General features: G+C 43.4%; 90 protein-coding genes, 1 pseudogene and 1 riboswitch (2 of these 92 cut by a window edge). Of the genes and pseudogenes, 73 read left to right on the top strand and 18 right to left on the bottom strand.

What is annotated here, in order from left to right; translation table 11 throughout:
* From csaB to NST25_RS28700, 47 genes are all read left to right on the top strand, one after another.
* Window positions 1-863 carry the 3' portion of a polysaccharide pyruvyl transferase CsaB gene (gene csaB, locus NST25_RS28930; RefSeq protein ID WP_340393010.1) on the top strand. Its footprint begins 271 nt before the window's first position, so only the last 863 of its 1,134 coding nucleotides appear in the window; its start codon lies beyond the left edge, outside the window; it ends in the stop codon at window positions 861-863.
* Between the two features lie 6 nt (window positions 864-869).
* Window positions 870-1,625, top strand: coding sequence for a WecB/TagA/CpsF family glycosyltransferase (locus NST25_RS28925; RefSeq protein ID WP_340393008.1), 756 nt, complete (start codon window positions 870-872; stop codon window positions 1,623-1,625).
* Window positions 1,626-1,741: 116 nt separating this feature from the next.
* Window positions 1,742-2,869, top strand: a complete 1,128-nt coding sequence (locus NST25_RS28920) for an MraY family glycosyltransferase (RefSeq protein ID WP_036681523.1) — start codon at window positions 1,742-1,744, stop codon at window positions 2,867-2,869.
* A gap of 160 nt (window positions 2,870-3,029) precedes the next feature.
* Complete coding sequence (locus NST25_RS28915; protein WP_036681521.1) at window positions 3,030-6,956, top strand: S-layer homology domain-containing protein; 3,927 nt, start codon at window positions 3,030-3,032, stop codon at window positions 6,954-6,956.
* 154 nt (window positions 6,957-7,110) lie between these two features.
* A complete protein-coding gene (locus NST25_RS28910; protein WP_036681520.1) occupies window positions 7,111-7,452 on the top strand; it encodes a hypothetical protein in 342 nt (113 codons plus the stop codon).
* Between the two features lie 500 nt (window positions 7,453-7,952).
* Window positions 7,953-10,805, top strand: a complete 2,853-nt coding sequence (locus NST25_RS28905; protein WP_051491196.1) for an Ig-like domain-containing protein — start codon at window positions 7,953-7,955, stop codon at window positions 10,803-10,805.
* 87 nt (window positions 10,806-10,892) lie between these two features.
* Complete coding sequence (locus NST25_RS28900; RefSeq protein ID WP_036681518.1) at window positions 10,893-11,432, top strand: hypothetical protein; 540 nt, start codon at window positions 10,893-10,895, stop codon at window positions 11,430-11,432.
* Between the two features lie 153 nt (window positions 11,433-11,585).
* Window positions 11,586-11,855 carry an alpha/beta-type small acid-soluble spore protein gene (locus NST25_RS28895; protein WP_036681516.1) on the top strand — a complete coding sequence of 90 codons (270 nt, stop codon included), beginning with the start codon at window positions 11,586-11,588 and terminating at the stop codon, window positions 11,853-11,855.
* Window positions 11,856-12,194: 339 nt separating this feature from the next.
* Window positions 12,195-13,397 (top strand): methionine adenosyltransferase, encoded by a 1,203-nt coding sequence (metK, locus tag NST25_RS28890; protein WP_036681514.1) that lies wholly within the window; start codon window positions 12,195-12,197, stop codon window positions 13,395-13,397.
* A 200-nt stretch (window positions 13,398-13,597) separates the two neighbouring features.
* Window positions 13,598-17,632, top strand: coding sequence for an Ig-like domain-containing protein (locus tag NST25_RS28885; protein WP_340393002.1), 4,035 nt, complete (start codon window positions 13,598-13,600; stop codon window positions 17,630-17,632).
* A gap of 215 nt (window positions 17,633-17,847) precedes the next feature.
* The gene (locus NST25_RS28880; protein ID WP_340393001.1) at window positions 17,848-20,580 is read left to right on the top strand and encodes a stalk domain-containing protein; all 2,733 of its coding nucleotides are present in this window, start codon (window positions 17,848-17,850) and stop codon (window positions 20,578-20,580) included.
* 57 nt (window positions 20,581-20,637) lie between these two features.
* Window positions 20,638-21,798, top strand: coding sequence for a sensor histidine kinase (locus NST25_RS28875; RefSeq protein WP_036681511.1), 1,161 nt, complete (start codon window positions 20,638-20,640; stop codon window positions 21,796-21,798).
* Window positions 21,799-21,802: 4 nt separating this feature from the next.
* Window positions 21,803-22,525, top strand: a complete 723-nt coding sequence (locus NST25_RS28870; RefSeq protein WP_036681509.1) for a response regulator transcription factor — start codon at window positions 21,803-21,805, stop codon at window positions 22,523-22,525.
* A 135-nt stretch (window positions 22,526-22,660) separates the two neighbouring features.
* The gene (locus tag NST25_RS28865) at window positions 22,661-23,104 is read left to right on the top strand and encodes a glycosyltransferase family A protein (RefSeq protein ID WP_076123908.1); all 444 of its coding nucleotides are present in this window, start codon (window positions 22,661-22,663) and stop codon (window positions 23,102-23,104) included.
* Window positions 23,105-23,242: 138 nt separating this feature from the next.
* On the top strand, window positions 23,243-25,255 hold the full coding sequence (locus NST25_RS28860) for a helicase-related protein (protein WP_340394475.1): 2,013 nt from the start codon (window positions 23,243-23,245) through the stop codon (window positions 25,253-25,255).
* Window positions 25,252-26,106, top strand: a complete 855-nt coding sequence (locus NST25_RS28855; RefSeq protein ID WP_340392999.1) for a ComF family protein — start codon at window positions 25,252-25,254, stop codon at window positions 26,104-26,106. Before NST25_RS28860 ends, NST25_RS28855 begins: the two co-directional genes overlap by 4 nt.
* Window positions 26,107-26,275: 169 nt before the next feature.
* Window positions 26,276-26,686 carry a TIGR03826 family flagellar region protein gene (locus NST25_RS28850; RefSeq protein WP_340392998.1) on the top strand — a complete coding sequence of 137 codons (411 nt, stop codon included), beginning with the start codon at window positions 26,276-26,278 and terminating at the stop codon, window positions 26,684-26,686.
* A gap of 103 nt (window positions 26,687-26,789) precedes the next feature.
* Window positions 26,790-27,077 (top strand): flagellar biosynthesis anti-sigma factor FlgM, encoded by a 288-nt coding sequence (gene flgM, locus NST25_RS28845; protein WP_036678454.1) that lies wholly within the window; start codon window positions 26,790-26,792, stop codon window positions 27,075-27,077.
* Window positions 27,078-27,089: 12 nt separating this feature from the next.
* Window positions 27,090-27,590 carry a flagellar protein FlgN gene (locus NST25_RS28840; protein WP_036678457.1) on the top strand — a complete coding sequence of 167 codons (501 nt, stop codon included), beginning with the start codon at window positions 27,090-27,092 and terminating at the stop codon, window positions 27,588-27,590.
* Between the two features lie 54 nt (window positions 27,591-27,644).
* Window positions 27,645-29,228 carry a flagellar hook-associated protein FlgK gene (flgK, locus tag NST25_RS28835; protein ID WP_340392997.1) on the top strand — a complete coding sequence of 528 codons (1,584 nt, stop codon included), beginning with the start codon at window positions 27,645-27,647 and terminating at the stop codon, window positions 29,226-29,228.
* 15 nt (window positions 29,229-29,243) lie between these two features.
* Window positions 29,244-30,161, top strand: a complete 918-nt coding sequence (gene flgL, locus NST25_RS28830; RefSeq protein WP_076307527.1) for a flagellar hook-associated protein FlgL — start codon at window positions 29,244-29,246, stop codon at window positions 30,159-30,161.
* Between the two features lie 14 nt (window positions 30,162-30,175).
* Entirely contained in the window at window positions 30,176-30,742 is a 567-nt protein-coding gene (locus NST25_RS28825) for a DUF6470 family protein (RefSeq protein ID WP_340392996.1), read from the top strand.
* A gap of 131 nt (window positions 30,743-30,873) precedes the next feature.
* Window positions 30,874-31,320: a flagellar assembly protein FliW gene (locus NST25_RS28820; protein WP_076307525.1), complete on the top strand. Its 447-nt coding sequence runs from the start codon at window positions 30,874-30,876 to the stop codon at window positions 31,318-31,320.
* A gap of 1 nt (window position 31,321) precedes the next feature.
* A complete protein-coding gene (gene csrA / locus NST25_RS28815; protein WP_076307524.1) occupies window positions 31,322-31,564 on the top strand; it encodes a carbon storage regulator CsrA in 243 nt (80 codons plus the stop codon).
* 243 nt (window positions 31,565-31,807) lie between these two features.
* Entirely contained in the window at window positions 31,808-32,629 is an 822-nt protein-coding gene (locus NST25_RS28810; protein ID WP_339813098.1) for a flagellin, read from the top strand.
* Between the two features lie 122 nt (window positions 32,630-32,751).
* Window positions 32,752-34,623: a glycosyltransferase gene (locus NST25_RS28805; RefSeq protein WP_340392995.1), complete on the top strand. Its 1,872-nt coding sequence runs from the start codon at window positions 32,752-32,754 to the stop codon at window positions 34,621-34,623.
* Between the two features lie 33 nt (window positions 34,624-34,656).
* Window positions 34,657-36,987, top strand: coding sequence for a methyltransferase (locus NST25_RS28800; protein WP_340392994.1), 2,331 nt, complete (start codon window positions 34,657-34,659; stop codon window positions 36,985-36,987).
* A gap of 419 nt (window positions 36,988-37,406) precedes the next feature.
* Window positions 37,407-37,796 (top strand): flagellar protein FlaG, encoded by a 390-nt coding sequence (locus tag NST25_RS28795; RefSeq protein ID WP_038573590.1) that lies wholly within the window; start codon window positions 37,407-37,409, stop codon window positions 37,794-37,796.
* A gap of 14 nt (window positions 37,797-37,810) precedes the next feature.
* Window positions 37,811-39,295 (top strand): flagellar filament capping protein FliD, encoded by a 1,485-nt coding sequence (fliD, locus tag NST25_RS28790; RefSeq protein ID WP_076192403.1) that lies wholly within the window; start codon window positions 37,811-37,813, stop codon window positions 39,293-39,295.
* A gap of 21 nt (window positions 39,296-39,316) precedes the next feature.
* Window positions 39,317-39,706 (top strand): flagellar export chaperone FliS, encoded by a 390-nt coding sequence (gene fliS, locus NST25_RS28785; protein ID WP_076192405.1) that lies wholly within the window; start codon window positions 39,317-39,319, stop codon window positions 39,704-39,706.
* Window positions 39,699-40,034, top strand: a complete 336-nt coding sequence (locus tag NST25_RS28780) for a hypothetical protein (protein WP_340392991.1) — start codon at window positions 39,699-39,701, stop codon at window positions 40,032-40,034. The genes fliS and NST25_RS28780 overlap by 8 nt, the downstream gene beginning before the upstream one ends.
* Before the next feature lie 234 nt (window positions 40,035-40,268).
* Window positions 40,269-40,466 carry a cold shock domain-containing protein gene (locus tag NST25_RS28775; protein WP_019915069.1) on the top strand — a complete coding sequence of 66 codons (198 nt, stop codon included), beginning with the start codon at window positions 40,269-40,271 and terminating at the stop codon, window positions 40,464-40,466.
* Window positions 40,467-40,783: 317 nt separating this feature from the next.
* Window positions 40,784-42,220 carry an S-layer homology domain-containing protein gene (locus tag NST25_RS28770; RefSeq protein ID WP_339281482.1) on the top strand — a complete coding sequence of 479 codons (1,437 nt, stop codon included), beginning with the start codon at window positions 40,784-40,786 and terminating at the stop codon, window positions 42,218-42,220.
* Between the two features lie 229 nt (window positions 42,221-42,449).
* A complete protein-coding gene (gene raiA / locus NST25_RS28765; RefSeq protein ID WP_036678506.1) occupies window positions 42,450-42,998 on the top strand; it encodes a ribosome-associated translation inhibitor RaiA in 549 nt (182 codons plus the stop codon).
* Window positions 42,999-43,267: 269 nt separating this feature from the next.
* Window positions 43,268-45,775 (top strand): preprotein translocase subunit SecA, encoded by a 2,508-nt coding sequence (gene secA / locus NST25_RS28760; RefSeq protein WP_036678509.1) that lies wholly within the window; start codon window positions 43,268-43,270, stop codon window positions 45,773-45,775.
* A gap of 365 nt (window positions 45,776-46,140) precedes the next feature.
* A protein-coding gene (prfB, locus tag NST25_RS28755; RefSeq protein WP_139329815.1) for a peptide chain release factor 2 occupies window positions 46,141-47,254 on the top strand; the annotation gives its coding sequence in 2 pieces (ribosomal slippage) (window positions 46,141-46,212 and window positions 46,214-47,254; 1,113 coding nt in all).
* 102 nt (window positions 47,255-47,356) lie between these two features.
* The gene (locus NST25_RS28750) at window positions 47,357-48,241 is read left to right on the top strand and encodes a YitT family protein (protein ID WP_076310004.1); all 885 of its coding nucleotides are present in this window, start codon (window positions 47,357-47,359) and stop codon (window positions 48,239-48,241) included.
* Between the two features lie 183 nt (window positions 48,242-48,424).
* Complete coding sequence (gene argC, locus NST25_RS28745) at window positions 48,425-49,474, top strand: N-acetyl-gamma-glutamyl-phosphate reductase (protein ID WP_217696539.1); 1,050 nt, start codon at window positions 48,425-48,427, stop codon at window positions 49,472-49,474.
* 20 nt (window positions 49,475-49,494) lie between these two features.
* Window positions 49,495-50,727, top strand: coding sequence for a bifunctional ornithine acetyltransferase/N-acetylglutamate synthase (argJ, locus tag NST25_RS28740; RefSeq protein ID WP_076123867.1), 1,233 nt, complete (start codon window positions 49,495-49,497; stop codon window positions 50,725-50,727).
* Window positions 50,728-50,768: 41 nt separating this feature from the next.
* Window positions 50,769-51,599: an acetylglutamate kinase gene (gene argB, locus NST25_RS28735; RefSeq protein ID WP_076123865.1), complete on the top strand. Its 831-nt coding sequence runs from the start codon at window positions 50,769-50,771 to the stop codon at window positions 51,597-51,599.
* A 69-nt stretch (window positions 51,600-51,668) separates the two neighbouring features.
* A complete protein-coding gene (locus tag NST25_RS28730; RefSeq protein WP_076279149.1) occupies window positions 51,669-52,955 on the top strand; it encodes an aspartate aminotransferase family protein in 1,287 nt (428 codons plus the stop codon).
* A complete protein-coding gene (gene argF, locus NST25_RS28725) occupies window positions 52,952-53,920 on the top strand; it encodes an ornithine carbamoyltransferase (RefSeq protein ID WP_076182119.1) in 969 nt (322 codons plus the stop codon). The genes NST25_RS28730 and argF overlap by 4 nt, the downstream gene beginning before the upstream one ends.
* Before the next feature lie 291 nt (window positions 53,921-54,211).
* Window positions 54,212-55,447 (top strand): argininosuccinate synthase, encoded by a 1,236-nt coding sequence (locus NST25_RS28720; RefSeq protein ID WP_076305768.1) that lies wholly within the window; start codon window positions 54,212-54,214, stop codon window positions 55,445-55,447.
* A 93-nt stretch (window positions 55,448-55,540) separates the two neighbouring features.
* On the top strand, window positions 55,541-56,956 hold the full coding sequence (gene argH, locus NST25_RS28715) for an argininosuccinate lyase (RefSeq protein ID WP_340392984.1): 1,416 nt from the start codon (window positions 55,541-55,543) through the stop codon (window positions 56,954-56,956).
* A gap of 137 nt (window positions 56,957-57,093) precedes the next feature.
* A complete protein-coding gene (locus NST25_RS28710) occupies window positions 57,094-58,293 on the top strand; it encodes a phosphoenolpyruvate hydrolase family protein (RefSeq protein WP_076303606.1) in 1,200 nt (399 codons plus the stop codon).
* A gap of 149 nt (window positions 58,294-58,442) precedes the next feature.
* Entirely contained in the window at window positions 58,443-59,651 is a 1,209-nt protein-coding gene (locus tag NST25_RS28705) for a Tm-1-like ATP-binding domain-containing protein (protein ID WP_076099668.1), read from the top strand.
* 43 nt (window positions 59,652-59,694) lie between these two features.
* Entirely contained in the window at window positions 59,695-60,531 is an 837-nt protein-coding gene (locus NST25_RS28700; protein WP_038573568.1) for a phosphoenolpyruvate hydrolase family protein, read from the top strand.
* Window positions 60,532-60,644: 113 nt separating this feature from the next.
* Here the strand turns inward: NST25_RS28700 and NST25_RS28695 are convergent, their stop codons facing one another.
* On the bottom strand, window positions 60,645-61,433 hold the full coding sequence (locus tag NST25_RS28695; RefSeq protein ID WP_076182126.1) for an alpha/beta hydrolase family protein: 789 nt from the start codon (window positions 61,431-61,433) through the stop codon (window positions 60,645-60,647).
* A 188-nt stretch (window positions 61,434-61,621) separates the two neighbouring features.
* Here NST25_RS28695 and NST25_RS28690 point away from each other — a divergent pair, with 188 nt between their 5' ends.
* Genes NST25_RS28690 through NST25_RS28680 form a run of 3 tightly spaced genes read left to right on the top strand, consistent with a single transcriptional unit; the run spans window position 61,622 to window position 64,513 of the window.
* Window positions 61,622-62,173: a type II secretion system protein gene (locus NST25_RS28690; RefSeq protein WP_340392983.1), complete on the top strand. Its 552-nt coding sequence runs from the start codon at window positions 61,622-61,624 to the stop codon at window positions 62,171-62,173.
* Entirely contained in the window at window positions 62,157-62,699 is a 543-nt protein-coding gene (locus NST25_RS28685; protein ID WP_340392981.1) for a prepilin-type N-terminal cleavage/methylation domain-containing protein, read from the top strand. The genes NST25_RS28690 and NST25_RS28685 overlap by 17 nt, the downstream gene beginning before the upstream one ends.
* A 14-nt stretch (window positions 62,700-62,713) precedes the next feature.
* Window positions 62,714-64,513: a hypothetical protein gene (locus NST25_RS28680; protein ID WP_340392979.1), complete on the top strand. Its 1,800-nt coding sequence runs from the start codon at window positions 62,714-62,716 to the stop codon at window positions 64,511-64,513.
* 84 nt (window positions 64,514-64,597) lie between these two features.
* Here NST25_RS28680 and NST25_RS28675 read toward each other — a convergent pair whose 3' ends face one another.
* Window positions 64,598-69,202, bottom strand: coding sequence for a DUF5057 domain-containing protein (locus NST25_RS28675; protein WP_340392978.1), 4,605 nt, complete (start codon window positions 69,200-69,202; stop codon window positions 64,598-64,600).
* 364 nt (window positions 69,203-69,566) lie between these two features.
* On the opposite strand from NST25_RS28675, the gene NST25_RS28670 reads away from it, so the two are divergent.
* The 8 genes from NST25_RS28670 to NST25_RS28635 all read left to right on the top strand — a co-directional run bounded on the left by NST25_RS28670 (window position 69,567) and on the right by NST25_RS28635 (window position 78,061).
* Window positions 69,567-71,231, top strand: a complete 1,665-nt coding sequence (locus NST25_RS28670; RefSeq protein ID WP_340392977.1) for an ATPase, T2SS/T4P/T4SS family — start codon at window positions 69,567-69,569, stop codon at window positions 71,229-71,231.
* 43 nt (window positions 71,232-71,274) lie between these two features.
* Window positions 71,275-72,324, top strand: coding sequence for a type IV pilus twitching motility protein PilT (locus NST25_RS28665; RefSeq protein ID WP_076303610.1), 1,050 nt, complete (start codon window positions 71,275-71,277; stop codon window positions 72,322-72,324).
* Window positions 72,324-73,529: a type II secretion system F family protein gene (locus tag NST25_RS28660; protein ID WP_036678542.1), complete on the top strand. Its 1,206-nt coding sequence runs from the start codon at window positions 72,324-72,326 to the stop codon at window positions 73,527-73,529. The genes NST25_RS28665 and NST25_RS28660 overlap by 1 nt, the downstream gene beginning before the upstream one ends.
* Window positions 73,530-73,719: 190 nt before the next feature.
* A complete protein-coding gene (locus NST25_RS28655) occupies window positions 73,720-74,202 on the top strand; it encodes a type II secretion system protein (protein ID WP_340392975.1) in 483 nt (160 codons plus the stop codon).
* A 105-nt stretch (window positions 74,203-74,307) separates the two neighbouring features.
* Window positions 74,308-75,057 carry a prepilin peptidase gene (locus tag NST25_RS28650; RefSeq protein WP_340392973.1) on the top strand — a complete coding sequence of 250 codons (750 nt, stop codon included), beginning with the start codon at window positions 74,308-74,310 and terminating at the stop codon, window positions 75,055-75,057.
* Window positions 75,058-75,072: 15 nt separating this feature from the next.
* Entirely contained in the window at window positions 75,073-76,674 is a 1,602-nt protein-coding gene (pilM, locus tag NST25_RS28645; RefSeq protein WP_076192439.1) for a pilus assembly protein PilM, read from the top strand.
* The gene (gene pilO, locus NST25_RS28640) at window positions 76,658-77,263 is read left to right on the top strand and encodes a type 4a pilus biogenesis protein PilO (protein WP_076279158.1); all 606 of its coding nucleotides are present in this window, start codon (window positions 76,658-76,660) and stop codon (window positions 77,261-77,263) included. The genes pilM and pilO overlap by 17 nt, the downstream gene beginning before the upstream one ends.
* 195 nt (window positions 77,264-77,458) lie before the next feature.
* Entirely contained in the window at window positions 77,459-78,061 is a 603-nt protein-coding gene (locus NST25_RS28635; RefSeq protein WP_051491029.1) for a DL-endopeptidase inhibitor IseA family protein, read from the top strand.
* A gap of 37 nt (window positions 78,062-78,098) precedes the next feature.
* Here NST25_RS28635 and NST25_RS28630 read toward each other — a convergent pair whose 3' ends face one another.
* Both NST25_RS28630 and NST25_RS28625 read right to left on the bottom strand, forming a co-directional pair.
* Complete coding sequence (locus NST25_RS28630; RefSeq protein WP_076182146.1) at window positions 78,099-78,506, bottom strand: CBS domain-containing protein; 408 nt, start codon at window positions 78,504-78,506, stop codon at window positions 78,099-78,101.
* 152 nt (window positions 78,507-78,658) lie between these two features.
* On the bottom strand, window positions 78,659-80,086 hold the full coding sequence (locus NST25_RS28625; RefSeq protein WP_076279160.1) for a VanW family protein: 1,428 nt from the start codon (window positions 80,084-80,086) through the stop codon (window positions 78,659-78,661).
* Between the two features lie 342 nt (window positions 80,087-80,428).
* On the opposite strand from NST25_RS28625, the gene ftsE reads away from it, so the two are divergent.
* The 5 genes from ftsE (at window position 80,429) to NST25_RS28600 (ending at window position 86,362) form a co-directional block, all read left to right on the top strand.
* On the top strand, window positions 80,429-81,115 hold the full coding sequence (gene ftsE / locus NST25_RS28620; protein WP_036678556.1) for a cell division ATP-binding protein FtsE: 687 nt from the start codon (window positions 80,429-80,431) through the stop codon (window positions 81,113-81,115).
* A complete protein-coding gene (gene ftsX, locus NST25_RS28615) occupies window positions 81,105-82,019 on the top strand; it encodes a permease-like cell division protein FtsX (protein WP_076123828.1) in 915 nt (304 codons plus the stop codon). Before ftsE ends, ftsX begins: the two co-directional genes overlap by 11 nt.
* A 28-nt stretch (window positions 82,020-82,047) precedes the next feature.
* A complete protein-coding gene (locus NST25_RS28610) occupies window positions 82,048-83,346 on the top strand; it encodes a peptidoglycan DD-metalloendopeptidase family protein (RefSeq protein ID WP_076123826.1) in 1,299 nt (432 codons plus the stop codon).
* Window positions 83,347-83,470: 124 nt separating this feature from the next.
* Entirely contained in the window at window positions 83,471-84,937 is a 1,467-nt protein-coding gene (locus NST25_RS28605; RefSeq protein ID WP_076123824.1) for a S41 family peptidase, read from the top strand.
* 312 nt (window positions 84,938-85,249) lie between these two features.
* On the top strand, window positions 85,250-86,362 hold the full coding sequence (locus NST25_RS28600; RefSeq protein WP_305953539.1) for a PDZ domain-containing protein: 1,113 nt from the start codon (window positions 85,250-85,252) through the stop codon (window positions 86,360-86,362).
* A gap of 354 nt (window positions 86,363-86,716) precedes the next feature.
* Here the strand turns inward: NST25_RS28600 and NST25_RS28595 are convergent, their stop codons facing one another.
* Together NST25_RS28595 and NST25_RS28590 are read right to left on the bottom strand one after the other, a co-directional pair.
* A complete protein-coding gene (locus tag NST25_RS28595; protein ID WP_076123821.1) occupies window positions 86,717-87,370 on the bottom strand; it encodes a response regulator transcription factor in 654 nt (217 codons plus the stop codon).
* A 17-nt stretch (window positions 87,371-87,387) separates the two neighbouring features.
* On the bottom strand, window positions 87,388-88,545 hold the full coding sequence (locus tag NST25_RS28590; protein ID WP_340392971.1) for a sensor histidine kinase: 1,158 nt from the start codon (window positions 88,543-88,545) through the stop codon (window positions 87,388-87,390).
* A 164-nt stretch (window positions 88,546-88,709) separates the two neighbouring features.
* On the opposite strand from NST25_RS28590, the gene NST25_RS28585 reads away from it, so the two are divergent.
* The 7 genes from NST25_RS28585 to NST25_RS28555 all read left to right on the top strand — a co-directional run bounded on the left by NST25_RS28585 (window position 88,710) and on the right by NST25_RS28555 (window position 98,643).
* Entirely contained in the window at window positions 88,710-89,645 is a 936-nt protein-coding gene (locus NST25_RS28585; RefSeq protein WP_076123817.1) for an ABC transporter ATP-binding protein, read from the top strand.
* 17 nt (window positions 89,646-89,662) lie between these two features.
* Window positions 89,663-90,835 (top strand): ABC transporter permease, encoded by a 1,173-nt coding sequence (locus tag NST25_RS28580; RefSeq protein WP_081387166.1) that lies wholly within the window; start codon window positions 89,663-89,665, stop codon window positions 90,833-90,835.
* Window positions 90,828-91,988, top strand: coding sequence for an ABC transporter permease (locus NST25_RS28575; protein WP_340392970.1), 1,161 nt, complete (start codon window positions 90,828-90,830; stop codon window positions 91,986-91,988). Before NST25_RS28580 ends, NST25_RS28575 begins: the two co-directional genes overlap by 8 nt.
* Before the next feature lie 122 nt (window positions 91,989-92,110).
* On the top strand, window positions 92,111-92,434 hold the full coding sequence (locus tag NST25_RS28570) for an L-rhamnose mutarotase (protein WP_038573529.1): 324 nt from the start codon (window positions 92,111-92,113) through the stop codon (window positions 92,432-92,434).
* A gap of 223 nt (window positions 92,435-92,657) precedes the next feature.
* Window positions 92,658-93,812 carry a cation:proton antiporter gene (locus NST25_RS28565; protein WP_076123814.1) on the top strand — a complete coding sequence of 385 codons (1,155 nt, stop codon included), beginning with the start codon at window positions 92,658-92,660 and terminating at the stop codon, window positions 93,810-93,812.
* Between the two features lie 277 nt (window positions 93,813-94,089).
* Window positions 94,090-97,098 carry an efflux RND transporter permease subunit gene (locus tag NST25_RS28560; RefSeq protein WP_340392969.1) on the top strand — a complete coding sequence of 1,003 codons (3,009 nt, stop codon included), beginning with the start codon at window positions 94,090-94,092 and terminating at the stop codon, window positions 97,096-97,098.
* 738 nt (window positions 97,099-97,836) lie between these two features.
* Window positions 97,837-98,643, top strand: coding sequence for a LuxR C-terminal-related transcriptional regulator (locus NST25_RS28555; protein ID WP_340392968.1), 807 nt, complete (start codon window positions 97,837-97,839; stop codon window positions 98,641-98,643).
* A gap of 139 nt (window positions 98,644-98,782) precedes the next feature.
* On the opposite strand, the gene NST25_RS28550 is transcribed toward NST25_RS28555, so the two are convergent.
* From NST25_RS28550 to NST25_RS28520, 7 genes are all read right to left on the bottom strand, one after another.
* Window positions 98,783-99,970 carry a copper amine oxidase N-terminal domain-containing protein gene (locus NST25_RS28550; RefSeq protein WP_340392967.1) on the bottom strand — a complete coding sequence of 396 codons (1,188 nt, stop codon included), beginning with the start codon at window positions 99,968-99,970 and terminating at the stop codon, window positions 98,783-98,785.
* 44 nt (window positions 99,971-100,014) lie between these two features.
* Complete coding sequence (locus NST25_RS28545; protein WP_076179816.1) at window positions 100,015-101,295, bottom strand: hypothetical protein; 1,281 nt, start codon at window positions 101,293-101,295, stop codon at window positions 100,015-100,017.
* Window positions 101,296-101,311: 16 nt separating this feature from the next.
* Entirely contained in the window at window positions 101,312-102,970 is a 1,659-nt protein-coding gene (locus NST25_RS28540; protein WP_340392966.1) for an HlyD family efflux transporter periplasmic adaptor subunit, read from the bottom strand.
* Entirely contained in the window at window positions 102,967-105,195 is a 2,229-nt protein-coding gene (locus NST25_RS28535; RefSeq protein ID WP_340392965.1) for a peptidase domain-containing ABC transporter, read from the bottom strand. The genes NST25_RS28540 and NST25_RS28535 overlap by 4 nt, the downstream gene beginning before the upstream one ends.
* A 519-nt stretch (window positions 105,196-105,714) precedes the next feature.
* Window positions 105,715-105,927, bottom strand: a complete 213-nt coding sequence (locus tag NST25_RS28530; protein WP_076123801.1) for a hypothetical protein — start codon at window positions 105,925-105,927, stop codon at window positions 105,715-105,717.
* A 28-nt stretch (window positions 105,928-105,955) separates the two neighbouring features.
* Window positions 105,956-106,177, bottom strand: a complete 222-nt coding sequence (locus tag NST25_RS28525; protein WP_076123799.1) for a hypothetical protein — start codon at window positions 106,175-106,177, stop codon at window positions 105,956-105,958.
* Window positions 106,178-106,216: 39 nt separating this feature from the next.
* The gene (locus NST25_RS28520; protein ID WP_076123797.1) at window positions 106,217-106,687 is read right to left on the bottom strand and encodes a hypothetical protein; all 471 of its coding nucleotides are present in this window, start codon (window positions 106,685-106,687) and stop codon (window positions 106,217-106,219) included.
* Between the two features lie 275 nt (window positions 106,688-106,962).
* On the opposite strand from NST25_RS28520, the gene NST25_RS28515 reads away from it, so the two are divergent.
* Window positions 106,963-107,811 carry a helix-turn-helix transcriptional regulator gene (locus NST25_RS28515; protein ID WP_076220106.1) on the top strand — a complete coding sequence of 283 codons (849 nt, stop codon included), beginning with the start codon at window positions 106,963-106,965 and terminating at the stop codon, window positions 107,809-107,811.
* A 68-nt stretch (window positions 107,812-107,879) separates the two neighbouring features.
* Window positions 107,880-108,856, top strand: a pseudogene (locus tag NST25_RS28510) (reverse transcriptase domain-containing protein); the annotation flags it as partial.
* A 48-nt stretch (window positions 108,857-108,904) separates the two neighbouring features.
* Here the strand turns inward: NST25_RS28510 and gcvPB are convergent.
* The 3 genes from gcvPB to gcvT form a co-directional block, all read right to left on the bottom strand.
* On the bottom strand, window positions 108,905-110,365 hold the full coding sequence (gene gcvPB, locus NST25_RS28505) for an aminomethyl-transferring glycine dehydrogenase subunit GcvPB (protein ID WP_340392964.1): 1,461 nt from the start codon (window positions 110,363-110,365) through the stop codon (window positions 108,905-108,907).
* Window positions 110,362-111,714 carry an aminomethyl-transferring glycine dehydrogenase subunit GcvPA gene (gene gcvPA / locus NST25_RS28500; protein WP_340392963.1) on the bottom strand — a complete coding sequence of 451 codons (1,353 nt, stop codon included), beginning with the start codon at window positions 111,712-111,714 and terminating at the stop codon, window positions 110,362-110,364. The genes gcvPB and gcvPA overlap by 4 nt, the downstream gene beginning before the upstream one ends.
* Window positions 111,715-111,820: 106 nt before the next feature.
* A complete protein-coding gene (gene gcvT, locus NST25_RS28495; protein ID WP_340392962.1) occupies window positions 111,821-112,933 on the bottom strand; it encodes a glycine cleavage system aminomethyltransferase GcvT in 1,113 nt (370 codons plus the stop codon).
* 186 nt (window positions 112,934-113,119) lie between these two features.
* Window positions 113,120-113,218, bottom strand: a riboswitch (glycine riboswitch).
* A gap of 226 nt (window positions 113,219-113,444) precedes the next feature.
* On the opposite strand from gcvT, the gene gcvH reads away from it, so the two are divergent.
* Window positions 113,445-113,837, top strand: coding sequence for a glycine cleavage system protein GcvH (gene gcvH / locus NST25_RS28490; protein ID WP_036678614.1), 393 nt, complete (start codon window positions 113,445-113,447; stop codon window positions 113,835-113,837).
* Between the two features lie 428 nt (window positions 113,838-114,265).
* Here the strand turns inward: gcvH and NST25_RS28485 are convergent, their stop codons facing one another.
* Together NST25_RS28485 and NST25_RS28480 are read right to left on the bottom strand one after the other, a co-directional pair.
* On the bottom strand, window positions 114,266-115,096 hold the full coding sequence (locus NST25_RS28485) for a flagellar motor protein MotB (RefSeq protein WP_038573513.1): 831 nt from the start codon (window positions 115,094-115,096) through the stop codon (window positions 114,266-114,268).
* Window positions 115,093-115,343, bottom strand: partial view of a flagellar motor protein gene (locus NST25_RS28480; protein ID WP_339188666.1) — the 3' end only. The gene runs 532 nt beyond the window's last position; only the last 251 of its 783 coding nucleotides appear in the window; its start codon lies beyond the right edge, outside the window; the stop codon is at window positions 115,093-115,095. Before NST25_RS28480 ends, NST25_RS28485 begins: the two co-directional genes overlap by 4 nt.

Genomic DNA, 115,343 nt, shown 5'->3' with positions numbered 1-115,343 from the left:
AAGATGTAACAGGAAGCAAGAGTATTCCTTACTATTTAGGTATTATCAAGCTTGCGCAGTGGATGGGTAAACCGACCTTTATTTATGCTCAAGGTATCGGACCTGTGAATCGTAAGCTTTTCCACCCATTAATCAAATCAGTGTTTCGCAAATGTACCTATATCTCTGTGCGGGATGAACAATCCCGCGAGCTTTTACTTTCTATGGGATTAGAACAGAAGAACATAGAGGTTGTTCCTGACCCGGTGATGGGCTTATCTTTACCTGAAGATACTGATGCTGCTGAATTACCAGAGTCTTCAGATTCACTTCCGGTAGTAGGTATTTCGGTACGTTATTGGGAACAAGATCACAAGGAGCTGAACGCTCTTGCTCAAGGCTTGATTAAGGCGAATCTTGAAAAACCATTGCATTTAAGATTCCTTCCGTTTCATCTTCCATCTGATATTGAAGCCTCACGTTATGTGATGGAGAAGCTGGAAGAAAATATAAGCCAGCATGGGGGGCAGGTCAGTATTTGTGAAGATGCCAGTCATCCGCAACACATGCTGCGGGAAGTAGGGCAATGTGAAGTGCTGATCGGAATGCGTCTTCATAGCCTGATTTATGCCGCAGGGCGGCGAGTTCCGCTGATTGGTATCTCTTATGATCCGAAAATTGATCATTTTCTAGACAGAGTTCGGTGTCAGCCTGTGGGCACGACCCAATCATTAGATGCTGGACAAGTTGCTGCTGAGATAGGCCATCTTTTGGAAACAGCAGAGGGATGGAGAAATAAGCGGGAGACGATCCTCTCCTCGTTGATTCAAGAAGCAGGGGCTCCAGCACGGCAAATCGTAGAATATTTCCACCATAAAGGATGATCTAAAGTGAAAGCAGAAAGCGCGGTACCTACAGTTCCTATTTTTGGGATTAGAGTCTCCAAGGTTGATATGGCAGCAACTGTTGCTTATTTGACAGAGGCGGTTCATACCCGTATCCCGCATCAAGTGATTACAGCTAATCCGATTATGGTTATGGCTGCTTTGGAAGATCCAGCTTATATGGAGATAATGAAGTCAGCTGAATTGGTTGTCCCAGATGGAACCGGTGTGGTATGGGCTGCTAATTATTGTAAGGAGCCTGTAACCGAACGGGTAGCTGGTTTTGACCTGTTACATGAATTGATGCAACAGGGTGAAAAATATGGTTGGAAGATATATCTCCTTGGTTCTACACCTGAGGTGATTCAGGAAACCGCTGAAAGGTTACAATTGCAATATCCGCGTGTTATTATTGCAGGATATCATGACGGTTATTTTGGTCCGGAATCGGACGATGAAATTATTGCTGGAATTGTTAAAACCAATCCTGACTTATTATTTGTGGCCAGAGGCGCGGATAGTCAGGAACCATGGATTGCAAAACACAAATCCAAGTTAGGTGTTCCGATCATGATGGGGGTCGGCGGCAGCTTTGATGTAATTTCTGGCAAGAGCAAGAGAGCACCAAAAGTTTTCCAAAAAATGAGAATTGAATGGTTGTACCGTTTATTAAAAGAGCCTACGCGGTACAAAAGAATGCTTGCGTTGCCGAAATTCGCATTAAAAGTGGTGCGTGAGAAAGATAAAGTAACAAAAGTCTAGTCAAATGCCGATATTCACCTAGAAAATCAGATGAATAGCCTAAAAAAGGGATTGGAATTTGTTTTTGTAACAGCGTATAATTCAATGCGGTAGAGAAATGGGGGTCGACTGATCAAATGTTAATCATATACATCGCTGGATTTATCGTATGCATGGGACTCGCACTTGGCCTCACACCTTTGGTGAAGAAATTCGCCATTAAGATTGGTGCGACAGATGTGCCGAATGCTCGTAAAGTGCACACGAAAATTATGCCCCGCCTTGGCGGATTAGCTATTTTTCTGGCGTTTGTGTTAGGCCTGCTTGCCGTATTGCCGATTATTCCATATGAGTTCACTCCGCGGGAGGCCAACTTCATCAAAGCGCTGCTGTGTGGCGGCGGACTGATTGTACTTATCGGAGGTTTGGATGACCGATTTGAATTATCAGCAAAGTTGAAGCTGCTGGGCCAAATTGTTGCAGCATGTATTGTAGTTTTCGGTTTTGGTATTACTGTAGATTTTGTGAATATTCCATTTAACAATACGTATTCTTCATTGGAAAGCTGGATTGCTATCCCGCTTACGATTTTCTGGATTGTTGGTGTCACCAATGCTGTTAACCTGATTGACGGGTTGGACGGGCTTGCTGCTGGTGTATCAGGGATTGCGATTGCTACGATTGCGGTAATGGCTTTCTTGATGGGTAACACGATGGTTGCCATGTTATGCCTGTTGCTTCTGGGTAGCATAATCGGATTCTTGTTCTTCAACTTCCATCCCGCCAAGATTTTTATGGGGGATACGGGATCGCTGTTCTTAGGCTTCTGCTTAGCTTTACTTGCTTTGCTAGGGTTTAAACAGATTGCCGTGGTTTCGTTTATTACACCTTTGCTTATTATTGGTGTACCGTTGTCGGACACGTTCTTTGCGATCGTGCGCCGTAAGCTGCAGAAGAAACCAATCTTTGCACCAGATAAAGGTCACTTGCATCATTGCCTTCGCGAGCTAGGCTTTAGTCATCGTCAGACTGTGCTCATTATTTATGGTATTGCTGCATTTTTCGGAGTTTTAGCTGTTATTCAATCCTCTGCCGCTCTTTACGAGGCGAACTGGGTTACCTTTGTAGTCATCTGCATCATGCTCTTCTTCTTGCAGATCGGTGCGGAAGTTACAGGTTTGATCGGTAAGACTAAACGTCCGCTGATTGATTTCTTTTTAAGAATTCGTATGAAGGCTAATCCGGAAAGAGGTTCCAAATCTTAATTTATTAATGGTATTATTCTAATATTTTCTATAACTAACAAAACTCATCCCTTTTCGGATGAGTTTTTTGTTGTTTTCCCTAAAAATATCGCTTCCTATGACCGATAAAGAACAAAGTGAAGGTTTACGAGAATTTATACTCAAAGGAGAGATATAACACATGCAACGCTTTAAGAGACCGTTCGTTTGGCTGATGCTGGCGGCTTTGATCGTTTCTATGTTCCCAGGTAAATACACGCCCATAGCGGCAGCGGCTACCACGAGCTCCACGACTTTCTTCAGTCCGGATGATCTCACATTACGTAATACTGTTCTGTTGAAACAGGATGTTGTAGCAACAACAGCTAATCCTAATCCTGAGGGACTTATTGACCGTTCTAGTGTTTACAAAGTAAGTAGCCCTACCTTTTCAATTACAGGAACCTACTCTCAGGTAACATCTTCCACGATGAAGGTTACTGTAGAGCAGCTTACAAAAGATAGTCAATCTAATAAATGGGTAACAGATGCTACTCACCTGACTACGGGAGCGGTAACAACAGATACCAATAGCCCGGATAACCGTTTTGTAGCATCTGGTCTTGTTTTGTATACAGGTTTTAATAAGGTGACCTTTTCTGGTATGCAAGGGAATCTCCAACGTTCAGAATCATTTTATGTTCTTTACGATAAAGTTCCCTATGTAACAGAATTAAAAGTTTTGGGTGGTCCTTCTGCGCTTAATTTAAATGAAGGAACACAAGTTGTCGTACCAGTATCTACAGTTACTCTTCAAGGTAAAGTAACGAATGCCACTAAAGTCAGTGTCTCCGTGAATGGAGGAACTGCATTACAAACTTCCCTATTGGAAGACGGAACATTTTTCACCCCCGCGCTGAACTTGAGTCCGGGATTAAGTACGCTTAAGATTGTTATTCAAAATGCTTCGGATTCAATAACAATAGACAGATCCGTATATTTCTTTGATAAGGATCAACCGTACGCTTCTTTGAACATCAACCACGACAATGCGGACTATAATATCTTAAATGATAATGTGCCTACGTTGACTGCTGATTTGACTCCAAGTGTTGCAGGTTTTACTGGACAGATCTTAGTTCCATATAACGTGGCTCCGTTTGCAACAAATGCTGTGCTAACTCTTAATAAAGGTAATAGTTCCGAAAAAGTTGTAACGATTAGTGCTGTGACAGAAGAATTAACAATTCCTGGTCCTGATGGCGTTACGCCAACGTATAAATTGGTTAAATTTAAGACTGCAGCTGATTTAGAAATCTTGGCGGGTGTAAATGACTTTAAATTGTCTGTAGATTATGGCAGCCACAGCAGTTCTCATCTTTATTCATATAAATTTTTGAAAAATGAGACTGTTATAACAGAAATGTACTACCTTCCTGGATATACAGGCTCAGGTGATCTTACCAATATCTCTAAATTGCCTTTGAATGGCCAACAGTTAGAGACGGATAGTTTCTATATAATGGCGAAGACAAATAGATCAACAACCCCAGCAGATATAACTGCAAACTATTTGCCTTTGAGTAATAAACCACTATCCATAGATTATGTAACTGCAGGCACAGGAACAAATGAATATATTTATAAAATATCAGGGTTCTCTAATGGTCAACAAAAGGTACAATTCCGTTATAAAGGATCCGAATCCTTCTATAATGCTGATATTTCATATGTATCGAAAAACTATATATATGTAAGTAATCTGCAAGATGGTCAGACCTACGAATTCGATTCCAGTGTAGAAAGAAAACTTAATGTCGCTGGGGAATATATCGGGTTCGAAAATATAGAAAATGCACAAGTGCAAATTAACGGTACAGACAGTAACTCATTATCTAGCAATCCTTTTAAGCTTGAAGTAGAAAAAAACTCAACAGTAAATAAAACAACTTTTAATTTCACTGTGACAATCAGTCAGACGGGACCACTGGTATACGGTGAGAATAAAATCGTATTTACTGGAGTCTCAAGAGATAATGCTGGTAACCAACGTATTATCAAAAAAGAACTTAAAATCTACATCATTGATACCAATATTTCTGGGGTGAAACAATTCCATCCTACTTTAGGGGATAATCGTTTACCATTTACAACTACAACCCTTTCTAATGAAGTCGAGCGTAATGCCATGCTGGCATTGCCGGCTGAGATTGTATATAAGGATGAAAAATATACAACAAGCAAAGATAAATTCGACTTGGTACTACAAGGTAGTGGTGCTACAACGCTGAATCTTTATCAGGGTTCTACTCTGGTGTTTACTTCGACGGGGCAGGATAAGCTGCTAATTGACGGTACGGAATCCGCTGGACCTATTGGTCCTAAACGTTATCCTGATGAAGTGGCTGCAAATGGTTTGTATTATGACTACATTGGCAGTGCTAAAAACTTTATTTTAAGATTACGTGACATTAAGTTTGATGCCCCAGGAAGTCAAGTTTATACCCTAGAGCTTATTAACAAAACAGGAGCAAGAACTACACAACGTCTTGAAGTAGTGCGGGAAGTTGCTCCATATCGTCTTCTGTCACCTGTAGCGACGGTAGGTGAGCAAATTGTTGTTAACAAAAACTTTGTTCGTTTTGATATTGAGGCTGAAGGTGCCACTAAAGTAATAATTGGCAAAGAAGAAGCAATTAAACGTACGGATTTGCCAAATCAAGATCGCTTCACCTATGATTATGTGGGCTTAAAAGCAGACAAATCGAATCCCATTAAGATACAAGTGGTTCGTGCTAACTCCACAATAAGCGATACTATAAATGTGTATTATGCTAGTGCAGTGCAGATTGATACACAATATATGGCTGAGAAGGTAGCTACGAAGTATAGTGTCTTTAATAAAACCTTGGAATTGAACTTCCCTAAAGGCACGATTATGAAGGGATATACTAGCTCTGGTGCTGCAAAATATTATCCTAATACAAAACTGTTGTTTGGTATCGCGGATCCCGCTGATGGCGTTGTTGAACGTAAGAATGATTACGGGAACATTATCAACGTAACGGGTAGTGACGACAGAACCGAAGGCGGGGGCGGGCAGCTTGTGATTCCACAGGATCTTGCTCTACGCTTTACATCAACCGTTTCTACTAATAACTTTTCGAGAGTATCGGATATCTATTGGCTTAGTGGTGGTCTAGGAAATGATGGCGTTAATCTTGAGACCAACGGGGTTACCCCGCATTTCGTGGATGCCAGTGGAAAGACTGGATACTTTACGCAGTATAGTCAAACAAGAAAAATCGTACCTTCCCAACGTGGTGAATTGACGCTTACTTTCAACTCCAGCATTGTGGATGAAGTGGGATCGACTATTACAGTATTCCGATATACAGATTCAGGTAAGTGGGAGAATTTGGGCGGCGTCGTAGATACGAAAAAACATACCATCACCGTTCCATTCGATGAATTTGGTTATTACACTGTTATGAAGCTGCGCCGTGGTTTTGTTGATATTACGAATCATCCTTGGGGCAGAAATATAATGAATGGATTGTATTCCAAAGGATTTATGACTAATCTTCGAGCAGATGCATTCGGGGCGGATGATTTGACCACTCGTGGTGAATTCGCTACATTGTTGGTGAAATCATTAAGTATTCCTTTGAACTATGATGCTAATAAACAAACCTTCTTTGATATTGTGCCAGAAGCCGTAGCGGCTACATGGGATTTCAAACACATTGAGACAGCTGCTAGGGCAGGTATTGTTACAGGCCTCAGTGATGGCTTCTTTGGGCCTGATCAAGCCTTAACACGTGAACAAGCCGCAGTAATGATAGCTAGGGCGTTGAAACTCAAGATGTCGTTGAATGACAGTAAACTGTTGGCAAGCTTAAGCAAATCATTTGTTGATACAAGCAACATGGATTTCTACTCACGTCCTGCAATTGAAGCTATATCTAAAGCTAAGATTATGGAAGGAAGTGCTGTGACCGTTACAGGCCAAAAGAAGCCCGTCTATAACTTTAACCCGAAGGGTAAGTTGACTAGAGCAGAGGCCGGTAAGATTACTGTGGCACTCTTACAGAAGAGTACAAGCATCTTCCCTAAGAACTTTAACTAAAGAATAAAAAAGTGCTCCGGCCTGCGAAAAGTATTCGTAGGTCGGAGTTTTGATGTAAAGATAACAATTACCAGCGACATAAATTTTGTAATCTGCACCGATTTACGATACAATAATGTAGAAAATATTATTTTCTGAAAGGTGAAAGCCATCGATGAAACCGATTTTATCAAAAGCACAGTTGGATTACATGAAAGCCAAGAATATGTTTGAGAATAGAGCAAAAGTGTTGGAGAAGGAAATTGCAGCTAAACGGGCACTACAGGAGATCACTCAAGAGGTCATGGAGGAACTGGTGCAAGCAACAGGATTCCACGATTCATACAACGAGCTTGTTGTTACTGAGAATGCTCTGATCGAATGGTCTCATACTACAATCAAGCATGAGAAGAGCTACCGCGAGAACCGCGCAGCTATTGATGCAATGTATGACAATGTGAACTCGAGTCCTGAGAAGCGTCAGGAATTGATCCAATTATCTATGAAGATTCGTTAGAAACAATGTAATAGAAGCAAGCGTCGGCAACGGCGCTTTTTTTGTTTTTTGTAGGAATGTTTAAATTAATAGTACAAGTGTTAATGATTCTTAGTAAATATTGCATAATGACGTTTAGAAAGCGACTATGATATACTGTTTTCCGTAGGCACCCATGATTAACAATAGTTAGTAGAACATACATATGTATCTTCTAATGGGATCACACCGGAAAATATAAAAAAGAAGATTTTTTTTGAGAAACCGCAACTTTTTCAAATCTTCTGCGTTTAAGGTGTAGAGTCATTTACACAGAGGCTGAAATTAACCGCTGGTAAAGCCAATTTAACAAAATGGAAAAATTAGCTTTACGTGACTTGAGGCACATTGTATAATACTTAGGTATAATTAGGAATCTAGTATTGTCATGTCCTAAAATCGTTTACCAGTTTCTGTGATACCCGTCACAGACATTATTTATACTTAATTTGCTCAACTCGGGAAAGGGGGTGCATCGGCTAATGAGTGACATGAGCTACTCAACTAAAGAAAAATCTCAGTTTATGAACGTCCAAGGAGGAGAAAAAAAGGTTATGAAGAAAATTTTATCCGTAGCATTATCTACAGCAATGGCATTCTCGATGTTTGCCTCTGTAGCGTTTGGTGACGCAGCAACAACTCCGCAACAAAAATTTGATGCTTTGGCAGCGAAAGGTATTCTCAACGGATACCCAGATGGTCAAGCTCACCTTGAAAAAGATCTTACTCGTGCTGAGTTCGCGAAGATCGTTACTAAATTGTTCGACCTTACTGAAGTAAGTAACAAATTGTCTTACAAAGACAAAGGTTACAACGCATCGAACTGGGCTGTGCCTTACATCGAAGCTGTTACTGCAGTAAACTACATGCAAGGTAAAGATACTGTTAAAGGTATCTTCGATTACAACGGTAAAGTAACAGTTGAAGAAGTTGCGGCTGTATTGTTCCGCGCTTTGAAATTGGAACAACCAACTACAACTGATAACTCTGCATCCGCATGGGCTAAAGGTTATGCTCAAGCAGTAATCAATGCAGGTTTGGTTGCTAAAGACACTAACTTCAAAGCTAACGCTAGCCGTTCTTTGGTAGTTGAAACAGCTTATGCTGTGGATCAATTGAGCCAAGCAGCTACAATCGTTTCTGCTGAAGCATTGAGCCCAACTAAAGTAGTTGTTACTTTCTCTGACAAAACTACTACAACTGTTGAATTGACAACTGCTCTTGTAGCAGGCGTTGAAACTACAATCAACTTCAAACACAATGATCATGATTACACTACAAAAGTAACTTTGGCAGCTCCTAAGGTTGTTTCCGCAGAAGCTCCAAATGCTAAACAAGTAGTAATCAAATTTAACCGTTCAATCGATGTTGATACACTGGCTGAATCCAGCAAAGTTATCGACGGCGTAGTAAAAGTAACTAAAGTGGGTAGTGATGTTAACGAAGTAGCTAATGCTAATGTTACCTTCAACGCTGACAACACTGAAGCTGTTATTACCCTGCCAGGAGTTAAATTCCTTAAAGGTAACTACACTGTAGTTCTTAACGATGCTGTAACAACAACATCTGCTGAAGCTATCCCAGCTTACACACAACTGATCACTGTTGCTGATACAGTTGCTCCAACACTTGCTTCTGCTAGCTCTACTGCAAAAGCAACTACTAAAGATGTATACGTGAAATTCAGCGAACCAGTTAAAACTACTGGTATTGTTGCTTACGTAAATGGTCAAGTTGCTACTGTAACTGTAACAAATGATACTTACACTGAGTATAAATTGTCTGCAGGAACATTGGATAGCGGCAAAACTTACGATGTATCGTTGCTTAACGTTACTGACTTTGCAGGTAATGTAGCTAATCCTAACCCAATCAAAACTACTGTAACTGTAGTTTCTGATGTTGCTGCTCCAGTAATCAAGAGCGTAACTCCAGTAAGTGACAAGTATGTTGAAGTTGAGTTCGACAAAACAGTTGATCGTGCTTCTTTGGTTGGTAATGTTCGCTTGTTGAACTCCGTTGGTGAAAGCCAAGGTACGTTCCAAGTGTTGACTACTGACAATGGCAAGAAGTTCACCCTTCAAAGCCCATTGACTAGCTTCCCTTCAACTGGAACTTTCACTGGTTCTGTAGTATTCGGAGCTTCTGTAAAAGATACTCTGGGTAACATTTTGGGAACAGCTGCTAGCCAAGCAATTACCTTTACTAAAGACACTGTAGCTCCTACTGTAACTGGTGTTACTTACACAACTACAGCTGTTAATAAAGGTCTGGTTCTGAAATTCTCTGAAAATGTTGTATACAAAGGTAAAGGCACCCTGCAACTGATTAATGATACTACTGGTGAAGCTACAACTGTGCTTCACAATTCTAGTCTTGTTAAAGGTAGCGGAAGTACTTTCACTATCACTGGTGTAAGTGTACCAACTGCTGGTAGCTACACATTGCGTATTCCTGCAGGATTGTTCGTAGATAAATCCTACAGTGCAAATGAACTGACTGCTGCAGTATTGCCTGTAACAATCGGATCTACTTCAACTGACGATAAAGCTCCAGAATTGTTGGTTGTTAATGGCGCTGCTCCTATCAAGTTCTATGATAGCAAATCTGTTGGTGATGACACTTATGGTGATGCTTTGATCACTGTTGATCTGTTTGATGCTAGCGGTTTGAAATCATCCACAATTCTTGATAAAAACAGCTACACATTGAACAATGCTGGTCTTCCAAGCACTTCTTACGTTACAATTAAAACATTGAACGAAAAAGGCGAAGAAGTATCATCTGCTACTAACCCAACTCGTGCTCGTGCATATGTATATATCCCTAGCTCCAGCATCACAGAAACTAAAGACTATGTCTTTGCTGTGAATGGTGTTACTGATACTGCTGGTAACGTAATCGATGGTACAGTTGCACAACAAAAAGGTAAGCTGACTAGCAGAATTAGCCCTGCGTTTGATTCAGCTGTAGTATCCAGCGGAGGTTCAACTGAACTGATTCTCGGATTCTCCAAAGACCTGAATGAAGCTACAACTGAAGCTGACTTGAAAGCGAACCTGGAATTCTACATCAACACTGATGTTAATTCTAGCAACAAAATTTCATCAGAAAACATTCTTTCTATCACTCCGATTAAATACGGATCTGATAAAGGAAAATGGTCTGTTAAATTCTCCAAGAAAATCATTGATTCCGCTGCTGGTGCTAAAGAAGAACTTGATCTTAACGCCAACGGTGTTAACAGAATCATTGTTAAAGTTAAGAAAGACGCTGCAATCTTCGATGCTGATGGCAACAAGATCAAAGGCGAAACAGAAATCTCCGCTAAGTAATCTCCGATTACCGAAGCACAGAATAGCCTCTTCGGAGGCTATTCTTTTTTTATAGGTTTTTATCCCCAATAATGAGGAGGAACTTCTTTGAAATCGGTATGGAAAGTAACAACCGCTGCTGTTTTGCTGGCTGGTGGTATATGGGCTGGGTCTTTGCTAAACATTACTGCTGAAGGTGCAGGTGTTGGTTCTCAGCCTGGCACAACGGATGATCCTGTAGTTACGAAAAGCTACGTAGATCAGCAAATTCAGAAAGCACTATCAGGTGGTACAGTGACGACTCCGGTAGCGAGTGCTACACCTGCGCCTAGTGCAACCACAGCGCCAGTAGCTACACCTGGTCAAAATAGCAGTAGTGAATCTGTGATTGTTGATGTGAAGCCCGGCCAAACTTTAATTGCTTCTGCAGGCGCTGAATTTATCGTTCGCGCCGGTAAAGCAGTAATCGTTTCACAAGATGCCAATGGTGTGGCCGATTTAACAGACGGTAAAGATCTTACAAACGGACTAGCTGCACCATCTAACCACTTATTGTCTTTCCCTCGTGATGGTCGTGGAATAGCTGTTCAAGAGGGTCAAACGCTTGGTCTTGTTGTGATGGTTCGTGGTGGATATACCTTGAAATAATGTGTAATGATATATATTCATAATGCCCGTAAACAGACGTAATCATACCTTCAAACTGTTTTCCAAAGTTACAAATCATTGGCGCGATTGAAGATTAAGTGATGGACGCACAATATTCCTGTAATCTTACAAATTCACAGGAGGTGCTGTAACATGGCACGTAATAATCGTACAGTCGTACCTGAAAGTCGGACAATGCTGAAACAAATGCAATATGAAATTGCAGCTGAATTTGGTTTATATGGGGCTCATTATGGAGGCGGGGCAGACACGGAATTTGCTTCTGAGTTAGGAGCAGTCGGAGGTAGTGGTTCTGGCCGTAGTCAGTACCTTGGGCATCTAAGTTCAAGGGATAATGGGTCTGTTGGAGGAGAAATTACGAAGAGACTCATTAAGCAAGCTGAACAGTCTCTTTTTCAATAATATCAGGGGTTAGGATGGCCTTATTCCTTGTCTGATATTGCTTTTTTATAGCGTGAAATCAATATTCATACTCTCACGGGGGGCTCTGTGTTTAATTGACACCACCCCCTAAATAAGATAATATGACTTTTGAGGAAAGCCTTAAACCTTTTCCATATGGAAAAGGTTCATTTTTTGAAGAGTTTAGTGAATGTAGGCATCAAATTTTGCAAAAATCCTTCATAAAAAGAAATCAGGCAAACCTGAATTATTTATATTATTTAGTTTTATTATTTGGCCTGTTATCATTAAGGAATCCCTTATACAGTGTCAGACTAACCATATGGGAGGTTGTTATACTTGTCTATTAAAGGGCGTCATTTGTTTACTTCTGAGTCCGTTACGGAAGGGCATCCGGATAAAATCTGTGACCAGATTTCCGACGCGGTATTGGATGCATTTTTAGTTAATGATCCTAATGCACGTGTAGCCTGCGAAGTAGCAGTAGCAACAGGTCTTGTACTGGTGATCGGGGAAATCAGTACCAAATCAGAGTATGTTGATATTCCTGCCATCGTACGCAATACCATCAAAGAAATTGGATACACACGTGCAAAATATGGTTTCGACTATAATACATGTGCTGTGTTGAGTTCTCTTAACGAGCAGTCCGCTGATATTGCCCAAGGTGTTAACTCTGCTTTAGAACACCGTGATCCTGCTCAAGTAGCTGAAGAAACAGCTAATATTGGTGCAGGCGATCAAGGACTCATGTTTGGTTTTGCTACGAACGAGACACCTGAACTGATGCCACTGCCGATTGCTTTATCACATCGTATTGCACGTCGTTTATCTGAAGTTCGTAAGAACGGAACCTTAGACTATCTTCGTCCAGACGGCAAAACACAAGTTACGATTGAGTATCAAGATGAAAAACCTGTACGCGTAGACGCTATCGTAGTATCTACACAACATGCAGAGGAAATTTCTCTTGAACAAATTCAGGCGGATATTAAAGAACATGTTATTTTGCCTGTTGTTCCTGCGGAACTGCTTGATGCAGAAACCAAATACTTTATTAACCCAACCGGACGTTTTGTTATTGGGGGTCCTCAAGGGGATGCTGGTCTAACTGGCCGTAAGATTATCGTCGATACATACGGCGGTTATGCTCGTCATGGCGGCGGAGCATTCTCAGGTAAGGATCCAACTAAAGTGGACCGTTCTGCGGCTTACGCGGCTCGTTATGTAGCTAAGAATCTTGTAGCTGCTGGTTTGGCCGACAAATGTGAGATCCAACTTGCCTATGCCATCGGTGTAGCTACTCCTGTCTCGATAAATGTGGATACATACGGAACAGGTAAAATCAGTGAAGAGAAAATGGTTCAACTGATCAGCAACAACTTTGATCTTCGCCCTGCGGGCATCATTTCTATGCTTGATTTGCGTAAACCGATTTATAGACAAACTGCAGCTTACGGTCATTTCGGACGTACTGATGTTGATCTTCCATGGGAACGCGTAGATAAAGCAGAATTGCTAAGAGATCAAGCAGGGTTGTAATTCATCATACGGTCTTATAATATGTTAACCCGCAAGTTGGCCATGGTGTCAGCTCTGCGGGTTATTTTGCGTGCGAAAACGAGCAAGGCTAGTGAATCTAACCATAGAGAAGTAGACTACTAAACTTTGCCAGCCTTTTAGCCGAAATATAAGAATATACATAAAGACGATAGTATGGCTTGAGAGGAGTCTATCACGGAATGAAAAGAAAAATTTCAATATGGACGGCACTTATTCTAGCGGGAGAGTTAGTACTTGGTTCGGGTTATCCTGCTATTGGAATAGGGAATTCAGCAGTGTACGCTGCATCAGAGTTTGGTATAACAGTCTCACCAGCGCCTGGAGCAAGTTATGTAAGTATAGGATCATCCCTTAGACTGAGCTTTGATCGTCAAGTAAACCCGCAGTCAGGTGAAATTACTATTACGGGTCAAGGTGATAGCTCACCTTTTTTAACGATTCCTATTGGTAGTTATGGTCTAATTGGTAGTTCAAAAGATTACGAGCTTAAGCTAAATCAACAGTTTACTTCAAACAAGACTTATACAGTGACAATTCCTAAGGGGTTGTTCAAGGATAATGATGGTAATGAGTCAGGTGTTACTTCATGGGCATTTACCACTGCGCCTGAGAGTAATACAGCGATTACGGCAGGCAACTTTTCACCTGCTAATAATACAAGAGTGGATGCAGGAGCCCTTAAGGAGCTAAGTCTAACCTTAAATAAAAACCTGATAAAAGGTGGAGGTTCCATTCGAATTTTGTCGTCTGCAGATAATGCAACCGTACAAGAGTTCAAAATTAAGGATGATGATACTAGAGTTAACGTTCAGACTGATGCTAACTCTACTACAGTTAAACTAACATTGGATAAAACATTGGCCTCCGGAAGTAACTATTATGTTCTTATAGATTCTTATGCTTTTAAGGATGTTGATAATCGAACGTATTCCGGGATTTCAAGCGGTGATGTGTGGAGCTTCTCTACTAAAGGTGTTGCAGAGATTCCAGTGACTCCTGCACCGGCAAACGGATCAGGTGGGGTATCTACCACTGGAGCCCTACAGCTTACATTTGATCGTCCTATGATGCCTGCAGCTGGAACCATAACAGTATCTCCAGGTGCAGCTAACGATGCTAGAACGAGATGGCTTAATGTAAACTCCCCAGCCGTTACAGGAGGAAGCAGCAGAACTATAACATTGCTTCCAGCATCAGCAGCATCACCCTTGCTAAACAGTACGCAGTATACGGTGACGATACCGCAGGGAGCTTTTTACGATCAAGACGGAAATGTATTTCCGGCTTCGGGTGCGTATACCTGGACATTTACAACGGCTTCTTTGACAGGACTTAACGTAAGCGCGCTAAACCCGGCTGACCGGAGTGAATCCATAGCTAACAACAGATCATTTTCTGTCACATTCAATCGTAATGTGAATTATAACAGTGCTGTGGAAAATGGCGTAGCACTTTATAAAAGTGGCGGCGCACAGGTTCCGGTTACTGTTAACCGGAGTACAACTGTAGCAAACGAATATGTAATTACGCCTAAAACAGCTTTAGATAGCGACTCAACCTATTATATTGATATTGCTAAAGGAGCTTTCGTAGACGCTATTGATGCTAATGTTATCTATGATGGACTAAGCGGCAAAAATTCATGGAGCTTCCGGACCTTGTCTCAGGACAAAACAGCTCCACAGCTCACATCTGCATCACTCGAGAACAATCGGACCATTCGTTTAAAATACAATGAGAGTCTCAACTCTTCCATTGCACTGTTGATCTCCAGCTTTGGTGCTACGGTGAATGATGAGAGTCGTACAATTGAAAGTGTCTATATCCAGGGAGACAGCGCCTATGTGGTACTCAGTACAGGGGTAGCGGTTGGACAGAACGTGAAGGTTAGCTATACAGGGGGTCTGCGGACCATTCAAGATCCAAGCGGAAATGCAGCCAGCACCTTTAGCTCAAAGCAGGTTACTAACACTATCGAGTCCTCCATGCCTACACCCAAAGATGGACGGATCACGGGTAGAACGGTAGCGTTGAATTTCAATGACTCCTTAAAGGCAGTTTCCTCTTACGCACATAGTCAGTTTCTAGTGACTTCAGATGGGGGATCCCTAGGGGTCAACTCCATAAGCTCCAGCGGGAACACTGTATATTTAGGGTTAAATAGCGATGCTTCTAATGGCCAGACCGTTCGTGTCTCCTATTATGCAGGCTCTTATCCTTTGCAGAATTCTTTTGGACAAAATATTGCGGATTTCACAGATTTCTACATTCGCAACAGCAACGATACAATTCCACCCGTGTTCCAAAGTGCAACCGGAGGTGGCAATAAAATCCTTCTGAATTACAATGAAGGCTTGTCAACGACAAACCTCCCGATGAACAGCCAGTTCTCTGTGCTTGTTGGCACCACTCCTAACTATGTTACGAATGTATCGGTCAGTGGCTCACAGATCACGCTAACGCTCCAGAGTGCTTTGACGGTGAATCAGAATGTTACTGTATCCTATGTTCCGGGGACTACCGGAATAAGCGATTTAAATGGAAACCGTGCAGCTTATATTAACCTGCAGCCTGTGTCCATCTCGGAAAACAGCGGAACTAGCATACCTGAGATTAGTTCTGCCACCATCAATGGCGACGAGCTTACGGTTACATTCAGTAAAAACATGCAGGCATCTGGTTCCCTCTACGCTAATCAGTTCGGAGTTAGAGCAGATGGAAGCAGTATAGGTGTACAAAACTACACTTTGTCAGGGGATATTTTGAAAATAACAACATCCTCAGTAGTAAAGACCGGGCAAACTATCGATTTGTCCTATATGTCAGGTTCAGGTACGATCAAGGATTTGAACGGTAATATACTGTCCTCATTCTCTTCTCTCTCTGTTAAGAACCTAACCGGCGTGAGCACCGGAACGGGAAATCGTCCATCCTATCTAGGGACGCTTGCAACAAGTGAGTTTGGAAAAGAATACGCGCTGCTGAAGAGTGACTCTTCACAAATCGTGGATGACCGTTCGTTATACAATCAATCTGTAAAAAGATATACCTTAAACACAGATCGCCTGACGGCCAGTTATGAATATCTGTATAAGGCAAGTAGTGATACATTAGCTTTTGAGGTGCCTGCTACAGAACAATCGGCCTATGTGACTGTTCCTTTAAAGCCTTTGCTTGATGCTGTAAATCGCAGTAAAACCACAAAATTTATGATACGTTATGGCGATCACTTATATAGCGTAGGACTAGACGATATCGATATGAACGGATTAGCGACTAGCTTGATTGCAGACAGTAAAAATATCTCGCTGGTGTTCCGCTTAGAAAAGGTTCCGGCAGGTACGTTCTCCCCATTTGAGCAAAAGCTAAAAACTATGGGGATGCAGAGCGTTACTAGTCTTATGGATGTCCGGGTGACTGCGATAGTAAGCAGCAATTATTCTAATGCTAAGGCATTATCGGTACCTGGAGAATACACTGTGCGTACAACTTCTTCATTGAACAATGCGCAGACATCTGCTGCTAGACTGGATCTTTCCTATTACGATGCAGCTTATCTGCCAACAAAAGTAAGTACGGTAGGTAGCTATACGATTATTCGTGCTCGTACGGAGGGTAATCAGGTGTTAGGAACCTTTATATCAACCCGGGCCTTCTCAGATATGAGTAAGCATTGGAGTAATTCGATCGTAGCTGAGCTTAGTGCAAAGACTATCATCGATAGCAGTTACGGGACTACATTTAGTCCAGAAAAAAAGATTACCCGTGCAGAGTTTGCAGTAATGCTTAGCCGGGGACTTGGTTTGCTAGGCGATCGCGAGACCGCACAGCGCTTCCGGGATGTGCAGCCTTCCACACAAACTGGAGACTATATTGGTGCAGCAGCCAAGGCTGGTATTATTACAGGGAACACGGATGGCTCCTTCCGGCCTAATGATAATATCACTCGAGAGCAGATGGCAATCATGATGATTCGGGCAATGGAATACACCAAACATCCTATTACTTTAAGCGGCACTTCTGCCTCAACACTGGCTCGCTTTAAGGATAAGTCTAAAATTCAGAATCAAAGTGCAGAATTCGTAGCTAAAGCTGTGCAATCTGGGATTATTTTGGGAATGACCACAAGTGAGTTCCAACCTCAGGGTAATGCCACTCGTGCACAAGCTGCTGTGATGTTGCATCGGATGCTGAAGCAAACAGATTATTTGTAGAATAAATAGATTGGTAAAGCCTGGCATTCTGCTGGGCTTTTTTTTATGTTAATAGTTTGTGTTACGAGACTCTATAAAGCTTGAAATCTCTCAATTTCGCAACTTTTTCGCTTATTTTCAGTCTATTAAAAGAGTACTAGAAAAATAGGAACCAGTTTCCAGACTTTTGATAACGGACTTGAAGAGTAAAAAAGAGATGGGAGAGTTACGTCGAAATGAATGAAGTTTTCATGGAGAAGAAGAGTAGAGAAGTTGTTCGGGGAATGAAATTATCATCTACTAAAAAATGGGTTGCCGCTTCATTAGCAGGTGTGTTGTGGATTATGCCGGTAATTGGCAGTGAAGGCTTAGCTATGTTTGGTCATAGTTCCACACCAATTGCTGCCGCAGCCACATCTAATTTTAAAGTAAGCAAGCTGGGTGAAGAAGTAATTACTTCGGGCGCCATTATGATGAAATACAAATATACGGCTACACGTTCAGGAGCGAGCGCTTCTGGATTGGCGGATGTTATTCGCGTTGACCTCAACAATCCATATGTTTCTTTAGATGTTATGACAGGTAAGGGTGGAAACCTGACAACACGTCAAAGTACTGGCGGGATGGCTAAGGAAACTGGAGCCGTGGCTGCAGTAAACGGAGATTATTTTAATACAGGCGGGGAAGGCGCTCCGATTGGTGGACAAGTATCCAGTGGAGTCTTGGTTTCCACCCCTTCGCAATTGGATGGCATGTATGCCTTTGCAGTGACTAAGGATCGCAAGCCTCTTATTGATGAGTTCAGCTTTGAAGGAATGGTAACCGCACCTGACGGCGCACAGTTTGAGATATCCGGTATCAATAAAGGTGCTTATAGTCCTGAAGGTGGAAGCTCTACTTATAGCCATGCTAATGCAATGTATATCTATACGGATGTATGGACCGCACTCGATCGTCCCAAAAACAGCTCAACCACACCGACAGAGGTGCTCGTTGAGAACGGCGTAGTTACTCAAATATCTGAAAATGCTGCGCTTCCTACAGCGGTTCCAAAGGGAGCTTATATTTTGCGGGCCCATGGCTTAGCCGCACGGTATGTTACTGCCCATCTGACGGTAGGGCAACCGGTAACAAGTGTGTACTCCCTGAAATCCAAGACTACGCAGCAATCGCTAGATCCTGCTAATCTGCAAACAATGATTGGTGGACATACGATTCTTGTAAATAACGGAAAAGCTGCAACGTTCTCTCGCTCGACTAGCAGCATTGGCGGTTATCGTGCACGTACGGCTTTAGGATACTCTCAGGATGGACGTTATGTTTATATTATAGCTACTGAAAAAAATGGCAACAGCTCAGGAATGTCATTGACCGAGCTGCAATCTTTTATGACCAATATTGGAGTCTGGAAAGGGCTTAACTTAGACGGAGGCGGCTCTACAACGATGGTAGACCGGCCTCTTGGTGAAACCTCAGCCACACTAACCTTTAATACAGAGTATGGCACAGAGCAGCGCAGCATTGTTAACGCGCTTGGTGTTTATACTAACGCACCACAAGGTGAAGTAAAAGGAATTAAAATTAGCGGAAGCACTTCGCTATTAGTTGGACAAAAGGCTACTTATTCGTTAAAAGGTTATGACACTTACTATAACCCTATAGATGTAGCAGCAGGCAATCCTACTTGGACATCAAGCGGAGGAAGCGCAACTGTAAGTGCAGGAGAAGTAACGGCAGTGAAGCCAGGCACCGTTACCTTAACGGCTAAAAGCGGCGTAGCAAGCGCTTCTACAACCCTTACAGTCTTGGGTGGAGATGATCTATCCAGCATGAGTGTAGGCACTGCTACAGCGCCACTGACAGCTGGGACAACTGTATCTGTCCCTGTAAAGGCCTCTACGAAGAGTGGAGCAACCATAAGCGTTCCAGATTCAGCGCTGAAGTGGGAGTTTGTAGGCTTTAAGGGAGTCGTTCAAAATGGCAAGCTTACTGTAAACTCTGTGGATGCAGGGGTTACTACAGGTTACGCTATTGCTCGTTATGATGGATTTAGCACAGCGGTTGTATTATCGACAGCAGCAGCTACAACATGGGAAGATTTCGAGAAGGTAAGTTATCCAGTTAACTTTACTACCAATGTGCCAGCGGTACAGGGGACTGCAACAATAGTAGACGGATCGGCTGAAAGAGTAGGCTCCAAGGTGCTGTCACTCAGTTATGATATGACGGCTGGCAGCGGTAAAATGTACGCTTATGCTCAACTTAACGGCACAAGTGGAAAAGCCGTTCCAGCGCTTGCAACTTCGATGTCAGTTGATGTGATGGGCGATATGAGCTTAAATTGGCTGCGTGCTGAGTTTGTAGACAATAGTGGAGCTACAGCCTATGTAGATCTTGCGAAGATTATCGATTGGAACGGTTGGAAGAACATAAACATCGACTTGTCAGGATCAGGGATTAAATTCCCGGCTACGCTGAAGAGACTTTATGTAGTCAATGTAGAGGAAGGCCAAGATGAACGGGCGAAGACAGGTACGGTTGCTTTTGATAATATCACCTTCACAATGCCTTCACTTTCCAGTGATGCAGGGTTACCAAAGGGTACAGCTTCGATGAGCATCGGCTCCAAAGCAATGACCGTAAACGGAAATAAGAAGGCTATTGATGTAGCTCCAATTGTGAAAGACGGCAGTACTTATGTGCCGATCCGTTATGTGCTGGATGCTTTTGGAGGGAATGCTACCTGGGATCAGGTGAATAAGAAGATCATGGTGTTGCGGGGAGCCAAGGCACTGGATCTGACGGTAAATAAAAAGGAATACCTGTTAAATGGTAAGCGACAAAGTGCTGAAGTAGCACCTATTATTTTACAGGGTAGGACTTTAGTACCTCTGAGACTGGTTTCTGAACAGTTAGGATTAACTGTAAAATGGGAACAGAAAACGAAGACCGTAACTATCGAATCGTGATATGTTAATATATAAGGAAAACCTTAATACGATCCGATAGAAAAGGGGCAAGCATCCGTGGAATTTCAAGCCGATGCGATTGATCGCGTTATTAAAAATACCATCGACGTGATGGAGAGCAGCAAGTATCAGATTTTTGAAATATTGCAGGTTGCACGTGATGAACTTGCTGCACTCAACAAGGAACTGCAGCGGGTCATGGACGAAACGGATGAAACGTTGAAAAAGGTAGACAAGCTGGAGCTGCAGTATCACCGCTCCAGAATCCGGCTGACAGAGGTCAGCCGGGACTTTGTCCGCTACTCAGAGAAGGATATCCGTATTGCTTATGAGAAGGCTACAGAGCTTCAGCTCGAACTCATGATGACGCGTGAGCGAGAGGTCTATCTTCGAAGCAGACGTGATGAATTACAAATGCGAGTGCGCAGTGTCGAAAATTCTGTAGAGCGTGCAGAGTCAATTGGTTCGCAAATGAGCGTAGTGCTCGAATATTTGTCGGGAGAACTAGGCCAAGTGACGAGAATTGTCGAATCTGCGAAGAACAGACAGATGATCGGACTCAAAATTATCCTGGCTCAAGAAGAAGAACGGAAGAGAATTGCCCGGGAAATTCATGATGGTCCCGCTCAAATGCTGGCAAATCTAGTCCTTAGGACGGAAATTGTAGAAAGAATGCTGGTAAAGCAGGAATTTGGGCTGGTGCAGGACGAAGTAGTAGATTTAAAAGGGCAGGTTCGTAACAGCCTGGAAGAAATGCGTAAGGTTATTTTTAATTTACGACCGATGGCTCTCGATGATTTGGGCTTGATTCCGACTTTGCGGAAATATGTGCATGATTTTGAAGAGAAGACGAAACTGCGGACGACTCTGGAAACCCGGGGACAGGAACACCGACTATCCTCAGCGATGGAGGCGGCGGTATATCGTCTGGTTCAGGAAGCATTGTCTAATGCAGCAAAACATGCCTACCCAAGCTTCGTATTGGTGGAGATTACATACCAAGCGCAGTTAATTAAGATTGTGATTAAAGATAACGGATTAGGCTTTAATGTACAAAAGTTAAAAAATCAGCAAGGTAATCGGGAAAGCTTCGGGCTAGTAGGTATGCGGGAACGTGTAGAACTGCTTGAAGGAAGAATGGAAATTGTATCAGCCGAGAATCAGGGGACAACAATCGTGATCCATATTCCGACGAATGTGGAGAAGGGGAAGGAGTAGTGTGATGGAGAACTTAAACTCTAGTAAAACGCCCATTAAGGTTCTTTTGGCGGATGATCATCAGCTTTTTCGTGAAGGGCTGAAACGCATTTTGAATATGGAGGAGGATATCGAGGTCATAGGGGAGTGCGGCGACGGTATTCAGGTATTAGAGTTTTGTAACGGGACTAAACCGGACATCGTATTGATGGACATCAATATGCCTGTTGAGAATGGCGTAGAAGCCACTCAAAAACTTCGGGAAATGTTCCCGGAGGTTAAGGTAATTATTTTATCCATTCATGATGATGAGAGTTATGTATTTGAGACCCTTCGTAAGGGCGCCAATGGTTATTTATTGAAGGATATGGAGGCCGAATCCCTTATTAATGCCATTCGTTCGGTCTGTGAAGGACATGCCTTTATCCATCCAAAGGTTACTGGAAAGCTTATCAATCAATTGCGGCGTATGACTTACCTTAACGAGACTGGTGTAACTACAGATACAGTGGTGAAGGAAGCTGGTGTTAAATTTATTGCTGGCGACAACAATCCTCTGACCCGTCGTGAAGCAGAAGTGCTGCGTCTAATGGCTGAAGGTAAGAGCAACAAAATGATTGGTGAATATTTATTCATTAGTGAAAAAACAGTTAAAAACCATGTTAGCAGTATTTTGCAAAAAATGGAAGTGGATGATCGGACTCAAGCCGTTATTAATTCGATTAAATATGGCTGGGTAACCTTGTAGAAGCTTCACAGTAATACGTTACATATAGGAAAGAAATTAAGTAGACACAGCTTGCTTCCCTGATGGGTGTTCTAGGCAGTCACCGACCTTTTAATGCCGGCATATAGTGTTGGTATACAGAGGAGGTGCATCTCCATGGTAGCCCAGTTGATATGGATTGCGGTTGTTTATGTATCCGCTGCAGTGATGATTCATATGTTGCATAACCGGCAGAAGGTGCGTAAAACACCGCAGTCCGGAAAATGGATTCATTATATTTTTATTACCCGCAATCATGAATCTGTTGTGGAATGGTACATTCGGGCACTGACATTTCAAGCTCTTCTAACCGGAAAACGATTGCGAGTAACGTTCATGGATGATGGTTCGAGCGATGGAACACTTGGGATTGTTTCCAAAATGGCCGCTAGCGGCTGCTCTATCGATCTTGCAACATCTATGTACTCTCTTCAGATGAGTGAAGAATTGCAGCATGAAGGAATTGTAGTAGACTTGCGGCTGTCAGGGCAGTCTGTATCGCTGCCTTTTATGGGGATGGCAGGAAGTAGGGGATGCGAATCAAAGCGCAACAGATCTTAAGTAAATATGTAAGTAACGGGTGAAGCACACTCTCCAAGAACTGGGGGAGTGTGCTTTTTGCGTTTGGGGAGACGGAGTCGTGAATTTGGGATCAAATATGGAGTTGCTAAGTACAAGCGAAAGGTAGGAGGGATTATTATACAAGTCGCTGTATATGCTGTGGAATGCAAGGGGAGCTGGAGGGTTGGAATTTCATTAGATCTTAGCGTGGATAGATGGTGGTGGTCTGTAGCTAGACCGGAGAAGAAAGCTGGGAGTTCCTTAGCGGCGAATAGTTTGGTTCTGCTTTCTTCTGCGTTGCCGCTAGGTTGGGCTGTGAAGCTCCGGGACAACTTTAAACAAAGAAGCGCAATGAGCACCTGGGGGATTAAGGAGTGGGGGCAATATATTAATAGTATGCTTGAGGCTGAGTTGAGAGAGGAGAAAGAGGCAGGGGGACTGTGGGAGGCTCAGTGGTTGAATGATGGAATATTCATATGGAAGCCTAATGAATCAAGTTTCGGAATAGATCAGGACAATAAGAAGAATGAAAGATACGATTGGTGTGAAAAAGAGGATTTTGAATCTGGATTACTAGAATCGGATTCAGAACAATTATTGCGGGCTTTGGCCGGGCGCTCTTTATTGGAGCCGGAAGTAGAAGCGCTGCTGGCAGAAGAATTGCCAGAGCTAGGGGGTTGCTGGCGCCAGGCGGCACAACTGGCGTATCTGCAGGGGCGGCTGTTGCTTACAGCCGCCGTAGGCAATGCGCCCCCGGCTACGCACGGGGCGCGGGCCCGCCAGCTCCCTGCGGGTGCTGGCGTTATGATGCGTGCGGCGGCTAAGCTGCCGCACGTATTGCGGCGCGGCGCTGTCGCTCGCCGCGCGGTTTCGCGCTGCCTGCGTTGCGGCAGCGTGCCCACCGGCCGCACGGCATGCGCCGCGTGCGGGCTTATGGGCTGCGCCTATTGCGAGGCCTGCCTCGCGCTTGGGCGCAGCCGGGCTTGTGCGCTGCTGCTGCGTAGCGCAGCACTTCCGGCCGTGCGGTGCACGGCCGCCCTTGACCCCGCCGCGGCCGCAGGCCGGTGGGGGCTGAGCCCAGCGCAGGCGGGAGCCGCTGGCGCTGCGCTGGGTTTTCTGGCGGAGGCGCGCAAGCGCTCCGCCAGTACATGCCCAGAGCGGTTTCTGCTCTGGGCGGTGACGGGAGCGGGGAAAACGGAGATGATCTTCCCGCTCCTAGAGGCCGTGCTCGCCGCCGGAGGGCGGGCGCTGGTAGCGACGCCGCGCCGCGACGTCGTACTTGAGCTCGCGCCGCGGCTCGCCCGGGCTTTTCCGGCGGAGGTCATCGCCGTACTTTATGGCGGCAGCGCAGATCGCTGGGTGAGCGGTCGCTTAACGCTCTCGACCACCCATCAGCTCCTGCGCTTCCATCAAGGTTATGATCTCGTAATCATCGACGAGCTGGATGCGTATCCTTACCACAATGATCCTATGTTGGCCTATGCCGCTGAACATGCCTGTAAAGTGGACGGCTCTTTCATCTATTTATCAGCTACGCCACCACAAGAAATGCAGCGTTTGGTCCGGTTAGGCAAGCTTCCACATGCCAGAGTGCCTGTCCGCTTCCATGGTCATCCCTTGCCTATCCCGCAGCATTTGAGTATACCCTCGGTTCTAACCTGTCTGAAGCGTGGGAGTTTGCCAAGATCGCTTATACAAAATCTTCAAAAGTCACTGGAGCGAAAAGCACAAATTTTTCTATTTGTGTCTCGAATAGCTCATATCGAAGGATTGCTGATCCTACTTCGTCGTAGCTTTCCCGGCGTGGTTATTGAAGGCACCTCGTCCAAGGATTCATTTCGGGCAGAAAAGGTGACTGCTTTTCGCAACCGTATCATCTCTTTGTTAGTAACTACTACGATCCTGGAACGGGGAGTTACCGTGCCACGCAGTGACGTATTTATTTTGGATGCAGACAGTGGTCTTTTTGACGAAGCCTCTTTGGTACAGATGGCAGGCCGTGCTGGTCGTTCTAAAGATGATCCTGATGGCCATGTTGTATTTGCCTCCCCTCAGTGGAGCCGATCCCAGCGTGGAGCGATTGCTCAGATTCGTACTATGAATATCATCGCTCGCCGCCATGGATATTTCCGTAAAGGTGGGGCTAAATGAATACCATGCTTATAGGGGTACAAAAATCTTTGTCTCTCCTCCTCACCCCCTCGTTGTCTCAATGTCTAACCTGCGGGAAGCACAGCCGACAGTCCTCACAGCTGCCTGGTATCTGTAAGGATTGTGCGGAATCCATTCCTTGGATACGCGCTCCACGTTGCTTGGTTTGTGGGCGGCATGTAGGCTGTCCAGACTGCACTCGCAGCGCTGAGCCCTCACCCATTGTATGTAACCGGAGTGCGGTAGCCTACACTAATGAGATGAGAGAATGGCTCGGTCAATATAAATATCGCGGGAATGAACGATATGCCCCTCTACTTGGACTCATGCTGGATAGGGCATATTTAACCCTAAAGGAGGAAAAGCAACAGGGGGCTCTTTCATCCCAGAAGGCATCGTTTTTTCATCTTATTCAACATAAAAGGTACAAAAAAAACAGCCTTTGGTCAGCTGATTTATTAGTTCCGGTACCTGTCAGTGATTCAAGGCTTCTAGAACGGGGGTTCAATCAAGCGGAAAGATTGGCCGATGTTCTATCTCGTCATAGGAAGATTCCTCAGCTACCGCTACTAATTCGTACGCATCATACGGGTAAGCAGAGCTTTAAAGGACGTGCGGAGAGACTGGCCGATATGAAGAATGCTTTTGGAGCGAATCCGGCAGTCTCCACACTATTTAAGGATTGGCTGAAAGATAACTCACCTATAAGCCGTCCTATTCGAATTATTATTGTTGATGATATCTATACAACCGGAAGCACGATTCGTGCTTGTGCCGAAATTCTAAAACAAATGGTTTCTAACTATGATTATGTTGCAGAAATCTATAGCCTTACCTGGGCGCGTTCCTAAAACGCGAAAAATGCATGATTGTGAACAGCTATATCCATTCCATTAAGGATTAGTTGCGGTTGGTAGCGTTTCTTCTGTCCCATAGACGAATTCCTTGCAATCATGTAATCTAGGAGCATAAGAATATTATGCATTGCACAGAATGTACGGAGAGGAGCGGCTGCTTGTTATGAATCTAGACAATTGTCCAAGGTGCGGCCGGTTGTTTGTCAAGAATCTTATGGGGTTGTGCTCGGTCTGTATCAAAGAGCTGGAGCATGAATATGAGATCTGCGTGAATTATTTACGGGAAAACAAAGGAACCAACATTCAGGAGCTCTCCGATGCTACGGGGATTTCTATTAAAGAGATTACCCGCTTTATTCGAGAAGGCCGGATTTCTATAGCTAATGCACCCAATATGATGTACCCTTGCGAAGTGTGTGGTACACTGATTCGGGATGGCCATATGTGTGACAGCTGTCGTAGCCGGCTCAGGAAAGATCTCACGAATGCTGTCAAGGAAAATTCTGCTGAGGATACTACTAAAAAGACATCTGATGGTGCATATCGTGCCATAGATAAGCTGCGTGACCTATAAAATCTGCAAAAAAACGTTTGCAGCTATAAAGAATGTTTCAGTCTACGCCGATAAACTTAGTAAAGATTATCGGCTTTTTTATATTAGAAGGAAGGTGGAAGTTATGAAAATTAACGAGACCGGACGAATTAACGCGATTAATCCGTATCAACGCAGCGCGGAAGCGCAAAGGCAGGAACAAATGAAGAAAAGCACACGCAAGGATGAGGTTTCGATCTCTGATGAAGCGATTCAACTCTTGCAAGCACAAAACACTGGCAAGAATGATCCAGAACGCGCACTTAAGATCGACAATCTAAAGCAGCAGGTCTCCGCAGGTACCTATCAAGTTGATGCATCTAAGCTAGCAGAGAAACTCGCCCCTTACTTTAAGCAATCCTCCGAGAATTAGGTGAAAACATCCATGGCATTGACGACATTAATAGAACTATTGGAGCGGCTAGATGGAGTGCATGTTCAAATGCTGGATCTGGCCGCTGAGAAGAAACAGACGATTATGGATAACAAGGTGGATGCGTTAATCGACATCCTTAACCGTGAATCCAAGCTAATGAAGGTAATTGGGCAGCTCGAGGAAGAGCGAATATTAGCCGCATATACCGTTTTGCAAGGTGTGGGTATTCGTTCCAACCTGAACCTGAACCTAACGGAGCTGTCCAGGCTTATATTTGACCCTGAAGACAAGGCACGACTGCTGCATATTCAGCAGAAGCTTTCGGGCACTTTGCATCGCCTGAAAGAAGCCAATGACCTAAATCAGAAGCTGATAGAGCAGTCGCTTACATTTATAGATTATTCTTTGGATCTGTTGGTCGGAAGACCAAATCAAGATATCACTTATCATCGTCCGTCCGACAAAGGAAATAACGTAAATCGGTCGGGGATTTTTGATGCACGAGGTTAGAATTGTACTGATGAAGTGTTCTGCCGGAGCAGAACATAAGGAGGAGTAAGAAGCATGACATCCACATTTCACTCGATAGAGACGGCGAGACGCAGCCTTTTTACTCAGACCGCAGCTCTTAATACAACTGGACACAATATCGCTAATGCGAATACCGAAGGTTATACTCGTCAACGTGTTAATATGCAAGCCTCTTTACCTATTGAAGCGTACGGATTGTTAAAATCTACCGTTCCAGGTCAAATGGGTACAGGGGTGGAATTCTCATCTATCGATCGGATTCGAGAAATGTTTCTGGATGATCAGTACCGTGGTGAGAACGCTGCTTTCGGCAACTGGAGTCTACAAGCAGATACGCTCTCTAAGCTGGAAGCTATCGTTAATGAGCCATCCGATACAGGCATTCGTACAGTTCTGGATAACTTCTGGAAATCTTGGTCGGATCTAAGTAAGAACCCTGAAGATCCAACAGCCCGTAAGATTGTAGTGCAAACTGCACAATCTTTGACGGATGCTATGAACTATATGAGCACGCAACTGAATAATCTGGAGCGGGATCTAACCACTAATATAGATGTTAAAGCAAAAGAAGCTCAGGGTTACCTGACCGCGATCGCAGATCTAAATAAATCCATCTATAAGATTGAGGGTATGGGGGATCATGCGAACGATCTACGTGATCAACGCGACCTGATGGCGGACAAGCTCTCCAAAATTGCTAATATTACTGTTGTAGAGACGGAAGCGGGTTATAACATTTCTTTGGGTGGACAACCTCTCGTAGAGGGTGGAGAAGTAACTGCAACCGTAGATGGCGCGTTTCTTAATAATGCTTATGCCTCCGGAACTTTGAAGGGCGGCGAGGCTTACGGAATGATTTTTTCCAATAATACCTATGTTGCCGATTACAAGAAACAGCTCAATGATTTGGCGAGCACTATTGCTACAGGTGACGTTGAAATTACAGTGCCAGCTGGCTCCAATCTTCCTGAGGGCACAGTGTTGACAAGTGATGCCAAGATTACACAAGCTGACGGTACCGTAGTTACTTTGACCGCTGGTCAGGCCATGCCTAAGGGCGCAACAATGTATGAGGACGCCAAGACCATTGTCAAAGGGTTTAACGGACTTCACAAGTTAGGTTACGCGATGGATGGAAGCGTCGGACGCGATTTCTTTGTAACATCAGGCGAGGCTGGAACGATTAAGCTAAATCCGGAAATTGCTGCGGATGTGAATTTATTCGCAACTTCGTTACGTACAACTGTTGATGCGAATGGAAATACGCAAGTCGTTAAAGGGAATAATACGTTGGCACTTTTATTGACTAGCCTGAAGGATAGTAAATTTACTACACCGGATGGTAGTGTGAGCAACACTGTTGGCGGACTTTTTGGCTCTATGGTTGGCCAACTTGGCATTCAATCCCAAGAGGCTGCACGTCAGACGGATAACTCAGATTATCTGGTAGAGCAGGTTAACTCCCGGCGTCAATCAGTCAGTGGCGTTTCACTGGATGAAGAAATGTCGAATATGCTAGTGTTCCAGCATGCTTATAGTGCGGCAGCACGTTTTATGACTACTTTTGATGAACTGCTCGACAAATTGATTAATTCCACCGGCACAGTCGGCAGATAAAAGGAGATATAGCGTATGTTGAGAGTAACCTCTAACATGATGAATTCACAGCTTCTGCTTAACTTAAACCGCAATGCACGTACAATGAACGATACACAATTACAGCTTTCCAGCGGACGCAAGATCAACAAGCCTTCCGATGATCCGGTAGGGATTACCTATTCCCTGCGCTACCGTGCGGAGCTCTCCTCTAATGAACAATATACTAAGAATGTAGATAGCGCTCTTTCTTGGCTTGATTACAATGATACAGTTCTAGGACAGGCCGGTGATGTCGTTCAAAAGATTCGTGAACTTACTGTACAAGCTTCGACAGGTACTAATCCGCAATCCGCACTGGACAGTATCAATGCAGAAGTGATGCAGCTAAAAGAGCAGCTTGTGGATATCGCTAATAGTACACTGAACGGTAAATATATCTTTAATGGCGAGCAATACACCACCAAACCATATGATTTTGCTAAAGGTGCAGATGGAACTTACGATGTATCTAAGGCAATTACTACGGATACTGGGCAGATTCAGTTCATTGTAGGTGAAGGTGTGCGATTGCCGATAAGTACAACTGGCAATGATGTATTCGGAAATACCGGGGATGCGGACAATTTGTTTGCAATCATTAATAATCTTTCTGCAGGATTAAAGGCTGGCGATCTCACGGCTATTTCGGACCAACTTGATGTAATTGATACGCGTATGGAATCCATTCTGACTGCCCGTTCTGAAATAGGAGCCAAAACCAATCGTGTAGAACTAATGCAGGAACGTCTGAGTGACTTGAATGTAAATCTGACTGATCTACAGGCAAAGACAGAAGATGCCGACTACGAGGGATTGATTATGGAGTCAAAGATTCAAGAGAATATTTATAATGCTTCCTTATCTGTAGGCGCAAAAATTATATCCACAACTCTCGTAGACTTTATAAGATAACGGAGGTGGTTTTCGTGCTTCAGCCGATATTGCAAATACGTCAGTCTCCTGCAATAATTGGTATTGATGCTGATCTAGGCACATACTCGATTACTCAGCCTAAGGCTGAGGTCGATATAATAACCACTCCGGGGAAACTTACGGTCCAATCTTTTAGGCCAGAGCTTAACATAGATCAGTCCCGAGCTTGGGCAGCCTATAATGGTGGCAATATGCTCGATATGAACAAACGAATATACTCAGGTATTCAACAGTTGTATCTTCAGGGTATTGCAAAAAAGGTCGAGCAAGGCAATCGAATGGCTCAGTTTTTTAAGCCTGGAAATACTATTGCAGAAGTATATGGAACAGATACCGAACCAAATTCTTTTCCAGAGATTCGAGGACCGGCATCATTTGACAATGTAGATATTCATATAGAAACGAGAGCACCACAAATTGATTTTCGAGCCGCAAAAGTGAATATTCAAGTAGAAAGACATGATCCCGAAATTGAATATACTCGTGGCAAGTTAAATATTTATATGCAGCAATATGCTTCTATTCAGTTTATTCCACCTGAATTGAATGTCCAATTGTAGCTTCTTAAGCTATAGATGTGCCATTAAGCGCTTCTATAGCTTTTGTGTTTTGTATTTTTAGCTATATATAATTTTAGTGAATTTTATAAGAAGTTAGTTTTGCACAGCAAAACTTTTGAGGAGTGAACAACTTGATTATAGAAACGCTGTCTTGGGGGAAACTTGAAGTAGATGAAGAGCAGTTATATCATTTCCCCAAAGGATTACCTGGATTTGACGAAGAAACAAATTTTGCTTTGATAGCGATGGCGGAGTCACCCTTTTGGTATTTACAGTCAATTAGCAATATGGAGTTATCCTTTCTGTTAGTTGATCCTTTTGTTTTTTATCCCGCTTATGAATTTGAACTGCCGGATGATGAGGCGGAAGAGCTAGAGATCAGTTCTGATGTAGTTATCCGCTGTATTATTACTTTAAAAGAGCATGTTGAACAGTCTACGATTAATCTTCTTGCACCTATTGTATTAAATCCTGTAGGGCATTCTGGTAAACAAATCGTGTTACATAAAGCGCCTTATCATACGAAGCATAGCCTACTGCAAGAGCAACCAGTTATCGATGGAAAGGATGGTGGATGATATGCTCGTACTTTCCCGTAAAAAAGGGGAGTCCATTGTCATTCAAGATCAGATCGAGCTGACAATCTTAAGCGTGGATGGTGACACAGTAAAGGTTGGTATTTCTGCACCAAAGCATGTCGATATTTTTCGTAAAGAGGTATATCTCTCGATCCAAGAGGCTAACCGTGAGTCCGTCGTTCCTCAGCAGTCTGATCTGAATGCATTAATCCATCGACTTCGTGGTGTAAATAAGAATGAATAATTGACATGTAGCATACACATAATCCAGAACCTGGGACTGTTTAATCGCGGACTCGGGTTTTTTATTTTATTTTGGAGAATTTAACCAAGAAATTTCAAAAAAAAATTGATTTGCTCTAAACAGTTGGGTGCACACTGTCGATATATGTATTAGACGCTGAGCCGGCAGGGCGGCCGACCTTAATGGATCAGCGTTTACCACATGGATGTGGAACTAATTTAATTTCAGGGAGGAAATATTATTATGATTATCAATCACAATATCGCAGCAATGAACACACACCGTCAATTGGGTACTAACACTACGAACACTAACAAAGCTATTGAAAAGTTGTCTTCTGGTCTTCGTATCAACCGTGCGGGTGACGATGCTGCAGGTTTGGCAATTTCCGAAAAAATGCGTGGTCAAATCCGTGGTTTGGATATGGCTACTAAAAATGCTCAAGATGGTATTTCTTTGATTCAAACAGCTGAAGGTGCTTTGAACGAAACACACAGCATCCTGCAACGTATTCGTGAACTGTCTGTACAATCAGCAAATGATACTAATACTAATGAAGATCGTGCTGAGCTTCAAAAAGAAGTAACTGAGTTGACTACTGAAATTACCCGTATCTCGACTGACACTGAATTTAATACTAAGAAATTGCTTAATGGGGCTGGCGTAAGTAATGCTGTATTCCAAATTGGAGCTAATACAGGTCAAGCTATTAAATTGTCAATCGGCGACATGAGTGCTGGAAAATCAGGACTTGGCTTGCAGTCCGTTGCTATCGGAACTCAAGCAGGTGCTAACTCAGCATTGGCTATTCTTGATAGTGCTATTACAAAAGTTTCTGCTGAACGTGCAAAATTGGGCGCAAATCAAAACCGTTTGGAGCACACTATTAATAACTTGGGAACTACTTCTGAAAACTTGTCCGCAGCTGAATCCCGTATTCGTGATGTTGACATGGCTAAAGAAATGATGAATCAAACGAAGAACAACATTCTTGCTCAAGCTGCACAAGCAATGTTGGCACAAGCGAACCAACAACCACAAGCTGTGCTTCAATTGCTTCGTTAATAGTAATACAAAAAAAGGAAGCCTCAGGGCTTCTTTTTTTTGTATTACTAATGCTAATCAGTAGGGTATGGAACTCCGATATATATAGTAAAATAACAAGTGATTTATGAGAGGATAACCATATGATCAAGACAGTTTCTTTATGCATGATCGTTAAAAATGAGGAAAAGTATTTGTCTAGATGTTTAGAAAGTGTACGTAATAAAGTTGATGAGATAATTATAATCGACACCGGATCGACTGATAGTACTCTTGAAATTGCGAAGCAATATACAAATAAAATATATCATTTCACTTGGGTTAATGATTTTGCAGCAGCAAGGAATGAATCGTTAAAATATGCATCTTCTCAGTATGTTCTTATATTAGATGCTGATGAATACTTGGATCCTGCAGCAGATCTCCAAAAGGATATCTCTAGTAACTTTGATTATTACTATGTAAAGATTATTAATGATATGTCGTACGGGACTATACTCAAACATACGGCTATACGGTTGTTTGCCAATTATAAAAAACTCATCTATCATAATCGTTTACATGAACATCTAAATGTTATGGATAATCAAGGGGATTATAAAGGTTCAGCGGGAGAATTAATTATTCACCACTCGGGTTACACGAATGAAGTTATACAAGATAAGGATAAGCAAAGACGTAATTTATCTCTAATGCTACAGGAAGTTAAGGAAAGTCCAACAGGATATAATTTCTTTAATATGGGTAAAACCTATATGTGGTTAGGAGAACATGAGAAAGCAATACCTTATTTGCAAAAGGCATACTCATTAAGCAAAGAAATGATAATTATACCAGAGATAATAGTTTCCCTTTGTTCGTGTTTAAAAGATTTGCACAGATATGAAGAGGGTTTGATAATTCTAAAAGATGCTATTCCTATTTATCCAAATGAAACTGATATGAAATATATGCAAGGATGCTTGTTTATGGAAGCTGGATATACAAAAGATGCAATGAAGGCGTTCGAAAAATGTATAGAGCTTGGAGATCAAGGTATAACTGTTACAGAAGGAAATGGAAGCTATTGGGCTCGGTATAAGTTGGCTGAAATTCATGAGGGAGCATATCAATTATTAGAAAGCTACGATCAAATTACGCAGGTGTTAAAAGAAAAGAAAACATTAGGTGTTGGGTTAGAAAAGTACTTTCAAATTGTATCAAAAGCAAACACTCCTCATGATGAGGTTTATGAAAATTTCAAGCAAATATATACAATAAATGATGAGGATGATTTAAAGCTAATACTTGAGGTACTTTATAAATTACGACATCCACTACTATACAAATATGTTGACCTTTATAATGTCAGCCTTCAGGATAATATTATTGCGGTGGCAAAACAATATAATAAGATGTATGAAGAAGCAAGAGCTAATTGGATGGTAATGGATGAAATACCGAAGCAAAATGTTGAAGATGTTTTATTATTGGCACTGATTTTTAAAGATATGAAACTTTTATTACTGGTAAGAGATGAATTGAATTTGAGTATTAAGGAATCAAAAGTATTGAATGCAATTATAAATCAGGATCCACTGGTATCTATGAAAATTACTACACCTATTGAAGGTTTACTTTATAGGATGTTAGAACATTTGATTGTTCTGAAAGAGTTTGATCATTTTCAATTATTATCGGAATATTTTTTACAAGGATCAGTGGAGAATTACCTTAAATTAGGGGAATTGTTATCAGGTTATTCTTTCAAGGAACTTGCTATAGATATTCTAATAGAATCATTCAGAAAAAGTCCGAATAATGTTAATGTTGTGCGTTTAATTGGAGATATTTGTTTTGATTTGAATTATTTAGAAGACTCTCAGTTGTTTTATACTAAATTACTAGATATATGTCCAGAGTTTGGTTCCTATGAAAGAATCTATAATTTATACGAAAAGTTGGATGACAAAACCGGAATGAGTGAAACAAAAAAAACCATGAAAAATAAATTCAAGCTTTCTATTTCTGGTTAGTAATTAGACATTATGAGAAGGGTTGGGGAAAGTTTGAGTTTAGATAATTTGAAGAAATATTCAAGAGATTTTAAGGATAATATACAGAATTTGATTGAGAACGGTTTTTTAGAAGAAGTTAAAGTAATGATACTAGAATATGAGAAAATTGTGGAAAAAGATTTTGAATTATATTCAATAAAAGGGACTATAGCTTTACTGGAGGGCGATCTAAAAAAGGCAGAAAAATATTTTTTAGACGGCTTAACTGAAAAACCATATGATAGCGATTTGATATATAATCTGGCTTATTTATACGAGATGAGAAAAGAAAATATTAGTGCTTATAGACAATATAAAAAGTTGCTCACTTTAGCATTGGGTGATCTAAAAGAAATTGTGTCATTAAAGATTACTGAACTTGAGAAATTGACTCAAGTAAATGATTATATCGAGAGAAAAAAAGTGCTTATTATAGCGTATATTTTCCCACCTCTCGGGGGATCCGGAGTACAGAGAACATTGAAGTTTGTGAAATATCTAAGGGATTTTGGATGGGAACCAGTTGTTCTCACAGTGGATGAAGGTGACTTTCCATTTACGGATAGTACATTAGAAAATGAGATCCCGCAAGAAATTGAAGTTATTAGAATTAGAGAGAAGAAAGACTTAGATATTCATTATATTAATAAGTTAATACAAATGTATCAGGTTGTGGTGAATAATAATGAAATAATGATGAAATATGTCGAGTTATTAAAAAATAACTCGGATAAATTAAACGAATTGGCTTTTCTGCCGGATCATGCAATTGTTTTTGCTAGAGAAGTGCTCGACCAAATAAATGATTTTGTTAACTTCAATGAAATAGATCTTATTTATTCTACTTCAGGTCCATATTCAGATCATCTAATAGGGTATTTTTTGAAGAATAAATATGAGAAAAGATGGGTGTGTGATTTCAGAGATGAATGGACCAATAACCCGTATGCCGAATTCGATAAAGATAGCATTTTATTTAAGGTTTTGATGAAAATGGAAGAAAATATTTTAAAAAGTTGCGATAAAATTTTAACGACTACTCCATTAGCAACTCAAAATTATATTAATAATTTTGGGGTTGATACTAACAAGATAGAGACAATAACTAATGGGTATGATGAAGAAGATTTTTTTGAATTATTACCTAATAATATTCAGGGGAAGAATGAAAAGTTTCGTATTATGCATAATGGGATTTTATATATGATTAGAACTCCGGAGACCTTTCTAAAAGCAGTCTATAATTTAGTAGTTAATAATATACTCCCGAGAGAGAAAATAGAAATTTATTTTACTTTAACGGAAAATGATGATCACTGGAGAGAAGTAGCAGAACAATTAGGAATAGATGATCTTGTTAATTTTTTTGGATACTTAAATCATAATGATAGTTTATCGTATGCGTCTAATGCTGATCTTTTGTTATTGATAGTTGGACCTGGAGAGAAAAATAAATCAGTGTATCCAGGGAAGGTATTTGAATACCTAAGATTGGGGAAACGAATATTAGCGCTTTCCCCATCGGGAAGTCTAGTTGAAGCATTAATTAATAAAACTTCTAGAGGTGAAAATTACGAGTTTGAAGATGTTCAAGGTATGCAGGATTATATACTAAGAATGTACAAAGAATGGGAAGCTGGATCATATTCAGATCTGAGTATTAATGGGGATATAAAACGATTTGAGAGAAGGCAATTAACCCGAAAATTAAGTGACATATTTACAGAGACTATAAAAGAAAAAATTAGATTTAGTTTTGACATATCCGAAAGAGATGAAAATTTTTATAATGATCTTTATGAATCTGGAGGTTGGAATCAATCTTATTTTAAACACTATAGTGAAATACATTATATTGATATTTGGATGAAAGCTACTGAAATGATTCGAGATGTGGAGAATCCTAAAATCATAGATATAGGCTGTGGACCTGGGCAATTTGCTAATTTACTTTTAGATAATCATTTGACGAATTATAGAGGTATGGACTTCAGTCAAGAAGCTATAAAACATGCGAAAATAAGAAATGATAGATATAGATCTTCATTTAGTGTGGATGATGTTTATACGTCTAATATATTTGATGAAGACTATAATATTGCTGTTTTGTTTGAAATACTTGAGCATTTAGATGGTGATCTAGAGATTCTAAAAAAGCTTAAAAAAAATACGAAGGTTCTTTTCTCAGTCCCTAATTTTTATTCTGAGGGACATGTAAGATGGTTTAATTCTCAATTAGAAGTGGCGCAAAGATATAAAGCTGTAGTGGGAATTAATGATATCTATACGTTCGATGTTGGTGGTGAAAATAAAATATATTTGGTATTTGCTGAAAAAGAGTAAGTGATACAAGCGGCTGAGGTATCATAGTCATTCATTTATGTGTTTCTTTTTTAAAAGAGAATAGTGGAAATAATTGGTGCGAGATCTCAAATTAATGAAGATGATTTCATTTATTTCTTTCTGGAGTTTTTAAAGAGAAGAATGAGGATTAGCTAATTCAAACTGGATAGAAGAATGACGCGAATTTTGAATAACAATACTGCGGTTGTATCGACAGAAAAAAAATCTTAAGTGGATGAAAGTGTAAGCTTGTATTACAGGTGAAGACTTATGGCCATGGAGTTCTGAATGACTGTTTAGTGGAATGCTCTGCTTTAATTGAAATGATTTTTATAGTATTTATCTGTACTATTTCTAAATTATCCCTTCCTGCAACCGATATATATATTATAAACTAAGTGTCGTTGGAGGTCGGGCTCATGAATGTACAGTTCTCCGTATCTGCTAATCCATCAACTGGTGGACAGAGCAGGTCTGAGTCAATACCTGGTAATGGAAAAGTCGGGTCAGTGAACGAATTGACTTCAGTTAAAGATATCAAGGATTTAAGTAGCAAAGAGCGTGAAGGCATTTCAGTCTCGGTTGCAGAGGAGCAGTTGATCAGGAATATTGAGCGCGCAGTGAAGACTTTACAAGGACCGAAAACTATTTTAGAAATCAGTGTACACGAGAAGACACATGACATTATGGTTAAGGTACTAAATGAAGACACTGGTGAATTGATTCGTGAAATACCGCCTGAAAAAACATTAGATCTAGTAGCGAAAATGATGGAAATTGCAGGAATTTTAATCGATCAACGTGTATAGGGAGGAGTGAACAAATGGTTCTTAGGGTTAATGGTTTTTCATCAGGAATGGACATTGATAGCATTGTTAAACAAATGATGTCGGCAAAAAGGCAGCCCCTGGATAAGCTTAATCAACAGAAAACTCTATTAGAGTGGCAGAGGGACAGTTATCGTGAGCTTAACAGTAAACTTGTAGATTTCAAAGCCAATAAGTTAAGTAGTTGGAACAAACAATCTCAAATGAACGCACAAAAGGCAGTAGTGAGTGGAAATACTCTTGCGGTAAAGGCAGAGGCAAATGCTGATGCTAATGGAGTAGAAATGAGTGTTCGGGTAACGAAACTGGCTACAAAATCTTCTTTAGAGTCAACAACACAGCTTACTACCAGTTCATCCGAAAAAGCAACGATTAGAACAAAATTGAGCGATATGCTAGGTGCGACTACTCCATTAGAATTTAAAGTTGATGGAGGGGTCACTCTTACTTTTACTGATGAAGACACCATATCCTCAGCGATTAGTAAAATTAATAGTAGTTCAGCAGGTGTGACGGCAAGTTTTGATGAGGTGAGTGGACGATTTACTATTTCGGCAAAAGAATACGGGGCTGACAATGTATTAGAGAAGAATAAGTTGAGCGGTTCTTTTTTAAGCCTAATGAATGTTGGTGCCGTGAAAAATGCGGAGAACGCTGAAGTTTATATTTCCAGTGGTAAGCAAGGAAGTACGGAAACTCCTGTTAAATATACTCCATCTTCCAACAATTTCACGGTTAATGGCATTCAATTAACTTTGCAAGGCTTGTCTGGAACAGCAGGTACTACAACAATTAATACACAGACAGATCCTACTAAAGCTATTGAAACCATTAAATCTTTCGTGGAAGCATATAATGAACTTATTAGCTTATTCACTAAAAAGACAGATGAGAACAAGTATCGTGATTTCGCGCCATTGACATCAGAGCAAAAGGAAGCGATGAAAGAGAGTGAAATCACAACATGGGAGGAAAAGGCGAAAAGCGGATTACTGAAGAATGATGCAATACTGAAATCTACAGTTTCTGACTTTCGGTCCGTTATAACTTCTAAGCTTGGAGATCTTAGTTCATTTGGGATTACTACAGGACAATACTATGAGAACGGTAAATTATATATAAATGAAGAAAAATTAAAACAAGCCTTGACTGATAATCCGGAAAAGGTTACATCCTTGTTTCAGACTCCTTCGGGAGGTTCAGGTATATTTACAAGTCTTTCAACCTTAGCTGATAAAGCTCTGGATAAAATTGTATTGAAGGCGGGCACATCTAAATTCTCTGCGGATATAAATAGCACATACAAAACTGAGAGTGTTATGGGAAGACTTCTGAAGGATTATAATTCCCGAATTGATGCGTGGGCTGACAGATTGACTGATATGGAAACCAGATATTATAAGCAGTTTACTGCTATGGAAACTGCAATGAGTAAGTACAATTCCCAATCAAGTAGCTTATCAAGTTTTATGTCTAGCTAGTAAGAGAAAAGGGTGACACAAATGATAAATTCTCCTTATGAAAAATACCGTCAGTCATCGGTAAAAACATCGACCCCCTCACAGTTACTGATTATGTTATTTGATGGAGCGATTAGATTTGTAAGGGCGGGTATGGAAGGAATCGATTCAGTTGACTATCAAAAGACAAACATTAACCTGGGTAAAGCGCAGACAATTGTTAGTGAATTGATGTCAACACTGGATCCTACCTATGACATATCTAAAAGTTTGAATGATCTATACGAATATATAAATCATTTGTTGATTCAGGCGAATGTGAAGAAAGACAAGGTTCCTGCAGAAGAGGCGTTACAGTATTTAACTGAGTTCCGCTTAACTTGGTTGGAGGCGTCAAAGCTGGCACCAGCACACGAGAAGGCCCATGGATAATTGTATCTTAGAGTTAAATAAGATTACTCAAGATATTATTAATAGACTAGATAATTGTTCATATGAAGAATTAAATGATTTCGTCGAACAACGTCAAAATTTGATAGATCAACTCGAACAGCATGTGAAAAAACAGTCGATCGGTGTAATCCAGCATCATCAGTTACGGGAGTTGTTGGAGACCGATCTTATGATAATTGCAAGAATGCAACAACTTAAAAGCGAGGCAGCTAAGTGGCTTCAACAGAGAGAACAGGCCAAAACACAACGCAACGCCTACGAGGCCGCCTACACCCCAGACAGTTTCCTTATGGATCGCAAAAAATAATTTATCGGTGTTTCACTATAGGAGTAGACGGGTATTAAATACCGTCTGCTCCTTTTTTGATCATTGTACCGAATCTATTTCTTGTTTATGGAAAATTTAAATAGTTTATTTTACGTGGTAAATTATTGAATGTAAACATTTTCTTTTCCAATTGACAATAAAGAAGTTACGGTGGTATAGTCGAATTGTGAGCAAGACTCACGTTCATCTGATGACGAAGGGAATGTTTAATCAATGGAAGGTAAAGTAAAATGGTTTAACGCAGAAAAAGGTTATGGTTTTATCGAGACTGCAGACGGTGGCGACGTATTCGTACACTTTTCCGCGATTCAAACTGATGGTTTCAAGACATTGGATGAAGGTCAATCCGTAGAATTCGATATCGTTGAAGGTGCACGTGGACCACAAGCAGCTAACGTAATCAAATTATAATCATCCGGCGAAGCCGAACTACATATAAGTAGATGGTTAGCAATTTAGACAGCGCTAGCAGGGATCTTGGAATCTTCCAAGATCCTTTTTTTGTGCGTTCATATGTGTCTAGTATAGCCAATCCTAGTAAAGAAAATAGCCTATTTTGCAAATTCATTTTATGGAAAATGTTAGAACTCTGCAAAAGGTGGGTAATAGATATACGTTGAGCTGTTTATCTTACCTCGACACACACTATGTTAGCCTAGGTTACTACATTCACGAAGAAATTCAATATAGCCTAAGCTATCAAAACAATTAGGAGGGTGATTAGCAGGATGAAGAAGATGTGGCGCGGTCTTATGACCGGAATATTAGGTACTAGTATGTTATTGGGGTCTCTCGGCAGCGTATCTGCTGCAACTGTACCTAAGGATATTCAAGGCCACTGGGCGCAAGGTCAGCTGCAGGAATGGCTAGATAGAGGTTACCTTGGAGGCTACCCAGATGGAACGGTGAAACCAAACAAAGCAATTACGCGCGGTGAGTATGTGACTATGGTAAATCGCCTGTTAGGGTTTACAACTAAAGCAACAGTAACTTTCAAAGACATGAAGAGCACAAACTGGAATTACAGTGAAGTGGCTAAAGCCGTGGAAGCTGGATATATCGGAGGATACGAGGATAATACATTCCGTCCTAATAATCCGCTTACAAGAGAAGAGGCCGCTGTAATTACTGCAAAATTACTTAAATTGAGCACCAATACAACTTCGAACAAATTTAAAGACAATGCACAAATTGCAGCATGGGCAAAAGGTGCTGTAGCAGCCGCAGTGGAAAAGAAGATTGTTAACGGTTATCCAGATGGAACCTTTGGTCCTAAGAGATCGTTAACACGTGCCGAGGCTGTAGGTATTATCAATACTTCAGCTATCTATTATCCTGGTAGTGGCACAGGTGGTGGTGTAACACCTACACCAACTCCAACAGCTACTCCGACACCAACAGCTACACCAACCCCAACTGCTGCTCCAGGTGGCAGTACTGGCGGAGGTTCTGGTGGTGGTAACAGTGGCGGCGAAAGTAGCACAGCGCCAACAGTAAGTGGGGCAACCTACGGTAATGTTGGTTCGGTCACAGCGGATGTATACCTGACACCTTCCGTAACTGGTGCAGTATACTATGTTGTAGCTCCTTATAATGCTGATGTAACTGCTCCAACTGCATTGCAGGTGGAAAAAGGACAAATTAGTAACGGGACTGCAAGTGGTATCCATGGTAGTGTTGCGACTGTAGCTAAAACAACGGTTACATTCTCTGTTTACGGATTGAATCCTGGTACAGAATATGCAACATATATCACGCTGGCGGATGCAGCTGGTAACTTGTCTACTGTAACGACAGTTCGGTTGACTACTGCTCAAGCTACTGCTAGCTCGATTTCGCTTTTTGAGCCGGGACAAGTTAGTACAGTTACAGCAGATGTATATGTTAAATATGGTGTGACAGGTGGCACTACAACCCCAGTTAGATATGTAGTATTGCCAGCAAATGATAAGGCACCTACTGCAGCGCAGATTGCTTTAGGTCAAAATGGTAGCGGTACTGCATTGGCTGCTCCATGGACTAACACGCTTACGTTTGCTCCTGGTGTAAAGCATACACAGACTTTAACTGGTTTAGCAGCAAATACTGCCTATAAGGTATATGTTATTGCAGGATCGGGTTCTCAATGGTCTCCTGTAGAAATCATTCAAATTCATACCAAATAGCCTGACCTTATGTGATTTCATTCGGAGAATATAAGAGTGGAATCCGTACTATAATAACGACAGGTTTACTTTTGGTCCGGTAGGGCGATTGGTTGCTCTTACCGGACTTGTTTTATTTGTGAACGCTATGACAACATTTGTTATCTAAATGTAAGGGCTGTAAGGAATTGCTTTTTACTTAGCGCTTACAATTTGGTATAATGAAGGTGTAACTAAAGGAGGAGTGGCCATGCAATTCACCATTCGAGGTCAACAAATTGACGTGACCGACGCTTTGAGAGAGTATGTTGATAAGAAGCTCAGCAAACTTGAGAAGTATTTCGAAGCACCCCCTACCTCTGAAGGGTCTGTGACGCTTGGCGTAGTTCGCGGCCTTCATACGGTGGAAGTAACCATTCCGCTTGCTGGCGTGACGCTTCGTGCGGAAGATCGCAGCGATGACATGTATGCTTCCATAGACGCCGTTGTGGACAAGCTGGAACGCCAAATTCGCAAACACAAAACGAAGCTGAACCGTAAGTTCCGTCAAGAGGGACTCAAGACGCTGTTTGTGGATGGAGCTAGTGCCGCTGTTGCTGTAGAAGAACAAGATTATGATGATTTAGAAGTGGTTAGGAACAAACGCTTTACGATGAAGCCGATGGATGTGGAAGAAGCGATTCTGCAAATGAACATGGTAGGACATAATTTCTTTGTGTTTTCCAATATCGACACCTCGGAAGTTAGCGTAGTTTACAAACGTGATGATGGTAAATATGGACTGATTGAACAGGGCTAAGATACAATGATGCCAGTTATGCTCTAAGTATAAAGGGCCTCGAGAGTTAGTCAGAACCTAGGAAATTTAAACCGAGCCCCTATTCGCTTATAGCGAATAGGGCTCTTGTGCGTATATATGAAAAATGTGGCTGTTACACCTTGTATTGCGGCATCTCTTACAAACTGTTACAATTTATGAAGCAGCGGAATCGAATTTATAAATGGCCCTTTCAATTTTGTGAGGATGGGCTCGGTTCCACCATCTGTGTTGCATGAAAGGGGTTAACCATGCTAGGACTTGTAAAGAAAATATTCGGAGACACAAACGATCGTGACGTTAAACGTCTCATGAAGACAGTCGATGTAATTAATGGATTGGAGCCGGAATTTGTAGCACTATCCGATGAAGCTTTAAAAGCTAAGACGGAAGAGTTCCGCGCCCGTATTGAGAAAGGCGAAACCTTGGAAGAAATTCTTCCTGAGGCATTTGCAACCGTACGTGAAGCTTCCAAACGGACGCTTGGCATGCGGCATTTTGATGTACAGTTAATTGGTGGTATGGCCCTGCATGAAGGCCGAATCTCCGAGATGAAGACTGGTGAAGGTAAGACTCTAGTAGGAACATTGCCAGTGTACTTAAATGCTTTGCTTGGTAAAGGCGTACACGTAGTAACGGTCAATGACTATTTGGCTCAGCGCGACAGCGCACAAATGGCACAAATCTATAACTTCCTGGGCATGACGGTTGGGGTTAACCTAAGCGGTATGGACCATGCTGATAAACAAGATGCTTACGCCTGCGATATTACGTATGGCACGAACAACGAATTTGGTTTCGATTATTTGCGTGACAACATGGTGCTTTATAAAGAACAAATGGTTCAGCGCCCTCTTTATTTCTGTATTATTGATGAAGTGGACTCCATTCTTATTGATGAAGCACGTACACCTCTTATCATTTCCGGACAAGCTGAGAAGTCTACTGAATTGTACTTTGCAGCAGACCGTTTTGTGAAAAAGCTTAAAGCTGAAGAAGACTACACAGTTGATATCAAAGTGAAGTCCGTAGCCTTGACTGAAAAAGGTGTAGCTACTGCTGAACGCGCTTTTGGTATTGAGAACTTGTATGATCACAGTCATGTAACCTTGAATCACCATATCGTCCAAGCCCTGAAAGCAAACGTAATTATGCGTCGTGACGTAGACTACGTTGTTAACGAGGGTGAGGTCGTTATTGTTGATGAATTTACAGGACGTTTAATGTCAGGCCGTCGTTATAGTGACGGTTTGCACCAAGCGATTGAAGCGAAGGAAGAAATCGAAGTACAGAATGAGAGCATGACGCTTGCTACGATTACTTTCCAGAACTATTTCCGTATGTATCGCAAATTGGGCGGTATGACAGGTACAGCTAAAACTGAGGAAGAAGAGTTCAAGAAGATTTATGGTCTTGAAGTTCTTCAAGTCCCTACGAATAAACCGAATCAGCGCATAGATATGCCGGATGTTGTCTACAAGAGTGAGAACGGTAAGTTCAACGCTGTTGTGGCAGAAATTGTAGAGCGTCACAAAAAGAACCAACCTGTACTTGTGGGTACAGTGTCGATTGAGAATTCAGAGCTCGTATCTGAAATGCTGAAGCGCAAAGGCGTTAGACACCAAGTGCTTAACGCGAAACATCACGCTGCGGAAGCTGAAATCATTACACATGCAGGTCAGCCAGGTACAGTTACGATTGCTACCAACATGGCTGGTCGTGGTACGGACATCGTTCTGGGCGAAGGTGTGACAGATCTTGGTGGTCTGCATATCATTGGTACAGAGCGTCATGAATCGCGCCGGATTGATAACCAGCTGCGTGGTCGTGCGGGTCGTCAAGGAGACCCAGGTTCTACACAATTCTACTTGTCCCTTGGGGATGAGTTGATGAAGCGTTTCGGCGCTGACAACGTTTTGAGTATGATGGATCGCCTTGGGTTTGAGGAAGATCAGCCGATTGAGAGCCGCATGATTACGCGTGCTGTGGAATCTGCTCAGAAACGTGTTGAAGGTAATAACTTTGATATTCGTAAAGTCGTATTGCAATATGATGACGTGATGAATCAACAGCGTGAAATTATTTATAAACAACGCCGTGAGATTCTGGAGTCTGAAAATATCAAAGATATCGTACTTGAAATGATCAAGCCGGTTATTGAACGTATTGTTCACGCACACTGCAGTGACGATATTCCTGAGAACTGGGAGCTGCAAGAAGTTGCTGATTACGTAAACAGCAAGCTGCTTGAAGAAGGGGCTTTGACTCGTGATATTCTGTGGGGCAAGGAAGCAGAAGAGATCATTGAGTACATCTTCGAACGTGTACTTGAGAAATATGCTGCTCGTGAAGAACGCCTGGGTTCAGAATTGGTACGTGAATTCGAGAAGGTAATTGTGCTGCGCTCCGTTGACAGCAAGTGGATGGATCATATCGATGCGATGGATCAATTGCGTCAAGGGATTCACCTGCGTGCTTACGGTGGTACAGATCCACTTCGCGAGTATCAATTCGAAGGATTCGAAATGTTTAATACTATGACGGCTACGATTCAAGAAGAAGTAGCTACTTATATTATGAAGGCTCACATCGAGACAAATCAGGAGCGTCAATCCGTTGTAGAGGAAAATAAAATTTCCACTAACAGCGAACCTGCTGAGAAACGTCCGGTACATGTTGAGGCGGCAGCTGGTCGTAATGATCTTTGCCCTTGCGGAAGCGGCAAGAAGTACAAGAACTGCCACGGTCAAAACGCATAAGACAAACGTTTAGTAGCGCTCATATTCAGGTGTTGAAGATGTAAGTCTTTAGCCCTGATCTCTATGGGTATACTAACCATAAAGAGCGGCTGGGCCCGGGGGTATCCCCCGTTTACGGCCCAGTCGCTTTTTTGGATATTTAGCACTTGAGTGAATGTGGAATGGAGAGAAGGTTTGGAACTGGAGAAACGGAGTGTTCGCCTTTGTTTCGGGATTCCAACCACTATGCGGTTATCAATTCAAGGAATCTGGAAACAACAGCGATCGGAAGTCCAATCCTTCTCGGAATGGCTGAACATTCACTCATTACTAACTTTCCAATAGCGAAGACCGTAACAACCTATTTTGAAAGGTGAAGTGACCATATGATTGAAGCTAATGTAAAGCAGGATCTGCGTGAAATAGGCAAGAAACTAACTGACCTTAGGGGGTCTCTTTGACTTAGATCTTAAGCAAGAGATGATCTCGAACTTTGAAGAAAAAATGGCTGCTCCAGGCTTCTGGGATAATCCAGAGCAGGCACAGAGCGTGATCGGCGAGATGAATGCCGTGAAATCGTCCGTGGATCAATACGAGAAGCTGCAACAAGAATACGACGATGCTGCGATGATGGCAGAGCTTGCGGATGAAGAGGGCGATGAAGATCTTGCGGCAGAGATTGGGGAGACGATCAGCAGTTTAGGCAGCAAAGTGGATGAATTCGAGCTGCAATTGCTACTTAACCAGCCGTATGACAAGCTGAATGCTATTCTTGAGCTCCATCCGGGTGCGGGCGGTACGGAATCCCAAGACTGGGGCCAGATGCTGCTGCGGATGTATACCCGTTGGGCTGAAAAACGTGGATTCAAGGTTGAGGTGCTGGACTACTTACCAGGTGATGAAGCGGGAATTAAGAGTGTTACACTACTTATTAAAGGCTTCAACGCCTACGGATATCTGAAAGCTGAAAAAGGTGTACATCGGCTAGTACGGATTTCTCCGTTTGACTCTTCGGGCAGACGGCATACCTCTTTTGTATCCTGTGATGTCGTTCCGGAAATTGCCGATGATGTAGAAGTTGAAATTCGTACTGAGGATTTGAAGATCGATACGTATCGGGCGAGCGGCGCGGGTGGACAGCATATTAATACCACAGACTCTGCGGTGCGGATTACCCACTTACCTACGGGTGTGGTGGTAACCTGTCAGAACGAACGTTCACAGATCAAAAACCGCGAGCAAGCAATGAAGATGCTGCGTTCCAAGTTGTATGAGCGTAAACTGCAAGAACAGCAACAGCATTTGGATGAGATTCGCGGCGAGCAATCCGATATTGCTTGGGGCAGTCAGATCCGTTCCTATGTATTCCATCCGTATAACATGGTTAAGGATCACCGTACTTCCGTGGAAACGGGGAATGTGGGTTCTGTGATGGACGGAGATATTGATGTATTCATTGATGGTTACCTGCGTAGCCAGATCAAGATTGAGGCAGAATAAAAGAGAAAGTTTCGGGGGAAACGGATACCATTCATGGATTAGGATGGGATGGCCGTTTCTTCTTTCGTAGAGCAAGATGACACTTTAAGGAGAGCCTTTGAAATGCAAAAAGTCAATTCACGTAATAAACCCCCACTGATTCCTCTGAATGGGCCAATCCGACATGTGGTGGATACGATGTTAATTTTGCTCGGATCGCTAGTTACAGCACTGGGGTTTAATCTTTTTTTTCTGCCTAATCATATTGCTTCTGGTGGTGTATCCGGTCTGTCGGTATTGGCTGAAGCTTGGTTTGGGGCTGAGCCGGCATTTACGCAATGGGCGCTTAATATTCCGTTGTTTGTACTCGGGGTAATCTTCTTGGGTAAACAATACGGAGTTCGCTCGCTCCTTGGGAGCTTTGTGTTGCCGCTCTTTATCTTGTTAACAAAAGATTTGCCTGCACCTACCACCAATCCACTCTTAGCCTCCATTTATGGCGGTATCTGTGTGGGGGTGGGGTTAGGTCTTGTGTTCCGCGGACGGGGCTCGACAGGTGGACTTACTATTTTGGCGCAGATTATTCAAAAGATATCCGGTCTCAGCTTCTCGATTTCTGTAGTGCTGCTGGACGGGACGGTCATTGTGCTGGCTGCTTTTATACTCGGTATGGAACAAGCACTGTATGCACTGATCGGTCTGTTTGTTACAGGTAAGGCCATTAATGCGATAGAGGTAGGCTTCCGTTATACAAAGGTGGCTTACATAATCTCGGACAAGACGGAAGAAATATCTGAGGCGATTTTGAATGATCTGGATCGGGGTCTGACGAAGCTGGATGCACATGGCGGTTATACTGGTGATGAGCGTACGGTGCTAATGGTTGTAGTAGGTCAGAATGAGGTTTCCAGATTAAAAGCGATTGTTCAATCGGTAGATACTAGTGCTTTTGTGATTATAACTGAGGCGCATGAGGTGCTGGGTGAAGGCTTTAAAAGAGAAGTGTAATTTCTCCGAAAGGAGAAGCTACGCTTCTCTTTTTTTGTAAATAGAATTATATTTAGGAATAAAGAAAGTTAACACTATGTGTTGTATTTATATTAATTGAGTCGTATAATAATACATATTTCTAAGACGGTATGCATTATATTATTTATTATAATTCATGATAAGCAGGAAGTGGGGATGACAGTGGAGGGCAAGCTGAGAGCGGCGATTGTTGGATCAACGGGTTATGGGGGCGTAGAGCTGATTCGGCTGCTACAAAGTCATCCTAAGGTAGAGATTACTTCGGTAATTTCCTCATCAAGCGCAGGGGATGCTATAGAGGAAGGTTTTCCGCATTTGACGGGCATCATTGATCGAAGGCTGGATGGCGTTGACCCGGCTCAAATGGCTGAGCGGGCGGATGTGGTATTTACGGCAACGCCGTCGGGTGTGAGCGCAAAGCTGGTGCCGCAGCTGCTGGAAGCTGGACTTAAGGTCGTGGATCTGTCCGGTGATTTCCGATTGAAGGATGGTGCAGAGTATGAGCACTGGTATAAACATCCCGCTCCGGCTGATGAATATCTAGAGCAGGCTGTATACGGACTTTGCGAGGTGTTTGGAGAGCGTGCGGCAGGGGTTGATTTTATATCTAATCCAGGCTGTTATCCTACAGCTACACTTCTTGGACTAATTCCTGCAATTCAGGCAGGTTGGATTAAGCACGACAGTATTATTATTGATGCGAAATCAGGAGTTACTGGAGCAGGACGCGGAACAAGCCTGATGGTACATTATGCAGAGATTAATGAGAACTTTAAAGCTTATAAAATCAATAAGCATCAACATATACCGGAAATTGAGCAGACGCTCACAGAGATTGCTGGAGAAAAGGTAACGGTAACGTTCACCACACATCTCGTGCCGATGAGCCGGGGAATTATGAGTACGATGTATGCAGGGATGACGGACAATTATACGGAACAGGATTTTGTGAATTTATACCGTGAATATTATGCGGGCCGGCCATATGTGCGGGTGCGTGATGTAGGTGTGATTCCGGCGACAAAAGAAGTTAGCGGCTCTAATTATTGTGATATCGGATTTGCAACAGATGCTCGTACAGGGCGGGTGACCATAGTCTCCGTCATTGATAATGTTGTAAAAGGTGCGGCAGGGCAGGCAATACAGAACCTTAATTTGATGATGGGATGGGAGGAAACCCTTGGCCTCGGCTACACACCTGTGTATCCATAAGGATCAGCGGTACAAATAATATGAGCGAGATTGAGTTATTTACCACCTTGGAGGGTGGAAGCATCACTTCACCTAAGGGTTTTAGGTCCGGAGGATTGCATTGTGGATTGAAAAAAACAGATCGCAACGATCTCGGAGTGATTCTGTGTGAAGTTCCGGCAACGGCTGCGGCCGTGTATACGACGAATGTTTTTCAGGCGGCTCCGCTGAAAGTGACTCGGGAAAGCCTTTCGAACGGAGTATTGCAGGCGGTTATCGTGAACAGCGGGAATGCCAATGCCTGCACAGGCGAACAAGGTGAAGCAGATGCTTATGAGATGCGCGCTGCTGCGGCTCAGCATTTAGGTGTGGCCGTTAATGATGTGGCTGTTGCTTCGACTGGAGTTATCGGTGAACTGTTGAAGATGGACTGCGTACGTAGCGGGATCACTGCAATACCAGAGAAGCTGGATGGAGGAGCTATTGGCGCGGAGGAATTCTGCCAAGCTATACTTACCACTGATTTAGTTAAAAAAGAGATCGCCGTGAAGGTGCTCGTTGGCGGTGTAGAAGTTACAATTGCCGGAGCTGCAAAGGGCTCAGGGATGATCCATCCTAACATGGCTACCATGCTTGGCTTTATGACCACGGATGCTGATATTGCAGCGGAGGATTTACTTAGTCTTCTGCGTTCAGCTACGAATGTTACTTTTAATATGATTACAGTCGATGGAGATACTAGTACCAATGATATGTTAGTGTCGATGGCGAGTGGGCTTGCCGGTAATGAGAAGCTGACACGACTGCATCCGGATTGGGACGCTTTTGCTGCTGGATTCACGTATGTCTGCCAGACGCTTGCCAAAGCGATTGCTCGTGATGGCGAAGGTGCAACTCACCTGATTGAGGTTCAAGTGAATGGTGCTGTTCATGATGAGGCGGCGGCAGCGATTGCCAAAACAGTGGTTGGTTCTAGTCTAGTGAAATCTGCTATTTTTGGAGCGGATGCGAACTGGGGGCGGATTATTGCTGCGGTTGGACGCGCGGGTGTTCCGGTATCGCCGGAGCATGTGAACATCTCGTTAGGGGATATTGAGGTGCTTTTGCACTCGAAGCCAGTTGCTTTTGACGAGGAAAAGGCTTTGGCCTATTTGCAAAAAAGTGAAACTGTGCTGATCACTGTAGATCTGCATGATGGAAGCGGGAAAGCAACGGCTTGGGGCTGTGACCTAACTTACGATTATGTGCGTATTAACGCCGCATATCGCACTTAATTTATGGCGTGTTAAGGCCATAAGGGAGGGATACCGATCATATGACGCTAAATAGCGAGCTTGAACTTATAGATGCTTTAGATGGTAGTGGATTGTTTGTAATGAAATGCGGCGGCAGTACGCTTGCGGCTCTACCTGATTCTTTTTTTGAGGATTTGCGAGATTTGCAGGAGGAGGGCATTCAGCCAGTAATTGTTCATGGTGGAGGGCCAGCCATTTCCGAGAATCTAGCGAAACTGGGCATTGAAAGCAGCTTTGTGAATGGCCTGCGAGTAACCACCGAGGAAGTACTAGATGTTGTAGAGATGACGCTGGCAGGGAGTATAAACAAGGCGATTGTCCGGCGAATTCAAGGGAGTGGCGGTCTAGCTCTGGGGCTTTCGGGCATCGATGGCAATATGATTATTGCTAAACCAGTGGCGAACAGCGCCGAAGTAGGTTTGGTAGGAGAAGTAACGGAAGTTAAGGCTGAGATCATAACTGGTATTGTTGGGATGGGTTATATTCCTGTCATTGCACCTATCGGAGTAGATGCAGCAGGTCAGCGCTACAATATTAACGCAGATACGGCAGCAGGGGCAGTTGCTTCCTATGTGGAGTCTCCCAAAATGATCGTCGTCACAGATGTTCCAGGCATCATGAGTACAGTGGAAGGTGAAAAGGTTGTGCTTCCCTCCGTTACTGTACAGGAAATCGAAGCCTTGATCGAAAGTGGGGAAATCTACGGTGGCATGATCCCTAAAGTGCGGGCAGCTATCGATTGCATTCAGGGCAGCGTATCAGAGGTTATCATTGTGGATGGAAAAGAACCACGGGTGCTTAGTCGAGTACTGCAAGGTGAAGCGATAGGTACACGTATTATTCGTTCGTAGAATCATAGATGAATACAAATTAGAGGCGCAGCCTGTTCACAGGAGCAGCCGATGGGAGAGTGACTTAGAATGAGCAAGCTTACACAAGCGGAGTTGGATTCGCAAGCAGGGGCACAGCAGACCGATACAGTAGGATCAGGTACACCGGATGTTGCAACAAGCAAGCTGAGTGCAGTGTTCCCTTCTTACGCCAGATATGATCTCAGCTTAGTTAAAGGCAAGGGCACCTGGGTATGGGATGATAAAGGCAATAAGTATCTGGATTTCACCAGTGGATTGGCTGTGACCAGTCTAGGTCATGCTCCTGAAAAAGTCGGCGCTAAGCTGAAGGATCAGATTGATACGCTCTGGCATGTCTCGAATCTGTTCCATATTCCGGGACAAGATAAAGTTGCCAACCTTCTGACAGAGAATAGCTGCGCTGATCAAGTGTTTTTCTGCAATAGCGGGGCAGAAGCGAATGAGGCTGCTATTAAGCTGGCCCGCCGTTACCATCAGAAGATTAAGGGTGTCGACCGTTATGAGGTTATCACATTCGAACAATCCTTCCATGGACGTACACTGGCCACACTAACAGCTACAGGCCAGCAAAAGGTGAAAGAAGGGTTCCTGCCGCTTCCAGCAGGTTTCAAGACCGTACCTTTGCATGATCTCCCAGCGTTAGAAGCTGCTATCGGAGATCATACAGCTGCTATCATGCTGGAGATGGTGCTTGCAGAGGGTGGCGTACTTGAGGTAGAGCCTGAGTTCTTGAACGCTGTAGTGACCTTGTGTAAGAACCACGGATTGCTTCTGATTGTAGATGAGGTACAGACAGGTATGGGACGTACAGGCAAGCTGTTCGCTCATCAGCATTATGGAATTGAACCGGATATTTTCACCTTGGCTAAGGGGATTGCTAGCGGGTTCCCGGCAGGTTTAATGCTTGGCAAAGGGTATTTGCGTGAAGCCTTCTCAGCGGGCAGCCATGCGTCCACCTTCGGGGGAACACCGCTAGCAACAGCTGTTATGGCAGCGACGATTGAGACGATGCTGGAAGATGAGCTTCCACAGCGCGCCGAAGATATGGGTAAATACCTGACAGGTCTTTTGAAAGAGAAGCTGGCGGACTGTTCTTTTGTGAAGGATATCCGTGGTAAAGGGCTGTTGATCGGGATTGAATGTCAATCCCCAGTGGGCGATATTGTACTGGCTGGACAAAAGAAAGGCCTGTTGTTCGTGACAGCCGGTCCTAATGTCCTTCGTCTGCTGCCTAATCTATATGTAAGCAAAGAGGAGATCGACCAAGCGGTGGACATCCTATGCGAACTCATTCATACTTATGCTAAACAAGCAAACGGGGAGGTAAGCTCATGAGTCAGGGCGTACAGAGTAACAAGCACAACATTGCGCAGCAACTGAAAGGCCGTGATTTACTGGAGCTGAACGACTACAGCCCGGAGGAAATTACGTATCTGATTGATTCGGCGATTGAGCTGAAGAAGAAGCAGAAAAATGGCGAAGAATTTCAGCCGCTGAAGGGTAAAACCATTGGTCTTATTTTTGAAAAATCCTCTACACGTACACGTGTGTCGTTTGAAGTTGGAATGTATCAGCTGGGAGGGCATGCCCTTTTCTTGAGCAAAAATGATATCCAGCTGGGACGCGGAGAAACTGTTGGTGATACAGCGCAAGTAATGTCGCGTTATCTCGACGGGATTATGATCCGTACCTTCGGTCATGACAAGGTTGAGGATCTCGCTCGTTATGCCTCTATTCCCGTAATCAACGGTCTTAGTGACCTGGCACATCCTTGCCAAGTGCTGGCCGATTATCAAACGATTTATGAGCACAAAGGAAAGCTCAAGGGCCTGAAGCTGGCTTACATCGGCGATGGCAACAATATGGCGCATTCCTTAATGATTGGCGGAGCTAAGCTGGGCGTGGACGTATCTATCGCCGGACCGGAAGGTTATGAGCCAGATGCAGCGGTTGTCGCAGAAGCTCGTGAGATCGCTAAAGAAACCGGAGCGAAGATTGTGGTCACTCGCAGCCCGCAAGAAGCTGTACAAGACGCTGACGTCATCTATACAGACGTATGGGCGAGTATGGGCTTCGAGGAGGAGCAAAAGGCACGTGAAGCGGCATTCAAGGACTATCAGGTTAATGAGGAGCTTGTAAAAGGCGCGAAGAGCGATTATCTCTTCCTGCACTGCCTGCCAGCCCACCGTGAGGAAGAAGTCAGCACAGGCGTGATTGACGGCCCTAACTCGGTGATCTTTGATCAGGCTGAGAACCGCCTGCATGCGCAAAAAGCTTTAATGGCTGCGTTGATGAGTTAAGGAATTTAAAAAATATAAAATATAAATCACTATATAAATTGAATTAATGTTGGGCGAAGTTAGACTTTGGACGATGGAGTAATGGAGCGGAATTTTTGGAACTGTAGGAGCGTAGCGTTCGCCTTTATCATCAGATTTTATCCGCACAATGCGGTTTGAAATAAAAAAATCTGATGATAACAGCGACCGGAAGTCCAAATATTCAGTGTAATTGCGATTTATCGTCAGAGTGCTGGCAAAGGCACGTTTATTTTAATTTATATAGCCCACACGAAAGGAAGTTGCCACACCATGGCTAAAGAAAAAATTGTACTCGCCTATTCCGGCGGATTGGATACATCTGTTATTTTAAAATGGCTTAAAGAAACTTATGACGCGGAGATCATTGCCTTCACTGCTGATATCGGCCAAAAGGAAGAGCTCGACGGTTTGGAGGAAAAAGCACTCGCTACTGGCGCATCGAAAGTATACATTGACGACCTGCGCGATGAGTTCGCTAGCGATTTCATCTACCCGATGTTCCAATCTGGTGCCCTTTATGAAGGCCAATACTTGCTCGGAACTAGTATTGCTCGTCCATTGATCGCCAAGCGCATGGTAGATATCGCCATCGCTGAAGGCGCAACGGCTATCGCGCACGGCGCGACAGGCAAAGGGAACGACCAAGTCCGTTTCGAGCTTGGTGTAGCTGCATTGGCTCCGAACATTAAGGTGATTGCACCTTGGCGTCTAGAAGAGTTCCGCAATCAATTCCCAGGTCGTGCGGAAATGATCGCTTATGCGGAAGCTAATGATATTCCGGTACAAGCCTCTGCGGCGAAGCCGTATTCGATGGACCGTAACCTGCTGCACATCAGCTATGAGAGCGGCGTACTGGAAGATCCTTGGTTCGATCCAAGTGCACCAGAGAACAAAGGAATGTTCCTGCTGAGCAACGCTCCTGAGGATGCTCCGGATGAAGCGGAATATTTGGAGCTCGAATTCGTTAAGGGAGACTGCGTAGCCCTGAATGGTGAATCCTTAAACCCACTTCAAGTGATGGAGAAACTCAATGAGCTAGGTGGTAAACACGGTATCGGGCGTGTGGATATGGTTGAGAACCGCTTTGTCGGCATGAAGAGCCGCGGCGTGTATGAGACTCCAGGTGGAACAATCCTGTTCGTCGCTCATCGCAAAATGGAATCCATCACGATGGACCGTGAAGTGATGAACCTGCGTGACAGCCTGATCACTCGTTACAGCACTTTGGTGTATAACGGTTTCTGGTTCGCTCCAGAGCGTATCGCACTGCAAGCTCTTGTAACACAGAGCCAACAAAATGTAACGGGTACTGTTCGTCTTAAACTGTACAAAGGCAACATCATCGGCGCTGGAGTGAAGAGCCCAGTCAGCCTGTACAATCCTGAGATTGCAACGATGGAAGCTGATCCTACACAAGCTTATGATCAAGGGGATGCCACTGGTTTTATTCACTTGAACGCATTGCGCCTTAAAGTTTCTACAGGTGTAAATGGAGCTTCTAAATAGTACGATAACATATACTTAAACGGGCAACCCCGAAGGCCGTTCCTCCCGTCAGGATAGGAGCGGCCCTCTGGCGTCCAAGAGGAGGAACAATAGGTGAGCAAGCTTTGGGGCGGACGGTTTACTAAAGGAACGAACAAGCTGGTTGAGGAATATACGGCTTCCATTGGCTTTGATAAGGCTTTGGCCAAAGAGGATGTGCAAGGCAGTCTGGCACATGTCACGATGCTGGGCAAATGCGGAATCCTTCCACAAGAAGACGTGGAAACAATCAAACAAGGTCTGAACAAAGTGCTGGACAAGGTTAATGCTGGAGAGGTCGTTTTCTCAGTATCGGATGAAGACATCCATATGAATATTGAAAAACATCTGATCGAGGAAATCGGTCCAGTTGGTGGTAAGCTGCACACAGGACGTAGCCGTAACGATCAAGTGGCGACGGACATGCACCTTTATTTACGTGGCCGTGTAGTTGAGCTAGTTAGTTTGCTGCATGAGCTGCAGGAAGCTTTGATCGAACAAGCAAAAGACAATGTGGAGACCATCATCCCTGGTTATACGCATTTGCAACGGGCACAACCGATTCTGTTTGCTCATCACTTGCTGGCTTACGTATCGATGTTCCGCCGCGATGCAGAACGTCTGACGGACAGCTACAAACGGATCAACGTGCTGCCACTCGGAGCAGGAGCGCTTGCGGGAACGACCTTCCCGATTGACCGTCATTTTGTAGCGGAACAACTGGGTTTTGACAGTGTGTATGAGAACAGTCTGGATGCTGTCAGCGACCGCGATTTCATCGTGGAGTTCTTGGCGAATGCTTCCCTTATCATGACACATCTATCCAGACTCAGTGAGGAACTGGTCCTGTGGAGCAGCACAGAGTTCAGCTTTGTAGAACTGGATGATGCTTTCTGCACAGGCAGCAGCATTATGCCGCAGAAGAAGAACCCTGACGTACCAGAACTGGTACGGGGCAAAACAGGCCGCGTTTACGGCAACCTGATTGGCTTGCTGACGGTGCTGAAATCATTGCCACTGGCTTACAACAAGGATATGCAGGAAGACAAAGAAGGCATGTTCGATACGGTTACTACGCTGACTGGTGCACTGCAATTGTTCGCGCCGATGATCTCCACTATGAAGGTGAACAAAGGTCGTATGCGTGAAGCTGTGAACACGGATTTCTCGAATGCAACGGATATAGCCGACTTCTTGGTAGGTAAGGGGCTTCCTTTCCGCCAAGCGCATGAGGTAATTGGGAAAACGGTACTCTACTGCATCAAGGAAGGCAAATTCTTGTTGGATTTGACGCTGGAAGAGTTCAAGCAATTCTCACCGCTGTTCGACGAGAATATCTATGCTGTTCTTCAACCGGAAGCTGTAGTTAACGCTCGTAACGTTTATGGCGGCACAGCCACCGTTCAGGTGAAGGCTGCAATTGAACGGGCAGAGCTGACATTGCACGAAGCTAATGAATGGGTTGTACAACACGGAGACGCTATATTGTAAACCGTATCAATATCAAATCTCGCCTCAGACCTTTATAGGTATCAGGCGGGATTTTTTTATTATCTAAACGAACTATGACTGGATTAGCAGTGTTCTTTACGGTTATCCTTAGGTTAGAGATAGGAGGGTTCGTAGGTATGAACAGAGAGCAAATCCTAGACGAGCTTAGATCGGAATTAAAAGTAGGCAATCATATTATTGGAGTAGCCACCGGTGCTGGTATAACGGCAAAGTATGCGAAGCAGGGTGGAGCTGATTTCATTCTGATGTTAAACTCGGGTAAATTTCGCCAGATGGGGAGGAGCTCTCTCGCTGGTATTTTACCATTTTGTAATAGCAATGATATGGTGATGGACTTTGCATCTAGAGAGATCATACCGTTGGTCAGAGATATCCCTATTATTTTTGGCCTCAATGCAACTGATCCGACCAAAGATATGGAATCCTATATAAGTGAAATAAAGAATAGAGGCTTTGCCGGCATTAATAATTACCCCACGGTGGGTTTAATAGATGGTCAATTTGGAGAAGCGCTCGAAGAAGAGGGGAATGGTTATCTACTTGAAGTAGAAGCCATAAGAATAGCCCATGAGAAGGATTTGTTTACCATTGCTTTTGTATTTGACGAAATCCAGGCAGCACAGATGATCGAGGCTGGAGCGGATATTATTTGTGCACATCTAGGTCTAACAGAAGGCGGGTTATTAGGCGCTAAAAAAGTATTCTCTCTGGAAGCTGCCAAGGCTAAAGCGGACAAGATATTTAATACATGCAATGAGCTAAAGCCAGATTTAATTAAGCTGGTTTACGGTGGTCCGGTGAAAACGCCAATTGATGTGCAATATATGTACAGCAATAATCAAAACTTGATGGGGTATATCGGGGGCTCTGCTTTTGAAAGAATTCCCTCGGAGAAGTCCATTACGAATATAACCAAAGCTTTTAAAGTGTCGGGGACGCTGGATGAAGATGATTTTATGGTCAAAATGTTAGACGGCATCACAAAGCACTATGATTATGTTGAATTTGTAAAAGAATACGTAGCTCAAAATTATAGGAATGAGATCTTGTTTGCAGATTTAGCTAAGGTGGCACATGTATCCCGAAGTTACTTGAGTAGTTTGTTCACCAAAAAAGTAGGCTGCAGCTTCCAAACGTATCTCGTGCAATTTCGGATGGATAAGGCGGCGGAAATATTACATAGAGACCCTATCCAGTTATCTGAGCTAGCGCCATTAGTTGGATACCAGGATTATGCGCAGTTTAGCAAAATGTTCAAGAAGTATAAAGGGTTCTCTCCAAAACAATATAAATCTAACATAAACACAAAAACATAAGACATAAAAGCGTTTTCATCCATAAATCAAAGAAGTATGATTAACTCATAAGTTGATCATGCTTTTTTTAATATAAGAAAGTATAAGTTTCACATTATACATTATCCTTATATTTCTTGTTGTAGATATTTGAAGAGGAGGTTGAAGAAATGAAGACGATTGCTATTGCCGGAACTTTTGACACCAAGGGTGAAGAATATCTCTACATTAAAAATTTACTGGAAAGCTTGGAGTTAGGCACGTTTACGATTCATACGGGTGTGTTTGAGCCCACTTTTACACCGGATATCTCTAATAGAGAAGTAGCAGCAGCCGCGGGTGTAAGTATAGATGAGCTCGTTGCCAAAAAAGATAGAGCACTAGCAACAGAATTATTAGCCAAAGGTATGGAAAAATTAGTACCTGAATTATATAAGCAAGGCAAATTTGATGGAATTATCTCCTTTGGGGGCACTGGAGGCACTTCACTTGTAACACCGGGTATGCGGGCATTACCTATTGGTGTACCTAAAGTGATGGTTTCGACCGTAGCTTCAGGGAATACTGCTCCATATGTAGGCACTAGTGATATTGTCATGATGCCATCCGTAGTGGATGTTGCTGGTCTGAACTCCATTTCAACAAAGATTTTTACCAATGCAGCTTTCGCCATCGCCGGTATGCTTAAATTTGAGAATAAACAAGTGATAGAGAAAAAACCATTAATAGCTACAACAATGTTTGGGGTAACAACCCCCTGTGTGACGGCAGCCCGTAACTATCTTGAGGCTAGAGGATATGAAGTGCTTGTATTCCATGCAACAGGTGTAGGCGGCCAGTCCATGGAAGCGTTAATCGAGGCTGGTTTTATTGAAGGTGTATTGGATCTGACTACAACAGAATGGGCGGACGAAATTATTGGTGGTGTGCTAAATGCAGGACCTCATCGGTTAGAAGCTGCTGGTAAACATCATATTCCACAGGTTGTCTCGGTAGGCGCGCTTGATATGTGCAACTTTGGCCCTTATGATACGGTACCAGCGAAATTTGCTGGACATAAGTTTTATAAACACAATCCAACAGTTACTCTGATGAGAACAACGGTAGAAGAAAATGAAGCCATCGGCAAAAAGCTTGTCGAGAAATTAAATATGGCCAAAGAGAAAACGGTGTTAATGCTGCCGCTTAAAGGGATATCCGGCATTGATGTTGCAGGGGAAGCTTTTTATGGGGTAGAGGAAGATCAAATGTTATTTGATACCTTAAGAAATGGTGTAAACAGAAATGTTGTCGAGGTTATCGAAATGGATTGTGCCATCAATGATGTGGAGTTTGCAGAAGCAGCAGCGCAGAAGCTAATAGATCTCATGAGCAAATAAGGCTTTTATAAGATAAATAAATATTTAAATGGAGGCGTTACACATGAACAAAAATACAAGAACTGAAATCATGGCGAAGTTTAGAGAAGAAGTGGCAAATGGAAAGATTCTTTTAGGCGTGGGAGCCGGCACAGGGATTACTGCAAAAAGCAGTGAAGCTGGCGGAGCAGATATGCTGATTGTTTATAATTCAGGAAGATACAGAATGGCAGGCCGTGGATCACTGGCAGGGTTATTATCTTATGGGGATGCCAACCAAATTGTGGTCGAAATGGGCTCGGAGGTATTGCCTGTTGTAAAAAACACCCCTGTATTGGCAGGCGTATGCGGAACGGACCCTTTTAGAGTAATGGAAGTTTATTTAAAACAACTTAAGGAACAAGGTTTTAGCGGCGTGCAAAACTTCCCAACCGTAGGTTTGATCGATGGCGTGTTCAGACAGAATCTAGAAGAGACCGGCATGGGATATGGTTTAGAAGTAGATATGATTAGAGCTGCGCATGAATTGGATATGCTCACCACTCCTTATGTATTTGATCCTGAGCAAGCAAAAGCCATGGCAGAAGCAGGCGCAGATATTTTGGTGGCACATATGGGCTTGACTACCAAAGGTACAATTGGAGCTAAGACCGCTCTGACATTGGATGATTGTGTAGAAAGAATCGAAGCGATTATTAAAGCAGGGAAAGCAGTAAATCCAGATATTATGGTGATTTGTCACGGTGGACCGATTGCAGAGCCGGAAGATGCGGCGTACGTAATTGAACGGACAGAAGGCATAGACGGATTCTTTGGTGCATCGAGTATTGAAAGATTTGCTGCTGAAAAAGGAATCACAGAACAGACTGGATTATTTAAAAATATCACCAAACAAGCATAATTGCCTTCGGCGTCCTTATAATTAAAAAGAATCCTCCGAAGAGGGCAATCTGAGTAGAACAGATATTAAGATGCAGCTTATGGCTGCATCTTTTTGTTGTCTATTAAGTACAGCTAGTTACTTTTTAAAGGTAGCCATGCCAGCACATCGCGGATTTTGGCATCCCAGTATCCCCATTCATGTGTCCCCGGACCTTCTTCATAGGTTAAAGAAAGTGAGGTTGCCTGGCAGGCATCGCGGAATCTCAAGTTATCGGTGTATAGGAAATCTTCTGTGCCACAGCATTGATACAACGCTGGTTTTGGTCCCGTGGAGCGGTTCACTTCCTCAAGCAGCCAAAGAAGGTCTTCCGGCGTTCCGGCGGTATCTTCTTTTCCGAAGATCATTTCGTATTCTTTGCTTTTAGTGGTAGCACCTTCCCCGTTCAAGAAATTATGCGCCATATCAAGTGCTCCAGACAAACTCGCTGCCGCTGCAAAAGACTCGGGTCTACGCAGTCCCAGCTTAATTGCTCCATAACCACCCATCGACAACCCGGCTACAAAGTTCTCCTCGCGTTTATCGGATAGCGGGAAAAATGAGCGTGCCAACATTGGCAGCTCCTCACTAATGAAGGTCCAATAACGGCCTCCCATCGCCATATCTGTGTAGAAACTGCGGTGCACATTTGGCATTACCACAGCTATCCCCATCTCCGCTACATACCGTTCTATAGAAGTCCGGCGCAGCCAGATCGAATCATCGTCAGACAAGCCATGCAGTAAATACAAAGTAGGGTGAAGATCACCTCTTGTTACATTACTCATCCCGATTTGTGTAGTTGTTTTTTGCGGCAAAATTACAGTCATTGAGGTATTCAAACCTAGTACTTCAGAATAAAATTTGCACTCTATTAAAGCCATTTCATTCATCTCCTCTCTTTCCAAATCATAGCATAGACCTAAAGTGAGAGATATTGTAGAAATATCTGAATTATAAGGGTTTTGAGGATTGCTGTAGCTGGATATGAGAGAATATAATGGAAGTAGAAAATTTAGGAAAAACGTGCAAATACGAAAAGTATTTTCATAGGCGAGAGGCGGAAAGTAGGATGAAACCGGGCCTAAAGCAGGAAAAAGGATTTACGTTAATCGAAGTTCTGGCCGCTATTGTAATTTTATCGATAGTTTCTCTGGTGCTTACGTCTTACTTTACTAACGCCATGAGTTACTCTAAATCGAACCAGAACAAAACGATTATGGTCAATCTGGCGCGAAACGCGCTGTTTTATGTGGAGAAGCAGGATTTTGAGGTGATGAAGGAATTTTTTATAAAGCAGAATCATGATGCGATAGAGGCGGCGAAATGCCAAAAGGATACGGATGATTCTCTGAAATGTGAGGATTACAAGGGGCTTGTTCAGGATACAGAAATCTTAAACCAGGTTTTGAATCCTGCAATAAATGGTGTGAACTATCAAATAGATATTAAATATCAGCGTGATCTACATAACCAAAGCTTGGAATCTAGTGATCCGGAGAAACAAAATATGGCAGTATATTTGTTACCTGTGTTGGTCAAAGTCAGCAGAGCGGATTCTTCTGGCGGACCTGAAAGTGAGCCTGTTGTGGAGGGATATATTACCGATGAGAAAATTCGTTAATCTTCTTCGCAGAGAAGGCGGCTTTACCTTAGTGGAGCTAATTGTGGCACTATCGTTGTTTACAGTTGCAGCGGGAATTATTTCGGGGATAACAATGCTGGGCTTACGAAGCTATCATAAAATATCGATTGAAAACTCATTACGAGACGAAGGTGATTTGTTAATGTCGGCGATTATAACGGAGTTGTATACATTTGCTCCTGAGAATGTCACTCCAACTATTCTCAAAAATGATGCAGGGACTATTATTGATAGCTACATTACGTTAGAACGTCAGGATGGAACTAAGTCTCAGATTCGTATTGTTAATGGTGCTCTTACAATAGCAAATCCTGATGTAGTCGATCCACCAGTAGATGCAAGAACTGAGACGATATCTAAATTAGAACAGGGTTCTGCTATAACTTTAGAGTGTCAGAATAGCATCCCTTGTGGTAGCGGCTTGATATCTATAGATTTATCGCTAGTTCAGAGCTACGACGGAAGGGATTACCCATTGGAGTTGAAAAGTAAATTCGGATTCTAGGAGGAGCAGGAGGGATGAAGAATAATGAAAGAGGCTCAGCTCTAGTATTAGTTATGTTTGTTGCTCTTCTACTTACTATACTCGGAGTAGCTGTACTCGGGGCAACGATGGGTGGCGCACAACGAACGGAGACAAGGGAAAACGACGTGCAGAGCCTGCATCTGGCTCAAAAGGGGCTCGATGAAGCAGCGGCATACATACAGACCAAGTTGGACGGGCGTACGGATATTGATCCTGATCATATGGAAGATGAGATTAAAAGTATTGTTAATGAGGTGACCACCAAAGTTGTCGGCGTTAACAATGGCGTAAGTACGGGATTATCTGGAGCTGGCGGTACGATCAAAAGTATCACTTATGAGAAGCAGGATAAGCAAAAATATTATGTAGATATTGAAGCACAAGCCACAGTTAATGGCGTCATCAGACAGCTGAGACAAAAGATTGTCATTGATACCTATCCTGATTTTCTTAAATATGCTTTTGGATCGGAAAAAGTATTAACATTAAACGGAGCACCTGGTCTCCATGGCAATATATATGCGGGTGAAGAACTAAACATCAGCGATACGGCTGTTTATACGTATAAGAAAGTGAAAGATCTTAAAGAAAAGACTCAATATCCTAAAGTAGAATTACTAAAAGATCCTGCCAGTCTAGCATCTACGGAACCTCTTCCTGAGGTGCATGTGCAATCACTTGAAAGTATTAAATATTCCGGAAATGGAATTATTAATGCAGTAGTAAATAAAAACAACGCCTTAATTATTCTTCCTAACATACTGGGAGTTAATAAAGAGCAGGTGTTTATCAAACCGAAAAAAAAGTTCGTGCAGATTAATGTGCTGGAATCGTTTCTTGATAAAGTGGAGGAAGCGACAGGGGTGACCGGGAAAAGGTCTGAACTTGAACAAGCTATTAAGGATAATCAACTGGGGAATTATTTAAGCACAACAACATTAGATAGACTACCCGATGAGAATCCACCCTACACTGAGCCAGTACTTGAAGATAATCCGACAAAAGAAGAAAAGGATAAGTACGAACTAGAGTACAACCAATACTTAGAACAATTGAGCATATATCAGAATTCCTTGTTGGATAAGGATTTGAATAATTCTACTGTTTATAACAGTAATCTGCTTATTGATGGAATTGATTACAAACAGTTAAAGTTTAGTGATGAAGCCAAAACAGGTAATCCTTCTAATAAGCCCAAATGGTTTATTGTTAATGGTGATCTGGAGGTAAATAACTATAGTCCAGATATAACTAAATTTTTGGAGATTCAAGCTAATATTCTAGTTACAGGTAATGTTACTATTAAAGGACAGGTGAAATTCAACTCTACTATGTTTGTTTTAGGAGAAACGAAAGTCGAGGACGCCGTGATCCAAGGTTTAAGTAGTAAGGAGTTAGTCCTCATATCTCAAGGAGATGTGCTCATTAACCGAATTGATACTTTTACTAATCCACCTAAGAAAAAAGTTGAGCAGGATTCATTTTATATGAAAGCTTTTTTTTACACGGATAGTGACGCTGATTTGTACGGAGTGGGGTCAATCTTTTGGTTAAATGGTGGCTTCTTTGCCAAAGGGAATCTTACAGTAAACGCAGTACTAGGAGGAGTAACTGAGCCCTTAGATCCGGCTCTCGGCTTTAATTTTGAAAATCAGGATGCGGATCGATATAATTTGGGTCACCGTTTTCAGATTCAATATAATCAGGATGTTTTTACTCATCAGCAGTCTAGCCTCCCGCGTGTGCAGCAGGTGAATGTAACTGTAGGCCCTCTGGAGCTTGTGAGTCATTGAGACCAATTGAAAAGGGTATCCTTAAGCGAGTGCTTAGGGATACCCTTTTTTTCGTTGGAAGTTTCTTATTTTTAAATGTAAAGATTAGTAACGATCGTCATTCTGGGGTGCTACAACCTTAACTGTAATATCTGCTTCTGCTGTTGTGCCTGTGCTTCCGGTATAAGTAACTGTAATGGTGGTTGATCCCTTTTTGACACCTGTAACAATTCCTCTGCTATCAATATTGGTTCCATTATCGACACTGGCGATTCCAGAATTGTCGCTTACCCAACTTAAGTTACCTTTGATTTGCTCGATCGAGATGGAGGTAGGGAATGCCCATAAAATATTGGTTAACGGGAAAGTATGGCCCACTTCAATAGTAATGGACTGTTCTTTAAATCGTAACCCTTTCAAAGCATCAACGATGTTAACCTCGTGTGTTGAAGTCATATCTTTGAATGAAACCTCAATCAGCAGTCCTTCTTTAGCGGTATCACCAGCCGTCAATTTAGCGGTCGAGCCATCACTAGAAGGCGTAAGAGTAGCAATATGATCATTCGTAATAGTGTCATCCGTAATATTTTTATCCGTTGATTTCACGAATCTCCATCTTAGCGTTGCTGGATCAGCATCCGTAGGATTTCTACTTGCGCTTAGGTCGATTTGTCCTCCTATCAATACCGTTGTTGGACCTGTAATCGACAATGAGGTTAGTGGGTTAGTAACTGTTATGGTTTTATCTTGGGTAATTGGAACCGGGTTACTTGAATTTACAGTAAGACTTACTAGGTAAGTTCCTGACTGCGTCGCACTGAAAATCTTTTCGGTATCATCACCGGGATACTCTGGATTGGTATTAATTACAGCAGTGCTTGCCCCAGAGGTAATGTTTTTAACGGACCAGATATAGGTTATGTTGGTCTCAGGTTCTTTACTGTCTTGGACGTACGAGGCACTTAACGTAATGGATTCATAGATTCTCGCTGTTTCATATCCTTTAATTGATAGAGAACGAGAATTACGTTCTTCTACAGTTATGAATGCAGTACCAGTAACTTCGCTACCATCAAGAGCCTTAACAGTGACTTGTGCTGTTCCTTTGGCCAACCCGATAATATCGCCACTGCTGGAGTCTATTTGTACAACTGAAGCATTACTAGTTGTCCAGAGGAATGCAGAATTACTTAAATCAGAAGGCGTAACTATTGGAATTAGTCGAATCTTATCTCCTACATAAATAGCTTTGTCATCCAATTGCAGGGTTTTAATTTTATATTCGGCTGTAAAAGTTAAAGTCTCAAACGAAACCGTAGTCCGCGCTAAATTAGTCGATGAAGGATCTGTTGGGATTGGAACAGGTAGCGGATAGATTTCCGCTGGTAGGCTACCGGTAAAAGGGAAATGGTATAAAGTGGCACTACTCATATTCATTGAAGCTCCAATGATTGTTCCATACACCTGTCCTCCATCAAAGTTTATAGTAGATCGTGGTGCCAGAATGGTTCCGTATACGTTGGCTTGGGAAATTAGCAAAGGCTTGGCGTTAGGGAAGTTGTATAGCACACGGCTACCGTCGCTCCCCAGTGGGAAATGTAAAAATGGTTCACTGTTACTGTCTTGTTGTACATTAACAATTACCGTTGATCCTTGCGGAACCTTAAGCTCGGAACTGTTAAGCGTATTTAACGCTGAACTAGAAATATTAACAATATTGATATCTGAGTTACCTGTGACCGTAAGTTTTCCGTATTCATGAGTCGCCGTGGCATTGGAAGGCAACTTGGCAATAGCATCAGAGAGTCCAAGGAGATAACTCTCTTGCTTGTTGAAATCGAGAAGTTCTCCGTAATTGATGGTACCATTTTGGATAGAACCAGGACGTTGGTCTTTAACGGTGCCTTTAACCATTAGGTTTCCGTAAACTGTTCCTTCAGGAAGGGAAACATCTCCGCCCGTGACAATACCATATGGCACTTGGTCTTTAAATTGTTCATTTACTGTAATACCCGCGTTGTTGAAGTTGACTGTTCCCCCGGAAGCCAGTGGTCCCTTGATAGTGCCTCCACGAAGTGAAGTGGCATGAAGGATAAATGCGTTGTATTTACCTAAGATTCCCAGAGGTGGCAATGTGGCATGAATATCGACATAACTAAGTTTGGAATCATTTAAAATATAGGTTTGGGTCTCGGTCGGTTTAACTGTGATTTGGAACGTTATAGGCTGTTCAGAGTCTGGTTTATAGATTTGGGCGCCGTTCACCGTTTTCAATGAATAGGTTATGTTATTTAGATTGCGTGTCAATCTAAACCCACTGGTTGCATTTCCAGTGACTATCGTACCGGCTGGTAATTCTCCTGAAATCTCCAGGTTAGGTGGGAGATTCTCGGTAAATACAATATCCGATATTAATTGTGTGTTAGAGGTCTGGTTGACCGTGCCGACTTTATCAAACGGTACAGATTTTGGGGTGATGGAATAACTAAGAGTGACCGGTTCTCCCTTTTCTATTTTGCCGTTCACAACATTCTGAGAGAGAGATCGTGTTACACTCAAATTGGTGTTCGACGGCAGGACATTTACTCTGAGCGTTTTAATTGAGAGCGCCCCATTTTGATCCCAAGCTTTAATTTCGATGTCGAGTAGACCTCCGTTAGGAAGCGGATTGTCAACTGTTCTATATATATTTTGACCGGACTTGATGTCCATCTTGCTTATTTCATTCATAGGAAAGTATGTGTTCCCTGATTTGAAACGGACTTCAGTTGTTAGATCACGATCGTTAAAGTCCAGATCAGTTACTGTATAGTCGACAAGGAGAGTTTTTTGATAAGACGGAATCGATGAATCATTAGCCGGCGTATGCACGGTAATCTCTGGAGCATGATTGGCACCAATAAAAGCACGATACATAGTATTAACGAACAATTGTTGTTCCCAGACAGGGAATTTCTTTAGATTGGCTGGAATATCACTTACTCCAAAAAAGTGACCTGTACCTGAGTAGGTAATATTTCCTTTGGAATATGTGTAATATTGATTCCAGCTATCCTCGGTATCACGTTGGTATTGATTATATTCTCCATTTGGTTTTATCCTCGTACCTGATGCTTCACTTTGAATGTTATACCAAGATACTACTTCAGGATCTTCCAGATTAAGTGTGAAGTACTGGTTATGTGTTGGTGCAATTTGTGGTGTGGAAATATCGATTTGCTGGTTGCTGTCGTCCCTCTTGCTTAGATAAAAAGGATATTGCATCAAAAGCCCGTCATTCACCGGCTTAACCTTGGTGGAAAGATTGATGGCATTATGGCCTAAGTTGGTCTCAGGATTCACCTGACCAGTAATCCCCATGAAATTATTGATCCAGTTCTTTTTATTTGCATCTAAATTAATGATGGTATCGTGAGTGAACAAGGCGCTTTGCTTGAAAGTACCAGTAAATTGTGTAATAGCGTTAATCGCATTAGTGTTTAAATTAGATTTTTTGTAGTATTCGTCTACAAATCCAAAGATGAGCATGTCATAGGTGCCATTTAATCCGTAACTATGTGTTGCAGCATAGCTGTCATCAACATATTTTTTAAATTCAGTCATCGTTTTGATTTTTATATCGAGCTTATAGTCAGATGTATCGAGAAAATTTGGATTCATATTACTAGTGTCTAGGAGGCTGCTTTCCGTTAGAGTGTCAGGCATAATCTGAAGAATATTTACTATGGTTTTCTCGCCACGGTAACGAATTACACCGCTGTCGAAGTCTTTTAATTGTCTACTGTGATAATCATTAACTTCTAGCTTCCAGTAGAGCAACCCAGAGTATGTTTTTGGCAGAGTGTATTCAATAGTTCCGCTGGACGTACTAATCTCAGTTTCAGCAACGACCTGTTCTTCTCCCATTTTGATGGATTTATCAAGACCAACGTACAGTTTGACTGAGAGTGGAGCACTATTTTGTGTAGAGGGTGTGGTGACATTGAAATTAAAAGAAAGCTTCTCCCCAGGAACATAGATTTTGCTGTTAGTTGCATTAGGGTCATAGTTGGGAATTCTATTCGTAATTTGTAGACGAGGGCGTTTCTTCAAGTCGCTTATGTATTTGGAGTCTTGTTTTTTTAAATCGGCAAAAATATCCGCCAGTTCACTGTCATCTACAAACTTAACATTTGGGTTGGAGGTGGAAAGACGATAACTGTTAAAAGAGCTGTACAGTATACCTTGCTCAGTTTGAGGTTTTGCATCTTTGTCTTTAAAGGGCTGGCTATGAAAAAAAACATATAATCCCTTGTTGATAAATTCCTTCGTAATTTGATCAGCCTTCAGATGAGTAATGTCATTCTTCATACTTTTGGTATTAAGGGCCTTAGCTCTATTTTCCTCCGAGGCGGGTTGTTGATTACTTACCTGTGCAGGATTGTAAGTCCCCTTCCCGATATATACCGCATCATATCTCCCGTCCAGATCATCCCGCAGCGCCACAAAGCGCTTCATACTCATCGTGTCGATGGTAAGGTTAGATATTCCCGTTTTTAGAGACGCAAGCTCACTAACCCCACTCTCTGTAACCTCCAGCATACGAATTTGGTATTCATTAGAACTGGCATCGACATTCATAAAGTGATTTTTGATTGGCAGAACAAGCAGAAGGAGAAGTAGGGTAGTTACTGTAAAAATAAAAACTTTTTTGTTACTGGCAAGTTTCATTGTCATCTCTCCCTGATTGTTAACTATTGGCAGATATGGTCGTATTCCGTCTCGTATATGCTAGATTCCGACAGCCTTTTTCATTCCGTGTCGTTGTAAAATTATCCAATCTATGTTATATACATTCTAGGACATTCAGCATTGATAGACAACATAAATCTATTGAAATATACCTATTAAATTATAACTAAAGTCCTAGTTAGATTGAAAAATACTCAAAATTGACAAATTTATGGAAGGTCTATTTATGGTAATTATATCTTTCGTTTTTGAGTGAATTTTGCTGGGAGTTTGATTTCTATTTCTATAAAAAATATCCATTATTTCAGCCGGCATAAATAACGGCATACGGAGATGAATAGACTTGGCTATCGCGAAAAAGAGACTGGGAGACTTGCTGGTAGAAAATAATATTATTTCGCAGGACCAGTTGCTTGAGGCTCTCGCGGAACAGCGTAAGAGTAAACGTAAGCTCGGCGATCTGCTAATCTCTCAAGGCTATATCACGGAGCAGCAGCTGATTGAAGTGCTTGAATTTCAACTCGGCATCCCGCATGTCAGTTTATTTAAATACCAGATAGATCCCGCAATCACGCAGATTATCCCTGAAAGTATGGCTAAGCGATATCAGGTGCTTCCCTTCTTAAAAGAGGGTGGTAAGCTGATGGTTGCGATGGCGGACCCGCTGGATTATTTTGCGATAGAAGATTTACGAATGAGTACTGGTTTTCGGATCGAACCCGCTATTTCTACGAGAGATGAGCTGCAGCGGGCGATTGCGCGTCACTATGGCATGCGCGATTCTATGAATCAGATGCTGGTAGAACTTCCGACACAGGAAGAAATAGAGGAGACCGAGATTACAGATGAGGACTCTCCAATCGTACGTTTGGTCAACCAGATGATTCAGCAGGCAGTTGCCCTGCGGGCGTCTGATATACATATGGATCCAGGTGAAAATAATTTAACCATCCGCTACCGCATTGACGGAACCTTACGGACAGAGCGGATTATTCCTAAGCAGATGCAGGGCTTTATCACCGCCCGTCTGAAAATAATGGCCCGCCTGAATATCGCAGAACGGCGTTTGCCGCAGGACGGGCGGATCAAAATGCAGTTCGATTACAAAATGGTAGATATTCGTGTGTCTTCATTACCAACGATGCACGGAGAGAAGATTGTGCTGCGGCTGCTAGATTTAAGCACAGGGGTCAAATCCGTAGATGCTTTGGGATTCAGTGAGGGGAATGCAGAAGTTTTTAAGGAGATGATAGCTCGTCCTTATGGGATTTTGCTGATCACGGGACCTACAGGCAGCGGAAAAACAACAACTTTATATTCAGCGTTAAATCAACTTAATGTAGAAAGCGCAAATATTATCACAGTCGAAGATCCAGTGGAATACCAGCTTGAAGGAGTAAATCAAGTACACGTAAACTCGGCTATTGGACTAACCTTTGCAGCTGGGCTGCGTTCGATTCTTCGACAAGATCCGAATATCGTAATGGTCGGTGAGATACGGGATGCGGAAACTGCTGAAATTGCTGTTCGCGCCTCATTAACGGGTCATCTAGTGTTGTCTACTTTACATACAAACGATGCGATTAGCTCCGTCTCCCGATTGCGGGATATGGGGGTAGAACCTTATTTGATCGCTTCTTCGCTGATTGGTGTGGTAGCACAGCGGCTGGTGCGCAAAATCTGCACTGACTGCAAAGAAACCTACAAACCATCTGAACAGGAAGCAATTATGCTACGTAGCTTAGGACTACCTGCGGAAGCATTACAGCGTGGACGCGGCTGTGGTAGCTGTAACAATTCTGGCTACCGTGGACGAATAGCGATTCATGAAGTACTCAGTATTGATGATCACTTACGGCAGCTCATTACAAATACTGCCTCAGTAGAAGAACTGCGTGCAGCAGGTAAAGCGCGAGGGCTTGTTCAACTGATGGATGACGGACTACTCAAGGTCAGTCAAGGAATTACAACGCTTCAAGAAGTCATGCGCGAGACGGTCTCACATTAGAGGTTAACAGGGATTTAGCATTCTAACTTAGGGGGAGCGGCTAATGCCAACGTATACGCGGGATATTAGACAACTATTACAAACGGCTTACTCCTCCAAAGCTTCTGACTTACATATTTCTGTAGGATCACCGCCGGTTATTCGGATGGATGGAAAGCTGCACTCGCTTGAGGGTGAATCCGTGGTTGCTGAAGAAGCGGCAGATATGGCCAAAACGCTACTTGGTAATGAACGAATTGAAGCATTTCGGAATGCGGGCGAGTTGGATTTTTCATATCCGCTTGATGGTGGGGTAAGATTCCGGGTGAACGTTTATCGTCAGCGGGGCGAGGTTAGTATCGCCGCCCGGGCCATTCCTGCAGAGATTCCGAGTCTGGAACAGCTGTCGATGCCTTCGATTTTAACTACTTTGTCGCTTAAGCCACAAGGTCTAATTTTGGTTACAGGACCCACAGGCAGCGGCAAGTCTTCTACGCTTGCAGCTATGCTGAATTATATTAACCAGACGGAGAGCAAGCATATAGTGACGTTGGAAGATCCGATAGAATTTCTACATAACCATGGAACCTGTCTAGTAGATCAACGTGAAGTGGGAAGTGATACGGCTAGTTTTGCTAATGGATTGCGTGCTGCCTTACGTCAGGATCCGGATGTCATTCTCGTTGGTGAGATGCGGGATTTGGAGACCATTTCAGCAGCGGTTACGGCCGCAGAGACAGGTCATCTTGTGATGGCAACTTTACACACAACAGACGCACCACAGACGATTGACCGAATTATCGACGCTTTTCCGGGCCATCAGCAGGGACAGATTCGTTCACAACTAGCATCAGTGCTGCTGGCAGTAGTCAGTCAGCGGTTGTTCCCAAGGGCTGGAGGTCGGGGGCGTTTATGCGCTACGGAAATTTTGATCAATACACCAGCCGTAGCCAATCTTATTCGTACCGAAAAAACACATCAGATCAAAAATGTGATGCAAACGGGACGCTCACAAGGCATGCACACCTTGGACATGAGCATCCGTGACTATTTATCGCAGGGGCTTATTGATCCAACAGCAGCTAAGGCGTTTATGGCGGAGGTGAGCAGCTGATGCCTCTTTTTGAATATCAGGTGAAGACATCCGCAGGCAAATCTATCAAAGGGAAACTAACGGCAACCGATAAACCTACGGCGATGGAGGAGCTACGCAAGCGGGGACTTACGGTATTTTCACTGATTGAACGCAAAACCACAATTTTATCGATGGACATTTATATTGGTAATCCCGTTAAGCCGCTTCATTTCATCATTTATTGCAGGCAGTTTGCCACGCTTATGCGGGCGGGGGTATCGATTGTGGATGCAACGCGTATTTTGGCAGAGCAGACCGAGAGTAAGCCACTGCGCAAAGCGTTAGTAGATGTTAATTCCAGCCTGATGCGCGGGATATCGTTCTCACAAGCCGTTCAGGATCATAAAAAAATCTTCCCGCAGCTATTTGTCAGTATGATCCGTGCCGGTGAGGAATCCGGTGATATTGAGGGGACGTTGGACAGGTTGGCTATGTTTTTTGAGAAACAGCACACCACGACAGAGAAGATAAAATCAGCGCTTACGTACCCCATTACCGTAGGGGTTATGGCGATTGCCGCGGTTATCTATCTACTTTGGGCGATTGTGCCGCAGTTTGTAACGATGTTTGAATCGATGGATGCCGAGCTTCCGGCAATTACACAGATGGTCTTGGCACTTAGCAAAAGCATTCAAGGTCAATGGTATTTCTGGATACTCGGAGTACTTCTCCTAGTGATAGCTTTTCAGATTACAAAACGTACGGAAAAGGGTGCTTACGCTCTGGATTATGCCAAGCTTAAGATACCTGTGTTCGGTAAGCTGAATCAAAAAGGCTCGATTGCTCAGTTTACGCGCACATTTTCTTCTCTTTATGCCAGCTCTGTACCGATTCTACAGTCCTTGGTGATTGTTGAGGAGGTAGCAGGAAATAAGGTCATCGGGAAATTCATCCGTAGTGCAGGCGATTCGCTAAGACAAGGAAATCCACTATCTGAGCCGCTAAAAAAAGCTTGGGTCTTTCCGCCACTAGTTACTCAGATGATAGCGATTGGCGAAGAGACAGGGGCGCTCGACACGATGTTGTCTAAGGTAGCTGATTTTTATGAGATGGACGTGGAGAATACCGTCGACCGTTTGAAGTCGCTGCTTGAACCATTATTGATTGCTTTTCTAGCCGCTGTTGTAGGTGTTATTGTGGCCGCCATTATGCTGCCAATGTTTAGTCTGTACGGTAATATGTGAACCTCTTGGTTCCTTATATATATTGAGAGGGGTGACGCCGGGGAGGCGGGGCAAGATCCACGAACTTACGCTGGCGATTAGACGACGATGGACGAGCTGTTTCCGTAAGCACAAGAAAGCTGATGGTGGATTCACTGAAATGAAGGATATAGGCTTTATCACTCACACACCACTTAGAGGGGGAAATTAAATGTTAGCACAAGCGATTAAGAAAAGATTGAGCAAAGAGGAAAATCAAAAGGGGTTTACGCTGATTGAGTTGCTGGCGGTTATTGTTATTTTGGGGATTATTGCGGTTATTGCAATACCGATGATTGGTGGAATTATTAATAAATCAAAAACAGATGCAGATTTAGCAACTGCTCGACAGCTTTATGATGCTTCCAGGATGTACATTATGGGTGAAAAAAATGGAGAATTTAAAAATGCATCAGTGACACTTCAAGAACTTAAGTTAAAAAATTACATTGATAAGACACTAGTTTTACCTAGTACCAAGAAAACGATTGTTGAAGCTTCTACAATAATTAATTACGGCGCTGATGGAGCACTTCAAAAAGTAACAATAGATCCTGCTCCTGAGGGAAGTGTTAGTGGTGAATATTCAGCTGATAAGGTGCTTAGTGCAGAGCCAGCAGCGTCACCAACGCCAACACCAGTGCCTGGTGGCTAACAGGAGTATCTAATTAATCTCTATAAATTCAAACTTACAATCTATCCTAAGGAATCGGACTTCCCGATTCCTTTTTTAAAATCCAGAAGCTAACAGAGGACAGCCATGACGATATTTATCGCAAGTTACATCACATTACTGGGCCTGGTTCTAGGCTCCTTCTATAACGTAGTAGCGCTGCGGGTGCCGGCCAAGGAATCCTTGCTTAATCCGCCGTCACATTGCCCGAACTGCAATACGCGGCTGAAAGCGCGGGATTTGCTTCCGGTGGTAAGCTACCTGCTGTCAGGAGGCAAGTGCCGATACTGCGGCACAAGGGTATCGCCATTATACCCGCTTGGAGAAGCGGCAACGGGTTTGCTTTTTTTATGGGTGTATTTGCAATTTGGTCTGACGGGTAAGGGAATCATCGGGTTCATTCTTGTGAGTTTAGCGGTTATCGTGACGGTTGCGGATTTGAAGTACATGCTGATTCCCAACAAGGTATTGTTGTTTTTTTTACCGCTGCTGCTGATTTTTGTACTGCTATTTCCAGAAGGACCGATATGGCATCATCTGCTAGGAGCTGTGCTTGGGGGAGGGGGCCTTATCCCTTTTGTTCTATTAGGTGGCATGGGGGCTGGAGATGTGAAGTTATTTGCGCTGCTGGGCTTGGTGATTGGCTTTCCGAATGTGATTTTGGCCTTTTTTGTGGCTTGTCTGCTTGGGAGCGTGGTGGGCGGACTGCTGATGCTGCTCGGTGTAATCAAACGTAAACAGCCGGTACCCTTCGGCCCATGGTTAGCTATAGGAGCTTTAATTAGTTTTGGATATGGTTCACACATCATCGGCGCGTATCTCTCGCTCATCGGATAGGAGGACATCGATCACATGCTTGGATTAGGCCCCAAAGTGGCCGGACTTTCAATTGAAGCTGCCGGAATCCGTTATATTAGTTTTAAGAATAAACAGTCATGGGAAGTCCGTAAAAAACGGTTTCTCCCGCTCCTTCCAGGCATGATCATTGAGAATCAGGTGGCGGATAGCGAGGCGCTTTATGATCGGGTAAGGCAGTGGGTGAAGAAGGAAGGGTTAAGGGGAAGTAAGGTTTCTTTGTCCATTCCACCTTCGCAGATCATTATCCGTAAAATGAGTATTCCTAGTACCAATGACAAACAGGTAGAACAACTCGTGAAGCTGGAAGTGGAGACGGGATTGCATTTACCTTTTGAAAATCCTGTCTACGACTATGTAACGCTCGAAGTGGATGAGGAGCAAAGTCACCTGCTCGTATTTGCTGCTCCGCGAAAATCGATTCAGGATTACGTAGAAATTCTGGAGCGGGCGGGTCTTCGGATAAGTAGTGTCGAAATTTCGGCAACCGCCTTAGCGCGTGCTATAACCACTGGGCACGGGGAGAGCTTTGCGGAGACGATGCTGATTAATATGGAGCCATCGGTAATGGACATTTATATGTTCAGAAACGGGAATCCGGTCTTCATTCGTACGATAAACTTACTTGATCTACATAAAGGAAGAAATTTAGCGGGAATGGATCTTTTGACAGACAGTGAAACCTTGGCAGAAACAGCTGTCGCTGTGGAAGAACATTTATCACCCGAGCAAATGGTGGAAATCACTGCGGAAATCTCCCGTATGCTCAGCTTTTATCAATACAGCTTGCATGACGGTTCCACTCGTATCAACAATTTAGTGATTACGGGCACTCCCTCGATTCGTAAACAACTGGACCTGGAACTCCAGCAGTCCCTAGCTGAACTTGAAATAACACCAATAAGTCTGGAACAGATGGCTAGTGCTGCTGTTTCTGACCCTGATCTAAATGATTACCGTGTAGCTGCCGGGACCGCTCTAAAAAATAGCATCAACACGGATACGATTGATCTATTGCCGAGAGAAGATCGGGAGACGTTGCTATTTCCTTATGTCACGATGGGGCTTGTAGCGATCTGGCTGCTGGGGATGATCGGAACGGGGATATATTTTTCGGCCAATAAGGGTCAAATTTCTAATGGTAAAGAAGAGCTGCAAGGCCTGCAGGATCGCAGTTTAATGCTCCAAGTAGAGCTCGCGAAGCTTAAGAACAGCGGACCTGGACAACTGGATCGGAAAGCAGCCATCACAGTGCTTCAGGACAATAAGGTGATTGCAGTCCCTATCTTGGACGAATTAGTGGAAGGATTGCCTAAGGAGGCACTAATCCGTGATATTAACTATACCTACCGGACATCTATAGATCTGACTGTAAATGTATCCACTATGGAGGATGCTTCTAACTATTTAAGACAACTTCGCCAAATGTCTTTTACGGCCGATGCCTCTATTCAAAAGCTTACTGAAGGAGCCGCCGATGCCATTTCATACAATACGTATACGGCTATTTATAAAGTGAACTTAGCAGCGGCTAAGCAGCAAAAAAGTGATACGGATGCCAGCCAAGGGGAGGTGAGAAGCGATGGAACAGATCAATAAATATCGCTCTCCCATCGTACTAGGGGTGTTAATTCTATTCCTGATATTGTTTGCATTCTATATGCTGGGTGTTCAGCCGACTAATAAGGAAATTTCCGCACAGAGCAGCGAGATCAGTCAGTTGGAAAAGGAAGCAGAAATGCTCCAAACCAAAATCAATGAGCTGAAGGGCAGCGGCACTGAGGGAGATCTAGAACAGAAGGAATTACTGGGGGAACTCCCAAAGGGCGATGACAGCGAAGGTCTGATTGTTGATTTGCGGGAGGTTAGCACGTCCTCACAAGCGCGGCTAAAGGATCTTAGTTTTGTTTTGGATGAGGCTAATCCGATTCAGCAAATGACAGGTTCAGCTGAGGTGTCATTCCCGACGGTCAAACAGATCAAAATGACTGCAGTGGTGGAGGGGACATATTCGGGGATACGGCAATGGATGGATGAAATACAAGCCTTACCTCGTATTGTGAATGTGGACTCTTTCAATTTTCAGCAGTCCTACGAGGATCGTACTAAGAACAATACGGAGAGTATTTTGACTGCTAACGTAGCTTTTACAGCGTATTATGAGGCCACCGCAGCAGCATCCAATTAGGGTTCTAGTACTACTTTATTTAATTATATTACTCCGCTTTTCCTGTGAATCAGGAGGGTGGAGTTTTTTATATTTTCAAAAGAGTTGTAATACGTGTTCATTCCTCTGTTTATTGGGTATTTTAGCTTGCGGGGTGCATAAGCTGAAACAGTGGCGATCGCCTGTATTTTTTAGATGAAAGAGGAGGAACTTCAGATGAACAAAAAATGGATGCTTGGTTCGTTGGCCCTTTCCTTAGGCCTTTTATCAGCAGGTAGTGGAGTTATGGCAGCTTCATCATCAGTGGGAAGCTCGGCAATAAAAAATGTGGCTGTGATTGGCACAGGAAAAGAAGGTCCAGCTACCATAAACAATTTGACGGTAAAAAGTGTTGTACCGCTTGTTGTACATGCCAGAGCAATCTATTTCTATACTAGCCGCGGGGGCAACTTTTTCCCGATGGAAACCTTCATGTATAAAGCGCAAGAGTACCGTTACCTTTCCAATGATATTGGGACAAAGGCGAAGCTGATGAATTACATAAAAAAAGCCTACACGCATAATGCAGCAGCTTATTATGTGCAGACTCAATTTTTGGAGCATGAAGGTAGAATGTCACAGGTGAATGCGGATCTTGGAAACTCATTGATGTTTGAAAAAGCCACCGCCCGAATGCTCTCCAAAACTGCAACAACCGCTGAATTTGACTTAACAGTTCCTTATTCGAGCGGGCAGGAAGGCAGTGAGTCGGTGTATGTGAAGCTGAAAAAGGTGAATGGATACTGGAGAATTGATACGTCACCGGATATTCTTTTTTGAGGAAGGTTTAGGGTAGAAGAGGAAAGGTAAAGAGGTTCTACGCTTGGGCGCGGATAAGGTCAGAGGTATATGCAACACCAGCGAATTTACCTTTGCGAGTGATAATGACACAATCATTTTTCATAGGATCTGGGCGGTTCATAGCGAGGCTCAATACCATATCGAGTGGAGTGGAAATGTCAAGAATGAGCGGGGTTTTGTTCATAAGCTTCATGGCAGGTTCTCTGTAGAATAGATCTACTCCGGATCTTCCTGTAGCTTTCAAAAAGAAACGTTCGCTCATCAACATTCCTAGGGGTTCATTCATAGCATTGCAGACGACGATACATTTGGATTCTGGATGCTGAAACATGACGCGAAGGGCTTCTCTGCAAGTGCGTGAGGCAAAAATAGCAGGAGCACTGCGGACAATACCAGTAAGATCATTTACAAGAGCTGTTGTCATAGGATGTTCATCCTTTCTGATTATGGGTCTACTTCTAATGTACCCCTGAATCGTAAATTTCAAAGCCGGGTAACGTAAGCTACAGGTAAAATAGATGGCTGGAAAAAATAACCGATCAGACCTTAGGGCTCTGACCGGTTATTTGTTGTTAGCTATTCACTGCGGACGCCGTCCTCCACCAGCTGCTTTCGGGGGACATCCGGGATTATGGATTTGCTCACGCCTCCACGATTAATGGCGATTAATCGTTTTTGTGCGTAATATACGTCGCGGGACAGTTTATTCACCTCAGTGGATTTACCGTCAACATACTTTGTAATGTAGGTTTCAACAATATATCCGGTTTTCCCATTTTGAATAACGCGTGAGCTGCCACGAGGCAGTGAAGAATCGTTTACGTATTTATCGACTGGAGGGAGCACCTCTACTGTTTTTGAATGAACTTTGTAAGTGACATTTTGCGGAAACGTGCCGAACAGCTTTATGGTCAGTGATTTACCCTGCACAGCTGCTTTAATTATGAGATATTTGCCAGTCGTATTGCGAAAACGAAAGTTGATATAACCTTCAGCGAATGTTGCGTCCTGACCTTTGGGCAAGTAGTTGACGGGCAAGGAATGATTACGGCGTTCCACAATTTCTAGCCCTATACGCAGTGCGGCATTGTAAAGAGTGCTCGACACTTGGCAGATCCCTCCACCAACACCTGCTTGCAGCTTGCCGTTCACAATCACCGGCGCTTCACGGAAGCCGTAATTCACCTTTGCTTTTTCTATAGCTTTTCCATAATCAAAGACGGCTCCAGGCGGGAGAATGGTTCCATCCACAGCTTTGGCAGCGGCTTCCACGTTGTAGCTTCGTCCAGGTCCACTTGCACCTAGAGAGGTGCTGAACTGCATTACTTTTCGCTCGATACCTTGTTCCTTTAATTTCTTTAAAGTTATGTCAGGCTGCAGGATTAACAAAGGGACCTCCATCGTGATTCCCTTCTCCAGCAGGGCATTCAGATGATTAAAGCTGGTGGGGGCAGCTGCTCCTAAGGAAGTCTCCAGAGCTGTCCAATCAACCTCCAGGGAAGTTTTCTCAGAAGTATATACGATTCGGTCATCGCCTGTAATTCGTCGCGTAGCGTCCACTGGTTCACCAAAGGACTCCTTCTCCCAACTGGGACTTAGAATCTTTTGAAATTGTGCGATTTCCAGATGGGTTTCAAGCTTCCACAACTTAGGGAAGTTATAGCGTGCCTTTACCCGCTCCCAAAGCGTTCCTTCGGCAAGCTCTTTTAAGCCCTGCTGAAAAGCAAAGGCTTCATAGCTCAACCCAGTCTTATTAAGGGTTAGGGAGAGATCTGCATTGCCTTCCACTTTTAGCACTAGAGGGACGGTTTCGAGGGCATGCAGCCGTTTATCCAGCTGGGAGCGGACCTCGGTGAGAGTCATGCCTCCGACCTGCCAGCCGGCAAGGGTTGTACCCTTTGGAAGCGTGGTTTTGCTGCCATATAGATGAAGCCCTCCGTAAATACAGGAGCCGATAAGGACGAGTGCGATGACCACTATGAGGGCAGCATGGATTTTTTTCATGATTAATCTCCTTTTGGGGATTTGGATTGCGCTAAGCAGGCGCGGCCCTGTAACAGAACTTAAAGAACACTTCGTGGGATACCGATAATAAATTAGTAAGAAATAAGTAGTCTCTAATAAAGGGAGTTAGGACATCTGATAACAGGCACCGCTAGGTGCTTTTTTATATGTATATGTCCAGTCACTACAAAACTTTCGAATAGTCGTGCAGTTACGGGGTACTCAATCAGTTACAGATTTGTTACAATAGATACATTGCGGAAATATTGAAGTTTATGGAAACTTGAGGTGGACAATGTCGATTCGCACAAGTGGAAAATGTCATAATTGGGAAGTGAGAAAATGATTGAAATGCAAGATGTATGGAAAACGTACCCTAACGGAACTCACGCACTGCAAGGAGTTTCAGTGAAAATCGACCGCAATGAATTCGTGTACGTTGTCGGCCCTTCCGGCGCGGGTAAATCTACTTTTATGAAATTGATTTATAGAGAAGAAGTGCCTACCAAAGGACAGATTTCGGTGGGAGGTTTCAATATAGGAAAGCTAAAACCACGCAAAATCCCTTATGTCCGCCGTAATATCGGCGTTGTATTTCAAGATTTTCGGCTTTTGCCCAGAATGACGGCATACGAGAATGTAGCTTTTGCTATGGAAGTTATTGAAGCGCCGAAAAAAGTCATCAAGAAACGTGTGAATGAGGTTCTTGATTTGGTTGGGCTGAGAAGTAAAGCGAATCGTGAGCCCTCACAGCTTTCTGGTGGTGAGCAGCAACGGATCGCTATTGCACGGGCTATCGTCAACAATCCTTCTGTTATTATTGCGGACGAGCCTACAGGTAACTTAGACCCCGAGACTTCATGGGGCATTATGCAGCTGCTTGACGAGATTAATTTTCGTGGAACAACGATTGTAATGGCTACCCATAACAGAGATATTGTGAACAAAATGCGCAAAAGGGTGCTTGCGATTGAGAATGGAAACATTGTCAGAGACCAAGCGAGAGGGGAATATGGTTATGAGTTTTAAAACCTTCTTGCGACATGTGCGGGAAGGCTTCAAAAGCGTATTCCGTAATGGCTGGATGTCGATCGCCTCAATCACTTCGATTGTTGTTTCTCTTTTTGTTCTAGGTGTATTTATTCTTCTTGTTCTTAACGTAAATTCTGTAGCTGATGAGGCAGACAGTCAGGTACAGATCAAAGTGCATCTAGCTTTGAATACAGATCAGAAGATGCGTGAGACCCTGCAGACTGAAATTGGCAATATGCCGGAGATCAGCAAGATTACGTTCATCTCCAAGGAACAGGGACTTAAAGATCTCCGCGCAGATATGGGCGAGGAGGCAGCAGAGCTTCTGGAAGGGTTCGATGAAGACAATAACCCGCTTCCAGATACCCTTCAGGTAGAAGTTATTGAACCTACTACCGTTGCTTTTGTGGCTGAGAAGATTCAAGCCCTTAACAAGACACATACCGAACAGCCTATCTACAAAGTGAAATATGGCAAAGGCTCGATAGAAACATTGTTTAAAATCACGCGTGCCGTACGCAACATTGGCTTTATTTTTGTAGCGGGGCTGGCACTTATGTCTATGTTCCTCATCTCCAATACTATTCGGGTAACGATTCTTGCCCGGCGTAAAGAGATTGGGATTATGAAGCTGGTAGGCGCGACAAATTATTTTATTCGTTGGCCTTTCTTTATAGAAGGGGCATTAATTGGACTCATTGGATCATTGATTACTTCGGGTGTTTTATATGCCGGCTACAAGGGTTTGGAATCTTCGATACAGGGAGATCCAATGCTCGGATTGCAGCTGATCCCTTTCAGTGATATTTGGCTGCTGCTCGTAGGTCTGTTAGTTGGACTAGGTGTGTTGATCGGCGTCTGGGGAAGTACGGTTTCTATTCGTAAGTTTTTGAAAGTTTAATTTAAGAGTGAAGGATGGGGAGTGCGAGTTGAAGAAGATTGCCGCCGGACTAGCCGTAATGTTACTAGCTGTCACTATATTCCAACCCTCTGATGGATATGCCAAAAAAACAAGTGTTGCCGAAATCGATAAGCAATTAAAGCAGCTGCAACAAGAGGTGCAGGAAGCTAAGGCGCAGCAAGAGAAAGCGGAGTCCCAAACGCAGGAAGCGCAGCACTATAAGAATAAGACAAATATCAATTTACAATATGTATTGCAGCAAGTGGATCAAGTTAAAGGCAAAATGACCGAAATCTCTAACAAAATTTCCGATACAGAAGAATCTCTTAATGTTACAGCAACGGAATTGGATGAAGCAGAGGCACGAGTGGCCTCAAGAGAAGAACTCTTAGGATCCCGTGTCCGGTTGATGTACACGGATGGAGCGGTATCTTACCTAGATGTTTTGCTCTCATCGACAAGCTTCTCTGATTTTCTGGGCCGCACCGATTCGCTTAAGATGATTGTGGATCAGGATCAGGAGCTGTTAGTCCAACACAAGCTGGACAAGCAGACAGTTGTAGAGAAAAAGCAGGAGCTTGAGGGGCAATATGCTCAAGCCAAGCAGTTATACACCTCCTTGGAAAATCAGAGAAGCCTGCTGAAAGAGAAGGAAGCGGAGAAGCAGGAGCTTATCGCATTTTATGATAAGCAGATTCAAGAAAGCGATGATCTAAGTGAAGAGCAGAATGAGAAGCTGGTTAAGCTGGCAAGCGAACGTTCTGCTTTGGAAACCCAAAAGGATAAGATTAAAGCTGAGGAAGCAGCGCGCAAAGCAGCAGCCGCCAAAGCAGAAGCGGCACGCCGGGCAGCAGCAGCTGCCAAGAAAGCCGCAGCCAGCAAGGCAAGCAGCAGTTCAAGCTCCAGCTCCTCAACTGCGTATGCTGGTGGAGATGGACCCTTCCTGCTCCCTGTAGGCTCGGCAAGAATCTCTTCCTCTTACGGACCACGGACACACCCTATTACGGGGGAGAAGGGGAAAGTACACACCGGGGTAGACTTTGCAGTTCCACAAGGAACCAATATTCATGCGGCTGATTCGGGAACGGTAATCGTAGCTGAATGGTATAGCGGTTATGGATATTGTGTAATTATTGATCATGGCGGCGGAGTTTGGACCCTCTACGGACATATCCGTAAAGGTGGTATCAAGGTTAGTCCTGGGGATAGAGTCAATCGTGGGGATGTGATTGCTGAATCCGGTTCTACAGGTAATTCGACGGGCCCCCATCTCCATTTTGAAGTTCGGATCGACGGCAAGACAGTAAATCCGATGCCTTATCTCTAATTTTTAAGAACTTATAACTCATATTATTTGAGCGTACGGCATATACTGGAAGAGATACCGTACCTTTCAGGACGGACTTATGGAGTTGTTTGCGAGATGGACAAGAAGGGACGGTGGGAACATCATGTTAAAAAAAAGCACAGCGGCGTTTATGATTATCGCCGCCCTGCTATGCGGTAGTCTGGTGACCTTGGGCGTGACGGGTTATAGTCATGTTATTGGACAAGCTGCAGGAGAAGGACTGGCCTCGGCATTGCAGGTTACTGGCCTTCAGCAGAAGGAATCCCAGAAGCTTGGAACGGCTCTCAGTCTGATTGAGAGCAATTACTACGAGACAGTAGATCGGGAGAAGCTGATAGACGGTGCTGTCAACGGTATGATGGAAGCGCTGGGCGATCCTTATTCCAACTATATGGGCAAAGAAACAGCTGAGAAATTCGAAGAAAGCATTGAGGGTTCCTTTTCAGGTATCGGTGCGGAGGTCTCTTCGGATAATGGCAAGGTAGTCGTGGTCTCTCCGATCAAGGGCTCACCTGCTGAGAAAGCTGGGATTCAGGCCAAAGATGTTATTCTGTCCGTTAACGGTGAATCGCTGGAAGGCATGGAGCTGAATGCAGCTGTTGCCAAGATTCGCGGTCCTAAGGGCAGTGAGGCCACTTTGAAAATACAACGTTCCGGCTCTGTAGAGCCACTCGAATTTGTTCTTACCCGGGATGATGTGAAGCTTGAAACAGTCTACGCTACCATGGAAAAGGACAATGTGGGTGTAATCGAGGTTACGCAGTTCTCCCTGAATACCGCAGAACGATTCAAGGAAGAGCTGGAGAAGCTGGAGAAGCAAGGCATGAAGGGACTTGTTATTGACGTCCGTAATGATCCAGGTGGTGTTCTTCCGATTGTTATTGAAATGGCAGAGCAATTCGTTCCAGCTGGCAAATCTATAGTGCAAATAGAATATAAAGACAAAAAACGCGAAGTTAGTACCTCAAAAGGATCGAGTAAAGCTTATCCAGTGGTCGTGCTGATGAATAAAGGTAGCGCAAGTGCTTCGGAAATATTGGCGGGTGCTTTGCAGCAGTCGGCAGGAGCTAAGCTGATCGGTGACAATTCTTTCGGTAAAGGTACCGTGCAGACGAGCTTTGACAAACAGCTTGGAGACGGCAGCTTGCTGAAAGTTACCATTGCCAAATGGCTTACGCCAGACGGCACATGGATTCACGGTAAGGGCATTAAACCGGATATCGCGGTAGCGCAGCCGGATTACTTCTCGGTGGCTCCAATTAACAAGAGCGTGGCGCTGCAATATAATATGAACAACGCTGATGTGAAGAGTGCACAGACGATGCTGGACGGTTTGGGTTATAAGCCTGGACGTAAAGATGGCTATTTCGATGCTGGCACTAAGGACGCAGTGAAGAAGTTCCAAAGTACAGCAAAGCTTCAAGTCACAGGCATAATTGACGCCAAGACAGCCGAGGCGCTGGAAGCGGCGCTGATCAAGGTCATTCAAGACCCTGTTCACGACAACCAACGGAATAAAGGGATTGCTGAGATTCAGAAGGAAATTAAGGCGGCAGCGTCGAAAAAGTAAGAAGGCTGAATTCAGCCTTCTTTTTTTCTTTTAGATAAGAAAATGCCAACCGACGTAGAGGAATTAGAATATATACAAATCAGTCATCGGACGAAAAGGAGTGTGACGAACAGTTTGAATGTGATTCAGGAACTGTTAGGAAGCTTGGGCACTGCGTTCTTACACTTATTGATCCAGCCGTATTACTACATTGCTATTATATTTATTGCGTTATATTACCGTAGGCAGGTGGCATTAGAACGAAAGCTGATACATGTGAAATTACATAGCTGGGGTCAGGAAACGTGGCGGACGGTATGGAGTGGTCTAGTCATGGGTTTGGTCGTCTCTATAGCAGCCGTTCTGCTAGGAATATCATTATCAGGTACCGCTGTAGCCTGCATTTGGGTAGTTAGTCTCGTGTTGTCGCTATTGCGTGTACGGTATTTGTGCTTTGCGTATTCTATAGGCTTGTTAGGTATCATTCAGTTTGTAATTTCTTTCTTTCCAGATGCTTTAGATAGTGGAACGGTAGGGAATATTACCACCGCCATACGGGAGATGGATATTCCTGCTTTGCTAGTGTTAGCTGCGCTGCTGCACATGGCGGAGGCACTGCTGGCCCGCAGACAAGGGGCCAAGCTTGCAACGCCGCTCTTCCTGAAGGGAAAGCGCGGCATGGTCGTCGGCGGCTATCAGCTGCAGGCCTTCTGGCCGCTGCCGCTGTTCCTGCTGCTCCCATCGGGAGCAGGAACGGATTTGCCATGGCACTCGCTGCTCGGCGGCAGCCTTGGCATCGTCTCTTTGCCCGTCATCATCGGCTTCAGCGAGATGACGCAGGGCATGCTGCCCGGGCGCAAGGCGGCCCGCACTGCAGGACGGCTGCTGATCTACAGCATCGTCCTGCTCGGCTTAAGCCTGCTTGCCGCTTGGTGGAGCCCGCTGACTCTGGTCGCGGCGCTCGCAGCTATTGTGCTGCACGAAGGGTTAAGCTGGTACAGCGCTCTGGAAGAGCGCAGCATCAGCCCCATCTTCGTGCATCCACCGCGCGGCCGCAAAGTGCTGGCCGTGCTGCCGGGCAGTCCCGGTCAAGAGCTGGGCATCCTGCCCGGCGAGATCTTACTGAAGGTCAACGGGGTCCTGTTGACCGATGCGGCGCAGCTACATGAGGCGCTGCGCATGAATCCAGCGTTCTGCAAGCTGGAGGTGCTGAACCGTGAAGGGGAGAGCAAATACCTTCAAAGCCCGATCTATGATGGGGATCACCATCAGCTCGGTATTATTTTGGTGCCGGAGACAGATGGGATGATTACCGCTGAGGCGAAGCCTTCCAGCATCTACAGCATCATCGGGATGAAGACAGGCATACGCAGTCGGAACTTTCCGGACGGCCAACTTAAACGAAAAAAAACCACTGAAGCCAAGCAGGAATCAGCGGAAGGATAACTAGAAGATGCCCCATAAGCCATGAAATGGTGAATGGGGTATCTTTGTTTTTGATTAGATGGTAATTTCGCGTGCGAGAAGTTGCTATCGGACCCAGTTGACCCTAATCGCAGCATTTTGGCTTTTTTAGAATGGTAACGGACCCCAAAGCCGCTATTGGCATCAAAAATACCCCAAATGAGCCTCTTTCTGAGGAATAACGTCGCTGGGGTCCGAAACTCTGCTCAAACGCCGATAAAATTGTAAATAGCGTCGCTGGAGTCCGAACCCGCGTCCAAGGAGCAGCGCGTCACTGGAGTCCGTAAGAAAAACTAACTTTGGCAGTGGACTATTCATATGCTATATGTTACTAGTTCAACCTTGCCTATTCTTCAAATAAAAAATTGCGATTTGCGTACGATCGCGGAGCTCTAATTTGCTTAATATATCCGTTATGTAATTTTTGACGGTGCCCTCGCTTAAAAAAAGCTGTCCGGCGATTTCTTTGTTGCTATGCCCCTCAGCGATAGAAGCGACTACAGCCAGCTCTGTTTTGGTCAATCCGAAGGATTCCAGTGGCTGTACCTGTGGCAATTCTTGCCGTGCCGTAGGCTGCAGAAAGGTTGCAAGCTTGCGGGCGATATCAGGGTGGATAAGCATGTTCCCTTCAAAAACCGTTTTAATGCCCTGGATGATCCGGTCTGGCGGTATGTTTTTGAGCAAATATCCACTAGCTCCGTTACGTAGTGCCTCAATGATATATTCATCGTCGTCGAAGGTGGTCAGCATCAATATCGCAATTTGCGGAAAAGCCTGCTTAATCTTCTCCGTTCCTTCAACGCCACCGCAGCCGGGCATGCGGATATCCATCAGAGCCACATCGGCCATTAATCCTTCTTGAAGTAATTCCAAGGCTTCGTTACCTTCACAAGCTGCTCCAACAACTTCAATATCTGGGTCCATCCCTAGCAATACTTGCAGACTTTGGCGAATAAAGGGGTCGTCATCAACAATTAACACTTTAATCATTAGCATGGCTCCTTTCGTTATACAATCTCATCTTGCTTATAAATGGGCAGCCGCGTAATGACTGTAAAATGTGGCTCCTGCCTTAGTTCGAGTGTTCCGCCGATCAGATGAGTGCGCTCGTACATGCCTTTCATCCCGTCCCCACCACTCCCCAATAATTTGCGGAGCTTCTCTTCTTCTGGAAGTGATCCATTGTTGCTAACCTCCATAGTGATTCCTGCTTGCGCGTAGTCAATTTTGATCCGGATGGACGTTGCTTTTCCATGCCGCAAGGCGTTGGTTATAGCCTCACGGGCGTTTTTGTACAGGATCACTTGGATACTAGGATAGAGCGGATAAGGTATGCCCTGAACTTGGTATGAGGTCTCGGTCCCCGTCTCACGCCCAATCTCTTCGAGCAGCCGGTCTAACGCATAAGCTCCCTCAAGCTTCGGGGTATAGTTGATACGTTTAACTGCGGACCGCATATCGTCCATGCTAGCCGACAGCTGGTCACGAATCAGTTCCATCATTTGCATTCCGCTCTCGGGAGAGGTGGGCAAGGTCTGGAGGGCGGCCTCCATCATCATTTTAATCCGGATTAGCCGGTGGCCGATATCGTCATGGAGCTGGCGTGAGATTCGGACGCGCTCTTTGGACTGGGCAGACTCTTCTACTTGCGCGCTGAACTCCAGCAGGCGGTTGCGAGCTTCATCAAGCTCGAAATGCTTTTTGCGCAACTCATCATATAGAAGAAGAGTGTCTTCGCGCCGCTGGCCAGCTTTCAATAATAGCTTATTTAGGTAGGCAGTGAGCAGAAATGAAAGGTTAATGTAAGTCACTACGAGCGATGGAGAATTCTGGAGTGCAACGTTCAAAGCTATCAGATGTACACCTGTGAACACGTAAGGCACTGCTTTAGGCTGGAGTCTGGAATAATAAAGCAGTGCTGATATAGCGGGGAAAATCATCATGCTGCCATATTGATAACATAACCAGGCCGTGAACAAGATTTCAATGATACTAATCAAAGCATGAATGGATCGAGGGAGCTTTGGCACCATGACCACAAGGAATAGAAGCATCAGGATATGCAGCGTGAAGATTCCATAATCGTTATATTGATAGACATAAATGGTAATAAACGCAGGGATTAAGATGAGTCCGTAACGCAATAAGTTTAGCTCTCTGGGCACGCCTTAGTCATCCTTTATGTTTTTTAATAATCTTAGCATATTATCCCACTACTTCAGGAGATGACTTTAGTCACCTTCAAAAAATGACCTTTCGTACATCCGCAAAAATTCAACCTAGAATAAAATTGAAAATATAGAAGCACACACGACAGGGGAGATAAGAGATGGCAATCGCGGTGTTGACCGATGTGGTGAAACGGTATGAGAACAAATTAACGGTAGATCATGTGAATGTTACGATTCAAGCAGGAGAGATCTTTGGCCTGCTAGGCCCGAACGGGGCAGGTAAAAGTACAACTATAAGTATGATTTGCGGCCTGCTAAAGATTGATAGTGGAGACATTGTTATTGATGGGTTATCAGTCTCTTCGAATGCACTGGAGGTTAAGAAAAAGATCGGCTTAGTTCCGCAGGATTTGGCTTTGTACAATACAATGACAGCAGCTGAAAATGTAACTTTTTTCGGAAGATTGTATGGCTTGCGGGGAAAATTGCTGAAAGAGCGGGTGGCGGAAGCTCTTGCTTTCACAGGACTTAGTGACCGGGCCAAAGAAAAACCAGCCACCTTCTCCGGAGGGATGAAAAGACGTTTGAATATCGCTTGTGCCATCATGCATCATCCAAAGCTGATTATTATGGATGAGCCGACCGTAGGAATTGATCCGCAGTCTCGTAATCATATCCTTGAGTCGGTCAAAGAGCTGAATCGGCTTGGCTCAACCGTCATCTACACTAGTCATTATATGGAAGAGGTTGCAGCCATTTGTGATCGGGTAGCGATTATGGATAAGGGACATATCATTGCTTGTGGCACGGAAAAGGAGCTGCGGGAACGGGTTTCTCAAGAAGAAAAAATAGTGGTCAAAGCAACGAACATCACCCCGGAGCTAATCAATGAGCTTAGTCTACACCCGCGGATCACGAGAGTGGAAAGTAAAGAGGGAACGGTAGAAATGTATCTCCCCTCCTCACAGGATGAGCTGCAGGATATCTTATTTATTTTTGCTAAACATGAAGGCGTTATTGGTTCTTTAAATATTGAGGAGCCGGATCTGGAGACATTATTCCTTAGTTTGACAGGACGGACATTGCGCGATTAAAGGAGGGCGAGAACGCTTTGAGAAATATTTGGACAATTATGATTTATGAGCTTCGCAGGCTGTTTATTTCACGCTCAATCATCATTAATATGTTTCTGCTACCGCTGCTTTTGATCTTTCTGCTGGGTGCTTCCCTCTCCAGTGTAATCGGTGATAAGGCAGCGTCTAAGATTGACCCTGTACGTGTTGGTGTAGTTAATCTTTCTGGAGAAGGGTATGAAAGCTCGGCGATGATAGACAGCTTTTTGAAGACGCCGGAGCTTAAGGATATCATTATTCCGGTCAAAGTAGGGAGCCGAGAGACAGCGGAAAGTGGCCTGCGCGCCGGGAAATATGCTTATGCGGTTATTGTTCCCCTAGGCTTCGATAAGAAAGTACAAAGCGGCGAAACTGCAAAGCTAGAGTTTGTTCTGGGCAAAGATCGGACAGATAACATGGTTGCGGGGACGGTATTCGATAACTTTTTGAACAATATTAACTATAAGCAATCCGTAGCTATGACGCTGGGTCCAGAAGCTTTGACCGCTACTGCACCAAGTTTGGGAGAGCAGCCATCTGTTAAGGTTGGGGCGCTCAGTGAAGGTGGCCGATCCTATACAGCCTCCCAATTCTATGCGGTATCCATGATGCTGATGTTTCTGCTATATAGCGGTTTGACCGTCAGCAGCTCTCTTTTTAATGAAAAAGAAAATCACACCCTCTTCCGAATAACCTCAATGCCGGTAAAAGGTTCTGAGCTGTTTATTGGTAAAATGCTAGGCGTAGGGGTTGTAAGTGTAGTGCAGTGCGCAGCGATTATTATCCTGACTCACTTGTTGTTTGGCGTAAATTGGGGCAATCGTCCGGGCTTGCTGCTGCTCTTCTGTCTCTTAATGATCATAGCTTCCATGACGTTATCGATTGTTATTTCAATGTTTAGCAAAACTAAAGCAAGTGCAGGAAGTATTGTTAATGTTATCACTGTGGTCATGACCTTCATTAGTGGAGGGATGGCTCCACTTCCGGAATCATGGGTGAACTCGGTCGGGGCATTTACCCTGAATCACTGGGTACTACAAGCTGTTCTAAAAATGATGCTGCATGCAGAGGTCTCAGAGATTTTGCCGAATCTGCTGGTCTTGTCGATCATCTGTCTGGTTCTATTCAGTGCAGCGGTTATCTCGTACCGGAAGGTAGGTTACCATGGATAAGATCTTAACGATTGCTTGGAATATGGTGAAAAGAACGATTGGTTCTCGGAATGGGCTGCTTTCGTATATTCTTCTGCCATGTCTTGTCGTGGCCGGGGTAGTAGCAATTAGTGGAAGTATGGGTGAGAGACCGGCTACTATTTTATATTCGAATATGGACGATGGTGCAGCGGGCAAACATTTGCTTACCGAGCTGGAGAATACCGGTGATTATAAGCTGGTAGAGAAGACAGATGAGGCTGATTTGAGGGAGAGTATTATCGATCAGAACGGAGAAGCCGGTATTTTGATACCGCAAAACTTCACCTCCGCACTGCTTGCTGGAGAAGAGCCACAAATTAGTGTGTATGAGCTTAAGGCTACTGAAACATCCATTATGGTAAAAATGAAAACCAGTGTAATTGCTGATGAAATGCGAAACACTGCTGGACTAATTGGAGCAGCTCGGACTGAGGCTACGGACTCGGACTCACAGTTTGCTGCCGTAATGCAAAGAGCTGAGCAACATAGTGTAGGCAGTATAAGAACAGATTATGATTTATATCCCAAAGAGGGCTTAAGCATCGTCACAGGATTTACTTTAATGTTCTTAATGGGGCTGGTTACAAGTTCAGTATCGCTTATTATGGATGATCGAAGAGAACGAACAATGAAACGTATGTTCAGTGCCCCGGTTCGTTCGTATGAGATTGCCCTCGGTAATTTTCTGGGAAGCTTCATTGTTGGGTTAATTCAAATTGTTGTAGTACTTGCTTTGGGCCGTTATGTACTGCAGTTTGACTTTGGATTACCGCTCTACTTGTATTTTTTGGTTCTTGCAGCATTTATGCTCGTTTCCATGGGCTTAGCCAGTACGGTAGCAGGTCTGATTCGTAATCCCAATAATACTGGCATGCTTAATTCGCTGATCCTGACCCCGACATGTATGCTTGGAGGCTGTTTCTGGCCGTTATCCATTATGCCGGATTATATGCAGAAGGCAGCTAATTTTGTACCGCAAAAATGGGCGATCCAAGCGATCGATATCGCTGCTACAGGTGGAGGCTGGAATGAATTATTGCTGCCCTTTGCCATCTTGGGTCTTATGGCCGCGGTGCTGCTGGCGATTGGTTCTGCTATTCTACGTCCGAGTGAAGCCGGAATTAACGCTTAAAAAATTTACAGATCATATAGATATGCATAGCTTGGACTACTCTATTCAGGTACAATAATAGGTATCAAATGTCCCTAGTTCTTAATATGTGTAAAAGAGGGGATTTCTAGGAGGATGAGCAGATGAGCAGCAATAAATTGGCTTGGACATGGCGGGTGAAGGAAGAATGTTTAGAGGAGTATGTAGCTATGCATTTAAATCCTTGGCCAGAAATTTTGGAGGAGCACAGTAAGGCTGGTATTTCTAACTATTCCATCTTTCAGAATGGCAATCAATTTTTTTACTGTTATGAGTGTGAGGATAGTAAGGCGGCTTTTGATTACATTGCCAAAAGTGATGCCTGCAACCGCTGGAATGCGATTACCTCTAAGATGGTTGAAGGGTCATTTGATTTCAATGATGAGGTGCCTATGCAGCCCTTACGTGAAGTGTTCTATCTGAAATAAGCAATTCAATTCTAGAACAAATCAAATGTGCATAATTTATATTATCGGCGCATCTGGTTTACAGTTATTTTAAATATAGGTATAATATAATTTATAAAGTTAAATTGAATAATTATTTGTTTTTTGGAGGAGCCTGTCAACAAGGGCTCCTCTTTGTCTTTTTTTGGCTTGGAGAAGCTCCTGGTTGGCAGTTCTTATATACAACAAGGGAGTGGATTGAAAGATGGAGTTTGTTTTATATCTTATGCTGATCATATTGTTCACCAAAGTAGCTGGTGATCTATCTGTGCGGCTTGGGCAACCAGCTGTGCTAGGTAAACTTATTGTGGGAATCATACTGGGGCCTGCGGTACTGGGCTGGGTTCAGGATGGAGAGTTTATTCATTATATCTCTGAGATCGGTGTTCTACTGTTAATGTTCATAGCGGGGCTTGAGACGGATCTGGATCAATTGCGCAAGAACTGGAAATCAGCTTTTGCAGTAGCCGTCGGTGGAATTATATTACCCTTTTTGGGTGGGTTCGCCTTAGGAGAAATGTTTGGTTTTGCTTATCATAATGCTTTGTTTATGGGCGTTATTCTTAGTGCAACATCGGTCAGCATATCGGTGCAGGTGTTAAAAGATATGAATAAGCTGAACACACGTGAAGGCTCTACAATTCTGGGGGCTGCCGTAGTAGATGATATTCTAGTTGTTATTTTGCTCGCTGTTCTGATGAGCTTTTTTGGTACAGGTACAGACGTTTCTATTGGTCTTTTAATTGGGAAAAAGGTGTTGTTCTTTGCCGTAGCGATTATTGCCGGCTGGTTCATTGTTCCTCGGGTCATGAAATGGATGGCTCCGTTGAAGGTGACAGAGGCGATTATTTCAGCAGCGTTAATGATTTGTTTCGCATTCGCCTATTTTGCTGAAATCATGGGGATGGCAGGAATCATTGGTGCCTTTGCGGCTGGGATTGCTATCTCGCAAACTTCCTTTAAGCACACGGTAGAATCCAAGCTCGAGCCGATTGCTTATTCGATTTTTGTGCCGGTCTTTTTTGTAAGTATCGGACTTAGTGTTTCCTTTGAAGGAGTAGGCAGTCAAATAGGCTTCGTGATCTTGCTTACGGTTGTTGCCATTCTGACCAAGCTGTTTGGTGGCGGTCTGGGTGCGCGTCTTACAGGCTTTGATAACCACTCGTCTGCCATTATTGGGTCTGGGATGATTTCACGGGGGGAAGTTGCGTTGATCATTGCCGCCACAGGGCTGCAAAGCGGCTTGTTACAGCAACAGTATTTTACTTCGGTCATTATTGTTGTCATTGTAACTACACTTGTAACGCCGCCACTATTGAAATTTATGTTCCGTGATCCAGTACGTGCGGAAGGGAAATAAACCATTACAAAAGGGAGTCCTGTTGGTCATTTATATGGCTAACGGGGCTCTTTTTTTATGCTCACGTTCCAGTTGCCATCATCAAGAAAAAGGACGGGGATCTGTCTACAGAAGGGGAAAGTTCCCCGTCTTAAGACTGAGTACGAAACCAGCCGTAGGGCTGTTTTGAGTTCAGCCAAAAATGACTAAACTAAATCTCGGGATGGAAATTAATACATAATCAAACAGACATAAGGGGAGTGCCAGAAATCATGTGGAGTGGAAGGGGAAAAAGAAAATGAAATGGTTAACAAAATGGTCGTTCGGTAACAAGGCTGCGGTGGGGCTTTTAGTAGTCATGGCTCTTGTGGTGGGAGGGATGAGCTACACTTCGCTACCGATGGAATTTATGCCAGAGGCGGATAATCCTCAAGTGACTGTAACTGTGCTGGGTCCTGGCCAGGATACACATGCTATGGAGACTAATGTAACGAAGCCGATAGAAGCTGGAGCAGCTTTTGTGAAAGGGAAGAAGGAAATACTGTCCACTTCCGGAGACGGATATGCGCAGGTAAATATTTTTTATGATTCGAAAACGAATATGAAGGATGCTGCGCAGGAGGTTCAGAAGGTCGTCGATTCATTGAAGTTCCCGGAAGGGGTAATGGCTCCTTTTGTACTTCAGTTGAATACCTCCATGATTCCTGTATCACAGGTTACTCTTGCTTTTGACGAAGGCCTGACTAAAGAGAATCTTAAGCTTGCGGAAGAAACTATCATTCCAGAGATGCAAAAAGCTGAAGGGGTAGCGAACGTTGCTTTATATGGTAAGGTAACTCCGCAGGTCAGCGTTAAGCTGGACCCGAAATTAATGGCTGAGAAGGGAGTCACGACTCCACAAGTATTAGGTTTACTTCAAGGACGTAATGTATCGGCATCCCTTGGGGAGCAAACGATTGGTGGGCAGACCGGCAATGTTAACGTAGTTTCTACGATAGATAGTATGGATACTTTGAAAAAGCTTCCTGTATCTGCGGGCGTTAAGCTACAGGATATCGCTGCTGTCGAATTGAAGCAGGATCAGGAAAGTGTCAGTCGTTCGAACGGGAAAGACGTTCTATTCGCCATAGTGACCAAAGAGGCTAATGCGAATGCAGTCAGTGTCGGAGATAACATTCAGGCTGCCGTAAATCATATTAATACAACCATTCCTAATGCAGAAGCAGCAGTGGTATTCAGTACATCGGATATGGTAGTTAGCTCGGTGAACAGTATGATGCGTGAGGTATTGCTAGGTGCATTATTTGCGACGATTGTGATTCTGTTGTTCCTGCGTAACCTGCGGGCTACTCTGATTACGGCAGTATCCATCCCACTTTCGTTAGCAGTCACCTTATATCTGCTGAATATTTCCGGCATAAGCTTGAATATCATTACACTCGGGGGAGTCGCGGTTGCGGTAGGCCGTTTGGTCGATGATAGTATCGTGGTGATTGAGAACATTTACCGTAGGCTGCAAAAAGAACCCTTTTCCCGTGAAATGATTATTAGTGCAACTGGGGAAGTGGCTAGAGCGATTACCTCATCAACCATTGCTACCGTAGCAGTATTTTTGCCGATGGGTCTCTTGCGTGGTAGTTTGCAAGCTTTCCTACTGCCGTTTGCTTTAACAGTGACCTATTCATTGCTTACTTCACTAGTAGTAGCTTTGACGGTTGTTCCTCTTTTAAGCTCATGGCTGCTGAGAAGAACATCAATGAAAGAACACGAACCTTCTAAATGGTTTATCCGCTTTCTGGACTGGAATCTTCGCCGTAAATGGGTTAGCTTATCGTTGGGTCTCCTGCTTCTGATTGGCTCCATTGCTGCTTATGTGACTATGCCCAAAGGGGCGCTCGATGCTTCGGATGCCAGCTATGTTTCTGTTCAGATGAATTATCCGAAGGATGTTCCTGTCAAAGATATTTTAGAAAAGGGAAAGCAGTTAGAACAAGATTTGATGAAGCAGCCACAAGCAGAAACGGTAATCATGCAATCAGGGAATAGTGCGGACGCCGCTAAGTGGGGGAGTGTTACCTCTGAAACCTTAGTGGACTATACCGTTGTTATGAAAAAAGGTGCAGATGCTCAGGATTTTATTGATCATGTTCGTGAGGTAAAAGATTCATACACTGGAGCAACACTTGTTGCTAACCAAATGAGTATGATGGGATCCAGCTCTACCAGCGAATATATTGATATTGTCGGAGATAATCTTGCGGATATTACTACTGTAGCAACAGAAGTCACCGCTAAGCTGAAGACCGTAGAGGGAATTCAAAAAGTCAGCAGCAATATGGAGGACACGAAACCTGTATTTTCCTTTAAGGTAGATCCGGCGCAAAGTAATGCGCAAGAGATTTCAATGCAGCTGTCAGCGATGCTTAATCCGATTCCAATGGGGCAAATTGAGCTCGATGGTGACGCAGCAGGTGTAGTGTTAGATCCTATGGTTCAGCCGCAAACGGAGCAGGATTTAAAAGCGCTGACGCTCATAACGGCTGAGGGGCCAAAGCCACTGTCTCAGCTCGCAACTTACGAGGTTCGGAATGAACCAGCAATGTTGTTCCATAAAGATGGGAAGCCGTATGTACGAATTACAGCAGAGGTTGATCCGAAGAAGGTATCTGAGATCGGTGCGAATATTAAAAAAGAAACCGATAGTCTTACACTTCCGAAAGGCGTGACCTTATTTGCAGGCGGAGCGTCAGTTGATCAGTCAGAGGATTTCAACGACTTGGGCATGACGGCATTGATCTCCATCGGGTTGGTCTATCTGATTATGGTACTCACCTTTAAAACCCTTCGGGCTCCACTGGCGATTATGTTCTCCTTACCGCTCGCGGCGATTGGTGCGATTGTTGGACTTATCGTGTCCGGTGTAACGCCTGACTTCACAGCTCTGTTCGGGGCGTTGATGTTAATAGGTATTGTTGTTACGAATGCCATTGTGCTCATTGACCGGATTAAGCAAAATGAAGCCAATATGAGTATCCACGAGGCTATTCTAGAAGCTGCCGGAACACGGATGCGTCCGATTCTCATGACGGCGATCGCCACCATCTGCGCCATGACACCGCTGCTGTTCGGCCATGCCGAGATGGGCAGCATCGTCTCGCAAAGCTTGGCGATTGTAGTCATTGGCGGTTTAACCGCAGCAACACTGCTTACGCTGATTGTAGTGCCGGCGATTTACGAGTTGTTCTACTTCCGTAAATCGGCAAAAGAGCGTAAAGGAGCAGAAAAGACTAATGCTCCGGCGCTTTAAATAAGCAAACGGCAAGCCTCCGGGTTAATGGGGCTTGCCGTTTTTTTGTTTTGTTACAAATTCTTATAATTATGGAGTTAACTTGTCTAAACTAATAGCCAAAACTTTGTTTAGGAAAGGCTGAAAGGCGCTTTGCCAGATTGCAATATCCCCCCCTGAAATAAATATTTATTTTTTAATTTTAAATATTGCTATTTTCACAACAATGTACAGAGCATTTAACATAATTATTAAGAAAGATATTATTGGAAATATTCTATTTACCGCAGAAAATGCCAATATAAATAATGAAAACAAAAGTAAAAATGGAATAGACTTTGTATACTTTCTACTGAAAATCCCTACTAAACTCTTGATGGAATTCATTCCTTTCAGGGTAGCAGATATAAATATGTTGAGCATGATTTCTCGCTAGTCTCAGACTCCATTGTGAAATTTTTTTCTAATCAACGAATATCCCTATTTTCATAGAAAAAATGGATTTCGTATATATTCTAGGTAGGATATAGACAAGTGGTAATTGTTATGCTCTATTCTTTTTTGACGAAATTCCAAGAATACAGGACAGGTGAAAATTTCTTATCAAATAATCGGCCATAGAAAAATAACCCAAACAATGTTATTTCAATTCTTACTAATCTCCCACAACCCTAACTAATTATGTCATTGTTTTCCTTTGAAGGGAGTGATATGATATGCTCTGTTTCATTAATACCATAAGTTGGGAGAATGGATTGTTTGAATATTGTTGAATGCGAACGTGCCTGGTTTACGGTAGATGATGTAGATAAAGAATCTAATAATTCCGTGTGTGAATTTTGCCAACCCTGGAGTAACCTCAAAACAGAAAAATCCTTTTCTATAGAAGAGCTGGTTCCCTACGAGATTTTAGTTGAAGTATTACATTCAGAATTGGCGAAAGTAATGGAATTTCTCTTATTGCCCTTTGTCTTTTTCTTAACAGATCGAGCCGGCAATATTATTAATATTGTCAGTCCATTCGAAACGTTTCAGGAGAAAGTAGATCATTATGGAATTAGGAGTGGAACTAATCTTTCGAAGCAAATCTCTGGAGTGAATGCAGTTTCTTTAGCGATGGAGGTTGAGTCAATTGCAGTAGTGCGTGGAGAAGAGCATAGTATGCCAATGTTTAAAGCGTGGAATTGTGTATGCGCTCCTATAATGATAAATGATTGTATATGTGGATATATAGACATCTCATTTGAAGCCGAGAGGCAACTTGGTTTTTCGATTCTCTTTATTAAACAATTATCCGAAAAGATTGTGTTGAAGTTGAAGGAACGAAGCCCGAAGTTAATTGAGTACATATTTCAGGAGAAGTGTGATTTGTATCGATTATCCCCTAGAGAGAGAGAGGTAGCGTATCACTGGGCACTAAGAAAAGGGGCGCTGCAAATTTCCAACGACCTTAATGTGAAAGAGGGAACTGTGCGGAATATCGTTAAGAGTATTTACAGTAAGATGAATATCAGCGAGAGATGGGAATTGATTGAAAGATTGGCCATTGTGGTCCCAACTATTTAGGAACTGTTCTATATCCGTATCAGCCAGAGAACGTAGGGGAAGCGGGTAAGATTGAGCTCCGGCGCTTTAGATAAGCAAACGGCAAGCCTCCGGGTTAATGGGGCTTGCCGTTTTTTTGTTTTGTTACAAATCCTTATAATTATGGAGTTAACTTGTCTACACTAATCGGATAGGTCTGATCCAGCATCCATTTGCCTGCTTTGGATTTCTTCAGCGTTGTGACAGAGGTGGAGCGGTTATCCTGAAACTCAGGACCCTTAAGCTTGATGCTCGTCTGAACCATATATACGGCTGCGGTATCCTGGGTATAATGAATGATTTTGGCAGATTCCAGAGTGAACTTTAGATCATAGACTGTGAAAATTTGGCTGAAGAGATGTTTGGTTTGTTCGAGAGCAGGGGACTCAGGATCAATAGTAGATAGCACACCTTGAATATTCTCTGCATTGGTATAGTCCAAGTTGCTCTTAAGCACAGCTAATATATCCGTTTCATCCGACTTCGTCACAGCTGGCTTAGCGTTCAGCAGTTTATCTGGGAGTATATATTGTACGCCTTTAATCTGCAGGTTGTTGATTTTCCAGTCTTCAGTGCTGGCAGTACGCGTTAAGCTATAAATATATTCAGAGGTATTGTCTAAGGTGAATGGACCGCTGAGGTGTGTAGTCGTTTCAACGGTGTGAACCGTAGCCTCTGTGGGTTGAAGGCTGATAACCTCTAATTGATCAAGTGAAGTGGTCAGATCGTATTGTTCCATTTGGCTCTTAATCTGTGGCCCGATGATCACAAGAGGAGACTTGCTATCGATTAGGCTCATGAACCCTTCATAATTCTCATTGTTGGTATAGGTTACGTATTTTTCAAAAAAAGCATTGATTTCCTGCGGGTTTACCTGGTTAGTCTTGCCTGTAATGGTTACTGTCTTCGAGTGTGCATTCCAGGAGACTTCATTACCTGTAGCCTCCCCAACGAAGCGCAGCGGAATGTAAGTGGAATTATTGATGAGCTTAGGGGCAACAGAAAGTTGGGTTATTACACCATTGACGCTGGCCTGCTTGCTGCCTAGTTGCAGTGTAATCGTAAGCCCTTCCTTAGTACCCGTTATGGTACCTGTGGTTTGATTCCAATCGATTGAAAGTCCTAGTTTTTCAAAAACCGGGCGAAAAGGAACGACAATTGTACCATTATCATTGAAGGGAGCCTGTCCCTTCAGTGCGAGCTGTTGCTGATTGATCTGAATGGAGATTGGCTTCTCTGCGGCATGGACAGGCCAGGCGATAGCGGTAGAAAGAAGAGTTGCTGCGATTAGGCTAGATATGGTTTTCATCTTGTGATATCTCCTTTGGGTTATGAATGATAAATTAATGGTTATTAGAGGATAACTCCACTAAGAGCCAAAGTAACTTTTGCTTGGAATAAACCGTACTTTACTTTTTGCTTATCGAATTGCCGATTTAAGTTTAGTAAATCCAGCTTGTCCTGATCTGCCTGAGCTGCTGAGATTAACCCGCTATTTAGGAGAGTATCATTATCCTGGGAGACGCGTACGAGTTCCAATTGCTGCTCTTTTAGTTCTGAATATTCAAAATCAATTTCATTTGCTTCCGGCTTATAACTAGCCAGTTTTTCTTCGAGTTGTTGTTGTACTATATTTTTGTGTGCAATCTGGCTAGACCATAGGACTGAATAATAAGTGATGAGTTCAGCATCGGAAGCTTTAGCTGCGTCAAGATTATCTTTGGCGAGTGTGATACGTGCATCTTCTTCGCGTAAATCATAATTACTAGAGAGGCTAATTACTGTATTACAATTCACAGGCTCTGGTGTACTGGAAATGACATCATCTAGAAGGACTTCTGAATAGGATGATAATCCTAACTCAAGCTTAAATTGTTCTAACTGAGCTTCATAACTTCGAAGGTTACGTTCAAAAATAGATTTTTGTACTATGTTTTTACGATTAAAATCGTCCAAACTTCTCTTAGACAGAAGACCATGCTCATAGGACCGCAAGGTATCCTCAGACTGTTGAAACCAATATTGGCTTTCTTGTTTGTCATATTCAATCGTTTTTTTTAGAGAAGAGAGTTGATAATATTTCTGCACAGCATAGTAGCGGATGAGGGCTTCTGTTTTTTGAAGTCGTAACTGATTAATTACTTTATCTGTTTCTAATGTGCGTAACTGGTCACGAAATTCCTTAAGCTGCGCAGTTTTAGTCTCTTGATTGTAACTGTTTTGGCTTTCATTCTGAGCGCTAACCCATTGATTCAGAGATGTGTTAATCATAATTTGAATGAGAATGGATTGATTGACCCCTGCCTGTTCTTCTTCACTTAAATCAGCGTAACCAGGAATACTATTGATAAAAATATCAGGATTTACTGGCAGCAGCCCGCTGGTTGTGACTACATTTTTTTGCTCCAACTTTTTCTCTTCAGATGATACATATGAAAATTTGGAATCCGTTTCTGCAATATTCCATTGTGAGAGCTTGATATCTACATAGTTAGTTAATGCTAGCTGGATTGCTTCTTCCATGGAAAGCGATTTTATTGCGCTGGATACCTGCGTATCAGCATAAACTGTAATGGAATGCGGCAATAGGAGTAATAAGAAGGAGAGTATCAAGAGAGCTGATTTCTTTAACATTTAGCTGGCAACCTCACTATTCCTTTAAGTTGATTTTTTCAAGAACAAAATCAATGATCTTCTTGGAGTCGGTAATAACAGAGGCTTGCGCTATCATCCCTACACGAAGCTCTCCACGTTCACCTCTGCGATTAACAAGTGGGTCATTGGATATCGTTGCCTCCACCAGATAGTAGCTTAGACCGTCTTGCTGAATAATTGAATCTGTGCTGATAGATGTAATCGTACCTTTTTGGGAACCAAAATTTTGTTTAGGAAAGGCTGAAAAGCTGAAATCAACTTTATTGCCAATCGCTATTTTTCCTGCTTCAGCATTAGGTACAGCGATGCTCATTTTATATTTTGACTCGTTGCTAGGTATAATGGAGATCAAGGCTTCGCCGGATTGTACCATGTCCCCGATGCTGGTTTCTTTTAAAATATTAATGGTCCCGGAAATTGGTGCTATGAGCAGTCTTTTGTCTCGTTCAAGCTCAAGTCCCTTAACAGCCTCTTGCAGCGTAATTAAGGTTCTTTTATTTTCTTCTATTGCTGAATGAATCTGTACAATACGGTCAAGTTTCAGTTTTTTCAATGAGGTTGCTTCAGATGAACGGTTAAGTTTCTCTTGATTCAGTAGATCATTTTGCTGCTCAGCCAGCTGTTTCTTTTGCATTTCTAAAGTTTTTCGTTCTGAAACTGATGGATCGTGCCCATTTTTTAGCAAATCGAGGCTGACCTCTATCTCAACCAATTGCTGATTGTAATTGGTGATATTGCTTTCTGAGCTGAGCACGGCTTCGGTTTGGAATTGGTTGATTTGCAAATATGAACTTTCATATTGATGCTGTTCATCTGTAATCTGGGATTGAGGCACAAGGCGGTCCCCCAAGCTGAGCGAACGATTGTAGATTTCTTTTTTCTCAGCAGATTGTTTAGACAGTTGGACATATTTAATTTGGTATGTATTATATTGTTCCGTCCGTTTGGTATCTTCAATTGGAAGAAGATTTTGATTCTCTTTGATGGATTGCACAAGCAATTTCTCGTTTGCAATTTCAACATTTAGCAGTTTCTTTTTTCGTTCCAATTCAATTTTATTCTGAAGAGATTTATCCGAACTAGATTCGGCACTAAAGGTAGCAGAATCTTGCAAGCCTATATTCTCGTGAATGGCAGCTGTAAGCTGATCCTGGGTTCCTTGAAAGGTCTGCTGCTGCTGGCTGTATTCAAGGAGAAATTGTTCTACCATGTCATAATAGTAACCCTCGTCTGTACGTTCAGAAGAAAATTGATTATCTAAATTGCTAATGCTTTGTTTATAAAGCCCGAGATAGTGCAGTTTCTTAGTGAGCTTATTGATTTCTGAATTACGATTGGATAATTCTATATCAAGTTCTTTATGCTCAAAGGAAATTAACTGCTCGCCCTCTTTAATTTGCATCCCTTCATGGACATATACCTGTTCCACTTTTCCCACAGATGAAGTCTGAATGGTACTGACTTTTTCATTGGGTCTAACTACAGCAGAGGCTTTAGCGACTTCATCGATCTGGCCAAAATATGACCAGACTAACGCAGCCCCCAATAGAATGAATAAGATAAGTATGAAAATGGAAATCACAGGACTGGTCTTGGATTCCATGATTTCTCTGCTATCTGTCATTTCTGATAAGTTATGAATTTGTACACTCATACGAGAGACACCTCGCCTACGCCTGCAGCAGCATGTTGAATGGTGTGATCTTGCTTTTGCTCAATCCCGGGGAGTTGATCTTTCCACAAGCCATAGTATTTTCCACGGTAATCCAGAAGCTCCTGATGTGTTCCATGCTCAATGATCCGCCCTTGGTCCATGACATAAATTCGGTCACAGCGCATGATTGTACTCAGCCGGTGAGCGATAATAATCGTAGTCATGTCTTCGAAAGCATTGATCGTCTCCGATACAGCCTTCTCCGTTGTTGAATCCAGGTTACTGGTAGCTTCATCCATAATAAGGATATCCGGTCGTTTCAGCACCGCTCTGGCGATAGCCAGTCGCTGCTTCTGTCCTCCGGAAATATTGGTCGCATTCTCTTCTAACAAAGTGTTGTAACGGAGTGGAAGCTGATTGATGAATTCGTGAGCCTGTGCGGTTTGGCAGGCGGTAACAATCTGTTCCAGATCCAGATCCTGATCGACACCCAGACATAGATTTTCCCGAATTGTTCCGCTAAAAAAGAAAGTATCCTGTGAGATATATGCGATCCGCTGTCTTAAGCTATCTAAATGAATATCTTTAATGTTGTAGTTGTTAATTAAGATATCGCCTTTTTCGTGTTGGTAAAATTGCATAATTAATTTGATCAGGGTGGTTTTACCCGAGCCGCTCTCACCGACAAAGGCGACTTTCTCGCCCTGTCTAAGTCTCAAATCAATATCATGAAGTACAAGGGAACGTGTACCATATCTGAAGCTGACACGATCAAATCTAATATCACCTTTTAATGAAGCAGGTTGAATCTTCTTGTCCTCATCCTCAAGCTTCTCCGCTTCTAAGTCGAGTATTTCCCCCAATCGGTCCGCCGCTACAACAGCTGTTTGCAGGGTAGGCTGGAGATTGATGAGATTTTGAATAGGTTCAAGGAAGTAAGCAAGTAATGAGTTATAAGTGATAAGTTGACCCATGGTCATATTTCCTTTTATTACTTGATTACCACCTACCCAGAGGATTGCTACACCTCCAAGCAACTGAACCACACCTTTTAGCGAGCCTTGTATATTATTGAAAATACCAAAGCTGAACACGGATTTCAGAAACGTGATGAATTTCTGTTCCGTCTCAAAGCCAACTTTAGACTCCGCATGGTAGGCTTTGACCGTCTCGATACCGTCTATGGATTCAACGATGTAGGAGGTAAGTTGGGCGTTTTTCTCCATTTGTTCACGGTTTAACCGGTCGAATGGCTTGTGGAATCCCCACACTAATGCTAGATATAAAGGAACCAGCAGCACAGTTACACCAAATAAAAGGGCACTCTGCGAATAAAGAATGATTCCCCCCGCAATAACCATGATAATATCGATCATGATGGTTAGGGTTGCGCTGGAGATGGCATCCCGTACCTTAGAGGCATCCATAAGTCTTGAGATGATTTCCCCCGTCTTGCGAGTACCAAAAAAGTTCATGGGTAGCTTCAACACATGATGGTAATAGCCGAGAATTAGCGAAATATCAAGCTTTTGGCTCAATGTTAGTAGAATGTGACTACGAAAAGCGTTCAATAAAACTTTGAATAGATATAGAATGATTACTCCAATGGATACTATATTCAGAGTCTTCTTTAAGCCAAAAGGAAGAATCTCATCTAGCAGAAATTGAAAATAAAAGGCTGATAATATACCTAATATTGTATAGAGCATGGATGTCAAAAAAATTCCTAGTAGCATTCTTCTCTGAGGAATAAGTAAACCAAAAAAACGAGTGAATAAACCCTTGGACTCACCGCCCTTTTTGAACTGAGGGGTAGGAACCATTAATATGAGAACACCGGTCCAGATTTTAAAGAAGTCTTCTGGTGTATATTTAACAATGCCCTTCGCAGGATCCGAAACGACAACTGTTTTTTTTGTGATTTTATGAATAACAACGTAATGCAATAAAGTTTGGTCTATGACCACATGAGCAATAGCCGGAAGGGGGAAATCTTCGAAGAATGCCTCGTGAGTCCCTTTTACAGCCTTGGCAGTGAATCCTAATTTTTCAGCAGCTTTAACAAGGCCATAGGCGCTGGTACCCATTTTATCGGTTCCCGACATCTCGCGAATTTTAGTTATAGGATAGTTGAGACCATAGTTTTTACTTATAGTGGCGAGACAGGCAGCCCCGCAGTCTTTAATATCTTGTTGTTTGACACATTGGTATTTAGTGAATGCCATATAATCCTCCGAAAAGCAATTATTAAATGATGATTTTATATTGTGACCTGTGCTATACAATGAATCATTTATCTTTGTTGCTCATGTAAAATGCAATGAAAAATCCGATCAGGCCTAACGCCACTAATCCTACGCTTAATAAAATATCTCCAGATCTATTGTCACTTCGAATAATACCTTTTGAAGTTAACATATCTAATATGACTAAAGAAAAATAGATGAAAGCATAAATAAAAACTGCTATAAATGTCTTGTTTTTATTTTTCTTATATATATATATACCTGTTAGAAAAATTAAGAAATTCATTATAAACCATTGGGATGGGAGGATTATATTAGGTCTTACAATTAATAAGAATGATATTACTAGCCCTAAAGTAATGTCTATTCTAATTAGATACGATATTAATTTATCTATTTTCAAAAAAATCACTCGCAATCTATTTATGATTATTCTCTTCTTTTATAGAAGAAAAGATGGAGACATATCCATCTGAAGATGAATGTCTCCATCAAAATTTAGAATGAAGTACCCACTAAATATCCGGCAGCCACTGTACCACTTATGTAGACAACTGCGGCTGTGGCTGTTACTGGTGCGGCAGCAACAGCAGACATGATTGTAACCATACCTAACACTCCTGCACCTACCTTGGCCCAATCAACGCCACCATCAATATTGATACTATCTTCAAGTGTAAGTTCTGAAAAACTAGGGGCATATGAAAGCATTTAATTCCTCACTCCTTATAACAGATATTTAATGTTTTAGTCCGCTACCAGTAAGATATCCAGATACTATTGATCCACCCACTGCCATAATCGCAGTAGGAATCGTTACTGGTGCTGTGGTAACAGCGGCTACCACGGTTACCATTCCCAAGACTCCATAAGCAACATTATCCCAATTTATACCTCCGGAAATCTCCATCGTTTCAATGTTGGACAATGTTGAAAATTGACTGTTAAGACTCAGTTCCATTCTATTCACCTCCTTTCGAGATAGACGAGTTTTGACTAGTTAAAGAAGACTAGGATTGATGCCAATACAAATATCTATTTTTATATTTTCACTAGTACCTTCAGATAAGTTTATATTATATGCGGATGTTATTTGATGTAGATTGTTTTGAGAGATATATTTGACTAAAAATTCATAAGCAGAATTGATGCCATTCATTTTACCTTCATACATCAAGCAAATTGCATTTATTAACTTGAATTCTTGCTTATATATAAAAGGGGGATTTTTTTTAATTTCTCCTTTTACTGGTACCATAATCTCAAAATCCACCATCTCTATGCCATTATTTCGGGATACAGAATGAGTAGAAGTGATTAAAGGACCATTCTTTTGGAGGTTATAGTTGTTTAGTGAAAGGATAAATTCGTTTAGTTTATGATGTAAACAACTGGAAGGAATAGTGTTGCGATATGAGACTAAATTAAAATACTGGAATGTTTGTTTTTCATTAATTTTATACAATTCCACTGTGTTATCTCCTTAGAGGTTTCTTTTTTCTATGACTTAAGGCACATTGAATAGAAGAGAGTGTAAGGATAATTATTAATAATAAATGGGGCATCTAGCGGTTATTTAAGTTCTACAAATGTAATTATGGTCTTTATAACAAAGTTTGAAAATATCCCCCATTGGATATTTACTAATATGAATAAATATGTTAATAGTTGGTTGAATCTTCAATATTTAAATATATAATGGTATCATTTTACATTATAAATGATGGAAATCAGGAGGAGTTGGAATTGACAGTAACATACGATCAGACAAAACTTTGGTGTTCAGCTGAAGATCTAAAAAAGGAACAAATGGATTCTATCTCTTCATTGGGTAAAGTCAAAAGTTCAAAGGCCCCACAAAGAACGAGTGCGCACTCTTTTGAGGAGATTGGCCAGGAATCTATTTATCACGAGGCAATGATTCTTTCCCTACATAACGAGATGATTAAAATTAGTAAGTATATATCGGTAGATTTTGCGGCTTTTCTAACAGATGATATGGGGGGAATTCTCGATCTGTATTTCTCTTCAGTACATATAAAAGAAGAATTTGATAAGGCAGGAATAAGAGTTGGGAAGAGTTTTGCCAAACAGGATTTCGGGCTAAATGGTGTTTCACTTTCTATGGAAATGAATTCTATTGGAGTAGTTAAAGGGAGCGAACATACGAATTCTATATTTTCTAATTGGAACTGTGTATGTTCTCCTCTCTACTCAGATGGTGTTATAAGAGGCTATGTAGATATTTCTTTCTACAAAGGACTGCAAATCGAATTTGCTATTCCATTTATGCAACAGATAGCTGAAAACGTTACCGAGAAATGGATGTGGAGTAACCCTGAGATGCAGTTACTTAGACTAGAGTTTAGTTTTGAACAATTCAACTTGACTGCCCGAGAAAAAGAGGTGGCTCAAATGTGGTTATGTGAAAAAAGTGCATTGCGTATTTCTAACGAGTTGGGAATTAGTGAAGGTACAGTTAGAAATGTAGTGAAGAGCATATATAACAAAATGAATGTAACTGACCGTTGGCAGTTCACTAAGAAACTTTCATTTAATCCCGTACATAATCCAGAACTTCTGTATGTAAAATAGCATTTTTTAATATGAGAAAAGGAGACCACGTGTTAAGTGGTCTCCTTTATTTAGTGCGCCCAGCCGATAGTTATGGATTTCGTCCGAAAAGACAAGGGCATGATGCGGTAAGGAAAGCCAGAGCATTCATGAAAGAGGGATATCGATTCGTAGTCGATCTAGACTTGGAGAAATTCTTTGATCGCGTCAACCATGACCGACTGATGATGAAGATTTCGGCTAAAGTGAAGGACAAGAAAGTTCTCCTGCTGATTCGTAAATATCCTCAGTCAGGTGTGATGGAGAACGGGCTAGTAAATACGACAACAGAAGGGACACCGCAAGGTGGTCCACTCAGTCCGTTGTTATCTAACATCGTTTTGGACGAGCTCGACAAGGAACTCGAGAAAAGTGGACACCGCTTCGTCCGTTATGCGGACGACTGTAACATCTATGTGAAAACACTAAGAGCAGGAGAGCGAGTGAAGGCATCCGTCACCAGATTCATTGAGACAAGACTAAAACTAAAGGTGAACCAAGCGAAGAGTGCGGTGGACCGCCCATGGAGACGGAAATTTCTTGGGTTTTGCTTTAGTAGCGATAAAGAGCCCAAGGTGAGGATAGCAAAACAGTCCTTGCAGAAAGCGAAGGCTCGAATTCGGGAGATAACGTCCCGGAAGAAAGCGATGCGAACGGAAGAGCGAATCCAGGAGCTCAATCGATACTTGATGGGATGGCACGGATATTTCTCGCTGGCGGATACGCCAAGTGCCTTTAAAGCGATGGATATGTGGATTCGAAGGAGATTGCGAATGTGTCTCTGGAAGCAATGGAAGAACCCGAGAACCAAAGTCAAAAGGCTTATATCCTTAGGCGTGCCTAAGGATATAAGCCTTTTGAGTGGGGAAATACTCGGAAAGGGTATTGGCGAATTGCAGGGAGTCCAATTCTGCAACGTGCTTTGAATAACCAATATTGGGAATCCAATGGATTAAAGAGTGTATTGGACAGATACAACTCCTTACGGAATACCGCCGTATACCGAACGGTACGTACGGTGGTGTGAGAGGCCGGGGGCTCGCCGCCCCCTCCTACTCGATTTATTATTGAAATATTAACCGCAAGAACAATTCAAAACCGGCTTACGCGCAGCCTGTGTCTCATCCAAACGGCTAATCTCTGTGGTATGCGGTGCGTTGATTACGATTTCCGGTGTCTCCTGCGCTTCTTTAACGATCTGAATCATCGTATCGATGAAGCCGTCTAGCGTTTCTTTACTTTCGGTTTCCGTCGGCTCGATCATCATGCATTCCTCAACGGTCAGAGGGAAGTACACGGTTGGCGGGTGGTAGCCGAAGTCGAGTAATCGTTTAGCAACGTCTAAGGTGCGCACACCATACTGCTTGAGGCTTTTGCCGGACATTACGAATTCATGTTTACATACGCCCGGATATGGGATTTCAAAATACGGCGCCAGACGGTGCATCATATAGTTCGCATTCAGCACAGCATTTTCGGATACCTCACGCAGTCCGTCTGGACCATAGGTGCGGATATAGGCATAGGCACGAACCAGAATACCAAAGTTTCCATAAAAAGCTTTCACGCGTCCAATAGATTCAGGACCACCGAAGTGAAGTGAGAAGCTGCTATCTTCACTCTTCACCACAGTAGGTTGTGGTAGGAATGGAATCAAGATGGATTTTACGCCGACTGGTCCGGCTCCAGGGCCGCCACCGCCATGTGGGGTGCTCATTGTCTTATGCAAGTTCAGATGCACAACGTCAAAGCCCATGTCGCCAGGTCGGGTAATGCCCATAATGGCATTGGAGTTGGCTCCATCGTAATAGAGTAGGCCGCCTGCTTCATGCACGATCTCAGCAATCTCGACGATTTGGGTCTCGAACAAGCCGAGTGTGCTTGGGTTAGTCAGCATCAGTGCGGCTGTGTCGCTACCGACGGCTGCCTTCAGTGCTTCAAGATCGACCATTCCTTTATCTGTGGAAGCGATCGTGATCGTTTCAAGTCCTGCTGCTGAGGCACTAGCAGGATTGGTTCCGTGCGAGGAATCCGGCACGATAACCTTAGTACGCGTCTCGCCGCGACTTTCATGGTAGGCGCGGATCATCATGAGGCCGGTCCATTCACCATGCGCACCTGCGGCAGGCTGTAAGGATACTGCATCCATGCCCGTCAGCGCGGACAGATCATTTTGCAGGGTATACATTAATTCCAGTGCGCCTTGAATACTTTCTTCCGGTTGGTAGGGATGAATTTTGGCGAAGCCGGAGAAGCGGGCAACATCTTCGTTAATCTTCGGATTGTATTTCATCGTGCATGAACCGAGTGGATAGAAGCCATTGTCTACACCAAAGTTACGACGTGAAAGAGAAGTGTAGTGGCGAATGACATCCACTTCCGATACTTCTGGAAGTACGACGGGTTCGCTACGGAGTAAACCTGATGGAATCAGGGACTCCAAGGTTTCTTCCTGTGGTACATCGCATAGTGGCAAGGAGTAGGCCGAGCGGCCCGGACGGCTTAATTCAAAAATTAGACTTTGCTCCGGTTTCATAAACAGCCCTCCAGTGCGCTAGCGAATTGGTCGATTTCGGTTTTGCTTCTTTTTTCCGTTACGGCAACCAGCATATGTCCAGCAAGTTCAGGATAATCACGACCCAGATCATAACCGCCGAGATAACCGTCCTTCAGCAGCTTAGAATTAATAGCGGTCACGCTGCTGCCTTCAGGAAGCTTCACAACAAATTCGTTAAAGAATGGGGAGGAGAAGGCAAGTTCAGCACCTGTTAGTCCGCTAAGTTTATTAGCAGCGTAATGGCTTTTGCGAATATTTAGTTCGCCTACTTCACGCATGCCTTCTTTGCCCATAACGGACAAGTAGACGGATGCGCAGAGAGCCAGCAGTGCCTGATTGGAGCAGATATTCGATGTCGCTTTTTCACGACGAATATGCTGTTCACGCGCTTGAAGTGTAAGAACGAAGCCACGTTTACCGTTACGGTCTACCGTTTGGCCAACGATCCGGCCTGGCATGCGGCGCATCAGGTGATCAGCTACGGCAAAGAATCCGCAAGTTGGACCCCCGAGAGAAGCTGGAATACCGAGTGGCTGAGCATCACCGACTACGATGTCGGCTCCAAGTTTGCCCGGAGTTTCAAGTACACCAAGAGCTATTGGGTTGGCGCTGACTACAAGAAGACCTTTAACCGCGTGAATCAGCGGCTCAACCGAGCGAAGATCCTCAATGCTACCGAAGAAGTTAGGCGATTGCATCAGTACTGCGGCAGTATCACCATCGATAGCTTCAGTAAGCTTAGCTTGATCGGTAACACCGTCTTTATAGTCAATCTCCACCACCTCCAGACCCCAAGCATTAGCCGAAGTACGTAGCACTTGGCGAGCCTCAGGATGAACGGTACGGGAGACGATTAATTTTTTGCGTTTGGTAGCACCAGCCGCGAGAACCGCTGCTTCGGATAAAGCTGTAGCGCCATCATACATACTGGCATTGGCAACTTTCATACCGGTTAGTTCGCAAATGTAGGATTGGAATTCGAAGATCGCTTGCAGCTCACCTTGGCTGATCTCCGGTTGGTAAGGAGTGTAGGCAGTGTAGAATTCAGAACGGGAAATGACATGGTTGATGACCACAGGGATGTGGTGATCGTATAATCCGGCGCCGAGGAAGCTGGCGTGAGAATCAAAGTCGGCATTTTGGTCAGCCAAACCTTTCATGTGGCGCAGCAGGGCGTATTCATCGAGTGGTTCAGACATCGGCATAGTGCCTTGGTAACGTACCGCTTCAGGAATATCGGAGAACAGCTCATCTATAGACTGAATCCCGACGGCCTCCATCATCTCTACGCGGTCCAGTTCTGTCATGGGCAGATAACGGTGCTTCATTAAGGTTTCACTCCTTGGCTTTTTTAGAATATAAGAAAGTACAATTTTCACGCTATACTTTATCCTTCTATTTCTCGCTTAAAAGCTCACCATCCTTATATGGACGCTAAAGGCGTTTATACTTGTAAAAAGGGGCCTTAATCACTACAGCCTTAAGCTGCTTACCGCGTATCTCCACGTAAACCTCTGTGCCTATTTCACTGTAAGCAGCATCAAGCAATGCCAACCCCAGGTTACGTTTCAGCGTAGGAGACTGTGTTCCGGTTGTGACCTCACCAATCTTAACGCCATCTGCCCAGACAGGATAATGGGAGCGTGGAATGCCTCGATCAATCATTTCTAAGCCGACAAGGCGACGGGGAATGCCAGCTTCTTTTTGCTGTATTAGTGCATCGCGTCCGATAAAGTCTATTTTGTCCAGCTTCACGAAGAACTGTACTCCTGCTTCCAGCGGGGTGATGTCAGCAGATAGCTCCTGACCGTACAGTGGTAATTTCGCCTCAAAACGCAGGGTATCCCGTGCACCCAGTCCAGCAGGTGTTAATCCGTGGGGCGCGCCTGCTGCAAGCAGTCCGTTCCATAACGTTTCTGCACCTTCCAGCGGAGCGTAAATCTCGAAGCCATCTTCACCGGTATAACCCGTACGGGAGATAAGTACCTCTACACCGCAAACGGTGGCGCGTTCGATGAAATGGAAAGGCTTGAGTGCTGAAATAGGAGCATCAGTAACTTCCGCGAGAATGGTCTCTGCCAGAGGACCCTGCAAGGCGAGCAAAAGCGTCTCGTCAGAGACATTAGTGAGCGTGACTTCGCCGAATTCAGAGGTCAAATGCTCTTGCAGCCACTGGAAGTCTTTGTCGATGTTGGAGGCATTAACGACGAGCATATAACGCCCTTCGCTTAGGCGATACACGAGTAGGTCGTCGACAACTCCGCCATTTGGATAACAGAGCAGCGTATATTGCGCCGCACCATCTGTAAGGCGGCTGACATCATTGGTTGTCATTTTTTGCAAAAAGTCTTCTGCACCGCTCCCAATCACCATGAATTCACCCATATGCGAGACATCGAACAGCCCAGCCTGCTGGCGAACGGCTTCGTGCTCTTTCACGATACCTGTAAACTGTACTGGCAGCTCCCAGCCACCGAAGTCAATGCACCTGGACTCCGCAAAAGCGGAATAGAGATCATAAAAAGGTGTTCTTCTCAAAGCATCCATGTAGTCACTCCCCTTGATCTGATTACAAACGAAAAAAGGACAGGCAGAAGCAATCATGCATAAATGCACAAATCGCTTTCTGCTCTGTCCTTTGTACCTGAGAGTTACCCTGCCGTAACTAGCTTGCAGGTTTCCCCGTTGGTGATCTGACGCATCTAGCCTTGCGTCTGATGCTCTCCAGAGATACGTCCGACAAAGGTCCTTTTGCCTGAGAGATTCACCCCTGTTAGGGCTTACTCCTTCGGCGCCGTCTTCAAGTGAGACAGTCTCTCCCTATGCCATCATCCGCAATTATATTTCTTCGAGAAACGGTTATTGTCTATAAAAAGACGACAACGTCATTTCTTCTTGTATGTCTCCATTAAACGGGTATAGTCGGGCGCTGTCAACAAGAAAACGTCGAAAAAATGACAAATTTAAATTTCCTGTTAGTAATATTGACATTGTGAGCCGGGATAACTTAGGCTATAACTAAATTTAGAACTCCAAATTGGAAATGAGGCGGCTTGAAATGAGTGAAGTATTAGACAACCTTCTTTACAGCGAAGAGCATGAATGGGCACAGCAAGTAGAAGGGCGAGTAGTACGTGTTGGGATTACGGACCATGCTCAGCATTTATTAGGCGACATCGTATTTGTTGAGTTTCCTGAGGTAGGATCGACCATTTCGGCCGGTGACAGCGTAGGCAGTATCGAATCCGTTAAGACGGTATCGGAGTTGTATTCGCCCGTCTCTGGGACGGTTACCAAGGTGAATGATGGATTAGAAGCTAGTCCGGAGCTTATCAATGATCAGCCGTATGGCGGGGGTTGGATTTTTGAGATTGAAGTTGATGGAGAGTATGCTGATGCTGTAAAAGGTCTGTTAGATGCAGCTGGTTATAGCGCGTTAGTTGCTGAATAATTGGAAATCGGGGACGGAAAATAGTCTGATCAAGTGTGATATTTTTAGCAGCAAGTTTCTGTGATTCGGGGACTTTCTGTTTGTGTTTCTTATGTGGATTGTGCGAGTATTCGTAAACCCAATCGAGTGGTTTGAGGGTCTAGTGGAGTATGGAATTAGGGAAAACCTCCCTCATTTTAGACGATTATAGCGTGAGAGTTAGGGTTTTAGGAAATTCCTCCCTAATCATCTCGGTAAAACCACTATTTCAGACTAAAAAGAGTAATAATCAGGGGGAAATTCCCTCATTCCGCGATTGGATACGATAATAGGTGAATAATCAGGGAGGTTTTCCCTAATTAAATTGGATGAAGCCCCTTGTAAGCTCAATGTGGTAATTGCAAAGGCCCCTGCCGCCGAACTTAGCTCTGAGCGCAAGCAACTATATTTTATTCCACCTCTTGAAGCTGTCGAAGTACAATGATCTCTACGCGTCGATTTTTCTGTTTGCCTGCTACCGTAGTATTATCTGCTGTTGGTCGGGTATCGGCATAACCTGCATATTGAAAAGTGTCCGGGTTCAGTCCTTCATTATCTAAGAAAAAGCGCAGCACAGAAAGCGCACGAGCACCCGATAGCTCCCAATTGTCGTTATAACGTGAAGCTGATGACACTGGTGTATTATCCGTATGTCCTTCAATGCTGATCGTTGCTCCGATATCTTTGAATAAGCCAGACAACTGCTGAAGAGCAGGAAGGGCTGGTGACTTCACATCTGCTTTACCCACATCAAAAAGAAAACGGTCGCTGAGCGTGATTTCTATGCCCTGCGGTTTGTCGGCTACAAATATTTGTTCACCGAGATTATTCTCCTCCACATAGTGGGTGATCACACCCATTAACTCAGCAAGCTTCGCCTCTTGTTCTCGAAAAGCCAACTCCCGTGCTGAAGGTGTTTCATTCTCCGTTTGTTCATCAGAACCGTCATTTGGTTTTGCAGTTGCGTTCGCATTCCCATCTGTACTCTCTGGTTTGTTGTCAGGGGTCTTTCCAGCATCTAAAATACCATCCCCGCCTTCAAGAACAGTGCTGCTCGACTTGAAAGTCTGGGATAAAGAGCCGGTAACGATATTATATTTGTCAGTGTCCAGGCTGCTCATCGCATACAATATAACGAAAAATATAAGTAAAAGTGTAATTAGATCAGCGTAAGTAATCATCCAACGATCACGGCTTTCTCGATTCTCTACCCGCCGTTTGCGCCGGTCTCTTTGTCTCATATAAAACCTCTTGCTTCTGCACGGTCATCTGTGGTGGTGTCTGAAATGAAGGAGTTCAGTTTTTTACGCACCAGCAGCGGATGATCCCCGTTCTGTAGAGAAAGAATGCCTACTAGCAGCATCTCCATGCTATGCAGCTCACTTTGGCTGCGGGATTTGATTTTGGAAGCAATGGGTAAAAATATTAGATTAGCGATGGCTACTCCGTACAGTGTTGCAGTGAACGCTACTGCGATAGAGGTACCTA

Source organism: Paenibacillus sp. FSL E2-0190, from assembly GCF_037992965.1.
GTDB classification, from domain to species: Bacteria; Bacillota; Bacilli; order Paenibacillales; family Paenibacillaceae; genus Paenibacillus_AQ; species Paenibacillus_AQ odorifer.
Note: the sequence above shows the minus strand (reverse complement) of the source record. Positions and strands in the feature narration are given on the sequence as shown.

Excerpts from the sequence above, each read along its gene's own strand:
- NST25_RS28855 (WP_340392999.1), top strand. The coding sequence starts at position 25,252 with ATGAATACCATGCTTATAGGGGTACAAAAATCTTTGTCTCTCCTCCTC.
- NST25_RS28750 (WP_076310004.1), top strand. The coding sequence starts at position 47,357 with ATGCAAAAAGTCAATTCACGTAATAAACCCCCACTGATTCCTCTGAAT.
- NST25_RS28655 (WP_340392975.1), top strand. The coding sequence starts at position 73,720 with ATGTTAGCACAAGCGATTAAGAAAAGATTGAGCAAAGAGGAAAATCAA.
- NST25_RS28730 (WP_076279149.1), top strand. The coding sequence starts at position 51,669 with ATGAGCAAGCTTACACAAGCGGAGTTGGATTCGCAAGCAGGGGCACAG.
- flgK (WP_340392997.1), top strand. The coding sequence starts at position 27,645 with ATGACATCCACATTTCACTCGATAGAGACGGCGAGACGCAGCCTTTTT.
- gcvT (WP_340392962.1), bottom strand. The coding sequence starts at position 112,933 with ATGGATGCTTTGAGAAGAACACCTTTTTATGATCTCTATTCCGCTTTT.
- NST25_RS28805 (WP_340392995.1), top strand. The coding sequence starts at position 32,752 with ATGATCAAGACAGTTTCTTTATGCATGATCGTTAAAAATGAGGAAAAG.
- NST25_RS28915 (WP_036681521.1), top strand. The coding sequence starts at position 3,030 with ATGCAACGCTTTAAGAGACCGTTCGTTTGGCTGATGCTGGCGGCTTTG.
- NST25_RS28795 (WP_038573590.1), top strand. The coding sequence starts at position 37,407 with ATGAATGTACAGTTCTCCGTATCTGCTAATCCATCAACTGGTGGACAG.
- NST25_RS28905 (WP_051491196.1), top strand. The coding sequence starts at position 7,953 with ATGAGTGACATGAGCTACTCAACTAAAGAAAAATCTCAGTTTATGAAC.
- fliD (WP_076192403.1), top strand. The coding sequence starts at position 37,811 with ATGGTTCTTAGGGTTAATGGTTTTTCATCAGGAATGGACATTGATAGC.
- NST25_RS28560 (WP_340392969.1), top strand. The coding sequence starts at position 94,090 with ATGAAATGGTTAACAAAATGGTCGTTCGGTAACAAGGCTGCGGTGGGG.
- NST25_RS28535 (WP_340392965.1), bottom strand. The coding sequence starts at position 105,195 with ATGGCATTCACTAAATACCAATGTGTCAAACAACAAGATATTAAAGAC.
- NST25_RS28550 (WP_340392967.1), bottom strand. The coding sequence starts at position 99,970 with ATGAAAACCATATCTAGCCTAATCGCAGCAACTCTTCTTTCTACCGCT.
- NST25_RS28720 (WP_076305768.1), top strand. The coding sequence starts at position 54,212 with ATGGCTAAAGAAAAAATTGTACTCGCCTATTCCGGCGGATTGGATACA.
- flgM (WP_036678454.1), top strand. The coding sequence starts at position 26,790 with ATGAAAATTAACGAGACCGGACGAATTAACGCGATTAATCCGTATCAA.
- NST25_RS28895 (WP_036681516.1), top strand. The coding sequence starts at position 11,586 with ATGGCACGTAATAATCGTACAGTCGTACCTGAAAGTCGGACAATGCTG.
- NST25_RS28690 (WP_340392983.1), top strand. The coding sequence starts at position 61,622 with ATGAAACCGGGCCTAAAGCAGGAAAAAGGATTTACGTTAATCGAAGTT.
- argF (WP_076182119.1), top strand. The coding sequence starts at position 52,952 with ATGAGTCAGGGCGTACAGAGTAACAAGCACAACATTGCGCAGCAACTG.
- argJ (WP_076123867.1), top strand. The coding sequence starts at position 49,495 with ATGAGCGAGATTGAGTTATTTACCACCTTGGAGGGTGGAAGCATCACT.
- NST25_RS28540 (WP_340392966.1), bottom strand. The coding sequence starts at position 102,970 with ATGAGTGTACAAATTCATAACTTATCAGAAATGACAGATAGCAGAGAA.
- NST25_RS28810 (WP_339813098.1), top strand. The coding sequence starts at position 31,808 with ATGATTATCAATCACAATATCGCAGCAATGAACACACACCGTCAATTG.
- gcvPB (WP_340392964.1), bottom strand. The coding sequence starts at position 110,365 with ATGAAACCGGAGCAAAGTCTAATTTTTGAATTAAGCCGTCCGGGCCGC.
- NST25_RS28880 (WP_340393001.1), top strand. The coding sequence starts at position 17,848 with ATGAATGAAGTTTTCATGGAGAAGAAGAGTAGAGAAGTTGTTCGGGGA.
- NST25_RS28605 (WP_076123824.1), top strand. The coding sequence starts at position 83,471 with ATGTTAAAAAAAAGCACAGCGGCGTTTATGATTATCGCCGCCCTGCTA.
- NST25_RS28625 (WP_076279160.1), bottom strand. The coding sequence starts at position 80,086 with ATGAAAAAAATCCATGCTGCCCTCATAGTGGTCATCGCACTCGTCCTT.
- csrA (WP_076307524.1), top strand. The coding sequence starts at position 31,322 with ATGCTCGTACTTTCCCGTAAAAAAGGGGAGTCCATTGTCATTCAAGAT.
- NST25_RS28705 (WP_076099668.1), top strand. The coding sequence starts at position 58,443 with ATGAAGACGATTGCTATTGCCGGAACTTTTGACACCAAGGGTGAAGAA.
- NST25_RS28565 (WP_076123814.1), top strand. The coding sequence starts at position 92,658 with ATGGAGTTTGTTTTATATCTTATGCTGATCATATTGTTCACCAAAGTA.
- NST25_RS28525 (WP_076123799.1), bottom strand. The coding sequence starts at position 106,177 with ATGGAACTGAGTCTTAACAGTCAATTTTCAACATTGTCCAACATTGAA.
- NST25_RS28775 (WP_019915069.1), top strand. The coding sequence starts at position 40,269 with ATGGAAGGTAAAGTAAAATGGTTTAACGCAGAAAAAGGTTATGGTTTT.
- NST25_RS28870 (WP_036681509.1), top strand. The coding sequence starts at position 21,803 with ATGGAGAACTTAAACTCTAGTAAAACGCCCATTAAGGTTCTTTTGGCG.
- ftsX (WP_076123828.1), top strand. The coding sequence starts at position 81,105 with ATGAGTTTTAAAACCTTCTTGCGACATGTGCGGGAAGGCTTCAAAAGC.
- NST25_RS28780 (WP_340392991.1), top strand. The coding sequence starts at position 39,699 with ATGGATAATTGTATCTTAGAGTTAAATAAGATTACTCAAGATATTATT.
- NST25_RS28840 (WP_036678457.1), top strand. The coding sequence starts at position 27,090 with ATGGCATTGACGACATTAATAGAACTATTGGAGCGGCTAGATGGAGTG.
- NST25_RS28885 (WP_340393002.1), top strand. The coding sequence starts at position 13,598 with ATGAAAAGAAAAATTTCAATATGGACGGCACTTATTCTAGCGGGAGAG.
- flgL (WP_076307527.1), top strand. The coding sequence starts at position 29,244 with ATGTTGAGAGTAACCTCTAACATGATGAATTCACAGCTTCTGCTTAAC.
- NST25_RS28700 (WP_038573568.1), top strand. The coding sequence starts at position 59,695 with ATGAACAAAAATACAAGAACTGAAATCATGGCGAAGTTTAGAGAAGAA.
- NST25_RS28585 (WP_076123817.1), top strand. The coding sequence starts at position 88,710 with ATGGCAATCGCGGTGTTGACCGATGTGGTGAAACGGTATGAGAACAAA.
- argB (WP_076123865.1), top strand. The coding sequence starts at position 50,769 with ATGACGCTAAATAGCGAGCTTGAACTTATAGATGCTTTAGATGGTAGT.
- raiA (WP_036678506.1), top strand. The coding sequence starts at position 42,450 with ATGCAATTCACCATTCGAGGTCAACAAATTGACGTGACCGACGCTTTG.
- NST25_RS28485 (WP_038573513.1), bottom strand. The coding sequence starts at position 115,096 with ATGAGACAAAGAGACCGGCGCAAACGGCGGGTAGAGAATCGAGAAAGC.
- NST25_RS28650 (WP_340392973.1), top strand. The coding sequence starts at position 74,308 with ATGACGATATTTATCGCAAGTTACATCACATTACTGGGCCTGGTTCTA.
- gcvPA (WP_340392963.1), bottom strand. The coding sequence starts at position 111,714 with ATGAAGCACCGTTATCTGCCCATGACAGAACTGGACCGCGTAGAGATG.
- NST25_RS28630 (WP_076182146.1), bottom strand. The coding sequence starts at position 78,506 with ATGACAACAGCTCTTGTAAATGATCTTACTGGTATTGTCCGCAGTGCT.
- NST25_RS28545 (WP_076179816.1), bottom strand. The coding sequence starts at position 101,295 with ATGTTAAAGAAATCAGCTCTCTTGATACTCTCCTTCTTATTACTCCTA.
- NST25_RS28910 (WP_036681520.1), top strand. The coding sequence starts at position 7,111 with ATGAAACCGATTTTATCAAAAGCACAGTTGGATTACATGAAAGCCAAG.
- NST25_RS28920 (WP_036681523.1), top strand. The coding sequence starts at position 1,742 with ATGTTAATCATATACATCGCTGGATTTATCGTATGCATGGGACTCGCA.
- ftsE (WP_036678556.1), top strand. The coding sequence starts at position 80,429 with ATGATTGAAATGCAAGATGTATGGAAAACGTACCCTAACGGAACTCAC.
- NST25_RS28680 (WP_340392979.1), top strand. The coding sequence starts at position 62,714 with ATGAAGAATAATGAAAGAGGCTCAGCTCTAGTATTAGTTATGTTTGTT.
- gcvH (WP_036678614.1), top strand. The coding sequence starts at position 113,445 with ATGAGTGAAGTATTAGACAACCTTCTTTACAGCGAAGAGCATGAATGG.
- pilM (WP_076192439.1), top strand. The coding sequence starts at position 75,073 with ATGCTTGGATTAGGCCCCAAAGTGGCCGGACTTTCAATTGAAGCTGCC.
- pilO (WP_076279158.1), top strand. The coding sequence starts at position 76,658 with ATGGAACAGATCAATAAATATCGCTCTCCCATCGTACTAGGGGTGTTA.
- NST25_RS28570 (WP_038573529.1), top strand. The coding sequence starts at position 92,111 with ATGAGCAGCAATAAATTGGCTTGGACATGGCGGGTGAAGGAAGAATGT.
- NST25_RS28865 (WP_076123908.1), top strand. The coding sequence starts at position 22,661 with ATGGTAGCCCAGTTGATATGGATTGCGGTTGTTTATGTATCCGCTGCA.
- NST25_RS28685 (WP_340392981.1), top strand. The coding sequence starts at position 62,157 with ATGAGAAAATTCGTTAATCTTCTTCGCAGAGAAGGCGGCTTTACCTTA.
- NST25_RS28530 (WP_076123801.1), bottom strand. The coding sequence starts at position 105,927 with ATGCTTTCATATGCCCCTAGTTTTTCAGAACTTACACTTGAAGATAGT.
- NST25_RS28595 (WP_076123821.1), bottom strand. The coding sequence starts at position 87,370 with ATGATTAAAGTGTTAATTGTTGATGACGACCCCTTTATTCGCCAAAGT.
- secA (WP_036678509.1), top strand. The coding sequence starts at position 43,268 with ATGCTAGGACTTGTAAAGAAAATATTCGGAGACACAAACGATCGTGAC.
- NST25_RS28675 (WP_340392978.1), bottom strand. The coding sequence starts at position 69,202 with ATGAAACTTGCCAGTAACAAAAAAGTTTTTATTTTTACAGTAACTACC.
- NST25_RS28695 (WP_076182126.1), bottom strand. The coding sequence starts at position 61,433 with ATGGCTTTAATAGAGTGCAAATTTTATTCTGAAGTACTAGGTTTGAAT.
- NST25_RS28635 (WP_051491029.1), top strand. The coding sequence starts at position 77,459 with ATGAACAAAAAATGGATGCTTGGTTCGTTGGCCCTTTCCTTAGGCCTT.
- NST25_RS28710 (WP_076303606.1), top strand. The coding sequence starts at position 57,094 with ATGAACAGAGAGCAAATCCTAGACGAGCTTAGATCGGAATTAAAAGTA.
- NST25_RS28600 (WP_305953539.1), top strand. The coding sequence starts at position 85,250 with ATGGGTTTGGTCGTCTCTATAGCAGCCGTTCTGCTAGGAATATCATTA.
- NST25_RS28660 (WP_036678542.1), top strand. The coding sequence starts at position 72,324 with ATGCCTCTTTTTGAATATCAGGTGAAGACATCCGCAGGCAAATCTATC.
- NST25_RS28850 (WP_340392998.1), top strand. The coding sequence starts at position 26,276 with ATGAATCTAGACAATTGTCCAAGGTGCGGCCGGTTGTTTGTCAAGAAT.
- fliS (WP_076192405.1), top strand. The coding sequence starts at position 39,317 with ATGATAAATTCTCCTTATGAAAAATACCGTCAGTCATCGGTAAAAACA.
- NST25_RS28770 (WP_339281482.1), top strand. The coding sequence starts at position 40,784 with ATGAAGAAGATGTGGCGCGGTCTTATGACCGGAATATTAGGTACTAGT.
- NST25_RS28665 (WP_076303610.1), top strand. The coding sequence starts at position 71,275 with ATGCCAACGTATACGCGGGATATTAGACAACTATTACAAACGGCTTAC.
- NST25_RS28575 (WP_340392970.1), top strand. The coding sequence starts at position 90,828 with ATGGATAAGATCTTAACGATTGCTTGGAATATGGTGAAAAGAACGATT.